Origin of the sequence: Rhizobium aethiopicum (genome assembly GCF_014197535.1) — a bacterium.
GTDB lineage: Bacteria > Pseudomonadota > Alphaproteobacteria > Rhizobiales > Rhizobiaceae > Rhizobium > Rhizobium aethiopicum_A.
This window is the reverse complement of record NZ_JACIFV010000013.1, coordinates 1-113,485: the sequence shown is the minus strand read 5'-3', so window position 1 is coordinate 113,485 and position 113,485 is coordinate 1. Positions and strand designations below refer to the sequence as shown.

Below are 113,485 nucleotides of genomic sequence, written 5' to 3'. Positions count from 1 at the left end.
AGGCCGACGAAGAGGACTGAGCGGCGCGAGTCACCTGCGGCGAAACCGCACTTGAACTTGAACACCGTTTTCCTATTCTGCTAGCGCATCGGCCCGAAAGTCGGAATCGATTTTCGGGCCGATGCATATAAGGCGCATGGAGAGCTTAAATGGCCAAGAAGATCGTCAATCTGTTGATTCTGCTGCCGCTCGGAGTCATCCTCATCGTCTTCTGCGTCGCCAACCGGCAGAGCGTCACGCTCGCCTTCAATCCCTTCAAGCCCGAAGACCAGGTGCTTGCGGTTTCCGCACCCTTCTTCGTCTTCCTGTTCATCGCATTGATAGCAGGCATGCTGATCGGCTCGGCCGCCACCTGGTTCAGCCAGGGCAAACACCGCAAGCGCGCCCGCACCGAGGCCAAGGAAGCCATTCGTTGGCAGGGCGAGGCTGATCGTCACAGGTCCCGCGCGGAGGAGATCGCCGGCCAGCTGCCGTCGCGATAAGATCGACTCTCGCCCTGAGTCAAACCGGAGAAAAGCTCAGCTCCTCGTAGTCGCCTTCCGGCGACGCGCCGTTGCCGGTCACGGCAAACCCGTGGGAAAGGTAGAAGGCCTTCGCCCGCCGGTTGTTCACCAGGCATTTCAGCCGATATTTATGTTGCGGCCATTCCGGCAGTGCCCGGAGCAGCGCCGTGCCGGCGCCGAGTCCCTGGAATTCCTGCCTTATATAAAGCATGTGAATGAAATCGTCCTCCGGCCAGAGCGACAGGAAGCCGGCGACGCTCCGATCGGTATGCTCGCAGACGAAGATCGTCTCGCCATTTGTATGGACGGAGAAATCCTCGCGGTGAAACTTGCCGGGATCGACCCAGACGAATGTCTGGCGGCGCACGGAAAGATAGATGTCCGCGAGCATTTCCTGGTCTTCCGCCCGTGGCGGCCTGATGGTCCATGTCATCATGTCGGAATAGCTCAGGCGCAGGTCCGCGCCAAGTCGCAGCGAAAGCCTTCGGCGCTCAATCCGCAGCCATTTTTGCAACGACCGCAGTATTGAAATCCGAGAAGAAACCTTCGGCCAGCCGCTGCGAGGTCGAATCGAGCAGGCGTGTGCCGAGCTGGGCGAGCCTGCCGCCGAGTTCCGCCTTGGCCCTATAGTGCAGGATCGTCTCCTCGCCCCTCGCCTCGAGCACGACATCGGCGCTGCCCCTGGCGAAGCCGGCCAGACCGCCCTTGCCTTCGGCCGACAGCGTATAGCTTTCCGGCGCATCGATATTGGAAAGCGTCAGCAACCCATGGAAGGTGGCAGACAAAAGGCTGAACTTCACCTTGATCGTCGCCTCGAAAGCGCTTGGCGACAGCCGCTCGATGTTTTGGCAGCCCGGAATGCAGTCGCGCATGATATCCGGATCGTTGAGCGCTGCCCAGACCATGTCCCGCGGCGCGGCGATGCGTTCTTCGCCGGTGATATCCATCCGATAGCCCCATCTGCGATTCGCCCCATCTTATCCCAGCAGCAAAGCCCTTTGCCACGGCGGATGGGAATGTTATCTGGTGGCCTCTATCGGAAAGAATTACGATGAGCGACGAATTGAAACCCTGGAGCGTGACGGCGAGCCGGATCACCTACGAGGATCGCTGGATCCGGCTTCGCAGCGACGATTGCGTTACCGCCGATGGGATCGTCGTCGCTCCGTTCCATGTGCTCGATTATCCCGATTGGATCAACGTCATCCCGCTGATGCCCGACGGATGCGTGCTGTTGACGCGGGAATACCGGCATGGCCGAGCCGAAATCGTCCTCGGTCTCGTCGCCGGCGGCGTCGAACCCGCTGACATCGAGGCCGGCGATGCGGCGATGGCGGCAGCGCGGCGCGAACTGCGGGAAGAGACCGGCTATGACGCCTCGACCTTCGTCAAGCTGCTCACCTCCTATCCGAATGCCGCCAACCACAGCAATATAGTCACGAGCTGGCTGGCGTTTGGCTTGAACAGATCAGGCGAACCCCATTTCGACCCTGGTGAGAAAGTCGACATGTTGTTTGCAGATCTTGGCGATATCCTTGCCGACCTGCGGTCCGGCGCCGTTATCATGCAATCGATGCATGTCGCGGCCCTCTATGCGGCGGAAAGCTGGCTTCGCACGCACGCATCCGAGGGCTTGAAATGAACGCCGCCACAAGAGAACCTGTCCAGGCGTGGTCGGCGCCCAGTTGATCCGCTCCAGTCTTCTAGGCTAGAGGACGAAAAACCCGACAGAGACGCGGAAGAGCACGTTGAAACAAAGAGAACGCCGGCCGGGCCAGAAGAAGACATCAGGTCCCGCCGGTGAAAGCCGCAGGGACGATCGGGCCGGCCGAGCACCGAAGCCCGTGGCACGCCCCGCCGTCACACGCGATACAGTTCGCGAGACCGCAACGCCAGCGGCGGTTTCGCGCCCGCTCATGGAACGCAGCGGCGATCGACCGGCGGAGCGCGTGCCTGTCATTCTCGAATCGCTCGGCGCCGGTGACTTCCACCTGATCGACAGCGGCGACGGCCAGAAGCTCGAGCAATATGGCCCCTATCGCATCATCCGTCCGGAAGCCCAGGCGCTGTGGCGGCCTTCGCTGGCGCCGCAGATCTGGGAGAAGGTCGATGCCGTGTTCACCGGCGATACCGACGAGGAAGGCACCGGCCGCTGGCGCTTCCCGAGGGAGGCGCTCGGCGAGACCTGGCCGCTCAACCTGCTCGGTGTCGATTTCCTCGGCCGCTTCACCTCGTTCCGTCACGTCGGTGTCTTTCCCGAGCAGATCGTGCATTGGAGCTGGATGAAGGAGGCGGTCGAAAAGGCCGGCCGGCCGCTGAAGGTGCTGAACCTCTTCGGTTATACCGGCGTCGCCTCGCTGGTCGCCGCCGCTGCCGGCGCCGAGGTCACCCATGTCGACGCCTCGAAGAAGGCGATCGGCTGGGCGCGCGAGAACCAGGCGCTCGGCCGCATGGAGAAGCTGCCGATCCGCTGGATCTGCGAGGATGCGATGAAGTTCATTCTGCGCGAGGAACGGCGCGGCAGCCAGTACGACATCATCCTGACCGATCCGCCGAAATTCGGCCGCGGCCCCAATGGCGAAGTCTGGCATCTCTTCGAGCATCTGCCGCTGATGCTCGATGTCTGCCGCGAAATCCTGTCGCCGAAGGCGGTCGGCCTGGTGCTGACGGCCTATTCGATCCGCGCCAGCTTCTATTCGATCCACGAGCTGATGCGCGAAACGATGCGCGGCGCCGGCGGCGCGGTCGAATCCGGCGAGCTGGTGATTCGCGAGGCAGGCCTCGACGGCAAAACGCCGGGGCGCGCGCTTTCCACCTCCCTCTTTTCCCGCTGGGTGCCGAAATGAGCAAGGACTTCCCCGATCAGGGGCCGCGCAGGGTCGGGCAGGTGAAGGAAGTCACCTCGCTCGCCAATCCGATCATCAAGGACATCAAGGCGCTGACCAACAAGAAGTCTCGGGAGGAAAGCGGGACTTTCCTCGCCGAAGGGCTGAAGCTCGTCATCGATGCGATCGAGCTCGGCTGGACGATCCGTACGCTGGTCTACGCCAAGGCCGCCAAGGGCAAGCCGCTGGTCGAGCAGATGGCGGCAAGGACCGTCGCCTCGGGCGGGCTGGTGCTCGAAGTTAGCGAAAAGGTGATCGCCGCAATCACCCGGCGCGACAACCCGCAAATGGTCGTCGGCATCTTCGAGCAACGCTGGACGCCGCTCAAGGGCATCCGGCCGCAGGAGGGTGAGACGTGGGTGGCGCTCGACCGGGTGCGCGATCCCGGCAATCTCGGCACCATCATCCGAACGGCCGATGCGGCCGGCGCGGCCGGCATCATTCTGATCGGCGAGACGACCGATCCCTTCTCGCTGGAAACCGTGCGGGCAACCATGGGCTCGGTCTTCGCCGTTCCGGTCGCGCGGGCGACGCCAGAGGAGTTCCTGGCCTGGCGGAAGTCGGCCGGCGTTTCCATCGTCGCCACCCATCTGGCCGGCGCGGTCGATTATCGCACGATCGACTACCGGAAGAGGCCCACCGTATTGCTGATGGGCAACGAGCAATCCGGCCTGCCGGACCAGCTCGCCCGGGAAGCCGATGCGCTTGCCCGCATCCCGCAGCAGGGCCGCGCCGACTCCCTCAACCTCGCCGTCGCCACCGCCGTCATGCTTTTCGAGGCGCGCCGCCATCTCCTCTCACTTGCCGAGGGCAAATGACCGAACCGACGCATGCACGCCCCGCACTGTTTTCGCGCCCGGCGCCGATCCTATTCTTCATCCTCTTCGCCGTTCTCGTCGATCAGATCATCAAGATCGCCGTCGATCATACCCTGCCGCTGCAGGAAGCCGTGCCCGTCATTCCGATGCTGGCGCTCTATCGCACCTATAATCTCGGCGTCGCCTTTTCGATGCTGGAGGGGATGGACGGCTGGTTCATCGTCGGCATGCGGCTCGTCATCGTCGCCTTCGTCATCTGGCTGTGGTATCGCACGGCAAATGACCGCTGGCTCGCCCATCTCGGCTATGCGCTGATCATTGCTGGGGCGATCGGCAATCTTGTCGACCGCTTCGCCTACGGGCATGTGATCGACTACATCCTCTTCTACACCGAAAGCTGGTCGTTTGCGGTGTTCAATCTCGCCGACAGTTTCATCACTATCGGCGCCGGCTGCGTCATTCTCGAGGAGCTGCTGCTGCCGAAAAAGGCCGGCCGCTAAAATCTTATCGAATTCCTGAAGGCATTCGGAACAAGCCTCATGTTATCCAGATACCATGCAGAGTCTGGGACAGTTGCAGGAAAGATTGTCCGCCGCCTTCGGCGGAACCGCCGTCAAGCCGCATCGGGAGCGGACGGAGGAACCCTCGCCGCGTCCCGGCGCATCGACAGCGCGCACGGGTGCTGCGCCCCTATCAGGGCCTGCAGCGACGCGGCGCCTGCTGTTCTATTGGCTGAGCGGCGCGGGCTTTCTGGCCGCGATGATCCTGACGCTGCTCGCCCATGCCGGCGAGCCGCTGCTCCTTTCGGGCGGCCTCGTCGCTCTCGGCCTTGCCGTCATCGCCTGTTATGCCGTGCTGATGGTTCGCCGGCAGAGAAGCGGGCAGCCGGCCGGTCGATCCACTCCGAACGGCAATGATGGCGCGAAGCTCTTCGCCGAGGTGCATGACGTGCTCGGCGACATCACCCTCACCCGTGCCATGGACCGGCGCATCATCTCGGCCAACGACACGTTTCGCCGTCTGACCGGCCGGCTGCGTCCGGAAGGGCGGACCTGCGAAGAGATCGGGCTTGCCTTCCGCCCCGGCCCGATCCCGCACTGCTACGACGTCGAGATCTCGACGCCGGAAGGCCAGCGTATTTTCCTCTGGCGCGACGTCGTCACCCGCGATCCGGGCAGCGGCCACCTGCTGCTGCAGAGTGTTGCCCGTGATGTGACGGAGGAGCGGCTCGTCGCGCAGAGCCGCGAGTCCGCCCGCCAGAAAGCGGAGTATAACAGCGCCGCCAAATCGCGGCTGCTTGCAACCGTCAGCCACGAAGTGCGTACGCCGCTTTCCGGCATTCTCGGCATGACGCACCTGCTCGCGGAAACGCGGCTGACGCAGGAACAGCAGAATTATCTCGCCAACATCCGCCAGTCCGGCCACGCCTTGACGCAGCTTGTCGAGGATCTGCTCGATTTTTCCACCATCGAGGTCGGCCGATTCGAGCTTCACCCGCGCTCGGAATCGCTGCGGAAGCTTCTGGAAAGCGTTGTCGAAATGCTCGCCCACCGGGCGCATGAAAAGGGCATCGAGATCGGCGCCACCGTATCCTCAGACGTTCCGGAGAAAATGAGCTTCGATGCGGCGCGGCTGCGCCAGGTTCTGTTCAACGTCATCGGCAATGCCGTCAAATTCACCCAGGCCGGCGGCGTCTTCATCCGTGTATCGCTCGATGCCGGCAACCTCCTGATCACTGTCACCGACAGCGGTCCGGGCATGACGGCGGAGGAGCAGGCGCGCGTCTTCGGCGAGTTCGAGCAGGGTGGAAACGTTGCCGACAAGAGCGGCGGCACCGGGCTCGGCCTTGCCATCTCCGCCCGCATCATGCGCGAATTCGACGGCGCCCTGACGGTCACCAGTGAAAAGGGCAAAGGCAGCACATTCACCATCCGCTTCCCGATTGAACTCGACAGCGAGCGCTCCGAGCGGCGAAACACGCTGCTTTCCGGCAACAGCGTCGTGCTGCTGGCGCCGGCGGGGGCCGCCCGCTCCGCCATTGCCGAAACGATCACCGCGCTCGGCGGCATCTGCCATCTCGTCGACACCGGCGAGGCTGCGCGCGCGAAGCTGCTCGGAATGGCGAGCGGCGGCCGCCGGCCGACCGATATCATCGTCGATCATCGCATGTCGGCGGAATTTTCAGCGCACCTCGCCGATCGCGCCGAAATCGCTGCCCTTGGCCTGCGCAAGGTCCTGCTCGTCAACCCGGAAGAGCGCAGTGCCCATCCGCTCGACCTGTTCGATGCCTGGCTCATCCGGCCGCTGCGCGAACAATCGCTGATCGATGTGCTGCGCGGGCGCATGCGCGGCATGGAGAAGCGCGACGCGCTGAACGACAACCAGCCGGGTTTCGGCCTGCCGATGGCCGAGACCGTGGTTGCCGCGCACGGCCTGCGCATCCTGCTCGGAGAAGACGATCCGATCAATGCGATGCTGGTGCGCGTCGTCCTGGAAAAGGGCGGACACAAGGTGCACCATGTCGAGGATTTCGAGACACTGCTCGATTGCGCGCTCGGCGAGGCGAGCGCGCGGCCAGACATCATCATCAGCGATCTGTCGATGCCGGGCGGCAACGGCATCGACATGCTGGGGCGGCTGCGCGGCCACGAAAGGCGGCTCGATCTCGACCCGGTGCCGGTGATCGTGCTCACCGCCGACAAGAGCGACGAGTCGCGCCGCCAGGTATTGCTCAATGGCGCCAACCGCGTCATGGTAAAGCCGGTCGATCCGGTGCGGCTACTGACGGAAGTTCAGGCGGTCGCCGCCCTTTCCGCCCGCCGGGCAGAAGCGCGGTAGGTCGCTGAACTGACTATGCAGGCGGCTTGCGCCGGGAAATTCAATATGTCACTTTCCTGTCGCACAGAAGTGTTTTATGGCGTCGATAAGCCGGCAACGGGAGAATCGCCATGTCCTCCATCGACATCCTGAATCGTGACGTTACCGCGGAGGCTTCACGGCCGTCGACGGCTGCGCAGCAAGACGGCGACATCCTCGGCCGGATCGGCAATCTCGAAACCCGCCTTGCCCGCACGGCACGCGAGATCGATGCGGCCCAGGCCGTGCGCTACCGCGTCTTCGTCGAAGAAATGAAGGCGCAGCTGCCGCCGGAAGCCATGCGGCGCGAACGCGATTTCGATGCCTATGACGCTTTCTGCGACCATCTTCTCGTTCTCGACCGCTCGCTCGAGGGTGATCCGGAAGACCAGATCGTCGGCACCTACCGGCTGCTGCGCCAGGATGTCGCGATCGCCAATGGCGGTTTTTACTCGGCGTCCGAATTCGAAATCGAGAGCCTCCTCGCCAGGCATCCGGACAAGCGTTTCATGGAACTCGGACGCTCCTGCGTGCTGCCGGAATACCGCACCAAACGCACCGTCGAGCTTCTCTGGCAGGGCAACTGGGCTTATGCGCTGAAGCACGGCATGAGCGCCATGTTCGGCTGCGCCTCGTTCCCTGGCGTCTATCTCGAAAGCCACGCGCTGGCGCTGTCCTTCCTCTACCACAATGTGCTGGCGAAGGATGAGTGGGCCATCGGCGCACTGCCGCATCTCGCCCGCAACATGGACCTGATGCCGCCCGAGGCCGTCAACCCGAAGCGGGCGCTGATGGCCCTGCCGCCGTTGATCAAGGGCTATCTCAGACTCGGCGCGATGGTCGGCTCCAGCGCGGTCATCGACCACGCCTTCAACACGACCGACGTGCTGATCGTGCTGCCGATCTCCAGCATTTCCGACCGCTACTTGAATTACTACGGCGCCGACGCCGGCCGCTTCGCAAGCTGATCGGAATTCCAGCGGTTTTGCCGTGATCCTCGCGTCGTCGCGCTGCTGTCCTATCCGCGCTTTTTGCCCCTCACCCTAACCCTCTCCCCGTAAGAACGGGGAGAGGGGACGTGCCCCACGAGACATTGGTGGGGGACGGAAAGGTCGCGGCACATGCCCTTCTCCCCGCGAGCGGGGAGAAGGTGGCGGCAGCCGGATGAGGGGCTGTTCTCCCGGATCTTCTCTTACGAACCGCCATAGGCGGCGATCGCCGCCATGTTGACGATGTCGCTGTCCTTGGCGCCCATCGAGGTTATCTGCACCGGCTTGTCGAGGCCGACGAGGATCGGGCCGATCACAGTGGAGCCGCCGAGTTCCTGCAACATCTTCGTCGAGATCGAGGCCGAGTGGAAGGCCGGCATGACGAGGACATTGGCGGGGCCGGAAAGCCGGCAGAAGGGATATTGCTCCATCACCTTGCGGTTCAGAGCGACATCGGCGGCCATTTCACCGTCATATTCGAAATCGACCCGGCGGCGGTCGAGGATCTTCACCGCCTCGCGCACCCGCTCGGAGCGTTCGCCGGAGGGATGGCCGAAGGTGGAATAGGCAAGCAAGGCGACGCGCGGCTGATAACCCATGCGCCGTGCGAGACCGGCAGCCTCTTCGGCGATATCGGCAAGCTCCTCGGCCGTCGGCATGTCATGCACGGCCGTATCGGCGACGAAGACCGTGCGGCCGCGGCAGAGCGCCAGCGACACGCCGATGACACGGTGGCCAGGCTTCTCGTCGATGCAGCGCCGTACATCCTCGAGCGCGGTGGAATAGTTGCGGGTGATGCCCGTCACCATGCCGTCGGCGTCGCCGAGTGCCACCATGGTGGCGGCGAAGTGGTTACGGTCATTGTGGATCAGGCGCTGGGCATCGCGATGGAGGTAACCGCGCCGCTGCAGCCGGGCATAGAGATAATCGATATAGGCCTCGACGCGGGTCGAGATACGGGCGTTGACGATCTCAAGGCCGGGCCGGTTGAGATCGATGCCGGCGCGCTCCGCCGTCGCCCGGATCAGATCCTCGCGGCCGAGCAGGATGGCGGTGCCGAGCTGCTGGTTGGCGTAGGACATGGCAGCGCGCAGGACCTGTTCTTCCTCGGCCTCGGCAAAGACGATCCGCTTCGGGCGGCGGCGCACACGTTCGTAGAGGCTGGCAAGCGTCGAGGCGATCGGATCGCGGCGCGCCGAAAGCTCGCGGGCGTAACCGGCCATGTCGGTGATGACCTTGCGGGCGACGCCGCTTTCGATCGCGGCTTCCGCGACCGCCACCGGGATTGCCGAGATCAGGCGCGGATCGAAGGGAACCGGAATGATGTATTGCGGCCCGAAACGCGGGCGGTTGCCCTGATAGGCGGCGACGACATCATCGGGCACGTCCTCGCGGGCAAGGTTTGCCAGCGCCTTGACGGCGGCGATCTTCATCGCGTCGTTGATGGTGGAGGCGCGCACATCGAGGGCGCCGCGGAAGATATAGGGAAAACCGAGGACGTTGTTGACCTGGTTCGGATAATCGGAACGCCCCGTCGCCATGATGGCGTCGTCGCGGATGCGGGCGACCTCCTCCGGGGTGATCTCGGGATCGGGATTGGCCATGGCGAAGATGATCGGCCGGTCGGCCATCGAACGGATCATCTCGGCCGAGAAGGCGCCTTTCTGCGACAGGCCGAAAATAACGTCGGCGCCGTTCATCGCCTCTTCCAGCGTGCGCGCGTCGGTTTTTGCCGCATGCGCCGATTTCCACTGGTTCATGCCCTCGGTGCGGCCCTGATAGATGACGCCCTTGGTATCGCAGAGGATGATGTTCTCGGGCGCAAAGCCCATCGCCTTGATGAGTTCGACGCAGGCGATCGCCGCAGCGCCGGCGCCGTTGCAGACGAGCTTCGTCGTCTTCAGGTCGCGGCCGGTCAGTTCCAGCGCGTTGATCAGGCCGGCGGCGGCGATGATCGCCGTGCCGTGCTGGTCGTCGTGGAAGACCGGGATGTCCATCAGCTCGCGCAGCCGGCTCTCGATGACGAAGCAATCCGGCGCCTTGATGTCCTCGAGATTGATGCCTCCGAAGGAGGGGCCGAGGAAGCGCACGCAATTGATGAACTCGTCGACATTTTCCGTATCGATCTCGAGATCGATGGAATCGACGTCGGCAAAGCGCTTGAAGAGCACCGACTTGCCCTCCATGACCGGCTTGGAGGCGAGCGCGCCGAGATTGCCGAGGCCAAGGATCGCCGTGCCGTTCGATATGACGGCGACCATGTTGCCGCGCGCGGTATAGTCATAGGCGGTCTGCGGATCGGCGGCGATTGCCTTGACCGGCACGGCGACGCCCGGGGAATAGGCGAGCGAGAGGTCGCGTTGCGTCGCCATCGGCTTGGTCGGGTTGATCTCCAGCTTGCCGGGGCGGCCCATGGCGTGAAAATCAAGCGCCTCCTGATCGGTCACCGAGGTCACCGGCCGGTCCTTATTGTCGATATCGGGCATAAATCCTCCAACGTCCTGTGGGCGACGCTTCGCTCTTCCTCAAATGCAGTTGTCATCTATAGCGGCGCGCGGATAGGGTTGGCACCTGTTTTTTTGGGAAAAACTGCACCTCCGTGAACGCACGAATAGACATTGGGAATGAAGCCTTTTCGGCTGCCGAGCTCGCCACGGCGGAAAGCCGCGCCTCGGCGACGCCGATGATGGAGCAATATATCGAGATCAAGGCGAACAATCCGGGTTCGCTGCTGTTCTATCGCATGGGCGATTTCTACGAACTGTTCTTCGAGGATGCGCTGGAGGCCTCGCGCGCGCTCGGCATCACGCTGACGAAGCGCGGCCAGCACATGGGCCAGGATATTCCGATGTGCGGCGTGCCCGTGCATGCGGCCGACGACTATCTGCAGAAGCTGATTTCGCTCGGCTTCCGCGTCGCCGTCTGCGAACAGATCGAGGATCCGGCCGAGGCCAAGAAACGCGGCGCCAAATCGGTCGTCAAACGCGACGTGATCCGTCTCGTCACACCAGGCACGATCACCGAGGAGAAGCTGCTCTCGCCTTCGGAATCGAATTATCTGATGGCGCTTGCCCGCATCCGTGGCGGCGCCGAGCCGCAGCTGGCGCTCGCCTGGATCGACATTTCCACAGGCGTCTTCCGGCTTGCCGAGACGGAAAGCTCGCGGCTGCTTGCCGACATCCTGCGCATCGATCCGCGCGAATTGATCCTGCCCGACACGATCTTCCACGATGCCGAGCTCAAGCCGGTCTTCGACGTGCTTGGCCGAACCGCAGTTCCGCAGCCTTCCGTGCTCTTCGACAGCGCCAGCGCCGAAGGCCGGATCGCGCGTTATTTCGGCGTCTCGACCCTCGACGGCTTCGGCAGCTTCTCGCGCGCCGAGCTGGCGGCGGCGGCGGCCGCCGTCGCTTATGTCGAGAAGACGCAGATCGCCGAACGGCCGCCGCTTGGAAAGCCGGAGAGGGAAAGCGCGGCGTCCACGCTTTTCATCGATCCGGCCACCCGCGCCAATCTGGAACTTGCCCGAACGCTGTCGGGCGATCGCAACGGTTCGCTCCTGAAGGCAATCGACCGCACCGTCACCGGCGGCGGCGCACGGCTTCTCGCCGAACGGCTGATGTCGCCGCTGACCGACCCCGCTCGCATCAATGCGCGGCTCGATTCGATCGGCTTCCTGATCGAAGAGCCCTCGCTCTGCGGCAAGCTCCGCGACACGCTGAAACATGTGCCCGACATGCCGCGCGCGCTGTCCCGCCTGGCGCTCGACCGCGGCGGGCCACGCGATCTCGCCGCAATTCGCCAGGGCCTGCAAGCGGCCGGCGGACTTGCCGATCTGCTTGCAAGCGCGATGCTTCCGGAAGAGCTTGATCAAGCGCTCTGCGGGCTGCAGGCCCTTCCCGCGGGCCTCGAGACCCTGCTTGCCGAGACGCTCGCCGATGAATTGCCGCTGTTGAAACGCGACGGCGGTTTCCTGCGCGACGGCGCGAGCGCCGAGCTCGACGAGGTCCGGGCGCTGCGAGACCAGTCGCGCCGGGTGATCGCCGGGCTGCAATTGCAATATGCCGAGGAAACCGGCATCCGGTCGCTGAAGATCAAGCACAACAATATCCTCGGCTATTTCATCGAGGTGACCGCCGGCAATGCCGCCCCGATGACGGAGACGGCCGAGGCAAAGGCCCGTTTCATCCACCGCCAGACGATGGCGAGCGCCATGCGCTTCACCACCACCGAACTTGCCGATCTCGAAAGCCGCATCGCCAATGCCGCCGATCGGGCGCTGACGATCGAACTCGACGCCTTCGACAGGATGACGGCGGCCGTGGTGGCTGAAGCCGAAGCAATCAAGGCGGGCGCGCGGGCGCTTGCGGTGATCGACGTCGCCGCGGGCCTGGCGCTGCTCGCCGAAGAACAGGCCTATTGCCGGCCGCAGGTCGACGGTTCGAAGATGTTTGCGATCGAAGGCGGGCGCCATCCGGTCGTCGAGCAGGCGCTGCGCCGGCAGGCGGGCGGCCCCTTCGTCGCCAATCATTGCGACCTCTCGCCGAAAACAGGCGACAAGGACGGCGCGATCTGGCTGCTGACCGGCCCCAACATGGGCGGTAAATCGACCTTCCTGCGTCAGAACGCATTGATCGCGATCCTGGCGCAGATGGGCTCCTTCGTGCCGGCGACATCGGCCCATATCGGCATCGTCGACCGGCTGTTCTCGCGCGTCGGCGCCTCCGACGATCTGGCGCGCGGACGCTCCACCTTCATGGTCGAGATGGTGGAAACGGCTGCCATTCTCAACCAGGCGAGCGACCGTTCGCTCGTCATCCTCGACGAAATCGGCCGCGGCACCGCCACTTTCGACGGGCTGTCGATTGCCTGGGCCGCCGTCGAGCACCTGCACGAGGCCAATCGCTGCCGCGGCCTCTTCGCCACGCATTTCCACGAGTTGACCGTGCTTTCGGAAAAGCTTGGCCGGCTATCGAACGCGACGATGCGCGTCAAGGAATGGGACGGCGACGTGATCTTCCTGCACGAGGTCGGCCCGGGGGCCGCCGACCGCTCCTATGGCATTCAGGTCGCACGTCTTGCCGGGCTTCCGGCCTCGGTCGTGTCGCGGGCCCGCGACGTGCTCACCCGCCTCGAAGATGCCGACCGCAAGAACCCGGCGAGCCAGCTGATCGACGATCTGCCGCTCTTCCAGGTGGCGGTGCGCCGCGAGGACACGGCCCGCGGCGCCTCCAAGGTCGAAGAGGCGCTGAAGACGATGAGCCTCGACGACATGACGCCGCGCGAGGCGCTCGATGCGCTCTACGATCTCAAGAAAAAGCTGAAATAGGAGCGCAGCCCATGTTCATGGAGAAGCTGGTTCGCGAAACCGAGCGCCTGTCGCTCATCTGCTCCATGCTCGACACGATGCGGCGCGCCGACAAGGACCGCAACGCGCGCGGCTGGACATCGCCGATCGGCCTGCTGAAAATCACCCGCTCTTGCGCTATGATCTCCGAACTCGGAACGTCGATCGCCAAGGCGGGCTACCGCGAGTGCGACAGGGTGACGCTCGAGGAGATCCAGCGCGAGACCCGGCAGGTGCTGTATTCGCTGCATGCGCAGGTCGCAGACTGAGGCCTTACGGAAAGGCCGCCGCTTGCGGCAAGCGTCCCGCATCGCAGCATGGCAACACCATTTCGCCAAATTTAAAGGTTCTTGCAGTACGAAGGCCCGTGTCAATCGCCGGGCAAAGAGGTTATAGCGCATGCAGACGAAACGTGAGGCGAGCCTCGATCAGGCAGCCCGGCATGAACAGGAAACCAGACCTGTGAGCGCGACGCGCAACCTCGATTTCTCGGAGATCCTCGACGCCGAGCTCTTGCAGAAGCAGTGCGACGCCGTTGCCGAGGCCAATCGGAACCGACCCGACATCATGCGCGCCGATCTTCTCGCGGCGCTGAAAAAGGCGAGCACGGACGGACGGCAGAAGGCGCGCGCGGCCCTTGCCGCCGACGGCAGCGGTCTCAATTGCGCCTATCGGATTTCCTGGCTGCAGGACCAGATCATCACCGTCCTCTACAATTTCGCCACTGCCCATATCTTTCCGTTGCAGAAGGACAAATTCGCGGTGACCGCCGTCGGCGGCTACGGCCGTGACACGCTGGCGCCGGGCTCCGATATCGACCTGCTCTTCCTCTTCCCGCCGCGGCCGGCGGAGGAGACGCACAAGGCGGTCGAATTCATGCTCTACGTGCTCTGGGACATGGGCTTCAAGGTCGGGCACGCCACCCGCACGGTGGAGGAATGCATCGCGCTGTCCAAGTCCGACATGACGATCCGTACCGCGATCCTCGAGATGCGCTATATTTGCGGCCTGCAGCGGCTGGAAACCGAGCTCGAAGCCCGTTTCGACAAGGAGATCGTCACCGGGACCGGCCCGGAATTCATCGCCGCCAAACTGGCCGAGCGCGACGAGCGCCACCGCAAGGCGGGCGACACGCGTTACCTCGTCGAGCCCAACGTCAAGGAAGGCAAGGGCGGGCTTCGCGACCTGCACACGCTGTTCTGGATCTCGAAATATTACTACCACGTGCGCGACCAGGCGGAGCTGATCAAGCTCGGCGTCTTGTCGAAACACGAGTATCGCCTGCTTGAGAAAGCCGACGATTTTCTCTGGGCGGTGCGCTGCCATATGCACTTCCTGACAGGCAAGGCCGAGGAGCGGCTGTCCTTCGACATCCAGCGCGAGATCGCCGAGGCCTTCGGTTATCACACCCGCCCAGGCCTTTCGGCGGTCGAGCGTTTCATGAAGCACTATTTCCTGGTGGCCAAGGATGTCGGCGATCTCACCCGCATCCTGTGCGCGGCACTCGAAGACCAGCAGGCGAAGTCGATCCCGGGCCTCACCGGCGTCATCAGCCGCTTTACCCATCGCACCCGCAAAATCGCCGGCAGCGTCGAATTCGTCGAAGACCGCGGCCGCATCGCTCTTGCCGACGCCGATGTCTTCAAGCGCGATCCGGTCAGCATCCTCAGGCTCTTTCACGTCGCCGACATCAACGGGCTGGAATTCCATCCCGACGCGCTGAAACGCGTCACCCGTTCACTCGCGCTGATAGACAGCAGCTTACGGGAAAACGACGAGGCGAACCGCCTCTTCATGTCGATCCTGACGTCGAAGCGCGACCCGGCGCTGATCCTGCGCCGCATGAACGAGGCCGGCGTGCTCGGCCGCTTCATCCCCGATTTCGGCAAGATCGTCGCGATGATGCAGTTCAACATGTATCACCATTATACGGTCGACGAGCATCTGATCCGCACCGTCGAAGTTCTCTCGGAGATCGACAAGTCACGGGCGGAGGATCTGCATCCGCTCGCCAACAAGCTGATCTCGGGAATCGAGGACCGCGAGGCGCTCTATCTCGCCGTTCTCCTCCATGACATCGCCAAGGGCCGCCAGGAGGACCATTCGATTGCCGGCGCCCGCGTCGCCCGCAAGCTCTGCGCCCGCTTCGGACTGTCGCAGAAGCAGACGGAACTCGTCGTCTGGTTGATCGAGGAACATCTGACGATGTCGATGGTGGCGCAGACCCGCGACCTCACCGATCGCAAGACCATTATCGACTTTGCCGATCGCGTGCAGTCGCTCGACCGGCTGAAGATGCTTCTGATCCTGACGATCTGTGATATCCGCGCCGTCGGTCCTGGCGTCTGGAACGGCTGGAAGGGCCAGTTGCTGCGCACGCTCTATTACGAAACCGAGCTGCTGCTGGCCGGCGGCTTTTCGGAAGTCTCCCGCAAAGAGCGGGCCAATGCCGCCGCCGAGGCGCTGCGCGGCGCGCTTTCCGACTGGAGCCAGAAGGACCGCAACACCTATACGAAGCTGCATTACCAGCCCTACCTGCTCTCCGTGCCGTTGGAAGACCAGCTCCGCCACGCCCACTTCATCCGCCAGGCCGACAAAGCCGGCCAGGCGCTCGCCACCATGGTGCGCACCGACAGCTTCCACGCCATCACTGAGATCACCGTGCTGTCGCCCGACCATCCCAGGCTGCTCGCCGTCATTGCCGGCGCCTGTGCTGCGGCCGGCGCCAACATTGTCGACGCCCAGATCTTCACGACCTCGGACGGACGGGCGCTCGATACGATCCATGTCAGCCGTGAATTTGCCGACGATGCCGACGAGCTGCGCCGCGCCGCCACGATCGGGCGGATGATCGAGGATGTACTGGCCGGCCGCAAGCGCCTGCCCGAGGTCATCGCCACGCGCACGCGCAACCGCAAGAGAAGCAAGGCTTTCGACATTCCGCCCTCGGTCAACATCACCAACAGCCTGTCGAACAAGTTCACGGTCATCGAGGTCGAATGCCTCGACCGGCCGGGCCTGCTGTCGGAGATCACTGCCGTGCTCTCCGATCTGTCGCTTGACATCCAGTCGGCGCGCATCACCACCTTCGGCGAGAAGGTGATCGACACCTTCTACGTCACCGACCTCGTGGGTCAGAAAATATCCGGCGACAGCAAGCGCGCCAATATCACCGCCCGCATGAAGGCCGTAATGGCGGAGGAGCAGGACGAGCTGCGCGAGCGCATGCCCTCCGGCATCATCGCGCCTGCCGCCACCCGGACGTCACCCGCAGCCGAAAAGAAAGCCGATTCTCCCGCATGAGCCCCAAAGCATGAGCCTCGTCAAGAAATTCGCGACCGTCGGCGGCGCCACTCTCGGCAGCCGGATCTTCGGTTTCGCCCGTGAAACGCTGATGGCGGCGGCGCTCGGCACCGGACCGATGGCCGACGTCTTCTACGCCGCCTTCCGTTTTCCGAACCTCTTCCGCCGGCTGTTTGCCGAAGGCGCCTTCAACGCCGCCTTCGTGCCGCTCTTTGCCAAGGAAATCGAGGCGAACGGCACGGACGGCGCCAAGCGCTTTTCGGAAGAAGTCTTCGGCGTCTTGTTTTCGGTGCTGCTCCTCATCACCATCGTGATGGAGCTTGCCATGCCGCTCTTGGTGCGCTTCATCATCGCGCCGGGTTTTGCCGACGATGCCGAGAAATTCTCGATCACGATCCGCATGGCGGCCGTGATGTTTCCCTATCTGATGTGCATGTCGCTGACGGCGATGATGAGCGGCATGCTGAATTCGCTGCATCATTTCTTTGCCGCCGCCATCGCCCCCGTCTTCCTCAACGTGGTGATGATCGGTGCGCTGTTTTATTCGCTCTATACCGGCGCCGATCCGCTCGCGACGGCCTGGTATCTCTCCTGGGGCGTTCTTGCCGCCGGGGTGCTGCAGCTCGCCGTCGTCTATATCGGCGTGCTGGCGGCCGGCATGAGCATCGGCCTCCGCTTTCCGAAGATGACGCCGAATGTCAAGCGGCTGCTGATCCTCGCGGTGCCGGCCGCCGTCACCGGCGGCATCACCCAGATCAACCAGCTGATCGGCCAGGCGATCGCCTCCTCCCGTGACGGCGCGATCGCCGCCCTGCAATATGCCGACCGCATCTATCAGCTGCCGCTCGGCGTCGTCGGCGTCGCTGTCGGCGTCGTGCTGCTGCCGGAGCTGGCCCGGGCGCTGAAGGGCGGGGCGCTACGCGAAGCGGCAAACCTGCAGAACCGCTCCATCGAATTCGTGCTGTTCCTGACCATCCCCGCCGCTTTCGCGCTCTGGATACTCTCCGACGAAATCATCCGCGTGCTCTACGAGCGCGGCGCCTTCCATCAGGAAAACACCGCCGTCGTCGGCTCGATCCTGGCGATTTACGGGATCGGCCTGCCGGCCTTCGTGCTGATCAAGGCGCTGCAGCCGGGCTTTTATGCCCGCGAGGACACCAAGACGCCGATGCGCTTCTCGGCGATCGCAGTGGGGACCAACTGCGTGACGGCGCTGACCCTCTTCCCCGTTATGGGCGCGCCCGGCATCGCCGTCGCCGAAGCCACCGCCGGCTGGATCAGCACGCTTCTGCTGTTCACCACGCTTCTGCGCCGCGGCCATCTGACATGGGAATGGGCGCTGGCAAAACGCGCCGCCCTGCTGATCGTCGCCTCGGCCGTCATGGGCGCGGCGATCGTCTTCCTCAAGCACTATTGGGCGCCGTGGCTCGCCTCCGGCGCGCCGCTTCTGAGCAAGGTCGGTACGCTGGGGCTGCTGATAGCCATCGCCATGCTCATCTATTTCGCCGCCGCCTTCCTGATCGGCGGGGCGGATCTCGCCATGATAAGGCGCAACCTGAACCGCAAGCCGGTGAAGACGGAAGGGTGAGGTCGAGCCACGGGTTAACACCCCTCCCTACAAGGGGGAGGGGCTCTGCGCGGCACCGCCCCACGTCAAACATCAACGCTTCTGCGGATGAGACGGTCAAAGGAATAAGGTCGGCGCGGCATTCAAGCCCCTCCCCCTTGTGGGGATGGGTTGGGGAGGGGTTTTAGGCGGTCGGAACCGACAGCCGTGGCACACACCCCGCACACACCTTCCTCTCTCGCTTAACAATCGACCCATCGCCGTTGCGGGCCGACATCGACATGAATGATGCCGTTGCAATAGCTGCCGATGCCACCGATGCCTGGAGCTGTCTTGGCGGCAGCAATGATTGTTCGTTCCGAGAGGCCCGGCACCCTGATATCGGCCGCCAGGCATTTTCCATGCAGGGAGCCATGACGGCGGGGATGTGGCCGGAGGCCGGAGGTGACGATCGGGCGGCGTCCGGTCTTTGCGGCGATATGCGAGAGGATCGCTCGCAGGCGCTCTGGAAAACAGCCGGCGCGCACGCTGACGGTCTGGACCGCATAGGCGAGACGCGCCTCATGCTTGGGAAGGTGAATGGCCGGTCTCTTGCTGTCTTGACCGACGGCGCCGGTTGCGGATTGTAGGGCGAAAAGGCCTGCCATGGCGAGCAAACGGGTGTTCTGCATGGTCCCCTCCGGGCGGTTCGCCTGGCGACTGACGGGCCGCCAGTGTGCGGAGAGGATTTTCAGTTCAATAAAAGCTTTTCTGTGAAATTTTATACTCAGTTTGAACTAAGGACGCTGATCAATTCGGCTTAAAAGTGAGCGTCCTTCGCGTTCTAGATGGAATAAACATCCAAACATGGGAGATCACATGACCGTCCAGTCTCTTTTTCTCGTCACGCTCGTCGTCGACGATTACGACCGCGCCAAAGGCTTCTATTGCGGCACCCTCGGTTTCGATTGCCTTCAGGACGAGCCCCAGCCGGGGGGCAAACGCTGGGTGGTGGTGAAGCCGAAAGGCGGAGATGGCGCCGCCTTTCTGCTGGCGCAGGCGGCAAACCAGACGCAGCGGGCGGCGATCGGCAACCAGACGGGTGGCCGCGTCGGCTTCTTCCTGAAGACCGACGATTTCGCCCGCGATCATGCCGCCCTGCTTGCGGCCGGCGTGCGCTTTCAGGAGGAGCCCAGGCATGAGGTCTACGGCACGGTCGCCGTCTTTGCGGATCCTTACGGCAACACCTTCGACCTGATCCAGCATGCTGCAGCCCGAACCTCTTGATTGCGACCGGCCGCCCGTGCATAAGCCGCGGCGTTAGCAACATGGGCGGGAAGCCCTGGGGCCCTCCACCAGCCTACTGAGGACGACATGAGCGAATTCAAGAAACTCGTATTCTCCGGCGTACAGCCGACCGGCAATCTGCATCTCGGCAATTATCTCGGTGCCATCCGCCGCTTCGTGGCGCTGCAGGAAGGCAATGACTGCATCTATTGCGTCGTCGACATGCATGCGCTCACCGCCCAGCTGGTGCACGAGGACATGCCGAGCCAGACGCGCTCGATCGCCGCCGCCTTCATCGCCGCCGGCATCGATCCGGAAAAGCACATCGTCTTCAATCAGTCGGCCGTGCCGCAACATGCGGAACTCGCCTGGATCTTCAACTGTGTCGCCCGCATCGGTTGGATGAACCGCATGACGCAGTTCAAGGACAAGGCCGGCAAGGACCGCGAGCAGGCTTCGCTCGGTCTTTACGCCTATCCGAGCCTGATGGCCGCCGATATTCTCGCCTATCGCGCCACTCATGTGCCTGTTGGCGAGGACCAGAAGCAGCATCTGGAGCTTGCCCGCGACATCGCGATGAAGTTCAACCTCGATTATGCCGAGCACATTCGCAAGAGCGGCTACGGCATCGACATCACCGTCGGCGACGAGCCGGTGCATGCCTATTTCCCCATGGTCGAACCCTTGATCGGCGGACCGGCGCCGCGCGTGATGTCACTGCGCGACGGCACCAAGAAAATGTCGAAATCCGATCCCTCCGACCTTTCGCGCATAAATCTGATGGACGACGAGGAGGCGATCTCGAAGAAGATCCGCAAGGCCAAGACAGATCCGGACGGTTTGCCGAGCGAGGTGGACGGGCTGCAGGGCCGGCCGGAAGCCGACAATCTGGTGGCGATCTATGCCGCGCTCGCCGACAAATCGAAGGGCGAGGTTCTGGCCGAATTCGGCGGTCAGCAATTCTCCGTTTTCAAGCCGGCGCTGGTCGATCTCGCCATCCATGTGCTGGCGCCGATCACCGGCGAGATGCGTCGGCTGATGGACGATACCAGCCATATCGACGCGATCCTGCGCAAGGGCAGCGAACGGGCGAGAGCCCGTGCTGAAGTGACGATGAGCCAGGTACGCGACGTCATCGGCTTCCTCTACTGAGGCAGATCTCCTCTTCTGCCCTTCTGGGTGGAGAAGGGGATCTCCTTCAGAGCGCGAGGCGCCAAAAAACTGCGCTTGCAATTTTTCCGCTTCGGGTGTCAGAGTCCGCGCCATGGTATCGAAGCGACTCTCACGGCTCGAAGGTCACCGCCGCAAATTCATGGCGGTGATCGACGGGACACCCGAATGCCAGCGCGCCGTTCATTATGCCGGGCGGCGCGCGAAGAACTCCAATGGCGGCCTGGTGCTGCTCTATGTGATCCCCAACGGCGATTTCCAGCAATGGCTCGGCGTCGAGGAGATCATGCGGGCCGAGGCCCGCGAGGAAGCCGAGGCAACGGTTGCCAAGATCGCCCAGATCGTCCGCGAGACGATCGGCATCGAGCCTGAGGTCGTCATCCGTGAAGGCAGTGCCGCCGAGCAGATCAACGCCGTGATCGAGGAAGACCGCGATGTGGCGATCCTCGTTCTTGCCGCCGGCTCGGCAAAGGAAGGCCCGGGACCGTTGGTTTCGTCGGTCGCCGGACGCGCGGCGGCGTTTCCGATCCCGGTCACCGTCCTGCCGGATACACTGACCAACGAGGAAATCGACGCCCTCTGCTGAGCCTATTTCTTGAGTACAAGTCTCTTGATTAGGCCAGGCAATGGGCTTATCTTCTTTTGAAGAATTCTAAAGACGGCCGAGGTCTCGAGCCTGTCGCATGGAGAGCCAGATGTTCATTCAGACCGAAGCCACACCGAACCCCGCCACACAGAAGTTCCTGCCGGGCAAGGTCGTCATGGAAAACGGCACCGCCGAGTTCCGCAGCGCCGAAGAGGCTGAAGCCTCGCCGCTCGCCGCCCGCCTGTTCGAAATTCCTGGGGTCACCGGCGTCTATTTCGGCTATGATTTCATTTCCGTTTCCAAGGACAACGCCGAATGGCAGCATCTTAAGCCGGCTATCCTTGGCTCGATCATGGAGCATTTCATGTCCGGCAAGCCGGTCATGGGGGACGCTTCCATCCTTTCCGAGGACGTCGATGCCGGCGACGAGTTCTTTGATGAAGGCGACGAATCGATCGTGCTGACCATCAAGGAGCTTCTGGAGACCCGCGTGCGCCCGGCCGTCGCCCAGGACGGCGGCGACATCACCTTCCGCGGCTTCAAGGACGGCAAGGTCTATCTGAACATGAAAGGCTCCTGCTCCGGCTGCCCGTCTTCGACGGCGACGCTGAAGCACGGCGTCCAGAACCTGCTGCGCCATTTCGTTCCCGAAGTGCAGGAAGTGATTGCCGCTTAAGAATTTCGAATTCGCTCCGACCGTTCATCTCAGGTTCGGTCGGACGGTTTATGGTTAGGCGACAAACAGTTTATTCGGAAATTGATGGCATGATCGTTCTGGCGCTCGACACGGCAGGTGTGGATTGCGCTGCCGCCGTTTATGACAGCGGCAGGAATACGGTGCTGGGGGAGGCATCGGACATGATCGGCAAGGGGCATGCTGAACATCTAATCGGGATCATCGATCGCGCACTGGATCAGGCGGGAGTGACACTTTCTCAGATCGACCGCCTCGCCGTCACCATCGGCCCCGGCTCCTTTACCGGTATCCGCGTCGGCGTTGCCGCGGCCCGCGGTTTTGCGCTTTCCCTTAATGTGCCCGTCGTCGGCGTCACCACGCTCGCGGTGATGGCATCAGCCCAGCGTGAGAAGACGCCCGGCCGCGCCGTGCTGGCGGCGATGGACGCCAAGCGCGACGAAATCTATCTCCAGTCCTTCGCAGCCGATGGTTCCCCGCTCGATCAGCCGCGGGCGGCAAGCGTCGCCGAGGCCCAGATTGTCGCCGCCGGCTTCGATGGTGAAATCACCGGTTCGGCAACGCCGCTCCTGAAGGCCGGCGCCGGTGGCGATCACCCCAACGTCTTTCCGATTTCGATTGTCGCGCGTCTGGGGGCTGCCGCCCCTGCCGATGCCGGAAAGCCCAAGCCCCTTTATCTGCGCGGACCGGATGCCAAGCCGCAGGCCGGATATGCGATTGCGCGACGAGTGTAACCATGCTGGAAGCCTATCTGACGCTGAAGCCGGAATTCGAGATCATCGCCATGGAGCGCGAGGATTGCCGCGACGTCGCCGTCTTACATGGCGAGCGTTTCGCCCGGCCCTGGGGCGACGGCGAGTTCCACAGCCTGCTGTCGCAGGAGACTGTTTTCGGCTTCGTCGCGCGCCAGACCAATGCCATCCTGAAAAAGCCGCTTCCCGGCTTTATTCTTGCCCGCCAAGTCGCCGGCGAGGCCGAGATCCTCACGATTGCCGTGCAGGCGAAGGTCGCCCGCGCCGGGCTGGGCTGGCGGCTGATGCAGGCGGCGATGCGCGAGGCGCGGGTGCGTGGCGGCGAGAGCATGTTTCTCGAGGTCGACAGCGGCAATACGGCGGCGCTCGGCCTCTACCGCAAGCTCGGCTTTGAAAAGGTCGGCGAGCGCCAGGGCTACTACAAGCAGGAAAACGGCGCCCGTTCCACGGCGCTTGTCATGAAGCGCGTTCTTCGATAGTTCCGTGGCAGAAAGATAACATCCGCACCGGCACGAACGCCGTGCAGGCATTGCGGAAACACGAATATCTCTAGAGGCGGCCATGACCGATGTAGCCAAGACCCTTGAGGAGCTTTGCGCCGAACGCGGCATGCGCATGACCGAGCAGCGCCGCGTGATCGCACGCATCCTCGAAGAGTCGGAAGACCATCCTGACGTCGAAGAGCTTTACCGCCGTTCGGTGAAGGTCGATGCGAAGATATCGATCTCTACAGTCTATCGCACCGTCAAACTGTTCGAAGATGCCGGCATCATCGCCCGCCACGACTTCCGCGACGGGCGCTCGCGCTACGAAACGGTGCCGGAAGAGCATCATGATCATCTCATCGACCTGAAGACCGGCAAGGTCATCGAATTCCGTTCGCCTGAGATCGAGGCGCTGCAGGAGCGCATCGCCCGCGAGCACGGCTTCCAGCTGGTCGACCACCGCCTGGAACTCTACGGCATTCCGTTGAAGAAGGAAGATCTCTGAAGCGATGGCAGCCCGGGAGTGCCGCATTTGATCGCCTGGCTGCGCATTGCCTTCGCTGCGGTCGTCATCCTTGCCGTCAGCATCGCGCTCATGCCGCTGCAGGTGTTGGCCCTGCGTTTCGACTGGCGGCTGCGCCGCAGACTTCCGCGCGTCTGGCACCGTATCATCTGTTATTGTCTCGGCCTCCGCATCCGGGTGACGGGCAGGCTGGAAGACCGCCGGCCGCTGATGCTCTGCTCCAACCATTCGTCCTGGCTTGACATCATGGTCATGTCGGCCGTCGCCGACGTCGCCTTCATCGCCAAGATCGAGGTCAGCGACTGGCCGATCTTCGGCACCCTCGCCAAGCTGCAGAAGAGCGTCTTTGTCGTGCGCGAGGAGAGGCGCAAGACCGGCCATCAGGCAAATGAAATCGCCGGGCGCATGGCCGACGGGGAAATTGTCGTGCTTTTTCCGGAGGGCACGACCTCAGACGGCAACCGGTTGCTGGAGGTCAAGTCGTCGCTGTTCGGCGCTGCCGCGATGGCGGTGCCTTATTCGCCGACGGGAACCGTCGTGGTGCAGCCGGTGGCCGTTGCCTATACCAGGGTGCATGGCATTCCGATGGGACGCTACCACCGGCCGCTCGCCGCCTGGCCGGGGGATATCGAGCTCCTGCCGCATCTGATCGACATTCTCAGATGCGGCGCAATCGATGCGGAGGTTTCCTTCGGCGAGGCGGTGGAATACCGCGCCGACAGCAATCGCAAGGAGGTGAGCGCGACGATCGCCTCGCGCATCCGCAGCCTTCTCAACACAAGCCTGCGCGGTCGCGATATCGGCTAAGCCGAGAGGTCTCTTTTCTCGGGCGGCAAAAACCACTAAATAGCGCGCCATGACACAGGATAACGCCCTTCTTCAGGCCCCGGAGGTTTCTCTCCGCGACGGCAGCAACAGCCGCAAGGTCTTCATCAAGACCTATGGCTGTCAGATGAACGTCTATGATTCCACGCGCATGAGCGATGCTCTTGCCCGCGACGGCTACGAACCGACCGAAGACATGGAACAGGCGGATCTCGTTCTGCTCAACACCTGTCATATCAGAGAGAAGGCGGCGGAGAAGGTCTATTCGGCGCTCGGACGGCTGCGCGAGATGAAAAAGAAGAAAGCAGCCGACGGCCGGGAGATGATGATCGGCGTTACCGGCTGCGTCGCCCAGGCCGAAGGTGAGGAGATCCTGCGCCGGGCGCCGGCTGTCGACGTCGTCATCGGCCCGCAGACCTATCACCGCCTGCCGGAGGCGTTGCGCCGGGCCAAAGAGGGCCAGCGGGTCGTCGATACTGAATACGCGATCGAGGACAAGTTCGAGCATCTGCCGATTGCCGAGAGCCGCAAGATCCGCGCCCGCGGCGTCACCGCCTTCCTGACGGTGCAGGAGGGCTGCGACAAGTTCTGCACCTTCTGCGTGGTGCCCTATACGCGCGGCTCGGAAGTGTCGCGGCCGGTCTCGCAGATCGTCGAGGAGGCCGAAAAGCTCGCCGAAGCCGGAGTGCGCGAAATCACCTTGCTCGGCCAGAACGTCAATGCCTGGCATGGTGCCGGACCGCGAGGCGAGGCCTGGAGCCTCGGCGACCTGCTCTACCGCCTTGCCGAGGTCCCCGGCCTGGCGCGGCTGCGTTATACCACAAGCCATCCGCGCGACATGGACGACCGGCTGATCGAGGCCCATCGCGACCTCCGGGCGCTGATGCCCTACCTGCACCTGCCGGTGCAATCGGGCTCCGACCGGATCCTCAAAGCGATGAACCGGCGTCATACGGCGGCCGAATATCTCAGCCTGATCGAACGCATCCGCGCAGTGCGGCCCGATATCGCGCTGTCGGGCGATTTCATCACCGGTTTTCCGGGGGAGACAGACAAGGATTTTGAGGATACACTCAGACTTGTGGAGGAGGTGCGCTATGCGCAAGCCTTCTCGTTCAAATACTCGACTCGGCCGGGCACACCCGGCGCGGAACTGAAGGACCAGGTGCCGGAAGAGATCAAGGCAGAACGGCTGGAACGCCTGCAAGCGCTGCTTTTGAAGCAGCAGCAGGAATTTGCCGAATCCTGCATCGGCAAGGAGATCGATCTGCTGCTCGAAAAGCCCGGCCGCATGCCGGGACAGCTGATCGGACGTTCTCCCTGGCTTCAATCCGTGAATGTTGATGCAAAAGCATCGCAAATCGGTGACATTATCAAGGTGCGAATCACCGGAACCGGAACGAACAGCCTGTTTGCCGAACGCGCAGAGGCTGCGGTCTAACCCAAGGAGCCCGACCGCTTGAACGGACAAGAATTGGTTTCTTCTTCACCGCGCCACCCCCGCACGCCGAGCGACACCAATCACTTCGTCCTGACGTTCGAGAACAATCGGTTCGCCAGCGAACTCTTCGGCCAGTTCGACCAGAACCTAAAGCTGCTCGAGGAGCGGCTGAACATCGATGCACGGGCGCGCGGCAATTCCGTCGTCATATCGGGCGATGTCGTGACCACCAACCAGGCGCGGCGCACCCTCGATTATCTCTATGAAAAGCTTCAGAAAGGCGGCAGCGTGGAACGATCCGACGTCGAGGGCGCAATCCGCATGGCGGTCGCCGCCGACGATCAGCTCAGCCTTCCCACCATGGAGCGCAAGGCCAAGCTGACGATGGCGCAGATTTCGACGCGCAAGAAGACGATCATCGCCCGCACGCCGACGCAGGACGCCTACATCAGGGCGCTGGAGCGCGCCGAGCTCGTCTTCGGCGTCGGCCCGGCCGGCACCGGCAAGACCTATCTCGCCGTCGCCCATGCCGCCCAGATGCTGGAGCGCGGCGCGGTCGAAAAGATCATCCTGTCGCGCCCGGCCGTCGAGGCCGGTGAGCGCCTCGGCTTCCTGCCCGGCGACATGAAGGAAAAGGTCGACCCCTATCTTCGGCCGCTCTATGACGCGCTCTATGACATGATCCCCGCCGACAAGGTCGATCGGGCGATCACCGCCGGCGTCATCGAGATTGCCCCGCTCGCCTTCATGCGCGGCCGTACGCTCGCCAACGCCGCGATCATCCTCGACGAAGCGCAGAATACGACGTCGATGCAGATGAAGATGTTCCTGACGCGTCTCGGCGAAAATGCCCGTATGATCGTCACCGGCGACCCGAGCCAGATCGACCTGCCGCGCGGCGTCAAATCCGGCCTCGTCGAGGCCCTGGAGCTGCTGAACGGCGTCGAGGGCATCTCGATCGTGCGCTTCAAGGACACCGACGTCGTGCGTCATCCGCTGGTCGGCCGCATCGTCAGAGCCTATGACGCCACCTATCTTGTCGAAGCCGAAGACGTCGGTCGGCAGGGCTAATGGCCGAACTCGATATCCAGATCAGCATCGAGGACATCGGCTGGCCCGGCGAGGAAACGCTGCTGGTCTTTTGCGAGCGCGTGCTCGGGGCCGCCGCGGTCTATCTGCGCGACAATGAGAAGCAGCCTTTCCCGAAGATGCCGCCGGAGGTTTCGCTGGTCTTTACCGACGATGCCTCGATCCAGGACATCAATGCCGAATGGCGCGGCAAGGACAAGCCGACCAATGTCCTCTCCTTCCCGGCCTTTCCGGTTCAGCGCGGCAAGCTGCCCGGGCCGATGCTCGGCGACATCATCATCGCCCGGGAGACGGTGGAGCGGGAAGCCCAGGAACTCGAAAAGAGTTTTGACGACCACCTGACCCATCTTCTGGTGCACGGTTTCTTGCATCTTCTCGGCTACGACCATATGAATAATGCCGAAGCCGAAATTATGGAGGGGCTGGAGACTCGCATTTTGGCGCAGCTCGGCCTATCTGATCCCTACGAGGGTCAAGACCTTAAAATGGAACCATGAGCGACTTTACGACGAAGCCGGCGGCAGACGCCAAGGACTCCGAATCATCCTCTTCTTCGGATGAGGTCGGCAGTAGTAGTCGGCCATCCGGCCGATCCCAATCCTTCTGGTCGCGCGCCGCCCGCATTCTCCGCCCGCAGCAGGGCTCGCGACTGCGCGAGGATCTTGCCGATGCGCTGATGACCGATGCGGCCGGCGACGACGCTTTTTCGCCCGACGAGCGGGCAATGCTGCACAATATCCTGCGCTTTCGCGAGGTGCGCGTCGCCGACGTGATGGTGCCGCGCGCCGATATCGAGGCGGTGGACCAGAACATCACCATCGGCGAGCTGATGATCCTGTTCGAGGAATCCGGCCGCTCGCGCATGCCTGTTTATGCCGATACGCTCGACGACCCGCGCGGCATGGTGCATATCCGCGACCTGCTCTCCTATGTCGCCAAGCAGGCGCGCAACAAGCGCCGCGGCCCGGCAAAGCCGGCCGCTGCAGCGCCGGCGATCGAAGTCGCGCCGGAGAACATCCAGAAGCCGCCGCGCTCGACCAAGCCGAATTTCGATCTTGCCCGGGTCGACCTGCAGAAGACGCTGGCCGAGGCCGGCATCATCCGCAAGATCCTGTTCGTGCCGCCGTCGATGCTGGCCTCCGACCTCTTGCGCCGGATGCAGGTGAACCGTACGCAGATGGCGCTCGTCATCGACGAATATGGCGGCACCGACGGTCTCGCCTCGCACGAGGACATCGTCGAAATGGTGGTCGGCGACATCGACGACGAACATGACGACGAAGAGGTGATGTTCAAGCGCGTCGCCGAAGACGTCTTCGTCGCCGACGCCCGTGTCGAGCTGGAAGAGATCGCCGAAGCGATCGGACCGGATTTCGACATCAGCGAACAGGTCGACGAGGTCGACACGCTGGGCGGGCTGATCTTCTCCGCGCTCGGCCGCATCCCCGTCCGCGGCGAAGTCGTCCAGGCCCTGCCGAACTTCGAATTCCATATCCTCGACGCCGATCCGCGCCGCATCAAGCGGCTGCGCATCACCCGCAAGCGCCACGCGATCCGCCGCCGCGCCAAGGAGGCTGGCGACATCACACCCGGATCCGAGACCGGCGACGACCGGTCGGCTGAATCGACCACCAACTAGGCATCGGTACGGAAATCGGAATTGCCTTTCGGGCCGATGCGGGAACAGGACAAAGAGCCGCTTTTTTGAAAGACTGCGAATGGGTTGATTCGCGGTTTGATGGGAGTGCGCATGGAGCGGCTTGCGGACAGGGTTATCCTCGTCTGGGGGTTAAAACGGTCGTTGCTGGCCGTCGCCGCTGGAGCATTCGCCGCTCTGGCGCTGCCGCCTTTCGGTTTTTTCGCGGCGATGTTCCTCTCCTTCACGCTGCTCGTCTGGCTGCTCGACGGGACGGCAGCTTCTCCTGAAAGCGGCCTGATCGGCAGGCTATGGCCGGCCTTTGCCGTCGGCTGGCTGTTCGGCTTCGGCTATTTCGTCGCCGGCCTTTGGTGGATCGGTCATGCCTTGCTGGTCGATTCGGAGGAATTTGCCTGGGCACTGCCCCTGGCAGTCCTCGGGCTGCCGGCCGGCCTTGCGGTCTTCTATGGGCTGGCGACTGCCCTTGCCCGGATCGTCTGGTCCGACGGCATGGGACGGATCGCCGCGCTGGCGGCCGGCTTCGGCCTGATGGAATGGCTTCGAAGCGTGATCCTCACCGGCTTTCCCTGGAATGCCATCGGTTACGGCCTGATGCCCGTTCCGCTGATGATGCAGTCGGCGCATGTGATCGGTGCGATGGGGGTGACGACACTTGCCGTCTTCGTCTTTTCCGCCCCGGCGCTGATCGGGACGCGACAGGGCGCGAAGCCTGGAATTGCGCTCGCCATCCTGCTGTTTGCCGCCCATCTCGGTTACGGCGCCTATGCCCTTTATCTGGCGCCGCGGCCGCAGTCCTTACCCGAAGACAAGCGGCCGGTGGTGCGGCTGGTGCAGCCGGCCATCGACCAGGCGGCGAAGATGGACAACGACGCCGACCGCAATGCGATCTTCGAGACCCATCTGAAGCTTTCCGCCGAAGCGCCCAGAAACGGCGGACGCAAACCCAACATCATCGTCTGGCCGGAAACCTCGATCCCCTTCATCCTCACCGACAACCAGGATGCGTTGACGCGGATCGCCGATACGCTCGACGACGATCAGATCCTGATCGCCGGCGCGGTGCGCGCCGAGGAGATGGGGCCTGGCACCCCGGTGCGCTACTACAATTCCATCTATGTGATCGACGGCCGCGGCCAGATCATCGCCGCCTCCGACAAGGTGCATCTCGTGCCTTTCGGCGAATATCTGCCCTTCGAGGAAATCCTCACCGAACTCGGTATCCAGAATGTCGTCGAGATACCAGGCGGCTTTTCGGCCGCAGCAAGCCGGCACCTTCTGGCGCTGCCCGGCGGCCTCAATCTCTACCCGCTGATCTGCTATGAGATCATCTTTCCGGGCGAAATGACCGGCGACATCGTGGATGCCAACGCGCTCCTCAACCTCACCAACGATGCATGGTTCGGCATCACGCCCGGGCCCTACCAGCATTTCCAGCAGGCGCGGGTGCGGGCAATCGAGACCGGCCTGCCGCTGATTCGCGACGCCAACAACGGCATATCGGCACTCGTGAACGCGCATGGGGAAATCATCGCAGGCCTCGATCTTGGTGAGACCGGCTTCATTGATGCAACTGTTGATGGGTTCGGCAATGGGTTCGGAACCACATACCCCCTTCAGACATACTTCTGGTTGACCGAAGCACTGTTGATGCTGATTGCGCTAATTTCTCGCAAAGGTTTTATTTGAGGGTTGAATTGACCAAAAACCCCTAAAATTGCATAGTGATGACAATCGGCGTTGTTAACGTTTGCTTGAAGGTGGTTTCCCCACCGCTTGCAACGTGGCGTTTTGGGATGGATCAGGGGCATGCCGGTTGGAAACAGAAATTCGTAGCTAGGGCACGACCATGATTGAAAATAAGAAGAAACCGAATCCGATCGACATCCATGTTGGCAGCCGCATTCGCCTTCGCCGAACGATGTTGGGCATGAGCCAGGAAAAGCTTGGCGAAAGCCTCGGCATCACCTTCCAGCAGATCCAGAAATACGAGAAGGGCACCAACCGTGTCGGCGCAAGCCGTCTGCAGAACATCTCGAGCATCCTCAATGTTCCGGTCTCCTTCTTCTTCGAGGATGCGCCCGGCGAACATGCTGGCGCCGCCGGCGGCATGGCCGAAGCCTCCAGCTCGAATTACGTCGTAGACTTCCTCTCCTCCTCGGAGGGCCTGCAGCTCAACCGCGCCTTCGTGAAGATTTCCGATCCCAAGGTTCGCCGCAAGGTCGTGGAACTGGTCAAGGCGCTCGCTGCCGAAGCCGACGCTGACTGATCCAGCTCTCATTGCAAAATAGGAAAGGCGGTCGAAAGGCCGCTTTTTTTGTCTTTTTCGGGCAAAATTTGTCACCTCACCACTGATATAAAGATATATTTATGTCCTTGTGCGCTTGTCATCGGCGCTCGAACTGAGTACCTACTAGCTGGCTTTTATTCTTTGAGGGGAATCCCGGAATGCGCGCGAATTATCTCTTTACCAGCGAATCTGTTGCCGAAGGTCATCCGGACAAAGTGTGTGACCGCATCTCCGACGAGATCGTCGATCTGGTCTACCGCGAAGCGGCCAAGACCGGCGTCAATCCGTGGGGCGTGCGCATTGCCTGCGAAACGCTGGCGACGACCAACCGCGTCGTCATCGCCGGCGAGGTCCGCCTGCCGCCGAGCCTGATGAAGAAGGACAAAGATGGCAAGGACGTCATCAATCCCTCGAAGTTCAAAGCCGCTGCTCGCCGCGCCATCAAGGATATCGGCTACGAACAGGACGGCTTCCACTGGAAGAAGGCAAAGATCGACGTGCTGCTGCACTCGCAGTCGGCCGATATCGCCCAGGGCGTCGACAGCGCCGCCGACCAGCAGGGCGACGAGGGAGCCGGCGACCAGGGCATCATGTTCGGTTACGCCTGCAAGGAAACGCCGGACCTGATGCCGGCTCCAATCTATTATTCTCACAGGATCCTGCAGCTGCTGGCCGCCGCCCGCAAGAAGGGCGACGGTGAAGTCGCCAAGCTCGGCCCCGACGCCAAGAGCCAGGTGACCGTGCGTTACGTCGACGGCAAACCCTCGGAAGCGACCTCGATCGTACTTTCGACCCAGCATCTCGATGAGAGCTGGGATTCCAAGAAAGTCCGCGCCGTCGTCGAACCCTATATCCGCGAGGCGCTCGGCGAGCTGAAGATCGCCGAGGATTGCAAGTGGTACATCAATCCCACCGGCAAGTTCGTCATCGGCGGACCGGACGGCGATGCAGGCCTGACCGGCCGCAAGATCATCGTCGACACCTATGGCGGTGCGGCTCCGCATGGCGGTGGTGCATTCTCCGGCAAGGACACGACCAAGGTCGACCGTTCGGCTGCCTATGCCGCCCGCTACCTCGCCAAGAACGTCGTCGCCGCCGGCCTCGCCGACCGCTGCACGATCCAGCTCTCCTACGCCATCGGCGTCGCGCAGCCGCTGTCGATCTATGTCGACCTGCACGGCACCGGCAAGGGTGTGTCGGAAGACCAGGTTGAAGCGGCGATCCGCCAGAACATGGACCTGTCGCCGTCGGGCATCCGCCGTCACCTCGACCTCAACAAGCCGATCTACGCCAAGACCTCGGCCTATGGCCATTTCGGCCGCAAGGCCGGCCGTGACGGCTCATTCTCCTGGGAGCGCACCGACCTCGTCAAGGCGCTCAAGGAAGCCGTCAAGACCAAGGTCGCTGCATGACGGATATGGAACGCCGGGGACGAGCGACCGAAGCCTTTTTCGGTCGCCGCAAGGGAAAGGCCCTGCGCGAACAGCAGGCGGAAACGCTGAACAGCCTGCTCCCGGCATTCCTCATCGATCTCTCGGCGGCTCCCCCGGAGCCGCTGACATCCCTCTTCCCGATTCCGGTCACGACATTGCGGCTGGAAATCGGTTTCGGCGGCGGCGAACACCTGATCCATCGGGCGCTGGAGAGACCTTCGACCGGTTTTATCGGCGTCGAACCCTTCGTCAATTCGATGCAAAAGCTTTTGTCGCGTATCGGCGAGACCGGCGCCTCCAATATTCGCGTCTATAATGACGATGCGACGCAACTGCTCGACTGGCTGCCAGATGGCGCGCTCGACCAGATCGATCTGCTCTATCCCGATCCCTGGCCGAAGCGGAAGCACTGGAAGCGCCGCTTCGTCTCGAAGACCAATCTCGACCGCTTTCACCGCGTGCTGAAGCCCGGCGGCCTTTTCTGCTTCGCCTCCGACATCGACACCTATGTGAACTGGACGCTGCTCAAATGCCGCGACCATGGCGGCTTCGACTGGATGGCAGAAAACGCGGCGGATTGGCTGACCCCCTATGAGGGCTGGCCGAGCACGCGCTACGAGGCGAAGGCGCGCCGCGAGGGCCGGTCGTCAGCCTATCTGACCTTCAGCAAGATCTGAATTCGGCGAACACTGCGCTGGAAGCAATTGAAGGCGATAGTGAAGGCGTGCCGTGCGGCCCCCTCATCCGACCCTGCGGGCCACCTTCTCCCCGCTGGGGAGAAGAGGGAGAATGCCGCTTCTCGATCGACCCCGTTGGATGGAGTGCGTATGAACAGGTGGGTTCGTTGGCCAGTATCGGCGCGCCTTGCTCCCCTCTTCTCCCCAGCGGGGAGAAGGTGGCCCGAAGGGCCGGATGAGGGAGCCACACGGCACGGTGCCAACGACGACCAGTCTATTTGCAGTATAGCTGCAAATGCCTGATGGCATTTCGCTTTTCATAGCACTCAGTGCGTTTGACGTCAGTGCAGGCTGACCGTCTTCAATTCGTCTTCGGCGGCCTTGAAGAAGGTGCTGGAGCGGTTGTCCGTCAAAAGGATCGGCGTGCCGTCGGCGCCGAACAGTGCCCAGAGATCGACGTTCGGATCGATATCCGGCGCCTCTGGGAAGCACTTGGCGACCTCTTCGGTGCGCATCTTTCTGATGTAGGCGACCTCGCCGTTGCCGATGTGGGCAAGCTCGGATTTGGTCAAGTGAGACGTGGCTTCTTTCATCAACATTCCTGTTCCTCCGGGAGAAGGGACCAACGGTTCTGGAAACCGTTGTGCTACTGTGAGACCGAAATGTTAATTTTCTTGACCATGCGCGCCGGTTCCGGACGAATTAGATCGACGGAGAGCAGACCGTTCTTCAGGCCGGCGCCGAGGACCTGCATGCCGTCGGCCAGCACGAAGGTGCGCTGGAACTGGCGGGAGGCAATGCCGCGATAAAGATAATCCCGCTCGCCCTGCTCCACCTGACGGCCGCGGATCACAAGCTGGTTCTCCTCGGTGGAGACATCGAGCTCCTCCTCGCTGAAACCGGCAACGGCAAGGGTGATGCGCAGACGTTCGGGGGCGCCGCTGTCGGCGGCGATGCGTTCGATGTTGTAAGGCGGGTATCCGTCGCTCGCTTTGGAAATGCGCTCCAGCGTTTTTTCCATGGCGTCGAAGCCCAGAAGCAGGGGGCTGGCGAAAGGGGTAATGCGGCTCATCTCTTTTCAAGTCCTTGATGCAAGCGACCATCCCGGACCTCAAGCGCAGCATCCGGATGCCGATAATATGGGGGCATGATCACGGCGCTGCAAGGCGCACGCGACTCTCCCGATTCAAACCTCTCTCACTTTTCGAATGCCGGCGCCCGCCTCCTTGCTTGACAAAGGACCTGCTGCCTCGCATCAAAACATGCCCGCGCGGAATGTGCCGATTTGTGACGGGGAATTAAGAGATTGTGTCTGCCGGAACAAGCGGCATGGCGAGAACGGGACGATTGGAATGGCAAGCGCGAGAAAGATCATCATCGACACGGATCCCGGCCAGGATGACGCGGCCGCCATCATGCTGGCTTTCGGAAGCCCCGATGAGCTCGAGGTGCTGGGGATCACGACGGTCGCCGGCAACGTGCCGCTGTCATTCACCAGCCGCAACGCGCGCATCGTCTGCGAGCTCTGCGGCCGCACGGATGTGAAGGTTTTCACCGGCGCCGACAAGCCGATCGCCCGCAAGCTGGTGACTGCAGAACATGTGCACGGCAAGACCGGCCTCGACGGCCCTGTTCTGCCCGAACCGACGATGGCGCTGCAGCCCGGCCACTCCGTCGATTTCATCATCGAGACGCTGCGCCGCGAGCCGGAAGGCACGGTGACGCTCTGCACGCTCGGGCCGCTCACCAATATCGGCATGGCCTTCCAGAAGGCGCCCGACATCATTGCCCGCATTCGCGAGCTGGTCATGATGGGCGGCGGCTTCTTCGAGGGCGGCAATATTACGCCGGCCGCCGAATTCAACATCTATGTCGACCCCGAAGCCGCCGACATCGTCTTCCGTTCAGGCGTGCCGATCGTGATGATGCCACTCGACGTGACGCATCAGTTGCTGACGCGCAAGGACCGGGTCAAACGCATGGCCGAGATCGGCACGGCGCCTGTTAAGGCCATGGTCGAGATGTTGGAATTCTTCGAACGCTTCGATATCGAGAAATACGGTTCTGATGGCGGGCCGCTGCACGACCCCACGGTCGTGGCCTATCTCTTGAAACCAGAGCTTTTCCAGGGCCGCGACTGCAATGTCGAGATCGAGATCCGGTCCGAACTCACCGTCGGGATGACCGTCGTCGACTGGTGGCATGTGACCGAGCGCAAGCGCAACGCCAAGGTCATGCGTCATGTCGATGCGGACGGCTTCTTCGATCTGCTGATCGAACGCTTCGCCCGCATCTGATTTTTCTTTCCTTCTCCGAGGCGGAGAAGGAAAACGACCTCAGGCGTCCTTCTCGTCGAAGACGGAATTGATTTCGGCCTCGACCGGCTTCGGGCCGCCCTTGGCAACGCCGACCATAGCCGGCCGTAGGACGCGTTCGCCGATGGTGAAGCCGGCCTGCACGACCTGGACGACGGTATTGTTCGGCACTTCGGAGTTCGGCACCTCGAACATCGCCTGATGAAAATTCGGATCGAATTTCTGGCCAACCGGCTCCAGCTTGCGAACGCCGTGGCGCTCCAGCGCCGAGAGCATCGAGCGCTCGGTCATCTCCACACCTTCGATCAGGGTGGTGAGGCCGGCATCGGCCGTGGCCTTGGTCTCCGGAGAGATGGCGTCCAGCGCCCGGCGCAAATTGTCCGAGACGGCGAGCATGTCGCGGGCGAAACCGGCGACGGAATAGGATTTTGCATCCTTGACCTCGCGCTCGGTGCGGCGGCGCAGATTATCCATCTCGGCGGCAAGGCGCAGATAGCGGTCACGCAGCTCGGTATTCTCGGCCTTCAGGAGGTCGAGCGGATCCGGCTGGTTTGCCTCCTCCTGCCCGACAGTGGCAGTTTCGACGTTGACGGCAGCGTCGGCTGCGGCGTTGGCCGCAGTTGCGTCAGGTCCGTTTTTCGTCGTTTCATCGGTCATGACGGTCTCCGGTTGGTATTTCAGATGCGCCCGATATCGAGGTTTGACCGGAAAAAATCAAGTCTGCGTGACGAAGAAGCGAAAATTCCGCGGCTTCGTCAGTGATGACGTCAAAGCGGATTGCGCGACAGGCGGGAGACGAGCTGGGCGGTGTAGTCCACCATCGGCACAATGCGGGAATAATTGAGCCGCGTCGGGCCGATGACGCCGACCGCGCCGACGATCCGGTCGTCATCGTCGCGATAGGGCGCGACGATGAGCGACGAGCCGGACAGAGAGAAGAGCTTGTTTTCCGAACCGATGAAGATGCGCACGCCTGAACCGCTTTCGGCCAGGTTGAGAAGCTCGATCAGGCTGTCCTTCTTTTCGAGATCGTCGAACAGCATGCGCAGCCGGTCGAGATCTTCGGCGCCGGCGAGGCCTTCGAGCAGGTTGGCGCGGCCGCGGATGATCAGCTGGGCGGGCTTTCCCTCGTCCGGGCTGCCAGCCCAGACGGCGATGCCGCGCTCGACAAGATCGCGCGAGAGCGCATCGAGTTCGTGACGGACATCATCCTTCAGCCGGCTTAACTGTTTGCGCAGCTCCGGCAGCGTCTGGCCGGACATGTGCGCGTTGAGGAAATTCGCCGCCTCCGTCAGCTGCGAGGAGGTGACGCCCGCCGGCAGTTCGATGATACGGTTTTCCACCTGATCGTGATCGCCGACGAGCACGGCGAGCGCCTTTGTCGGTTCAAGCCGGATGAACTCGACATGTTTCAGCACCGGATCACTTTTCGAGGTGATGACGAGGCCGGCCCCGCGCGAGATGCCGGAGAGCATGCGGCTCGCTTCGTTCATCATCGATTCCACCGGATTGCCGCCGCTTTCGGCCCGCACCTGGCGATCGATATTGGCGCGCTCCTCGGCGGAGAGATCGCCGATCTGCATGAAGGCATCGACGAAGAAGCGCAGCCCGATCTGGGTCGGCAGCCGGCCGGCGCTGACATGCGGGGAATAGATGAGACCGAGCTCTTCGAGATCGCTCATGACGTTGCGCACCGAGGCCGGCGACAGCGACATCGGCAGCAGTCGCGACAGATTGCGCGAGCCGAGCGGCTCGCCGCTTTCGAGATAGCCTTCGACGATGCGGCGGAAAATTTCTCTGGAGCGCTCGTCCAGTGCAGCAACGGCATCCGAAACCGACGTCGACCTGATGCCCATGAACCTTTTCAAACCCACGCTGATGATGCTCCCGAAAATATAGTCAAACTCGCACCCGTGGCAAAAGGGAATTTGCAAATGAGCACGGCCAATCGTAGAAGCGGTCAACAACTCCAGGAGATAAGAATGCGGCCTTCAGGCAGAAAAACCGACCAGATGCGCAAGGTCTCGTTCGAGCGCAATTTTTCCAAGCATGCGGAAGGCTCCTGCTTGGTGAAATTCGGCGATACGCACGTGCTTTGCACCGCAAGCCTCGAGGAAAAGACGCCGCCGTGGCTGCGCAACACCGGCAAGGGCTGGGTCACGGCCGAATACGGCATGCTGCCGCGGGCGACCGGCGAGCGCATGAAGCGCGAGGCCGCCGCCGGCAAGCAGGGCGGTCGCACCCAGGAAATTCAACGGCTGATCGGCCGGTCGCTGCGCGCCGTCGTCGATCTGCAGGCGCTCGGCGAAAAGCAGATCACGCTCGATTGCGACGTCATCCAGGCCGATGGCGGCACACGAACGGCCTCGATCACCGGCGGCTGGATCGCGCTTTACGACTGCCTGAAATGGATGGAAAGCCGCAACATGATCAAGGTCGAGCGGGTCCTGAAGGATCACGTCGCCGCCATCTCCTGCGGCGTTTTCGCCAGCCAGCCGGTCATCGATCTCGATTATCTCGAGGATTCCTCGGCCGAGACCGATGCGAACTTCGTCATGACCGGCGCCGGCGGCATTGTCGAAATCCAGGGCACGGCCGAAGGCACGCCGTTCAGCGAAGAGGAATTCAGCTCGCTGATGCGGCTTGCCAAGAACGGCATCGGCGAACTCGTCGCCCTGCAGAAAGAGGCGATTGCAGGATGAACGCCATGCTGGAAGGCATGTTGGAAACGGCGCTCTATGCGCGCGATCTCGATCAGGCCGAGACGTTCTACGGGGACGTTCTTGGGCTTGAAAAGATCACCCGCGCCGGCAACCGACATGTCTTCTTCCGCTGTGGCCCAGGCGTTCTCCTGATCTTCAACCCCGAGGAAACGATAAAGCCGCCGGCACCCGACGCGCTGCAGGTGCCGCCGCACGGCACCACCGGGCAAGGCCATGCCTGTTTCCGGGTGTCCGGTCGCAATATTGATGCGATGGCCGAACGGCTGAAGGCGGCTGAGATCGCGATCGAATCCGAGGTGCACTGGCCAAATGGCGGCCGCTCGATCTATTTCCGCGACCCTGCCGGCAACAGCCTGGAATGCGCGGAAGCTAAAATCTGGGGCATCGAACAGGATATTTGAATGCGCAAGCTCGAAACCAAAACCATCGTCGTCGCCAGCCACAATGCCGGCAAGATCCGCGAGATCCAGGAACTGATCGGGCCGCTCGGCTTCACCGCAAAATCGGCGGCCGAACTGAATTTCGTCGAACCTGACGAAACCGGTACGAGCTTCGAGGAGAATGCGACGATCAAGGCGGTCGCCTCGGCCAATGCCGCCGGCATGCCGGCGCTTTCGGATGATTCCGGCCTGGTGGTCGACGCGCTCGGCGGCGATCCCGGCGTCTACACCGCCAACTGGGCGGAAAGGGCAGACGGCACGCGCGACTTCGACATGGCGATGGCTAAGGTGGAAAAGGCGCTGCAGGACGCCGGCGCCACGACGCCGGAACAGCGCGGGGCGCGTTTCGTCAGCGTGCTCTGCCTTGCCTGGCCGGACGGGCATACCGAGCTTTTCCGCGGCGAGGTGGAAGGCCATGTCGTCTGGCCGCCGCGCGGCACCCAAGGCTTCGGCTATGATCCGGTTTTCCAGCCCGAGGGTTATGCCGTCACCTTCGGAGAAATGAGCGGCGAGGAGAAACACGGCTGGAATGTCGGCAAGCCGCAGGCGCTGTCGCATCGGGCCCGTGCCTTCAAACTTTTCGTCGAAACCTGCCTGGAGGCATAAGATCTGTTCGTGGGCAATTTCGATACGCCAAGCCTCTCGCGCGACGCCGCGCTGCTGCCCGATACCGGCGAGCCCGGCTTCGGCGTCTATGTGCATTGGCCCTTCTGCGCGGCGAAGTGTCCCTACTGCGACTTCAACAGCCATGTACGCCATCAGCCGGTGGATCAGGAGCGCTTTGCATCAGCCTTTCTGAAGGAGATGGCGGCAGTCCGGGCGATGAGCGGGCCGAAGACGGTGACGAGCATCTTCCTCGGCGGCGGCACGCCGTCGCTGATGAAGCCGGAGACGGTGTCTGCCATTCTCGACGGCATCGCACGGCACTGGCATGTGCCCGCCGGTATCGAAATCACCATGGAGGCCAACCCGTCGAGCGTCGAGGCTGAACGGTTTCGCGGCTACCGGGCGGCCGGCGTCAACCGCGTCTCGCTCGGCGTACAGGCGCTGAACGACCGCGATCTGAAATTCCTCGGCCGGCTGCATGACGTCGCCGACGCGCTGAAGGCGATCCGGCTGGCGCGCGACATTTTCCCGCGCATGTCCTTCGACCTCATCTATGCCCGGCCGGAGCAGACGGTCGCGGAATGGGAGAAGGAACTGAAGGAAGCGATCTCCTATGCGGTCGACCATCTGTCGCTCTATCAGCTGACCATCGAGGAAGGCACGCCCTTCTTCGGTCTGCACAAATCAGGCAAGCTGATCGTGCCGGACGGCGAACAATCGGCCCTGCTCTACGAGGCGACGCAGGAGATCACGGCGCGTGAGGGCATGCCCGCCTATGAGGTCTCCAACCATGCCAGGCCGGGTGCCGAAAGCCGCCACAACCTGACCTACTGGCGTTACGGCGATTATGCCGGCGTCGGCCCGGGCGCGCACGGCCGGCTGACGCGCGGGTATGAGAAGATCGCGACGGCGACCGAGCGCAAGCCGGAAGCCTGGCTCGAGATGGTCGAGCGGGACGGCCACGGCATTCTCGACCAGGAGCGGCTCGGTTTTGAGGAACAGTCGGACGAGCTGCTGCTGATGGGACTGCGCCTGAGGGAAGGCGTCGATCTCGCCCGCTGGCAGCAGCTTTCGGGCCGTGAGCTCGACCCGAAACGCGAGGAATTCCTGCTCGAACATAAATTCGTCGAGCGGATCGGCAATTCGCGCCTGCGCTGCACGCCATCGGGCATGCTGATCCTCGATTCCGTCGTGGCCGATCTCGCCTGCTGACATCCAACGAGGTTGATCCGGGCGCGGCAGCGACATCGCCGTCCGCGCCGGAAAACATATCTCAGCCGTGGCTGGTGGCGCCAGCCTTAAACAGGCTGCCGGTCGGCGTCTTCAGGAACATCTCCAGCGGTATATGCTCCTGGTGCAGGAAACCGGTCGCCGGCAGCAGGCCGTCGCGGACCATCTCGATGACGGCAACGACAGAGGCCGAGGTCGTCCAGGCGATTGCCGTGCGACGGGCGCCGGAAATTTCGATCGGGTAATAGGCGCGCACGAACTCCTTGCGGCGCAGGCTGCCGTTCTCCGTGCCTTCCGCGGCGACATGGACATAGACGACATCGTCTTCAACAGGCGGCTTGGCATTGGTCAGGATCTCGCCGGCGAGCTTGCGCTTGTCGCGCATCAAGAGCTCATGGAAGAAGAAGTTCATCAGCTCCATATGGCCGGGATAACGCATGGTCTTGTAGTCGAGATTGTCAACCTTGCCGAGCATGGTGTCGCACATGGTGCCAAGGCCGCCCGATGTCGTGAAGGCTTCGAGCTTGACACCACCGACATAGATGGTCTCGTGCCACTCCATCGGCGAGACGAGCTTGCGCACGCCGCCCTCGATGACCTCGCAATCATTCAGATATTCGTTGACGACGCCTTCCGGCGACCAGTTGAAGGCATAGCCGAGAAGACCCGTCGGATGCTGCGGCAGGGCGCCGACGCGCATGCGGATCGATCGGCAGCGATCGAAGCCGTCGGCCAGGCTTGCGCCGACGATGCCGACGAAACCGGGCGCCAGGCCGCATTGCGGCGCCATCAGTCCGCGGGCGGTCTTCGACAGTTCGATGATGAAATTGGTGGTTGGGACGTCTTCCGTCAGATCGAAGTAATGAATGCCGGCAAGATGGGCAGCGCGAGCCAGCTCGATGTTCAGGTGATAGGGCAGGCAAGACAGCACCGCCTCAACGTTCGAGAGCAGTTCGCCGATCACCTGCGGATCGGATATGTCGCCTGCGCGGCATGTAAAGGGCAGCTCGCCCAGGGGCAGCTGCGCATCGACACCAATGACCTTGAAGCCGCCTTCATGCAAAAGCGTTGCCGCCAGCCGCCCGACCTTGCCGAGGCCGAGAACGGCGATCTTTTCGAAACTCATTCATTCCCTCCCATGCGCCGTTCGGCGCTCTTCTTGGACGCGGGGAGGTATAGAATAAAAAGCTTATAAAGGAAAACGGCTGGAATCGCTTCCAGCCGTCAAATTTCCCGACAGGTCCACCGATTATTCGTTGATCAGCCGCTTCAGCAGCTCGATTTCGTGCGAAAGCTTGGTGTCACCGGATATCAGCTCCTCGATCTTGCGCACGGCATGCAGCACGGTCGTGTGATCGCGCCCGCCGAAGCGGCGGCCGATTTCCGGAAAGGAGCGCGGCGTCAGCGTCTTCGACAAATACATGGCAATCTGGCGCGGCTTGACGATGACGCGGGTGCGGCGATTGGAGACCAGTTCCTGGCGCGAGACGTTGTAGTGCCTGGCGACGATGCGCTGAATATCCTCAATGCGCACGCGGCGCGGTTCGCCCGAACCGACGAGATGGGCGAGCAATTCGTCGACGCGCTCGATCGACAGGTTCGGCTCGAAGGAGCGGCGGAAGATCAGCTGATTGAAGGCGCCTTCGAGTTCGCGGCCGCTGGCCGTGATATTGCGGGCGACGTGCTGAAGCAGATCTGCCGGAATTTCGAGCGACGGATCCTCGAGCCGGGCCGCGGCCAGACGCCGCTTGAGGATTTCGAGGCGCATTTCGTAATCCGGCGCGTCGAGTTCGATGGCAACGCCGCCCTGCAGGCGCGAGCGGACGCGCGGATCGAGCGACTCCAGCTCCCATGGCGCGCGGTCGGCGGCGACGACGACCTGCTTGGCGCTGTCGAGCAGCATATTCAGGAGATGGCAGAACTCATGCTGGATCATCTTGCCCTGCAGGAACTGCATGTCGTCGATGATCAAGAGATCGATGTTGCGCAATGAATCCTTCAGCGTCAGCGCGTCGTTGTCGCGGATCGCCGTGGCGAAGCGCCACATGAAATATTCGGCCGTCAGGTAGACGACGCGCAGGGCCCGCGGGTTCTGCACCGCCGCATTGGCGATCGCCTGCAAGAGATGAGTCTTGCCGAGTCCGACCGTCGAATGGACGAAGAGCGGATTGAACCGTACGGCGCCGGAGCCGACTTCCGCGATCGTCTTGGCAGCCGCAAGCGCGACGCGGTTCGAGCTGCCTTCCACGAAGGTATCGAAGGTGAAGCGGCTGTCGAGCGGCGAACCGAACAGCGGCGTTCCGAGGCTTGTGGGCCTTGCGGCGGCAACGGCCGAAACTGCCTGCTGGACGGCCTGACCGGCCGGCTGGGCGCTCGGCGGACGGCGCATCTGCGCGGGAGCAGCCGGCTCGGGCTGGACCACCTCGTCGACGGCCTTCATGCCGCTGCGCGTTGCGGTGCGCACCAGGATTTCGATTTTCAGGATTTCCGGGTCTTCGGCCTGGAACAGACCGGTGATGAGATCGAGATAACGATTGTTGATCCACGACTTCAGGAAGGTCGTGGGAACCGAAAGGCGAACAACGCTCTTCGATACTGAATGCAGCTTCAACCTGGCAAACCAGCTGGCATAGACGTCAGGACCGACCTGGGCCTTCAAGCGCGCGCTGACGCGCTCAAACAAAATGCTCTGCTTCATTTCCGCCTTAGCTTCCCCCACTTCCTGGCGCATGGAGCCGAACGCTTGCGGTGCCGCATCCCCATTGTCGAGCCCGCCCGCCATCATCGTATTCATCTGCATAATGCCGCCTTTCAATTCCACCGGGCGGCCTCCGCTAAAACAGCCGCCCGATCATTCCCCGCTTTGACGGGCTGGCGGCATCCTCATGAAGCCACTCGCCTGCCGGTTCACTCAAACACGACACAGAAGCCCGTGCAGGTACCGCATTCATGCGGCGCCTTCATCGGCTTTCCGTGCCAGGCTGTCGGTCAATCCTCGTTTTCGGCCGACCAGCCCGAACGCAATATTACTATCCCTATCCGGCAGCCTCACGTTAAACGTGTGGTTGCCATAGGCACAAAACATCCCTGCCCCGTAACAGCCACGTTACGGCCCAAATCCGTCAAGTGCTTGAAAAAACGGAAGCGCAAGGCTCCGTAACAGATGGCACAAATTCATCGCCCTGCCGACGTGGCAGTTAAGACCGAACTCTGCAGGTGATGTCCGCGCCCTCTGTTGGACGCCATTTAGGCAGGATCAAATGGCAAGATCAACGATGAATTTTACGCAAAATTAAGATGCGGCCATTGACTCCGGCCGCCCTTTTCGGGCGTCACACTAGCGTCAAAAAAGAATCGCAGTTGAATCAACGAGATTCCCCGTTCGGGCTATTTTGACACGCAAAGAAAGAAAAAAAATAAAAATCTTCTTGACTCGGGCGTGATCCGCAAAGGTTTGGCCAGAGTCGCGCAATGGGAAAGCATCCTTCCGCAAGCTATTGTTTTTTAATGCCTTTTCCTGTCATGGCGCTGACACGAAACAGTCGTGCGATTAACCATGAAGGACGCTCCTCAGCGGAATCGAAAAAGCCCGGTAAAATTACCGGGCTAATCATAACGAGGAGGTCGTTAATGGATTGTTACGCGGTCGTGGAGACCGACAGAGCCTTCACACGAGCAGCCAGGCGAGAGACCTTGCGCGATGCCGTGTTGGAGTGCAGCACGCCCTTGCTGGCGGCGCGGGCGAGTTCCGGCTGAGCGGCCAGGAAAGCCGCCTTCGCCTTGTCGGCGTCACCGGATGCGATGGCCTCTTCGACCTGGCGAACGAAAGTACGAACGCGCGAGCGACGAGCCTTATTGACGTCGGTACGGCGGGCGATCTTGCGGGTCGCTTTTTTCGCCGAAGTTGTATTGGCCATGGATGCCTCTCTCAAGAATTCGAACAAACTCCGCCATTACCGCGGGCCCTGCGGCCACCAAATCCAGCAATACGGGAGCAATCGCGGAAAACCAGAGCGGCTTTCCGAACCGTGGGCGGGCATATAACCCTAAAGCCGGCCCACGTCAACGCGGATTTTCAAGCTTTCCGACGGCAAGCGCCGAAAAGCATTCAACGGTGCTTGAAGGCTGGTTTGCGCTTCTCGATGAAGGCGGCCATGCCTTCTTTCTGATCGTCCGTGGCAAAGAGACTATGAAACAGGCGGCGTTCGAACCGCAACCCTTCCTCCAGCGTCGTCTCGAAGGCGCGGTTGACCGCCTCCTTGGCCATCATGACCGAGGGCTGCGAAAGCGACGCGATCTTTTCGGCGGCGGCCAAAGCCTCGTCGATGAGACGCTCGGGCGGCACCACACGCGAAACGAGTCCCGACCGTTCCGCCTCGGCCGCATCCATCATGCGGCCGGTCAGGATCAGATCCATGGCCTTCGCCTTGCCGACGGCCCGCGTCAGCCGCTGAGAGCCGCCCATGCCGGGAATGACGCCAAGGGTGATCTCCGGCTGGCCGAACCTCGCGGTCTCCGAGGCGATGATGAAATCGCACATCATGGCGAGTTCGCAGCCACCGCCGAGGGCAAAACCGCTGACGGCAGCGATCACCGGCTTGCGCGCCTTGGCGACGTCATCCCAGCCGCTGATGAAATCACTCTTATAGATGTCGGCGAACTGAAGCGACTGCATCTCCTTGATGTCGGCGCCGGCGGCAAAGGCGCGTTCGGAGCCGGTGAGCACGATCGCGCCGACGGCATCGTCCTGGTGGAAAGCGACGTAGGCCTGCTTCAGTTCCCTCAGCACGGTAGAGTTCAGCGCGTTCAGCGCCTGCGGGCGGTTCAGCGTGACGAGGCCGACTGTGCCTCGGGTTTCGACGATCAAGGTCTCGTAAGCCATGCTGTTCTCCCGGTTTCTCACTGTTACTTCTGACAGGCGGCGCAATAGAAGGTGGAGCGGCCCGCCTGCACGACACGGGCGACCGTACCGCCGCAGCCGGGCGTGCCGCAAGCCTCACCTTCGCGATCATAGACGGAGAAGGAATGCTGGAAATAACCGAGCGATCCATCGGCCTGGATATGGTCTCGCAGCGACGATCCGCCGGCGGCGATTGCATCGGCGATGACGTCGCGGATCGAGGCGACCAGCAGGTCGAGCTCATGCTTCGGCCGGCCGCCCGGCGTCACCAGCGTGCCGGCAGCACGCAGCGGCGACAAATGCGCGCGCCACAGCGCCTCACATACATATATATTGCCGAGACCGGCAATGTTCTTCTGGTCGAGCAGCGCGCTCTTCAGCGGCTGCGCCTTGTCGCGGAAGCGTTCGGCCAGATAGGCGGCGCCGAGTTCGTTTCCCGTCGGCTCCGGGCCGAGATCGCGGAAGAAGGGATGGGCGGCGAGATCGGCGCGTCCGACCATATCCATGAAGCCGAAACGGCGCGGGTCGTTGTAGATGACGCGGCGAGCGCCGTCCGGTCCCTGCAGATGAAAGACGACGTGATCGTGTTTCTCGTCCTTCGAGCGGGCGTGGTGGAACTCGCCCGGGGTTGCGGAGACGGAGTTCTCCTCGATGCGAAAGGAACCGGACATGCCGAGATGGGAAATCAGCGTGTTGCCGTCGTCGAGATCGACCAGCAGATATTTGGCGCGGCGACCAAGGCCGATGATGGTGCGGCCGGAAACCCTGTCCGCCAATGCATCGGGAAAGGGGAAGCGCAAATCCTTGCGCCGCAGTTCCAGCCTGGCAATGAGAGCGCCTTCCATCGCCGGCGCCAGGCCGCGCTTGACCGTTTCGACTTCTGGCAATTCCGGCATCTTAACCCATCTCTATCGAACGTGTTTCAACCGAGGACGATGTGCGCTATAGCGCCATGTGCCGCGGAGAGCGCGGTCCAGTGATAACGTCGCGCGCGGTCTTTCGCTACGGTCGCCGCGCCGATCTTCAAGGAACGGAGCAGCCTGATGTCAGAAAGCCGCACTTCCGCCGATGGCGGCATGGAGACCTCCTACGGCTTCCGCGAGGTGCCGGGCGGCGAGAAGCAGGGTCTGGTCAACCAGGTGTTCCACAAGGTCGCCAAACGCTACGACATCATGAACGATGTGATGTCGATGGGCATGCACCGGGCCTGGAAAGATGCGATGATCTCGGCGCTCAACCCGCGCAAGGAGCCGGGCTACAAGGTGCTCGACGTTGCCGGCGGCACCGGCGACATCGCCTTTCGCATCATCGAGGCCTCTGGTCGGCAGGCACATGCGACGGTGCTCGATATCAACGGCTCGATGCTCGGCGTCGGCGCCGAACGGGCGGCAAAGAAGAAGCTTTCCGACAATCTCACCTTCATCGAGGCGAATGCCGAGGAACTGCCCTTCGAGGCCGCGAGCTTCGATGCCTATACGATCGCCTTCGGCATTCGCAACGTGCCGAGGATCGACAAGGCGCTGTCCGAGGCCTATCGCGTGTTGAAACGCGGCGGACGGCTACTGGTCCTGGAGTTTTCGGAAGTCGATATGCCGCTTCTCGACAAGATCTATGACGCCTGGTCTTTCAACGCCATTCCGCAATTCGGCAAGGCGATCACCGGCGATGCCGAACCCTACCAGTATCTGGTGGAATCGATCCGCAAGTTCCCGAACCAGGAGAATTTCGCGGCGATGATCCGCCAAGCCGGCTTTTCGCGGGTCACCTATACCAATTATACCGGCGGCATCGCCGCGCTCCATTCCGGCTGGAAGCTCTGAGGGATGATGCAGGCTACATGCTCCCCCTCATTCCCTTCCTCGGGCTTTGCCCGAGGGACGTCACAGGAATCCAGCGCGCCCAAGTCCTTGGGCGCAGGAGACTCGTTAATGCTTCTTAAGTCATTCACCGCGCAGACGCGCGGTGGCTGGATTCCTGTGACGAGCACAGGAATGAGGGAGGAGAGATTGGCCGCGCCTTCGCAAGCAGGCCAGCCTGCATGAGCACTTTCGGAGCCTATTTCCGCCTTTGGCGCGTCGGCTGGGTGCTCGTGCGTGAGGGTGTCGTGTCGGCCCTGCCGTCCGAAGGACTGCCGCCTTCGGTCGCGCTTGCCAAATCCTTCGTTACGATTTTCGAGCGCGGCAGGGCGCGGTATCAGAAGCGCAGCGACCGGCTGGCGCAGGCGGTCGAGCGGCTCGGCCCTTCTTATGTCAAGATCGGCCAGTTCCTGGCGACGCGGCCTGACGTCGTCGGCGTCGAATTCGCCAACGACCTGTCGCAGTTGCAGGACCGGATGGCCTTCTTCCCCTCGGCGGCCGCAAAGGCGAATATCGAAGGATCACTCGGGCGGCCGATCGACGAACTCTATGTGAGCTTCGGCGAGCCGATCGCCGCCGCCTCGATCGCGCAAGTGCATCCGGCCGAAGTCGAAACGGCAGAAGGCCGAAGGAAGGTCGCCGTCAAGGTCGTCCGACCGGGCGTTCGCCAGCGTTTTGTCCATGACATCGAGGCAATGTACCTGGTCGCTCATATGCAGGAGCGGTTCATGCCGTCCAGCCGACGGCTGCGGCCGGTCGAGGTGACGAAGACGCTGGAACAGACGACGAAGGTGGAGATGGATCTTCGCCTTGAGGCGGCAGCGCTTTCGGAGATTGCCGAAAACACCGACAGCGATCCCGGCTTTCGCGTGCCGAAGGTCGACTGGGAGCGCACGGGCCGCGACGTCATCACCATGGAATGGATCGACGGCACGAGAATGTCCGACGTCGAGGGGCTGCGCGCGGCCGGCCACGACCTCAACCTGCTCGCCGATACGCTGATCCAGTCCTTCCTGCGCCACACGCTGCGCGACGGTTTCTTCCATGCCGACATGCATCCCGGCAATCTCTTCGTCGATGCCGGCGGCATGATCGTCGCGGTCGACATGGGTATTGTCGGGCGGCTCGGCAAGAAGGAGCGACGGTTCCTCGCCGAGATCCTCTATGGCTTCATCACCCGCGATTACACCCGTGTCGCAGAGGTGCATTTCGAGGCCGGCTACGTGCCCGGCCACCACAATGTCGAAAGCTTCGCCCAGGCGATCCGGGCAATCGGCGAGCCGATCCACGGGCAGCCGGCCGAAACGATCTCGATGGGCAAGCTTCTGACGCTGCTGTTCGAAGTGACCGAACTGTTCGACATGGCCACACGGCCGGAGCTGGTGATGCTGCAGAAGACCATGGTGGTGGTCGAAGGCGTGTCGCGCATGCTCAATCCGCGCTTCAATATGTGGAAGGCCTCCGAGCCGGTCGTCGGCGATTGGATCCGCACCAATCTCGGCCCGAAGCGGATCGTCACCGACCTCAAGGACGGGCTGAAGGCGGCGGTCAAGCTCGCCGAAGCCGCGCCCGAAATCGCGGCGAAAACCGAGAAATTCCACCACCAGCTGCTGCATATGAGCGAACATGGCCTGCGTTTCGACGACCAGACGGCCGAGGCGATCGGCAGGGCCGAGGCGCGGCACAACCGCTCGGCCAGGATCGCGCTCTGGGTGATTGCATTGACGCTTCTCTATATTGCCTGGATGCTGAGCTGACCGCTCCGATAACATGCTGTGTTCGGCATTTAGGATATCCCATGTGACGGAGGGCTCGCTTAGTCTCGCAGTTTAGGAGATAAGGCACATGCAGCACGAACGCCCCGGCATCGAACTTTCCGGACGACCGCTCGGTTTTGCCGAGATGGTGACGATTGGTGCCGGCAAGGCGAGGATTTCGGCTTCACCGACCGGCATGGCCCGCATCGCGATTGCCCGCGAGATCGTCGAGGACGCGATTGCCGCCGGCACGCCCGTTTACGGATCGACGACCGGCGTCGGCGCCATGAAGGATGTGGAGTGGTCGGCCGACGAACTCGACACCTTCAATCTCGGCCTGGTGCGCGCCCATCACTTCGGCACCGGCACGCCCTTTTCCTGCAATGTCGTGCGCAATGCCATGGCGATCCGCGTCAACACGGCGCTGACCGGCCAGGTCGGCTGCACGCCGGAGCTGATCGAGGCCTATATCAGGATGCTCGAGGCCGATCTCATCCCGGTCGTGCGCCGCACCGGCTCGATCGGCTGCGCCGATATCGGCCTGATGGGGCAGATCGGCGCGGTGCTGACCGGCGTCGGTGAAGCGGTCTACCGCGGCAACCGGATGCAGGCGGCCGACGCTTTCCGGGCAGCGGGACTGGAACCGGTGCGGATGGCGCCGCGCGACAGTCTCGCCTCGCTCAGCGTCAATGCGGTGAGCTTTGCGGCGGCGGCGGAAACGACGCGAAATGCCGCGGCCTCGATCCGCATCCTGCTCGCGACCGGGATGATGGCATCAGGTGCGCTCGGCGCCTCCCGCGATCCATGGAAGGCGGTCCGCCATGTCGGCACGGCGCGCGAGGCGCTGATCGGCGCCTGGCTCTGCAACGCCTCGGACGAATGGGACTGGCCGGTTGCAACGCATGTGCAGGATCCGCTCAGCCTGCGCATGATCGCCCAGGTGTTCGGCGCCGTCATCGAAAATCTGCTTTCGACCGGCCACAAGATCCTTGCCGCCACCGGACGCTCGGACGACAATCCGGTTGTCGTCGAGGGCCGGGTGATGACATCAGGCGGTTCGCTTCCGCTCGATGTGACGATCCTGCTCGAATCGGCCGCACTCTGCATGGCGCATGCGGCGCGCAACGCCTTCAACCGCTGCGTCATTCTCGGCAACGGCCAACGGCGCGACCTGCCGGTCAACCTGGTGCCGCCGGGACGGATTGCCACCGGCTTCGGGCCGATCATCAAGCTTGCCGGCGAAATCTTCTCGCGTGTGCTGTCGATGTCAGGTCCAGTTTCGGCGCAGTCGCTGGTCGTTGCGGCCGGCCTGGAGGACGAGGCCGCCTTCCTGCCGCTGGTCATCGAGCGCTTCGAGCGGCAGATGCAGGCGCTGAAGCGCCTCGCGGCACTCGAGGCGCTGCTATCTGCCCAGGCGATCGACATACTCGGCGATGAACCGAAGGGCGTGGCCGGCATGCTCTACGACGTCGTGCGCAAACATGCGGCCTTTTATACCGTCGACCGGCCGCTTTCGGCTGAGGTGGAGGCGATCGAGGAAGAGCTCGGATCGGACGACTTTCTCGCGAAACTGACCGAGCAGGTTCCGATCGCCTCTTTCGACGATTTCTTTGCACTCGGTTCGCCGGAGCCCATCGAAGGGCGCTTGGCTAGCCGCGCAGGGTGATTGCGGGCCAAGGCCCAAAAAACTCAATCCTGCTCTACATTAACCAGTCGGCGCGCGATGCCGTCCGAAAGACGTTCAAGCTTCGGCATCATGCTCCGGCCGGCAACGGTTCCGACGTCAGTCTAGGGAGGAAGCGGTATGGACTTCGATCTCGTTTTGCAGGGCACGGTGGTGCTGCCGGACCGCATCGTCAAAGAGGGTTATGTGGCGGTGCACGGCGGCAAGATCACCGAGGTCGGCCTCGGCGTGCCGCCTGCAGCGCGTGAACGGCATCTGCTCGGAAGTGCGCTGATCCTGCCCGGCGCCATCGACGCGCAGGTGCATTCACTTTCCCAGAAGGATCAGGAGGATTTCGTCTGGTCGACGCGGTCGGCAGCGGCCGGCGGCGTGACTACGATCGTCGACATGCCTTACGACGAGGGCAATCTCGTCTGCTCGGCGGCGGCGGTCAAGCGGAAGATCGACCATGCCGCCCCGCAGGCGCGCGTCGATTTTGCCCTTTACGGTACCATCGATCCGCAAGAAGGCCCGGCGCGAATCCCGGAGATAGTCGAGGCCGGTGTCGCTGCGTTCAAATTTTCGACCTTCGGCACCGATCCCAAACGTTTTCCGCGCATTCCCCCTGCCCTGCTCGACGCCTGCTTTGCGGCGATCGCGCCGACCGGGCTGACGGCCGGCGTGCATAATGAGGATGACGAGGCGGTGCGCAGCTATATGGAGCAGGTGAAGGCAAGCGGCATCACCGATTGGCGGGCGCATGGTCTGTCGCGGCCAGCGATTACCGAGCTCCTGGCGATGCACACGATCTTCGAGACCGGGGCCAATACCGGCTGCCCCGCACATGTGGTGCACTGCTCACTCGGGCGCGGCTATGACATCGCCCGCGCCTACCGCCGCGACGGTTTTGCCGCGACGGTCGAATGCTGCATCCACTATCTGACGCTCGACGAGGAAAACGACGTGAGGCGCCTCGGCGGCAAGGCGAAGATCAATCCGCCGGTGCGGCCGCGCGCCGAGGTGGAGAGGCTCTGGCGGAAGGTCGCCGAAGGTGATGTCTGGCTGGTCTCGACCGATCACGTCAGCTGGTCGGAGAACCGCAAGACCGATCCCGACATGCTCGCCAACGCCTCCGGCGTTCCCGGTCTCGAGGTGATGGTGCCGCTTTTCGTCAAAGGCGCTCTCGAGCGCGGCATTCCCCTCACCTGGGCCGCGCGGCTGATGGCCGACAACCCGGCGAAACATTTCCGGCTCGATCATATCAAGGGGGCGCTGACACCAGGTAAAGACGCAGATATCACCGTGCTGGAGCCGCGCGAAAGCATCTATGATGCGTCGGCAAGCGGCAACAACGTCGTCGGCTGGAGTCCCTATAACGGCACTCGCCTGCCCTGGACCGTCTCCGCCACCTATCTGCGCGGCGAAAGGATCGCCGAGGGCGGCAAGGTACTGGCCGCGCCCGGCACTGGCCGGTTCGTCCGGCCGCCGCCGCGCCAAGTCATTTCGGGAGCCGCCGCATGAGCCGCAATCTTCCCGTCAACGCCGGCCGGATCGCTGAAGATATCGAGGCGCTTGCCGATATCACCGAGCCGGGGCGCCCCTGGACGCGGCGGGCTTTCACGCCGCTCTTTCTGGAAGGCCGGGCCCATATCGAGGCGCGGATGAAGGCGGCAGGGCTGGAAACGCGGATCGATGCCGCCGGCAATCTGATCGGCCGGCGCACCGGCAGGAAGCCCTGGTCCGGCACGATCATGCTCGGCTCGCATTCCGACACTGTGCCGGACGGCGGCCGCTTCGACGGCATTGCCGGCGTGGTTGCGGCGCTTGAGGTGGCGCGCTCCCTGCATGACCACGGCCTGGAACTGGACCACGATCTCGAGATCGTCGATTTCCTTGCCGAGGAGGTCAGTATCTTCGGCGTCTCCTGCATCGGCAGCCGCGGCATGACCGGGCAATTGCCGGAAGCCTGGCTGTCGCGCGTCAGCGGCGACCTCGACCTTGCTGGGGGTATTGCCCAGGTGGGCGGCGAACCCGATGTGCTGATGCAGCAGAAAAGGTCCGATATAGCGGGCTTTCTCGAGCTTCATATCGAGCAGGGACCGGTGCTCGAAGCCGAAAGGGAGGATATCGGCATCGTCACCGCAATATCGGGCATCACACGCATCGAGATCACCGTCGAGGGACGCGCCGACCATGCCGGCACGACGCCGATGGACAGGCGGGCGGATGCGCTGGTGGCGGCTTCGCAGCTGGTGCTCGACATCCGCAACGCCGCTGCCGAGCTTGCCAGGACGCCGGGGCATTTCGCGGCGACGGTCGGCGAATTCAGGATCGAACCGAACGCGGCCAATGTCGTCCCCTCGAAGGTCGTGCTGCGGATTGACGGCCGCGCCGAAATCCGCGCCGACATGGAGGCCTTCTGCCGCTGGCTCGACGGCCATGTCGAAAAATTGGCAACAGCCTACGGCGTGACCATTGGGATACCGAACCGAGTTTCTGACAATCTGCCAACGCCTGGCGACGCCGGCCTGCTTTCGACGCTGGAGACCGCCTGCGAACGCGTCGGCGCAAAATACCGGCGCATGGCCTCCGGCGCAGGGCACGACACGGCCTGGATCGCCAAGGTGGCGCCGGCGGCGATGATCTTCGTGCCCTGCCGGGCGGGTCGCAGCCATTGCCCCGACGAGTGGGCCGACAATGACGATATCGCGCTCGGAGCAGCCGTGCTTTTCCAAGCGGTGCGCGAAATGGACAAGGATTCGAAGCGGGAGAAGGCCGATGGGACGCATACTGGTTGAGAAGGACGTCGAGGCGGCTGTCAAAGGCGGCTCCGTCTATGCCGCCGGCGGCGGCGGCTGGGCCGATCACGGTCGGATGCTCGGGCTTGCGGCCGTCACCATCGGCAAGCCGGAACTGGTGTCGGTCGACGAATTGAGGGACGATGACTGGGTCGCCACGGCGGCGGCGATCGGCGCGCCGGCTTCCACCACACCCTGGGAAATGCAGGGCGTCGACTACGTCAAGGCCGTGCAATTGCTGCAGGAGGCGCTCGGCGAAAAGCTTTCCGGACTGATCATCGGCCAGAACGGCAAATCCTCGACGCTGAACGGCTGGCTGCCATCAGCGATCCTCGGCACCAAGGTGGTCGATGCCGTCGGCGATATCCGCGCTCACCCGACCGGCGACATGGGCTCGATCGGCATGGCCGCCTCACCCGAGCCGATGATCCAGACCGCCGTCGGCGGCAACAGGGCCGAGAACCGTTACATCGAGCTCGTGGTGAAGGGCGCGACGGCAAAAATCTCGCCGGTTCTGCGCGCCGCCGCCGATCAGTCCGGCGGTTTCATCGCCAGCTGCCGCAATCCCCTCCGGGCGGCCTATGTCCGCAAGCATGCGGCGCTCGGCGGCATCTCGATGGCGCTTGCGCTCGGCGAAGCGATCATTACGGCGGAGAAGCGCGGCGGATCTGCCGTCATCGATGCGATCTGCAAAACGACCAGTGGACATATCCTCGCCGAAGGCGTCATCAGCCGGAAGGACGTCGTCTATACCAAGGAGGCCTTCGACATCGGCACCATCGCCGTCGGCTCGGGCGATAAATCAGTGACGCTGCATGTGATGAACGAATATATGGCAGTCGATGATGCGGGTGGCGAGCGGCTTGCGACCTTCCCTGCCGTGATCACCACGCTGTCGCCTGAGGGCGAGCCGCTGAGCGTCGGGCAATTGCAGGAAGGCATGCATGTCTTCATCCTGCATGTGCCGATGGATATCATTCCGCTGTCGGCAAGCGTGCTCGACCCGACCGTTTATCCCGTCGTCGAAAAGGCGATGGGAATCGAGATCGCGCGTTATGCGCTGGCAGCGAAGGCCTGAGCCATGGCACGCGATCCCGGCCTTGAAGAACTGCTGCGTGAGGAACTCGGCGATCGTCCCGGCCTCAGCGAAAAATCCATGTTCGGCGGCCGCGCCTTCCTGCTGAACGGCAATCTGCTCTGCGGCGCGCGCAGTGACGGCATGCTGATCCGTCTCGGCAAGGGCAATGATGATTGGGCGCTGGCGCTGCCGGGCGTAATCCGGATGCTGATGGGCGAGCGAGTCATGCACGGCTGGCTGCGCGCCTCCGCCGAGGCTTACGGCGACGATGCCCTGAGACGGCGTCTGCTCGATGCGGCGCTTGCCTATGTGGAATCGCTGCCGGGCAAGTGACCAATTAGCTTCCCCCTTCTCCCCGGCGGGGAGAAGGAAAAAGCAGAGAACCAAGCGAGGAACCCGTGATGCCGAAGGCCAATCCACGCCATCCGAAATTTCCGATTCCCGGCGGGCCGGAGTTGCGCGCCAAGGGCTGGCGGCAGGAGGCGCTGCTGCGGCTGCTCGAAAACGTGCTCGCCGTCGGCGAGGATCCCGACAATCTGATCGTCTATGCCGCGCTCGGCAAGGCCGCCCGCAACTGGGCGGCGCACAAGGGGATTGTCAAGGCGCTGACGGAGATGGATGAGGACCAGACGCTGCTCATCCAGTCCGGCAAGCCGATCGGCCTTGTGAAGACCCATGCCAGGGCGCCCCTCGTCATCATGGCGAACTGCAACATCGTCGGGCAATGGGCAAAGGCCGAAGTGTTCTACGAGCTGCAGCGCAAAGGGCTGATCTGCTGGGGTGGGCTGACGGCCGGCGCCTGGCAATATATCGGCAGCCAGGGCGTCATCCAGGGCACCTACGAAATCTTCATGCGCATTGCCGAACGTCGCTTCGGCGGCGATCTCCACGGCCGCTTCGTGCTGACGGCCGGCCTCGGCGGTATGGGCGGCGCACAGCCGCTCGCCGGCCGCATGGCGGGCGCGGCGATCCTCTGCATCGACATCGACCCGGAACGCGCCCGCAAGCGCCAGCAAATCGGCTATCTCCAGGAAATCGCGCCCGATCTCGATACCGCTCTTAAGATAATCGATGCAGCCGTCAAGACGAAGCGGGCGCTGTCCGTCGGCCTCGTCGGCAATGCGGCGGAGGTCTACCCCGAGATCGCCCGGCGCGGCATCGTGCCCGATATCGTCACCGATCAGACCTCGGCGCATGACCTCGTCTATGGCTACGTGCCGAAGGGCATGAGCCTCGATCAGGTCAAAGGCTTGCGCGACGATGGCCAGGGGCAATTGATGGCGGCAAGTCGCGCCTCGATCGTCGAGCATGTGACGGCGATGCTGGAGTTCCAGAAGAAGGGCTCCGAAGTCTTCGACAACGGCAATCTCATCCGCACGCAAGCCCGCGAGGGCGGTGTGACCAACGCCTTCGACATTCCGATCTTCACCGAAGCCTATCTGAGGCCACTCTTTGCCCGGGCGATCGGGCCGTTCCGGTGGATGGCTCTGTCAGGCGAGGAAAGCGATATCGCGGGGATTGACGACCTGCTTATCGAGATGTTTCCCGACAACAAGATCATCACCAACTGGATTCGGCTGGCGCGCGAGCATGTGCCATTCGAAGGCCTGCCGGCCCGCATCGCCTGGCTCGGTCACGGCGAACGCACGCTGCTGGCGCGGCGTGTCAATGCGCTGGTTGCGAGCGGCGACCTCAAGGGCCCGGTCGCCTTCTCCCGCGACCATCTCGATGCCGGCGCCATGGCGCATCCGAATATTATGACCGAGCGGATGAAGGACGGCTCCGATGCGATCGCCGACTGGCCGCTGATCGATGCGATGATGCTCTGCTCCTCGATGGCCGATCTCGTCGTCGTCCATTCCGGCGGTGGCGGCTATGCCGGCTACATGACGAGCTGCGGCGTCACCGTGATCGCCGACGGCACCGATGCCGCCGACGAACGGCTCGACCACGCGCTGACCAACGACACCGCGCTCGGCGTCATGCGATACGCCGATGCGGGTTACGGGGAGGCGCTGGATGAGGTGGCGAAGAAGAACGTGCCCTATATCAGACTAGATTGATTCAAAGACGGGCCTTGCTGAAGCATTGCGTCAGGGGATGGGATTAGAAACCTCAATGAGATTGCCGTCGGGGTCCCTGAAATAGACTGAACGCAGCTGTCCGGTGGCGCCGATGCGCTCGACCGGGCCTTCTTCGATCGCAATGCTCAGGGCCTGCAGATGGGCGATGATATCGGCAAGCGGTGTTTCAGCGATGAAGCAGAGATCCCCGGAGCCGGGGATCGGATGTTTCGCCTTGGGTTCGAATTCATCGCCGGCCTCGTGCAGGTTGATCTTTTGGCTGCCGAATTTCAGCGCCTTGCGGCCTTCCGCGAAGGTTTCGATCGACATGCCGAGGACGCGGGAATAGAAATCGCAGGTGGCTGCGATATCGGCGACGGTCAGCACGAGATGGTCGAGACGATCGATGCGGATCATGCTTTTCTCCTCGCAAGGCGCTGGGCGACACAGGCTGACATAAAGGCCAGCGCCAGCATGGCAAGGGTGAAGACGACGACAGCTGCCCAGCCTTCGACCGCCCAGAACCAGCCGCTGGCCGAGCCGATCAGGCTGGAGCCGACGTAATAGGCCAGCATGTAGATCGATGAAGCGTGCCCCTTGTTGCCAAATGCAAGCTTGCCGACAAGGCCACTTGCGATGGAATGGCTCATGAAGAAGCCGGTCGTCAGCACGATGATACCAAGGATGATCGACGGCAGCGAGGCGAAGAGCGTCAATGCACTGCCGGCAGCCGTCAGGGCGAGGCCGAAGAGAAGCACGGGAAAGTGACCGATCCGGTCTCCCAGCAGGCCGCCGGTCGAGGCGGCGCCGATGCCGAAGAGATAGACGGTGAAGATCAAGCCGAGCTCAGTTTGATTGAGGCCGTAAGGCGGCGCCACAAGACGGAAACCGGCGTAATTGTAGATCGTTACGAAGGAGCCCATCGCCAGGAAGGCGATGGCGAAGAGGAAGGGCAGCGCCGGATTTTTGAGATGACCGAGCCAGGCTTTCGCGTGAAAACGCGGATCGAAGCCCGGCCGGCGGACGAAATTCCTTGACGGCGGCAGAAGGGCGATGAAGCCGATCGCCGCGGCAAGTCCAATGGCGCCGACGAGGAAGAGCGCCGGGCGCCAACCAAAATATTCGGCGAAGATGCCGGTGAGCACGCGGCCCGACATGCCGCCGAAGGCCGTGCCGCCGACATAGAGGCCCATGGTGGCACCAAGGCCGCGCGGATCGATTTCTTCGGCAAGATAGGCCATGGCGACGGCCGGCACGCCGCCGAGAACGAGGCCCTGCAGGGCGCGGATGACGAGCAGCAGATGCCAGTCCGGCGCAAAGGCGGTAGCGATCGTCAATAGAGCCGCGCCGAGCAGCGATATCGACATCAGGCTGCGGCGACCGATCCCCTCCGAAACGGCGGCAGCGCAGATGATGGCGACGGCCAGAGAGCCGGTGGAGAGCGATAACGACAGCGAGCTTTCGGCCGGGCTGACGGAAAACTCCTGCGAGAAGACCGGCAGGAGCGGCTGCACGCAATAGAGCAGCGAGAAGGTGGAAAAACCGGAGAGAAAGAGGGCGAGGCTGGCGCGGCGATAGGCGGCAGTGCGGCGCGTCAGGTAATGCTTTTCTCCTGTCTTAGCTGTTTGCGCTGGCGGCGACATATTTTCATCCTGATGGCCCTTCGAATTCATGCGTTAACCCGCTGGATCCCAATAGGGCGGGTCCCCGAAGCTCTTCCTCAAGTGATCTGCGATAGCGCGAAGCTTGGCCGAGGGATTTCGACCCTCGGGATGGGCCATATAGATGAATTCGGCCTCCGGCCTGTGACCGACATCGATTTCGGCAAGCCGGCCCTCGCGGATGGCCGGGCCGGCGATGAAGGCCGGCAGCAGGGCGATGCCGAGGCCGGCAATGGCGGCATCGCGCAGCATGTCGCCATTGTTGATGCCGAGCGCCAGTTTGGCGCGGACGACGACCGCGCCCTCCGGCGTCTGGAAGCGCCAGTCGGCAACGCCGCGATTGGTGTAGAAGATGCCTCGATGGCGGTTCAGGTCGGCAAGTGACGACGGCATCCCCAAGCGCGCGAGATAATCCGGCGACGCACAGAGAAGACGGCGGCTCGGCGCGAGCTTCCAGGCGACCAGCCGGCTGTCGGCGATCGGGCCGTTGCGGATGATGGCGTCGTAGCCGTCCGAGGACGCATCGACGCGGCGATCATCGATGTCGAGCGTCAACTCGATATCGGCATGGTCGGCAAGAAAGGGGTAGAGCGCCGGGCCGAGATGCATGCGGCCGAACGTGACCGGGGCGGCGATGCGGATCGGACCGGACAGCGTGCCGCGCCGCTCGGCCATGTCGGCGGCGGCCTCGTCAATCTCACGCACGATGCGCGCGGCGCGCTCCAGAAATACAGCCCCGTCCTCCGTCATGGTGAGCTTGCGTGTCGTTCGGTGCAGCAGGACCCCGCCTAGCGACTTCTCCAATTCCGCCAGCCTTTCGCTGACGACGGATTTGGAGAGCCGCAGCCGTCTGGCCGCCTCACTGACCGAGCCTGCCTCCGCCACGGCGACGAAAGCCGCAATGCCTTCTATCCTGATCATCGTTCGGTATTTCCGAATTCGAGTTCCTCAATCTGGAGACTAATCCGAACGAAAAGAAAATGCCATCTTCTGGTCAACGAAACGGACGGCAAGGGCCGCCCGCTCGAACATAGGAGATGGAAGCATGAACCGCTTGAACAACAAGGTCGCGATCGTTACCGGCGCAAGCTCCGGCATCGGCCGCGTCACGGCAAAGCTCTTTGCGGCCGAAGGCGCCAAGGTCGTCGTCGGCGCCCGCCGTCAAGCCGAACTCGACAGCCTCGTCGCGGAGATCGAGGCAGAGGGCGGCGAGGCCATTGCGGTTGCCGGCGACGTCCGCTCGGAAGATTATCATAAGGCGCTGGTCGCGGCTGCCGTCACCAACTACGGCAAGCTCGATATCGCCTTCAACAATGCCGGCATCATCGGCGAAGCCGGTCCGAGCACCGGAGTCTCGGAAGCAGGCTTCAGCGAGGCAGTGGCCGTCAATCTCACCGCCTCCTTTCTCGCTGCCAAACATCAGATCGGCGCGATGACGGAACATGGCGGCGGCTCGGTGATCTTCACCTCGACCTTCGTCGGCTACAGCTTCGCCTTTCCCGGCGTTGCAGCCTATGCCGCCAGCAAATCCGGCCTGATCGGCCTGACGCAGGCGCTCGCCGCCGAGTTCGGGCCGCAGGGCGTGCGCGTCAACGCCATCCTGCCAGGCGCCGTCGATACCGACATGTACCGGGGCGTGAACGATACGACGGAGAAGCAGGCCGCGATCACCGCTATGCACGCGCTGAAACGCGTCGCCACACCTGATGAAGTCGCCCGCTCGGTTCTCTACCTCGCCTCCGACGACGCAAGCTTCGTCACCGGCACGGCTTCGCTGGTCGACGGCGGCATTTCAATCAGCCGCAGTTGAGACGGCGGGGGCTGCCGCCATCGACCGGAAAAGACCCCTCCCCAACCCCTCCCCACAAGGGGGAGGGGCTAACACGTTGCACCAACTGAGACAGGCATCGGCCTTTCTGCGGATGAGACGATGGAAGGGATATGGGCGGCGCGGCATCCAAGCCCCTCCCCCTTGTGGGGGGTCTTCGCCGACGCAACCAGTCGCCCGTCTCGAGCAGACCCGATACCTGTCGTCCGCGCGATTGCATGTTCTCCGCCAAAGGCTTAGGGTCGGGGTAGGTCAGAAAAGGCAACGGGTAGAAGGCCATGGCTCTCAGCGGCAAACGCATCCTCCTCATCATCTCGGGCGGCATCGCCGCCTATAAGAGCCTGGATCTGATCCGTCGGCTGCGCGAGCGCGGTGCCAGCGTGCGCCCGGTCATGACCAAGGGGGCGCAGGAGTTCGTTACGCCGCTTGCGGTCGGCGCGCTGGCGGCGGACCATGTCTTCGTCGATCTCTTTTCGCGGCAGGACGAACAGGATGTCGGCCATATCAGGCTGGCGCGCGACTGCGATCTCGTGATCATCGCCCCCGCCAGCGCCGATCTGATGGCGAAAATGGCGAACGGCCTTGCCGATGACCTCGCCTCGACCTTGCTTCTGGCGACGGACAGGCCGGTGCTTGCCGCGCCGGCTATGAACCCTCGCATGTGGGCACATCCGGCGACACGGCGCAATGCGGCGAGGCTCAGGGAAGACGGCGTGCGCTTCGTCGGGCCGATGGCCGGTGAGATGGCCGAAAGCCGGGAGGCGGGGATCGGCCGGATGGCGGAGCCCCTGGAGATCGTCGCTGCGGCCGAAACCATGCTCGACGAGGGAGAAAGGCCGCTGAAGGGACGCAAGGCGATCGTCACGTCAGGACCGACCCATGAGCCGATCGATCCGGTGCGCTACATCGCCAACCGCTCCTCCGGCCGGCAGGGGCATGCGATCGCCGCAGCCCTGGCCAAGCTCGGGGCCGAGGTGACGCTCGTCTCCGGGCCGGTGACGATCGCCGATCCGGTCGGCGTCAATGTCGTCCATGTCGAGCGGGCCGAGGAGATGCGTGATGCCGTGCTGGCGGCGCTGCCGGCCGATATCGCCGTGATGGTGGCGGCGGTGGCGGACTGGCGCGTAGCCTCGGCCGCCGACCAGAAACTAAAGAAACATCCCGGCGAATCCATTCCGACGCTGGCGCTGACCGAGAACCCCGACATCTTGAAGACTCTCGGACATCACACGATGCGGCCGAAGCTGGTGATCGGCTTTGCCGCCGAGACCCAGGACGTGGAAAGCAATGCCAGGGCGAAGCTCGAGCGGAAGGGCGCCGACCTGATCGTCGCCAATGATGTTTCGCCTGCGACCGGCATCATGGGCGGCAGCCGCAACAGCGTCAAACTCATTCGCCACGACGGCGTCGAGCAATGGCCAGACCTGACGAAGGAAGAGGTCGCCGAAAGGCTGGCGGCGCTGATCGCCGGACGCTTCCGCGCATAGTCCACCTCGAAAATCGATCCCGTTTTTCGGAAAGGATTATGCCGAGATAGCCACGCGCTGCGATTTGGCTTTGCTCGGCTTTTCCGGACGGAATTCGGCGACATCGATACCGTTTTTGCCGACGATGACCGCGCTGCCATCAGGAATCTCCGCCCAGGCGTCGACATCGTCGTTCAGCGGTTCGGAGACGAGGCAGTAGCCGGCACCGACGGGCGAGGCGTAGAGCGTCGGCGCCCTGCGATCGGTGGCATAGCGGATCGCATAGAGCGACTTGCCGTCGGAGAAGGCGGCGGTAAAGCGCAGCAGGATCGAGCCAATGGTATTTTCGGCGAGATCTTCGACGAAGCCGATCATATCAGCCATAGCGGCGATCGGCGCCTCGCGCAGGCCGAACTGCAGCGCCAGCAGGAACATCAGCTCGGAATCGGTCGTGCCGCTGCGGGCATTGAACAGCTCGTCGTCAAGCGTCGCCTCCATCGGCCGGCGCAAGCGCTCGAAGCCCGATATCTGGCCGTTGTGCATGAATGACCAAGTATCGTGGGTGAAGGGATGGCAATTGTCCCGGCGCGTGCCGCCGCCGGTGGCGGCACGGACATGGGCGAGGAAGAGCGGCGAACGGATCTGCCGCGCCAGGCTCTTCAGATTGCAATCCGACCAGGCCGGCAGGATGTCGCGGTAGCGGCCGGGTTCGGGCCTGTCGCCATACCAGGCGATGCCGAAGCCGTCGCCATTGGTCGCCGTCTTGGCGCGGGTGGCGCAATGGGACTGCTCGATCAGCGAATGGGCGGGCGAGGATACCAGCTCCTCGAGGTAGAGAGGGTCTCCGCGATAGGCTGCCCAGCGACACATGGCTTTTGCTCCGGAACCCGCGGCATCGGCGGGCATGCTTTAAATTGTCGAACGCCACGGCTAATAACAGCTTAACGCGCGACTGATTTGCAGGCCGATCATGACGGTTTGGTGACCGGGTGAAACTTCAAATTCGGCGAAAGCCTGTGTTCTTTTGTGAACGCGGGTCCGGCCCAGAGGGATGCCTCGATTGCAATTTCTTCTTGCATCTGGCGCGAATCATCCTACCTTTTCTCTTATCAGCAACAGAACGAAAGGAAGGTGATCCAATGTCTAATGAGATTTCGGACCTCGTATCGGGCATGGAAGTGGTGATGAAAGCGAGGCAGCCCTCGCTCTAAGACCCGCCTTCCTGAGGCTGCTTTGGCAGTCCAGGCCAGTTCGAGGCCAAACTCATGGAAAGGGTCGCCGAGGCGGCCCTTTTTATTGCCTGAATTTCCAGCATTGACGGACGATCGGAGTTCTTCTACTCATAAAGTCATCTGATGACTTTATGAGTAGAAGATGCAGGCGCTCAGCAAGACCAATCTCGCCGATGAGGCGATCGAGGCAATCCGCAGCGACATTGTCGGCAAGCGCTGGGCCGTCGGCGACAAGCTGCCGAACGAGGCCTCGCTGTCGGCCACGCTCTCCGTCAGCCGCGGCACGGTGCGCGAGGCGGTGCGGGTGCTTGTCTCCCAGGGTTATCTCGAAACGCGGCAGGGGTCGGGCACCTATGTGCGTTCGACCAGCGACGCCAGCCGGCCGCTGACCATGGCGCGGCGCGCCAGCCTGCGCGATCAGTTCGAAGCGCGCTGCGCACTCGATGTCGAGGCGGCACGGCTGACGGCGATGCGCAAGACGCCGGAGACGATTGCCGAGCTGCGCTGGCTGCTGAATGAACGCGGCAGTTACGCCGGCGGCGATGAAACCGCCTTCATCGAACGGGACCTCGCCTTTCACAGGGCAGTCATCGCTGCTTCCGGCAATCGGGCAATGATCGAGATCTACGCTTTCTTCTCGGCCTCGATCGCCGACACCATTGCGGCGACGCTCGGCAAGGATATTCCCGAACCCGACATGCAGGCGCATGCAGATATCGTCGATGCGATCGACACCGGTGATCCCGACCAGGCGGATGCGGCGGTGCGCCGCTTCATGGCGCCCGTTCTTGCCGCACTCGACCGAATGATCCTGTCATGAATACACCTTCCAACGCTGCCGCGATCACACTTGACGTGTCCGACGAATTGCTGATCGATGCCGAGGCCGGCAGCCTTCCCGCCGCGCAGGCAGCGCCGGTGCGGAATGGTGCTGCCAGCTTGCTGCTCGGCGCGAGCCTCGTGCTGATCGCTTTCAACCTGCGCCCGGTCTTTTCGAGCGCCTCGGCGCTCCTGCCGGAGATCCGCTCCGAACTCGGGCTGGGCGCGCTCGGCGCCAGCCTGCTGACGACGCTTCCGGTCGTCTGCCTCGGCGTCTTCTCACCGCTTGCGCCTCGCCTTGCCCAGCGCATCGGAACCGAACGCACACTGCTCGGCGTTCTCCTGCTGCTTGCGCTCGGCACAGCCTTGCGCGGGCTTTCCTCCGTGCCGCTGCTCTTTATCGGTACGGCCCTGGCCGGTGCCTGCATCGCCGTCGGCAACGTGCTGCTGCCGGGACTGGTGAAGCGGGACTTCCCCACGCGCGCCGCGCTGATGACCGGCTTCTATACGATGGCGCTCTGCGCAGGTGCTGCCAGTGCGGCCGGGCTGACCCTGCCGATCGAACATGCGCTCGGCGGCTCTCTCGACGGCGCGCTCGCCGCCTGGGCGCTGCCGGCGCTCGCCATCGGCCTCATATGGCTGCCGCAGGTTCTTCGCGGCGGCGCCGGAGCAAGGCGAAACGGCTTTCGCGTCGACGGACTCTGGCGGGACCGGCTGGCCTGGCAGGTTACGCTGTTCATGGGGCTGCAATCGGCGCTTGCCTACTGCGTCTTCGGCTGGCTCGTTCCCATCCTGCGCGAACGCGGGCTCGACGGCGTCACGGCCGGGGCGATCGTTTCGCTCTCGGTGATGGTGCAAGCGGCCTCCTGCCTCGTCGTGCCGCATATCGCCGTGCGCGGCCGGGATCAGCGATTGATCAATGCCGGCCTCTGCGGCGTCGCCGTCAGCGCTCTGCTTGGACTGCTCTTTGCGCCGCTTTCGAGCGTCTGGCTGTGGGCGGTGCTGCAAGGCATCGGCCAGGGCGGACTGATCGCGGCCGCCATGACGACGATCGTGCTGCGCTCGCGCGATCCCGATGTGGCCGCCCATCTCTCCGGCATGGCGCAATGCGTCGGCTATCTGCTCGCCGCAATCGGCCCGTTGATCGTCGGCCTCATCCGCGGCTGGACCGGAAGCTTTTCCTGGTGTGCCGTTCTGTTCGTCGCGCTCGGGCTCGGGGCGGCAATCAACGGCTGGAGAGCCGGCCGAGCACTTGAAGTGAATGTGCACGCGGTTGAGAAAGTCTGAGCCGCCCGCGGCTCTACGCTCACTGGCCCATCACCATCTCTTGATGCCGGTCGCCAGCCGCGGATGCTACGCTATCTCAGCCCGCATCCGCCGGAGGACAAATCGTGCGCATACGAACCCTGTTTCTGCTCACCGCGTTGATGGCATCGCTGGGGCCCGCCCTTTCCCCGGCGCAGGAAGGCGGCGGGCGCCAGGCAAATGTCGAGCGTAGTGCGCGCGACGGCGTGCTGAAGTTGCTGCCAGCCGACTCCGTCACCGAGCACGAGCTGACGGTCGATAGCCGGAAGATCGCCTATACGGCGACCGCCGGCACTCTTGATCTCTTCGGCCAGGACGGAGCCCAGACCAGCGCGATCTTCTACACCGCCTATGTCGCCAAGGGTGGCGAGCCGGATCGGCCGCTGACCTTTGTCTTCAACGGCGGGCCGGGCGCGGCCTCCGCCTTTCTGCATCTCGGGCTGGTCGGGCCCAAAGTGCTCGATTTCGGGCCTCAGGCACGCGACGGCGCCCATGCGAAACTCGTCGATAACGAGCATAGCTGGCTCGACTTTACCGATCTCGTGCTGATCGATCCGATCGGCACCGGCTGGAGCCGGACGGCGAAGGCCGACGACGCCTCCAACTATTACAATGTCAACTCGGATGCCCAGAGCATCGCCAAGGCGATCGCGCTCTATGTCGCGCATAACAACCGTTCCAACTCGCCGAAATATCTGCTTGGCGAAAGCTACGGCGGTTTCCGCGCCGCGAAGGTCGCTTCCACCCTGCAGGAAAGCCAGGGCATTGTCGTCGCCGGCGCCGTGATGCTCTCGCCGCTGCTCGAAGGGCAGCTGATGTTCGATGCCGACCAGTTCGCACTCGGCGCGGCGCTCGAGCTGCCGTCGCTGGCTGCGGCCGAACTCGACCGGCACAATGGCTTTACCGAGGAGAAGCAGAAGCAAGCGGAGCGTTTCGCGCTCGGCGATTATTTGACGACGCTCGCCGGCCCGCCGCCGACGGGCGCCGATGCTGCAGCCTTCTATGGCAGGATCGCCGGGCTAACCGGCATTCCGCAGGATATCGTCGCCCGCAACCGCGGCTTCCCAGGCAATTCCTTCGTCAAGCACTCGGACGGCGGCGGCCAGGTGACAAGCCCCTACGATGCGTCCTTCGCGGCGCCCGATCCCTTTCCGGAATCTGATTACGACCGCGGCGACGACGCCATCCTCGATGGCTTCGCCCGCGCCTATGGCGGCGCCTTCGCCGATTATGCCCGTAACGAGCTCGGCTTCAAAACCGAAATGACCTACTCGCTGCTCGACAGCGATATCAGCCGGCGCTGGGAATGGGGCGGCGGCCGCGGCGGCGGTGCGCGCTTCCAGGCGAGCGCCACCGACGACATCAGGCAGCTGCTCGCCTCGAACACGGCCTTCCATCTGCTGATCGCGCATGGCTACAGCGATCTGGTGACGCCTTACAGCGTCAGCCGCTACGTGGTCGACCACCTGCCGCCGTCGCTCGCCGATGGCCGCGTCGGGCTGAAGCTCTATCATGGCGGCCATATGTTCTACACGCAAGCCGATCAACGGGCCGCCTTCACGGCCGATGCCAAGGCCTTCTATGCCGCACGCCCGGCCGCACAGCCGGCGGATTGAGGAGTTGCCGATGCATATAACGGGAGGATGTCATTGCGGCGCAATCCGCTATCAGGCGGAAATCGATCCGGAGCGGGTCACGATCTGCCACTGCACCGATTGCCAACGATTGACGGGCTCGGCCTATCGCGTCACCGCGCCGGCGCAACCGCAAAGCTTCACGCTTATTTCGGGCCAACCGCGCAGCTATGCGAAACATGGCGACAGCGGCGCCCTCAGCCGGCAATTCTTCTGTCCGAATTGCGGATCACCGCTCTATCGCACGGATGGCGAAGGCGGTGCGATCGGCATCCGTCTCGGCGGCATCGACCAGCGGCGGGACCTGACGCCAAAGAAACAGATATGGTGCCGGTCGGCTCTGCCCTGGGCGGAAAATATTCAGCCGCTGCCGCGGTTTGATGGCGAGGACTAGCGGAAGCAGGACGACTATGACCTGAGGAAGGGAGGCGGTAGGCCGGATTCGGTTATCAGCCACGTTGTCAGCATGTCGAGTTGCGGGACCATCGCGGTGGTGAGCCGCCGCCTGTGGCGAAAGCGCAAGCCAAAGACCGCCCTCTTCGGGCGCCGTTCACGCCTTCCACCGGCCTACCCGGAGCGGAGCGATGTGGGTCCGACCGTCGCGCGAACATCAAAACGAGGACCCGTTAATATTGCCCTAATTTTAGCTCGAACTGACTAAGTGCATCTAAGATCAATTTATAGTATATATAACTCGAGGGGAGAATCGCGCATACGTCGCGACGGGCTACCGCAATACTCAAGGGATTTCTCCTGAATTTTACAGCCTTGTATTGCATTTCTGTGGACGTAATCTTCAGGGACTCTATTACGACGGCCTTAGATTGGGACTTTAGTCGTAACGCGTATAGGGACTTTAGTCCTAATACCCTCCAACTGTGAGTGGACTAGTCCTCTCGATCGACCACAATCGCAGTCGATCGAGAGCTCTAGGTTCAATACGCAAGAGGGTGGGCCCCGGGATGCAGTTCGGCATACGGGCTCTGTGACCCTCTGCGAGCTAGCCGAGGGAGAAGCTCCATGGCACTCGATATCACAACTCAAGATCTCATCATCGACGAAACCACTGGTTTGCAGGACGACGACGTCAATCCGGCGATTGCGCCGCACAACAATGCGACGGTGCAATATCTATTGAGCCGCGACGCTGCCGGTGGGCTGACCTCGCCGGAGGTCGCCTACCAGAGCAATTTCGTCGTGGCCTCGGCGAGCGCCGGGGAAACCATCACATCGGTGGTTCTCACGCAGAACGCCTCCGGGACCCCGTACTCCACCACGGTCGGCGTCAACAGCAACATTCGCACCGTCGACGGCAAATACGTTTGGCTGTTCCAAGATGCGATGCATGCAAACGTCGTGATCGGCGTCATCGGCACGTCCGACCCGCTCACCGCGCCGGCCGCCGGGGGGCCGCTCGCCTTTTCGCTGGCGCTCCTCAGCACCAGCGCCACCAATGCCGACCTCTATACCGTCCAATACGTGCCGTTGCTCCATCCCGATGTGAACAACGCCGACGACCGCATTGATCTGGCCAACAAGGTGTTCGCCTCGGTCACCGGAACCACGGTGGTGAATTTCAGCCAGCTTGGCGACGCCCCTTCAGGACATAACAACTGGTATATTCTCGACGCCGACGCCGCCAGCCCGCAGAAGATCCTGGTGACGGCGCACGACAATGGCGTGCAGGCGGAAGTCAATGTCAGCACCCAAGGCCTGGGCGTCGCCTCTCAAGACGTGCGCGAGGGCCGTGAACTCCAGATCGACCTGATCACCGGCGGCATCCAGAGTGCGGGGAAAAGCTTTACCGACACGCCGACTGCGCCCGACTATGGCTCGCACATCGAGAACGTCTCCAGCGCCGGTTTCTCGGTCTCGCAGTCGACGCCGACCAGCAGCGTCGCCGACATGGAGATCCATGCCTATAATAATAACGACAACATTGAGGGCTCTTCGTTCCCCACTGACGACAATGATACCGAGATCAATATCACCGGCGTAACTTTCAAGCTGAACGGTGTGGCAACGACAGCAGCAGCACTCGGCATTACGGTCGATCTCTCAGGAACCGGGCTGATCCTTCGCAATGTCGGCGAGGGCGTGACGGTCGACTTCGCCACCGCCGGCGGGGCTGGCGGAACCTTCGACCGTTTCACCATCAAGAATATCGACGCCGGGCATGACTATTTCGATGTCAAGGAAGTGCATTTCAGCGGCGACGTCAGTAACGCCTATAACGAAGAAGTTGGCTCCTTCATCAATTTCGACGACGACGGACCGACGATTACGGCAACCGGCACCCCGCCGCAACTGATAGTCGACGAGACCAACCTGACCACCAATGCCAGCGCCGACTTCTCAACCTTCTTCACCTCCAATGCCGGCGCCGATGGCGGCGCCGCCACTGCCATCACTTATGCGCTCGGCATCAATCAGGGCAACAATGTCAGCGGCCTCACCGATACCGCAACCGGCCAATCCGTGCTGCTCTTCCTCGAGGGCGGCAGTGTGGTCGGGCGCGCCGGATCAGCCGCGGGTCCGGTCGTCTTCACCGTCAGCGTCAGCACTGCCGGCGTCGTCAGCCTCGACCAGCAGCGGGCAATCGTCCATGCCAATGCCAGCGACCCGGACGATAGCCGAACCCTGGCGGCCGCCAACCTCGTCACTCTGACCGCCACCATCACCGACGGCGACGGCGATCACGCCGCAGCCACCCACAATATCGGCCAGAACCTCAACTTCGAGGATGACGGACCGATAATCGGGATAAAAGGCGGCGGGTCTCCACTGACGGTCGACGAGACCGACCTGACGACCAATGTCAGCGCTTTCGGGCCCGCCTTCGTCGCCTTCCCCGGGGCCGATGGCGTTGGCAACGGAATCACCTATGCGCTCGGCATCAACCCGAACAACAATGTCAGCGGTCTTACCGATACCGAAACCGGCCAGTCCGTCCTGCTCTTCCTCGAAAACGGCAGCGTGGTCGGCCGCGCCGGAGCTGGCGGTCCGGTCGTCTTCACCGTCAGCGTCAGCGCCGCCAACCTTCTCACCCTTGATCAGCAACGGGCAATCATCCACGCCGATGCCAGCAACCCGGATGACAGTCGGACCCTGGCGGCCGCCGACCTCATCACCCTGACCGCAACCATCACCGACGGGGATGGCGATCAGGCAACCTCCACCCGCAATATCGGCCAGGACCTCAACTTCGAGGATGACGGGCCGACAATCACCAAGCCGTTCGACGGAAACCCCGCAACCTTGGCTATCGAGCATGAAACCCTCGCCAATGTGCTCAACGCATCGGCCAGCGGCAACTTCGGCTACAATATTGGCGCGGACATTCATCCGGCCGCATTCTATGCCAGCGGCTCCGACTTCGTCGACCAGGATCTCGTGACGAACGGCGTCCAGATCGGGCTGACCGGCACGATCACCGGCGGCGGCGGCGGCAGCCTCCTCAGTTCGAATGTGACGCTCGCCTCGGAGAGCCTGACCTCCGCGACGTTCAACTTCACCTTCACCTATGACAAGGATCCGGCGGCCGGCAGCCAGGTCGGAACGGCGGGCGGCACCCTCGTCTTCGACAAGGTGGCCGACACCTATACCATCAATCTGACGGACCCGCTCGAAGGCTTCAGCTTCGACGTTCTTCACACCAGCGAGCTCTTATCCAAGCAGCCGACGAGCAATACCGGCCACCCGCAGATCGTGGTGGAAAAACTGCAGGCGGATGTCAATGGCACGCCGGCTGATGAAGACTTCTACGTGCAGTTCACCGGCAATCTGATCAACAAAGCCAACCCGTTCCGCTTGACCACCGATGGCGAGGGGTCATCCAATGACTCCACCTTCACCGTCGGCGGTCACGAGATGGTCAGCAACAACAACGAAACCTGGGTGTCTGCAACACAGAGCACCAACGGTGTTGCCGGCGACACGATCCAGAAAGACGAACTGCTCACCTTGCGGTTCTTCAACAGCGATGTCGGCATTGTCAACGAGGCCCTCACCCCAACGGCGACCGCCGGCGCGATGGCGATCAAGTTCGACGGCATCGGCAACAGCGAAGACCTGATGCTGATCCTCGACCTGATCGATGGGAACGGCTCCGCGATCACCCGGGCCATGTATGTGTCGAACGCCGACATCTACAAGGCCGGCCAGGTTCCGGCGCCCTACAGCAGCGAGTTCACGCTCGACAATAATGACGGCCTCGTGATCGTCGAGCAGAACGACTACAACGCCGCTGGCGAGACCTACGTACTGCAAGGCGTGCAAATCATGCAGTCGGGCAACGGGATCACCGGCGATGCTACTGCGATCGACCTCATCAGGGCGACCGGCGCCAATGGCGGCAGCAACGCGACCGCCAATCTGGTGAACTTCGACACCACCGATAACGACGTGCTGAAGATCACCGATATCGGCTTTACCTCGACCGTGACCCAGACGCCGGATGCCAATCTCGACTTCGCCTTCAATGTGGTGGACGCCGATGGCGATCAGACAGCGATGCAGCACATCCTTGTCGACGTCGCCTGATAACTGAAGAGACGGGGGCAGCCAAGGCTGCCCCCTCACTGTCTTTGCATTCGCATGCAATCTCGTACGCCAGAGACATGATGATGAAAACAAAGCAACAGCCCGCTGCCCTGCAGGTGGTGATGAAGGAAGCCAGACGCGCCATCCGGCCGCTTCTCTGGTTCAGCGGGGGCATCAACGTGCTGATGCTGACGGGAGCGTTTTACATGCTCCAGGTCTACCACCGCGTGCTGTCCAGCCACAGCCTGGAGACATTGGCGATGCTATCGCTCATGGCAGCCGGCGCACTGGTGACGATGGCGGGGCTGGAGGTGGTGCGCGGGCGCCTTCTGGCAACCGTCGGATCCTGGATGAACGCACGCCTGGCGCCGGTGCTGCTGACCGCATCGGTGGAATATGCCGCCTCGGCGCCCGGCCAGGCCAACGCCCGTCCGCTGCGTGACCTCGACCAGGTACGGAATTTTTTCACGAGCCCCAGCATCTTCCCGATCCTCGACGCGCCTTGGGCACCGCTGTTTTTCGCCGCCATTTTCTTCATGCACCCCTGGCTGGGCTGGCTGGCGCTCTGCGGCGGCGGAGTGCTTTTCGTGTTGGCCCTGCTTAACGAATGGCTGACACGCAAGCCCTTGACCGAGGCTGCGGGCGCGCAGTCGCGCGCCTATGTCCAGGCCGAGGCGGCGATCCGCAACGCCGAGGTGGTTCAAGCAATGGGCATGTTGAAGCCCCTGCTGGAAGGCTGGAAGCTGCAGCAGGACGAAGCCAACAAAGGCCAGGTCGTTGCCGCCAACCGCGGCGGTATCATTGCCGCCATCGCCCGCTGTCACCGGCTGGCCCTGCAAATGGGCATATTGGGGCTTGGAGCCTATCTCGTTCTTCGCAACGAAGCCTCCCCCGGCATCATGGTCGCCGCCTCGATCCTGATGGGTCGTGCCTTGTCGCCGGTCGAACAGGCGATCGGCACATGGAAGGCGACGGTCGGCGCGCGGGCCGCTTACCGGCGCCTCACCGCCGTTGCAGGCCAGCACCCCGAGGCAACACCGGTTCTGGCGCTGCCGCGGCCGACCGGGAAGTTTGAGGCCGACAATATCGTGCTTGCCCGACAGGGCGGCGAACATATCCTGAAAGGGATCAGCTTCCATCTCGAGCCGGGTGAATCCATGGCCCTGATCGGTCAGAGCGCGGCCGGCAAGACGAGCCTGGCGCGAATCTTGGCCGGCGCCTGGCGCCCTTCCGGCGGGCGGGCGCTGCTTGACGGCATGGATGTCGCCCAATGGGCGGCGGAGGACCGTGGCCATCATGTCGGTTACTTGCCCCAGGATATCGAACTCTTCGCCGGGACCGTCTCCGAAAATATCTGCCGCTTCGCCAAGCTCAGCCCGGTGATCTTCGACAAGGTGGTCAAGGCCGCGCAGCTGGCCGGCGTTCACGAACTGATCAAAGGACTGCCGAAAGGTTACCTCACCGAGATCGGCGAAGCCGGCGCGGTCCTGTCCGGCGGACAGCGCCAGCGCATCGGCTTGGCGCGGGCGCTTTACGGCGATCCGGCACTCGTTATCCTGGACGAACCCAATTCCAACCTCGACCGCGACGGTGAGGAGGCATTGATATCAGCGCTCGGCACGATCAAGGCGGCGGGCACGACCGTCATCCTGATCGCCCATCGACCGAACATCATGGAGACGGTCGACAAGATCCTTGTCCTCAATCGCGGCCAGCAGGATCTCTTCGGTCCACGCGACTATGTCTTCAATGAGCTCGCCGCTCGCGTGCGCAAGGTCACTCAAATGCCGACGATCGTGGCGAAGTAGCAACGGAACGAAACCGCCATGAAAAAAGAGATGAAGGTCGTTCCGTTACCCGTTTCGCCGCCCCCGGCACCGGTCCCGCTGCGTCTCACGGGCCTAACTTTCACCGGCTTTGCAATCATGTTCCTGTTCTTCGGCATGGCCGGAGGCTGGGCGACGCTGGCACCGCTCGACAGCGCCGCAGTGGCGCCCGGCCTTGTCAAGGTCGCCGGTGACCGCAAGCTCATCCAGCACCTCGAGGGTGGGATCATTGCAGGATTGACCGCCGCCAACGGCGACATCGTCAGGGCCGGCAAGGTCCTCCTCCAACTCGATGACACGCAGGCGAGGGCAAGGCTTGATCTGGTCCAGAACCGGATCGCAACGCGCGAGGCGCTGGCCGCTCGCCTGAGGGCCGAGCGTGACGGCAAAGCCGAGATCGAGTTCGATCCGGCGCTGCTTGCAAACCCCACCAAATCGGCAAGGGACGCGGTGGCCGCCCAACGTGACGTGTTTTCGGCCAAGCACCACAATCTGAAGGACGAGCGAGAGATTCTCAGCCAGCGCCGCCGCCAGACCGAGGAAGAGATAACGGGACTGCAGGAACTCATCGTTACCGAGGACAAGCAGATCGAGGTGTTCGAGGGCGAAACCAGAGATCTTGAGAGCCTCGTCAAGCGCGGCCTGGTCACCCGCGAGCGTTGGCTGCTGCTCAGACGGCAAAAGCGGGAAGTCGAAGGGGAGCGGGCGACCAATGTCGCAGCCATCGCTCGCGCCAGGAGCGCCATGGCCGAGATCGACATGCAGATCGTCAACCTCAATACCTTGCAGCTGAACCAGGCCGTCGAGGAGCTGAGCAAGGTCGAGGCGGAACTGTTCGACCTCAGGCAGGAGGAACGGTCCGCCAAAGACGTGCTCGCCCGCACCAACATCGTCGCGCCGGTTGACGGCATCATCATGGACCTGAAGGTCCATACGACCGGGGGCGTGGTGAAACCCGGCGAGACCCTGATGACGATCGTACCGATGGGACAGCAGCTCGTCATCGAGGCCATGGTCAGACCTGAGGACGTCGAGACGATCGCACCCGGACAGCCGGCGCGCGTCAGTTTCCCGGCCTTTGCCCGCTACAACCTGCCGCCGCTCGACGGTGTGGTGGAGATCGTATCGGCCGACAGGATGGTGGAGGAACGCAGCGGCACGCCTTATTTCGCCGCGACCGTTGTGATCGACCAGAGCGAGCTTGCCAAGCTGGAGGGCCGCAAGCTGCTGCCCGGCATGTCGAGCGAGACGATGATCCGGACGGGTGCCCGCACCGTGCTTTCTTACCTCGCCGAGCCGATCACACAGAACTTCCGCCGGGCGATGCGGGAAAAATAGCCGCAGCGCCCACGCTTCCAAGACTCCCGATCACGCCGCCTTGGCGGCGTGATATTCCTTGATAGCGACCATCTTGATCGCCGGGTAGCGCTCCGCCTCGTAACGCAGCGAGAAGGCGTCCTGAGCGAGGAAAACCGGATCGCCGTCGAGATCGCGGGCGATATCGCCGCGCTTGACGGTGAGGAACTTTTCCAGATCGGTCGGCTGGTCGGCCGAGATCCAGCGGCAGACGGAGAAACGCGATGTTTCGAAGGAGACCGGCAGGCCGTATTCGGCCATCAGCCGCTCCTTCAGGACGTCGAGCTGCAGGGCGCCGACGACGCCGACGATCGCCGGCGAGCCGTCCTCCGGCGAGAACAGCTGGACGACGCCTTCCTCGGCCATCTGCTGCAGCGCTTCCTTGAGCTTCTTCGCCTTCATCGCATCTTCGAGACGCACGCGGCGCAGAATTTCCGGCGAGAAGTTCGGCACGCCCTGGAAGACCAGGGCTTCGCCTTCGGTCAGCGTATCGCCGATGCGGAGCGTCCCATGATTGGGAATGCCGACGACGTCGCCGGCATAGGCGGTGTCGGCGAGCTGGCGCTGCGAGGCGAAGAAGAATTGCGGCGCCGTCAGGCCAAGCTGCTTGCCGGTGCGGGCAAGCCTTGCCTTCATGCCGCGCTCGAGCTTGCCGGAGCAGATGCGGGCAAAGGCGATGCGGTCGCGGTGGTTCGGGTCCATGTTGGCCTGGATCTTGAAGACGAAGGCGGTCATCTTGTCGTCGGTCGCATGCACGGTCCTGGTGTCGGCGACCTGGTCGCGCGGCGGCGGCGCGAATTCGCCAAGCGCATTGATGAGGTCGCGAACGCCGTAATTGCGTAGCGCCGAGCCGAAGAAAACGGGCGTCATATGGCCTTCGAGGAAGGAATCGCGGTCGAAGGGACGGCATGCCTCGATGGCAAGCTCGGTCTCGTCGATGAAGGCCTGCCGTTCGTTTTCCGGCAGCCTGTCGGCGATTGCCCGCGGACCGTTGACCGGCGTGGTCTCGACTTCGGTATCGGAACCACGGGCGGTGCTGTTCGCCAGATGATAGGAGCCGCAGAAGGTTTTCGAGCGGCCGATCGGCCAGGTGATCGGCGCGGTATCCAGCGCCAGCTTCTCTTCGACCTCGTCGAGGATCTCGAAGGGATCGCGGCTTTCCCTATCCATCTTGTTGATGAAGGTGATGATCGGAATATCGCGCATGCGGCAGACTTCGAAGAGCTTCAGCGTGCGCGGCTCGATACCCTTGGCGGCATCGATGACCATGACGGCAGCGTCGACGGCCGTCAGCGTACGATAGGTGTCGTCGGCGAAATCCTCGTGGCCAGGCGTGTCGAGGATGTTGAAGACATTATCGTTATATTCGAAGGTCATTACCGAGGTGACGACGGAGATGCCGCGTTCGCGTTCGATCTTCATCCAGTCGGAGCGCGTCTGCATGCGATCCTTCTTCGCCTTGACTTCGCCGGCAAGCTGGATGGCGCCGCCGAACAGCAGCAGCTTTTCGGTGAGCGTCGTCTTGCCCGCGTCCGGGTGGGCGATAATAGCGAATGTACGGCGGCGGGAGACCGCCTCGGCGAGGCTTTCGGCCATAGTGTGAATCCTGTGGAATTGCGGCTTACCTAGCGACTAAAGCCCGGCAATGCAATTGACCTTACCCGCGCACGCGCAAAGTAATGGGCCATGACCATTCATCACGACCTCAGCCCGACACTGAACCTCATCCGCCTGGCCAATGGCGAAGGCCTCGACTTGCCCGCCTATGAAAGCAAGGGAGCGGCCGGCATGGACCTGCGCGCCGCTGTTGCCGACGGCGAACCGCTGACGCTGCTGCCGGGCAAGCGGGCGCTGGTGCCGACCGGCTTCATCTTCGAAATCCCCGAGGGTTTCGAGGGGCAGGTGCGGCCGCGCTCCGGCCTTGCCTTCAAACACGGCATCACCTGCCTGAATTCGCCCGGCACCGTCGACAGCGACTATCGCGGCGAGGTGAAGGTGCTGCTCGCCAATCTCGGCGATGACGCTTTCGTCATCGAGCGCGGCATGCGCATCGGCCAGATGGTCATCGCGCCGGTCACCCAAGCGCGAATTGCCGAGATCACCGAGACAAGCGAGACGGCGCGTGGCGCGGGCGGGTTCGGCTCAACCGGCGTTTGATCGACGGTTCGAATGAAGCAGCCGAACGGTTGATAAGCAGCGTTTGTGGGGGCGCTTATGCTATTCAAGAAAGCGCCATGGGGCGTGGTTATGGGTCTAGCGGCAGCGCTGACGGCAACGCCAACGCTTGCGATCGATTCAAAAAAGCTCCAATCGATTCGCTCATCGATGTCTTTGGAAGAGATCGTCTCATTTGCCGTCTCAAAATCAACAGCCCCGATCCTCGACATCAACAAAACGATCGAAATGAATATCGCCCTCAATGCGAGGGGTATGGGGAGAAGCGATATTCAAGCTTTGCAGATAGAGTTTTTGCGAGTGTTTTCTGCGATTGGTGCTTACGCTGAAATCGACATCAATTTCGACGCCAGCCAATCGATCGAATATTCAGTTGGAACGCCATATGCCCCTTTCGGTGATCAGAACCGGCGGTCGAATAGCCAGGCAGTTGACGTGTTCGTTGATCGTGATGCGCTCAAGCTGGCAAAATTGGGCCAGATAGCAGTGCACGACATAGACACGCTCCGAAGCAAGCCGGATACGTTGGAATGCTACCATGAGCGCCGGAAAGGATATCCGGCTATCAACGTTATCGTCGATCGCGATATCAATCCTGTAGGTTGCCTTTACACGGTTCTGCTGCAGTCGATCGGCCTAAAGGGACCTTTCGGCGGGGTTGCGGCAACATATCGTGCCGGGGAGGTTCCCGGCTTCAGGCGCAATGCCGAAATGGCGGCAGCATATGCCATTCATGAGTGCCGATCTTTCATCGATAAAAAAGATCAGTTTGAGCAATGTATCACAGGAGTTCTGAAGGGGAACTAAGGAGCCGCGGAGTTGCCCAACTTAAGCAGCGTTGACGGGACATTTATGCTATTGGGGAAAGTGCGTTTAGGCGTGATTGGGGGCCTAGCGGCAGCGCTGGTCGCAACACCGATGCTTGCGATTGATTCAGCGAAACTCCAGTCGATTCGGTCGTCCTTCTCCACCGAGGAGGTGGTCGCATTCGCTGTGGCGAAATCGGCAGCACCGATTTTCGACATCGACAAAACTATCGATATGAACATTGCCCTCAACGTGAAGGGCATGGATAGACGCGATATTCAGGCTTTGCAGATCGAGCTTTTGCGCGTGTTTTCTGCGGTTGGTGCTTACGCGGAAATCGGCATCAATTTCGACGTCAGTCGATCGATCGATTACTCGCCTGCAACGCCGTATGTGCCTTTCCGGGATCAGAACCGGCCTCCAAACACCCAGACTCTCAACGTGTTCATCGATCGTGATGCGCTTAAATTGGCAAAGTTGGGCCAAATCGCAGTTCACGATATAGACACGCTTCGGAGCAAGCCAGACACGTCGACGTGCTATCATGAGAGCCGAACGGGAAACTCGGTCATCAATGTCCTCGTCGACCGCGACATCAATCCGGTGGGCTGCCTCTATGGAGTTCTACTACAATCGGTCGGAGTTACGGATGCTTTTGGCCGAGATGCTACGACTTTCAATCCCGGAAGAATTCCCGGGTTTAGGATCAACGCCGAAATGGCGGCAGCATATGCCATTCGCGAATGCAGATCTCTCATCGATAAAAAAGATCAACTTGGGACGTGTTTGAACGGCGTTCTCGGTGAAGGGAAATAAGGAATTCCGGATTGGCCGAGGCTGCTTGCATTCCCTTGCGGGATACCTTCGATCGCGGATTCCTAAAGCGCGTCGCAACAATCTTGGTTCAAGCGGACGCGCTGCCGTCCTTTGCTTTTATACATCTCGTTATTCCCCGCTGCACATTTTGGTGAGACACCTCTGATGGCAAATCGCCTCGACAGCGCCGGCCTGACCTTCCGGCTGGATTACTTCGACGACCCGACCGGCTGGGCGGCCTTGGTCTGTCTGCTCAAGGATATTTTCGGCATCGATATCGGCCCGCTGCAACAGCTTGGCGGCCCCGATCCCAGCAGCATGCCGTTCGGCTGGTTCGATGCCGAGGGCAAGCTTGCGGCCAATATCTCGGCCTTTGCGCTGCCCTTCGTCATCAATGGCAGGGTCGTCCATGCCGCCGGCCTGCAGTCGGGCGCGGTGCGGCCGCAGTGGCGCGGCCGCGGGCTTTATCGCGACCTGACGGTGAAAGCGCTCGACTGGTGCGAGCAGCAGGGCTTCGAGGCCGTCATCCTCTACACCGATAAGCCATCGCTCTACGAGCCCTATGGTTTCCGCTCGATAGCGCTGCACCGCTACGAGGGGGCGGCCCCCGCGCCCTCGACATCAGCCGCACCAGCCCTGCCGCTTTCGGCGGCGAATGCGGATGATCTTGCCCTGCTGCAAGCGCTGCTGAAAGCACGCAGCCCGGTCTCGACGACGCTTTCGGTGACGGCCAATGCAGCGATGTTTCTCATCAATACCCAGCTCGACCCCGATATTCGCGTCAGTTTCCTTGAAGGCGAGCGCGCGGCCATCGCCTGGAAGATGGATGCAGCAGGTCGCTTCAGCCTTGTCGACGTCGTGGCGACGGAAATCCCGACGCTTGCAGCGATCCTCGGCGGACTCGACATCGCCTCCGCCCACATCGAGGTGCTTTTCCGGCCGGACAAGCTCGGCTGGGCGGGTGATCCGCTACCGCTGCAAAGCGGCACGACTCTGATGCTGCGCGGGCTCGGCGATATGACCCCGCATTTTCCGGCGATGCTGTCGCCGATGGCGGATTTCTAAGCGCCGGCTTCGGCCGCCGCTATCTTTTCCGCGAAAGCGGCGGCAGGCGGCGTTTGACAGGCGAGGCTTTGATCATCGCAGTGTTGGTTTCCGCGCGTTCGGCGACCCTGTCGAGGAGACCGTCGAGCTCCGCCATCGATCGGATGACCAGGCGGGCGATGAAACAATCCTCGCCGGTCACCTTGTCGCATTCGACGATTTCGGGGATCTCCTGGATGATGCGCTCGACGATGTGCAGCTGTCCCGGCAGCGGGCGGACCCGCACGATCGCCTGCAGGGGATAACCGACGGCGGCCGGGTCGAGATCGATGGTGAAGGCCTTGATGACGCCGCGCTCCTCCAGCCGGCGCAGGCGCTCGGCAGCACTCGGCGAGGACAGCCCGACCTGCTGCGCCAGCTCCTTCAGCGAGATCCGGGCATTGCCGGCCAGCGCCTCCAGGATAGACTGATCGATATCATCGAGCGATTGTACATCATTAGCCACGTCGATGAATTCTCCTATGATGATTAGGCGAGAACGTCGAATCTCTTTTCCATTCCTATATAAAATTCCCTGCTACCGCAATAATCTCATCTCATCGAAACGGAGGCGATCATGAGCGGCGACATCAAAAGAGGTTCGGTGGAAATGACGGCAGCGATGCTGATCTCGGGGACGATCGGCTGGTTCGTCGTCATGTCGGGTCAACCGGTCAGCGGCGTCGTCTTCTGGCGCTGCCTGTTCGGCGCGCTGACGCTGCTCGTTATCTGCGGCGCCCTCGGGCTGCTGCGGCCCGGCATCATCACGCTGCGCGCCTTCGGCATCGCCGTCTTCGGCGGCGTCGCCATCGTCGTCAACTGGCTGCTGCTCTTCGCCTCCTATTCGCATGCGACGATCTCCATCGCCACCACGGTCTACAACACCCAGCCCTTCATGCTGCTGGTGCTCGGGGCACTATTCCTCGGCGAGAAGATCACCGCCGCCAAACTGTTCTGGCTGACGCTCGCCTTTGCCGGCATGGCGGCGATCGTCGAGGCGAAACCTGGGGCCGGCGAGGCATCGGATGGATACGGCCTCGGCATTCTGATGGCGCTGGGTGCGGCCTTCTTTTATGCGCTGGCAGCGCTTGCCGCGAAATGGCTGAAAGGCACGCCGCCGCATCTGATCGCGCTGATTCAGGTCGCAACAGGCATGCTGATGCTGGCGCCGATGACGACGTTTTCGCAGCTGCCCGGGGATGCCGGCGGCTGGGCGATCCTGGTGACGATCGGCGTCGTCCATACCGGGCTGATGTATGTGCTGCTTTACGGCGCGATCCAGCGGCTGCCGACCCATCTGACCGGGGCGCTGTCCTTCCTCTATCCGATCGCCGCAATCCTCGTCGACCGGCTGGCCTTCGGCCATGCGCTGCAGCCGATGCAGATCGCAGGAGCGGCGATCATCCTCATTGCCGCCGCTGGCATGAATCTCGGCTGGAGCCCAAGATGGCTGCGGCCGAGGGCGCTCCAGGGCTGAGGTACCGGCAGGCACGCGGGTGCAGGCATTCCTTCTCGTGATGCACCCATCAACGCCGGCGGATTGATGGCACGGCCCGCCTGACATAAAACACCGGAAAGATGGAGCCACAGATGAGCCTTGCCGCCTTGCTTGCCTATGCCGGAGCCTTGTTCATCGCCGCGGCCATTCCCGGCCCCGGCATCACCGCCATCGTCGCCCGTGCGCTCGGCTCGAATTTCCGCGAGACCTTCTTCATGGGTCTCGGCCTGGTGCTCGGCGATATGACCTATCTCACCGCCGTCATTCTCGGCCTCGCCTTCGTCGCCCAGACCTTCACCGAGGTGTTCATCGCCATCAAGATCGCCGGCGCCCTCTATCTCGGCTACATCGCCTGGAAACTCTGGACGGCAGGGCTGCTGCCGCAGGATATTGCGGCGAAGAAATCCAGCAATATCGGCCTGTCCTTCCTCTCGGGCCTGCTGGTGACGCTCGGCAACCCGAAGACAATGCTCTTTTATGTCGCGCTGGCGCCGACGCTGATCGACATCGGCAATATCAGCCTGCGCGACTATGCGCTGCTGCTTGCTGTCACCTTCGTGGTGCTGATTGCCGTGCTCGTGCCCTACATGCTGCTTGCCGCGCGAGCCCGCACGATGCTGAGGGAGCCGCGCGCCCTGCAGACGCTGAACCGGGTTGCAGCCGGCATCCTTGCGGGCACGGCGGCCTTCATCGCCACGCGGGCAGCCTGAAATAAACATCCGCCAAGAAACGGTTTTCAAAGCTTATTTTCTCTGCGCCACCCCCGCCCGGCGCGAACGCGCTCTGGTCTCATTCCGTCTTTGACCCTATTCTCCTCCTCGATTTCAGGGACCGAAGTCCAAAGGGAGAGAACCATGTCGCACAAACCCGGCCGCGGCCGCATCTATTCCTCGATCACCGAGACCATCGGCGACACGCCGCTGGTGCGCTTCGACAAGCTGGCGCGGGAAAAGGGCGTGGTGGCAAACCTGATCGGCAAGCTCGAATTCTTCAATCCGATCGCTTCCGTCAAGGACCGCATCGGTGTGGCAATGATTGAGAGCCTGGAATCGCAGGGCAAGATCACATCAGGCAAGACGGTGCTGATCGAGCCGACGTCAGGCAATACCGGCATCGCACTCGCCTTTGCCGCCGCCGCCAAGGGGTATCGACTGATCCTCACCATGCCGGAAACGATGTCGGTCGAACGGCGCAAGATGCTGGCGCTGCTCGGCGCCGAGCTGGTGCTGACGGAAGGATCGAAGGGCATGAAGGGCGCCATCGCCAAGGCGGAGGAACTGGCAGCGTCGCTCCCCGACGCCATCATTCCGCAGCAGTTCGAAAACCCGGCCAATCCCGAGATCCACCGCAAGACGACGGCTGAGGAAATCTGGAACGATACCGACGGCATGGTCGACATCGTCGTTTCGGGCATCGGCACCGGCGGCACGATAACCGGCGTCGGCCAGGTGCTGAAGAGCCACAAGCCGGAGATCCAGATCATCGCCGTCGAACCCGCCGATTCGCCGGTGCTCTCCGGCGGCAATCCCGGCCCGCACAAGATCCAGGGCATCGGCGCCGGCTTTGCGCCAAAGATCCTCGATACCGGCATCTATGACGAAGTCGTCACCGTCACCAATGACGAGGCCTTCGAACAGGCCCGCCTCATTGCCCGGCTCGAAGGCGTGCCGGTCGGCATCTCCTCGGGCGCGGCGCTGACCGCGGCGATCAAGGTTGGAAGCCGGCCAGAAAATGCGGGCAAGAACATCGTCATCATCATTCCGTCTTTTGCGGAGCGGTATCTGTCGACGGCGTTGTTTGAGGGATTGGGGAGCTGAGGTTTGGTGTGGCGGCCTTTTCTCCCGCAGTTTGTCATGCAAAATATCGGGGCGCTTCGAGCGTCCCTTCTTTTGTGCCGTCACCTGCATCCCAATCGAAGCGGGACGAAAGTTCTGTGGTAGTCAGTAGTAACGATGGTCGATGTCCCACCTGTGCTAGTTGAATGCAAATGGCCCCGCCAGGGCCATTCGCACCGCCTGCTGCCGGGCAGCGCGCCCGCTATAGTTCGCCGACGGCCATATAATTTCATAATTCCGCAGCGCTCAATGAGGATTTCGCTGAGGGGCAGCCAAGCGCAAACGCGATCGACAAATCGGTGGGCAGCCTGACGACAATCTCTCAAAATATCGGCGCGCATCCGCCCTTCTTCTCACGCAGCCGCCGTCAACCTCTCGCCGGCGATCCGGTAGGAGATCGCTTCGGCAAGATGCAGACGGCCGACCGTCGGTTTGTCGTCGAGGTCGGCTAGTGTGCGGGCAACCTTGAGGACTCGGTGGTAGCCGCGGGCGGAGAATTTCATTTTTTCGGCGGCGTCGCGCAGGAGCTGCAGGCCGCTCGCATCGGGTTCGGCGAGTTTTTCGATCATTGCTGTGGAGCAGCGGGCATTGGTGCTGATATCCCCAGCGCCGGCGCGCTGGAAGCGCTCCCGCTGGAGCTCGCGGGCGCGGGCGACGCGGCGGGCGACGTCGGCGCTGGCCTCGGCCGCCATCGGGCGGATGAGATCGGCGGCGGAGACGGCGGGTACGTCGATGCGGATATCGATGCGGTCCATCAGCGGGCCGGAGATGCGGGCTTGGTAATCGCTCATGCAGCGCGGGCCGCGGGCGCAGGTGTGGCCGGGCTCACCGGCCATGCCGCAGCGGCAGGGGTTCATCGCCGCGATCAGCTGGAATTTCGCCGGATAGGAGACGCGGTGATTAGCGCGCGCGATGACGCATTCGCCGCCTTCGAGCGGCTGGCGCAGTGCATCGAGCGCCTGCGGCGTGAACTCGGGAAACTCATCGAGGAACAGCACGCCGTGATGGGCGAGCGAGGCTTCGCCCGGTCGGGCGCGGATGCCGCCGCCGACAAGGGCGGCCATGGTGGCGGAATGATGCGGGGTGCGGAAGGGCCGGCGGTCGGACAGCTTGCCGCCGGTGAGCTGGCCGGCGATCGAATGGACCATCGACACTTCGAGCAGCTCGGCGGCCGAGAGCGGCGGCAGGATCGACGGCAGCCGCGACGCCAGCATCGATTTGCCGGAGCCGGGCGGGCCGACCATCAGCAGATTGTGGCCGCCGGCGGCCGCCACTTCGAGCGCGCGCTTGGCGCTTTCCTGGCCCTTGATCTCGGCAAGATCCGGCAGGTTGGCAGCATTGGCGCGGATCGACGGCTCCGGCCTAGACAGTACCTGTGTGCCGCGGAAATGATTGGCAAGGGCAATCAGGCTGCGGGGTGCGAGAATATCGACGTCGGCGCCGGCCCAGGCAGCCTCGGCGCCGCTTTCGGCCGGGCAGATCAGGCCCTTGCCGAGCGCATTGGCGCCGATTGCGGCCGGCAGCGCACCCGCGATGGCGGCGATCGTGCCATCGAGATTGAGTTCGCCGACGACGACATAATCCGACAGCGCATCGGCAGGAATGGCGCCGAGGGCCGCCATTAGCGCCAGTGCGATCGGCAGATCGAAGTGCGAGCCCTCTTTCGGCAGATCGGCGGGCGCCAGGTTGACGGTCACCCGCTTGCCCGGCAGCGCCAGGCCGGAGGCATGAAGGGCGGCCTGCACGCGCTCGCGGCTTTCGGCCACCGCCTTGTCGGGCAGACCGACGATCTGCATGCCGACCTTGCCGGGCGCGATCATCACCTGGACCTCGACCGGCACACCTTCGATGCCCTGGAATGCTACCGTACTGACACGCGCGACCATCTGCCCACCCTTGTCCCGCAAACTCTTAGAGACCGCCCCTTGTGGCCGTTGAAAGCCAGCGGTTGCAATCTGGCATGGAAGCAGGACTAAAACAAGAACAATAAAAGAACGCAGGCAGATAATCAGCGGTAGGCGCGGTTGTATCCGATCGCAGCCTCAGCCGCGCTTGCGCTCGATCGCGTCCCAGAGCAGGGCCGCAATATCGGCGCCGCCGAACTTCCTGACCTCGCGGATGCCGGTGGGCGAGGTGACGTTGATCTCAGTCATGTAATCGCCGATCACGTCGATGCCGACGAGCAGGAAGCCGCGTTCTCTCAGCGCCGGGCCGATGCGGGCGCAGATTTCCTTTTCGCGCGCCGTCAGTTCGGTCGCCTCGGCGCGGCCGCCGACATGCATGTTGGAGCGGCTGTCATGCTCGGCCGGCACGCGGTTGATGGCGCCGGCAAACTCGCCGTCGACCAGAATGATGCGCTTGTCGCCCTTGCGCACATCGGGCAGATATTGCTGGGCGATGAAGGGCTCGCGGAAAAGCTGGCCGAACATCTCGAGCAGCGAGGAGAGATTGCGGTCGTCGCGGGTGGAATGGAAGACGCCGGCGCCGCCATTGCCGTAGAGCGGCTTCAGGATGATGTCGCCCATCTCGTCGCGGAAGCGGCGGATTTCGGCCGGATCCTTGGTGATCAGCGTCTTCGGCATCAGATCGGCGAATTCGGTGACGAAGATTTTCTCCGGTGAATTGCGCACCCAGGCCGGATCGTTGACGACGAGCGTCTTCGGATGGATGCGCTCGAGGAGATGCGTCGATGTGATATAGGCCATGTCGAAGGGCGGATCCTGGCGCAGCAGCACCACGTCCATGGTCGAGAGATCGACGCGTTCGGCCGCACCGAGCTCGAAGTGATCGCCCTTGACGTCGCGCAGCACCATCGGCTCGACGCTGGCAAAGAGCTTGCCGTCGCGGAAGCTCAGGCGTTCGGGGGTATAATGGAAGAGCCTGTAGCCGCGCGCCTGCGCCTCCAGGCTCATGGCGAAGGTGGAGTCACCTGCGATATTGATGCCGGCGACATGATCCATCTGGACCGCTACATTGGTGATCTTGGCCATTTCCGTCCCTCGCTGAATGCCGGACAGATGTAGGTCGGCCCGGCATCAAACGCAACGGCCATCGAAGTCGCCATTTTCAGGCGGCGATGCCTTGGCTGCCGCCGTTGCGCAGCATGTTGCGCAGACGGTAGGCGATCGCCAAAGGCTTCGGGAAAGGCTTGCGCAGGAAGGCGACCTTGCGGACGTAATTGTCGACTCGCCAACTCGCCCAGGTTCCACCTGCGAAAAAGGCGACGTCGCCGGCGCGTAGCGTCCGTTCCGTGCCATCCTCGGCGGTGATATGGACCTCGCCTTCGAGGATCATCACGGTCTCGTCCCAGCCGAAATACCAGCGGAATTCGCCCGCCGTGCAGTCCCAGATCGCCGTCAGCGATGCCTCGTCGTGCCCGCGCGAATGTTCGGCGGTGCGCGCTTCCGGATTGCCGCTGATGATCCAGTCGGGATTGATCGGCGTCGATTTCAGCGGCAGGTGGTCGCTCGCATGCGCGACGAAGGATTTCCCGGCCGGCTTCAGCGCGACATAAGGCACCGAGCGCGCGGCCATGGCGACCGCGCTTGCAAACATCATCTTCCAGGCCACGCAACAACCCCCAATTCTTAATCCCTACCGCGATGGTGGGTAGCAGAGAGAGGTAAGGAGCTCGTTCAACCCGGGACTAAAATTTTAACAATCCGGAAACTCGATTGGTGCGAAAGCGCTCAGAAGGCATCGGGAAAGTGCCGCGGCAACCGGCCGGGCATGACCGCGATGATATCGTAGCGTTGGGAAAGGCGGGCCTGATCCGCCTGACGGGCGAGCCAGAGATCGCTTGCCGCCCGGATCCGCTTCTGAGCGGCGACGGAGACGGCGTCGATCGCCGCAGCCTCGCCGTACCGGGCCTTCACTTCCACAAAGACTGCGAGATCGCCCTTACGGGCGACGATATCGATCTCGCCGAGCCTGGTGCGGTGGCGCAGCGCCAGGATGCGGTATCCCTTCAGCATCAGGAAGGCGGCGGCGACATATTCCGACATGCGGCCGCGGCGCAGCGCTTTCCGTTTGATGGCGGTAAGGTCTTTATCGCCCATTGCCGCTTTTCATCTCCAGCAGGCGCTGGTAGAGCGCCTTGCGCGGCAGGCCGGTGAGACGGGCGGCCTCGGTCGCAGCCTTTGCCGTCGGCATCGACATCGACAGATCGGCAAGCACGGCGTCGACATCGGCCTCCGACGTTTCGGTCGGCTGCGGCGGACCGACGACGAGGACGATTTCGCCCCTGACGTTTTCCACCTGCTGGTAATGGGCGGCGAGTTCGGCCAGCGTGCCGCGGCGGAATTCTTCATAGGTCTTGGTCAACTCACGGCAGACGCAAGCCGGCCGGGCCGGGCCGAGCACATCGGCGGCAGCAAGAAGCGTCGCACCGATGCGATGGGGCGATTCAAAAAAGATCAGCGTCGCCGGGGCTGCGGCAAATTCGCCGAGACGATCGCGGCGCGCCTTGTCCTTGGCCGGCAGAAAGCCGGCGAAGAGGAAGGCGTCGTTCGGCAGGCCGGAACCAACAAGGGCGGCGAGCGGCGCCGAGGCGCCTGGAATGGGAATGACGCGGTAACCGGCGGCAATTGCCTGCCGGGCCAGCCGGTAGCCGGGATCGGAGACGAGCGGCGTGCCGGCATCGGACACCAGCGCCACCGAGCGGCCGGCTTCGAGCGCCTGGATGAGCCGCGGGCCAGCTTCGTCGGCATTGTGCTCGTGATAGGCGAAGGGACGGTTCTGGATGCCGTAGCGGTCGAGCAGAACGCGGGTGACACGCGTATCCTCACAGGCAAGCACGTCGGCGCCGGCCAGCGTTTCCAATGCGCGCAGCGTGATGTCGCCGAGATTGCCGATGGGGGTCGCGACCAGATAGAGCGCCGGCTCCAGCGGCCGCGCCGGCACCGCCATGTTGTGGAGGCGGAAGCTTCGCCTCGTGGCGTCCTCGCCTGTGGTTTGCTCGTTCATGCCCTTTGCCTTCGTCCCGCCGGCGCCTTACCGGTTCATCGGCCTTTATGGGCGAGCGCTGCGGCTTCGGCAAGGGTTGGGATTTCTGTGAGCATTGCTCCGGAAAACCTGAAATGCGAGGGCTTGGCCGTCCATGCCTCTTGCCATCCAATGCTGAAGTCTGCCATTTTGCCCGTCCACTCCCCCGACCTAAATCGGGAAAGCATTCTTCGGGCCTTCGATGCGCCCGGGCAGTCACGGTCGAAAGCGGTAGCATCCCATGCGTATTACTATTGAGCGGTCAAACCTTCTGAAATCGCTGAACCACGTCCACCGTGTGGTCGAACGTCGCAACACGATCCCGATCCTGTCCAACGTATTGCTCAAGGCCGATGGCCAGAACCTCGACATGAAGGCGACCGACCTCGACCTCGAAATCACCGAGGCGACGCCGGCAAGCGTCGAACAAGCAGGCGCCACCACCGTTCCCGCCCACCTTCTCTACGATATCGTGCGCAAGCTTTCCGATGGCGCCGAAGTGCTGCTGGCGACCAGCACCGACGGCGGCTCGATGACCGTCCAGTCCGGCCGCTCGAAATTCTCGCTGCAGTGCCTGCCGGAATCCGATTTCCCGGATCTGACCGCCGGCACCTTCACGCATTCCTTCAAGCTGAAGGCGACCGATCTGAAGATGCTGATCGACCGCACCCAGTTCGCGATCTCGACGGAAGAGACGCGTTATTATCTGAACGGCATCTTCTTCCACACGATCGAGAGCAATGGTGAGCTGAAGCTCAGGGCGGTCGCGACCGACGGCCACCGGCTGGCCCGCGCCGATGTCGACGCGCCGTCGGGCTCCGAGGGCATGCCCGGCATCATCATTCCGCGCAAGACGGTCGGGGAACTGCAGAAGCTGGTCGACAATCCGGAAGCGATCGTCACCGTCGAAGTTTCCGACGCCAAGATCCGCATGACGATCGGCTCGATCGTTCTGACCTCGAAACTGATCGATGGTACCTTCCCGGATTACCAGCGCGTCATCCCCACCGGCAACGACAAGGAAATGCGTGTCGATTGCACGACCTTCGCCCAGGCCGTCGACCGCGTCTCGACGATCTCCTCCGAGCGCGGCCGGGCCGTGAAGCTGGCGCTGTCCGAAGGGCAGCTGATGCTGACCGTCAACAATCCGGATTCCGGTAGCGCTACGGAAGAAGTCGCCGTCGGCTACGACACGGATGCGATGGAAATCGGCTTCAACGCCAAATATCTGCTCGACATCACCGCGCAGCTTTCCGGCGAGGAAGCGATCTTCCTGCTGGCCGATGCCGGCTCGCCGACGCTGATCCGAGACACCGCCGGTGACGACGCGCTCTACGTCCTGATGCCGATGCGCGTCTGACGGAACGAAGGCGGCCGCTTTCGGTTTTCCTCCTGTCAAACAGGAGGTTCCATGATGAAAAAAACGGGAGCGGTGCGCATCGGCATTTCCGGCTGGACCTATGCGCCCTGGCGCGGGCAATTCTATCCGGAGGGACTGCCGCAGAAGCAGGAGCTTTCCTACGCCGCCCGTCACTTCCGTTCGATCGAGATCAACGGCACCTTCTACGGATTGCAGAAGCCCGAAAGCTTCGGCCGCTGGCGGGACGAAACGCCTGATGATTTCGTCTTTGCGGTCAAGGGACCGCGCTTCCTCACCCATGTGCGGCGACTGAGGGAGATCGAGGCGCCGCTTGCGAATTTCTTCGCCTCGGGCCTGCTCAGGCTCGGCCCCAAGCTCGGGCCGATCCTCTGGCAATTTCCGGCCAACATGGCCTTCGATGCTGATCGTTTCGAAAATTTCCTGGGTTTGCTGCCGCATGATCATGATGCGGCGATCACGCTTGCCAAGCGGCACGACGAGCGTCTCAAACAGCCCTGGCTCAAAAGCGACGGACACCAGCCGATCCGCCATGCGTTCGAAATCCGTAACGACAGCTTCCGCTCAACCGAGTTCATCGAGATGCTCCGGCGATACAAAACCGCACTGGTTTGCGCCGACACGGTGAAATGGCCGCTGCTGATGGATATCACCGCCGACTTCCTCTATTGCCGCCTGCACGGCTCCGAACAACTCTATGTCAGCGGCTACGAAGACGAGGCGCTCGATCTATGGGCCGAGCGCATCCGCGCCTGGGCACAGGGCAGAGAACCAGAGAATGCGACGCGAATACTTACGCCGCTGCCGGCGCGCGCCAAGGGCCGCGACGTCTATCTTTATTTCGACAACACCGATAAGAAACTTCGCGCCCCTGTCGACGCTGGCCATTTGAGCGAAAGACTTGCCGACCTCATGCCTCATTCCCACCGCAAGGCCGCATGAGCTGTTGATGCCGATGTCCTCGTTGCGAAAATCCTTGTCCCGGGAGCGACAAGCAGCATATTAAGACAGTCGATCAACGTGCGGATGGGTGGAGAATGCGCTTACGGGTCAAGGTGAAGGAACACCTCGGGAAGAGATTTGATGAGGAAATCCGTTTCTTCCGGGGCATGATGCAGGGGCCGAAGACGGTAGGCTCGATCGTGCCGACCTCTTCGATTACCGCCAAGCGGATGGCCAGCGTCATCGATATGCATTCGGGGCTGCCGGTGCTGGAACTCGGCCCGGGCACGGGGGCCATCACCAAGGCCATCCTCGGCCGCGGCGTGAAACCGGAAAATCTCGTGGCAATCGAATATTCGACGGATTTCCACCAGCATCTGCTGCGGACTTATCCCGGCGTGCATTTCATCAATGGCGATGCCTTTGATCTCAAGACCACGCTTGGCGCGCTTGGCGAGCAGACGTTCGATTGCGTCATCTCCTGCATTCCGCTTTTGAATTTTCCGATGGCGATGCGCGTCTCGCTGCTCGAAAGCCTGCTCGACCGCCTGCCGGCCGGTCGACCGGTGGTGCAGATTTCCTACGGCGCGATTTCGCCGATCGCCGCCAATCCCGATCGTTATCACATCCAGCACTTCGATTTTGTCATGCGCAACATCCCGCCGGCGCAGCTCTGGATCTACCGGCGCGGTTGAGATGTTCGGAGTTTATATCACCCACCCGCAGGTCAAGATCGATGCGAATGTTCCCGTGCCGAAATGGGGCCTTTCCGATGTCGGCGCTGCGCGCGCCCGCCAAGCTGCCGAGAGCGACTGGGCCAAACGGCTGACCCGCATCGTCTCCAGCGACGAGACGAAGGCGATCAAGACGGCCGAAATTCTGGCGGAAGCTTCCGGCATCAGCGTCGAGATCGTGCATGGCATGCACGAGAACGACCGTTCGGCCACCGGTTTCTTGCCGCCGCCGCAGTTCGAAGAAGCGGCGAACTGGTTCTTTGCCAATCCGGAACAAAGCTTCAAAGGTTGGGAGCGCGCCGTCGACGCGCAGGCCCGCATCGTCGCAGCGGTCAAGGCCATTCTCGCCACGCATGATCCGGCCGCACCGATCGCCTTCGTCGGCCATGGCGGCGTCGGCACGCTGCTCAAATGCCATCTGGCGGGACGGCCGATCGCCCGCGACCGCGACCAGCCGGCCGGCGGCGGCAATCTCTATGCTTTCGGCCTTGCAGATCTCGGCCTAACATGCGACTGGACGCCGATCGAAGACTGGCGGGGGTGACTTCACATGGATGCACGCGAGCGGTTGATCGTCGGCCTGGATGTTCCAACGATCGGCGAGGCGGAAAGACTGGTATCCACGCTCGGCGACGACATTCTCTTCTATAAGATCGGCTATCAGCTGGTCTTTGCCGGCGGCCTCGAATTCGCCCGCGACCTTGCCGCAAGCGGCAAGAAGATCTTTCTCGACATGAAACTGCTCGACATCGACAATACGGTTGCGTCAGGCGTCGAGAATATCGCCAAGATGGGCATGTCGATGCTGACGCTGCATGCCTATCCGAAGGCGATGCGGGCGGCGGTGGAGGCGGCGGCCGGCTCCGGCCTCTGCCTGCTCGGCGTCACCGTGCTGACCTCGATGGATGCCGAGGACCTTGCCGAGGCCGGCTATAGCCAGGACCCGCACAGCTTGGTGCTCAGCCGCGCCGGACAGGCCCGCGCCGCCGGCATGGGCGGCATCGTCTGCTCGGCGGCGGAGGCGGCCGAGGTGCGGGAGGTCGTCGGTCCCGATATGGCGATCGTCACGCCCGGTATCCGCCCGACGGGCAGCGACAAGGGCGACCAGAAGCGGGTGATGACGCCTTTCGACGCGCTGAAGGCGGGAGCGACGCATCTCGTCGTCGCGCGGCCGATCGTCAAGGCGCCCGATCCGAGGGAGGCCGCCCGCGCGGTTCTCAACGAGATGGTGAGCGCGCTCTGGCCGGCAAACCGCTGACAAGCATTCAACGGCACAAGGGAGAAGACCATGGCCAAGGGATACTGGATCGCCCGCGTCGACGTTCGCGATGCCGAGCGCTACAAGGATTACGTGGTGGCGGCCAAGCCTGCCTTCGAAAAATACGGCGCGAATTTTCTGGCGCGCGGCGGCGCGATCACCGAGCTCGAGGGCAAGGCGCGCGCCCGCAACGTCGTGATCGAATTCCCCTCGATGCAGCATGCCGTCGACTGCTACAACTCGCCGGAATACCAGATCGCCGCGAAAATCCGCCAGGAAGTGGCAGACGCGGAAATGGTCGTCGTCGAAGGCGTCTGAACCACTTCGCATCCGCAAAACTGACGGCGCGATAGGCCTTCCCGTCGCGCCGGGATTCGGCTAAGACGGGAGCCGATACAGCATCCCCCAAAGCCTTTCGAGGAGCCTGCCATGACCCTTGCCAACCTGCCGCCGCTCGTCACCGTGTTCGGAGGGTCCGGCTTCGTGGGCAGGCACGTGGTTCGCGCGCTTGCCAAGCGCGGCTACCGCATTCGCGTCGCCGTGCGCCGCCCCGATCTCGCCGGCTTCCTGCAGCCGCTCGGTAATGTCGGCCAGATCTCCTTCGTGCAGGCGAACCTGCGCTATCGCAACTCGATCGACCGCGCCGTCGAAGGTGCGAGCCATGTCGTTAACTGTGTCGGCATTCTGCACGAGACCGGCCGCAACACCTTCGACGCCGTACAGGAATTCGGCGCCCGCGCGGTTGCCGAGGGGGCACGCAATGTCGGTGCCGGCCTTACCCATATTTCGGCGATCGGCGCCAACGCGAATTCCGACTCCGACTACGGCCGCACCAAAGGCCGCGCGGAAGCGGCCATTCTCTCCATCAAGCCCGATGCGGTGATCTTCCGTCCGTCGATCGTCTTCGGACCGGAGGACAGCTTTTTCAACAAGTTTGCCGACATGGCCCGCATGTCGCCTGTCCTGCCGCTGGTCGGCGGCGGCAAGACGAAATTCCAGCCCGTTTATGTCGAGGACGTCGCCGAGGCGGTCGCCCGTGCCGTCGACGGCAAGGTTGCCGGCGGCAAAATCTATGAGCTCGGCGGACCCGAGGTGCTGAGCTTCCGCGAATGTCTCGAGATGATGCTGAAGGTGACGAGCCGTAAGAACCCGCTGGTGTCCCTGCCCTTCGGCCTGGCTTCGCTGATCGGCAGCATCGCCTCGCTGATCCCTTTCGTGACGCCGCCGATCACGCCGGACCAAGTGCGCCTGCTCAAGCGCGACAACGTTGTATCCGCAGAAGCCGAGGCGGAAGGCCGCACATTGAAGGGCCTCGGCATTACGCCGACCATGCCGGCATCGGTGCTCGGCTCCTACCTCGTGCAGTACCGGCCGCACGGCCAGTACACCGGCTCCGGCAAGGCTGCCTGACCATCTTTCCCGAGGAACGCTAGCGCCGTCCGCCGATCCCGCGGGCGGCGTTTTGCTTTGCCGCAGTACGGCGTCCTTTGCGCATCCTGAACGGCGTGCGGCGCCGCCATGCCGGCGCAGCTCGGCCTATTTTCCTGCCGGCCATATCGAGCAGCGTTGCATAAAAGGCGCAGCGGAAATTTTGTGGAATTAACACCAAATTTAGCAGGAACGTTTATTGCTATTTGTCATTCCACTGACTACCAAACCCCGCGTCTTCCAACGGACTCAATGTCTGCGAAGGCGTGCGGCAATCACTGTGAAAGGCATTTCTCGATGGGCAAGTCAATCGCGCTCCTTTTTGCGTGTGCGGCGCTGATTATCATGGCAGGCTCCTTCGTTGCGCCCGGTTCGGTCGCGGCGGTCAAGGGCGACTGCTCGCCGGCCTACGGCGTCGATCCTTGCTCGACGGCTTCGATCAGCCACTGACGAAAAGGCCGGCACCTTGCGCCGGCATCCACAAGACAAGCAGCCGGGAACGCCGAACAAGGCGTTCCGCAGTGAAGGCTCGGTATTGCCTGCTTCAAAAGCGGCGACGAGCCTCTTTCCTCTCAAAATAGATCTGAAAACTCGACGCTTGCCGGCAAGCGGTATTCGTGCGCCAACTGACAGGGCAATGCATTCGCGCCGGGAGTAGCGCGAATACAGTTGCAGGTGCCTCAGGCGATCAAGCCGGTCGTGGCCATGCCGAGCAGCAGGACACCGAGAATGATGCGGTAGATGGCAAACAGCGTGAAGCGGTTGCTCCTGATATAGGCGAGCAGCCATTTGACGGCGATGAAAGCGATGATCGTGGAGACCACGAAAGCGATGGCGAGCGCCGTCCAGTCTTCACCTGCCGCACCGCCATCCTTGAAGGTCTTCAGCAGTTCATAGCCGCTTGCGGCATACATTGTGGGAATGCCGACGAGAAAGGCAAATTCGGTCGCCGCGGCGCGGTTGCCGGTGCCGGCCAGCATGGCGATGAAAATCGTGGCGCCGGAGCGTGACGTGCCCGGAAACACCCCGGCAACGATCTGGGCGATGCCGACCAGGATGGCGACAAGCCAGGTGATCTGCTTATGCGGCGGCCGGCGCGCGGCGGCCCATTCGGCAAAGATCATCCAGATGCCGCCGATGATGAGCGCCCAGGCGATCGGCGTCGCGGTCTCGGGAAGTTCAAAGCCGAGCTTCTTGACAACGAGCCCCAGGATCGCCGTGATGAGAAATGCGACGATCAGCTTGGCGGCATAGTCCCGATTCTCAGGCTCGCGCCAGCCGAGCACCAGATCCAGCAGGCGGCGCCAGTAGATGATGGTGACGGCAAGGATGGCGCCCGCCTGAATGACGATATTGAACATGTCCGACCGGTGGCCGAGCCATTGCTCCGCAATGATGAGATGGCCGGTGCTCGAGATCGGCAGAAACTCGGTAATCCCCTCGATGACACCGAGAATGGCGGCATTGATATAGTCCATAAATTATCTCCGGTTTAAAGGTCGTTCGGACTGAGCATTTCCAGCAGGAAATCCTCAGAGCTGCGTCTGAGCCGATCAGGCAGCCATTATCCTCATACGCAAGACGTGTGTTTTGTCCCTTGTCACATGGCGTGAAAGCCGATTCGCTTGTATTGGCCGGGCCAAACTCCTATAGCTTCAACCAATGAGTCATGACTAAGGCGCTATAAACGAGCTGCCACACAGTCCTGTAACAGCAATCATAAAGCCCGAGTATCGATGCCCACGCTTTATCATCATCCCATGTCATCCGCATCTCGCTTCGTCCGGCTGATCCTGGCGGAATACGGCTATCAGGCGGATCTGATCGAAGAGCAGACATGGGAGAAGCGCCGCGATTTCCTGGCGCTCAATCCGGCCGGTACACTGCCGGTCTATGTCGACGACAGCATGCGTGCGCTCTGTGGCGCGAGCGTCATTTCCGAATATCTCGACGAGACGCACGGGGTGTTGAAGCGCGACCGGCGGCTGCTCGCCGAGGATCCGTTTCAGCGGGCGGAAATCCGCCGGCTGACCGAATGGTTCATGCAGAAGATGGAAAACGACGTGACGAAGCCGCTCGCACGTGAGCGTGTCTACAAGTTGCAGATGACCGCCGATCAGGGTGGCGGAGCGCCGGATTCGAAGATTTTGCGCACGGCCCGCGCGAATATCCGCCAGCATATGCGTTATCTCACCTGGCTTGCCGGCTCGCGCCAATGGCTGGCGGGGGAGCGAATGAGCTATGCGGATCTTGCCGCCGCCGCCTCGGTGTCGATCCTCGATTATCTCGGCGAGATCGAGTGGGCCGAAGCCCCTGTCGTCAAGGAGTGGTATCAGCGGCTGAAATCACGCCCCTCTTTCCGGCCGATGCTGACCGAGCGCGTGCGCGGCCTGACCCCCGTTTCACACTATGCCGATCTGGATTTCTGACGAGGGCTCTTCATGCCCGAAGCTTATAGAGACGATAAAGAGCGGCGGCGCCGCGACAATTTGACCGACTTTGTCAGGGCGGAATCTGCCGCCAAGGGCTTCGATCTCTGCCGCATCACGCGCCCTGACGCGATCCCCGAAGCCAAACAGCGTCTCGGTGAGTTCATCGATGCCGGGCGGCACGGGACGATGGAGTGGATGGCGGAGACGCGCGCGCGGCGCGGCGATCCGCTGACCCTCTGGAGCGAGGTGCGATCCGTCGTCGTTTTCGGCCTCAACTACGCCCCGGAAGAAGATCCGCGCGGCATCCTCGACAAGCCCGACAAGGCGGCGATCTCCGTCTATGCCCGCAACCGCGATTATCACGACCTCATCAAGGGTCGGCTGAAGGAGATCGCCACGCGTTTTGCGGCGCGGGCCGGCGCCGATGTGAAGGTGTTCGTCGATACCGCACCGGTCATGGAAAAGCCGCTAGCGGCGGCGGCCGGCCTCGGCTGGCAGGGCAAACACACCAATCTCGTCAGCCGCACGCATGGTTCGTGGCTGTTTCTAGGCACGATGTTCACCACCGCCGATCTTGCCGTCGATGCGCCGGAGACCGATCATTGCGGCTCTTGCCGCGCCTGTCTCGATATTTGCCCGACGGCCGCCTTCCCGGCGCCTTACCAGATCGACGCGCGGCGCTGCATCTCCTATCTCACCATCGAACACAAGGGGCCGATCGACCCCGACCTGCGGGTGCTGATCGGCAACCGCATTTACGGCTGCGACGACTGTCTCGCCGCCTGTCCCTGGAACAAGTTCGCAAGCTCCGCATCCGAAATGAAGCTGCAGGCGCGCGAAGAGCTGAAGGAGCCGTCGATCGCCTTTCTGCTGACGCTCGACGACGCCGCCTTCCGCGCCTTTTTCAGCGGCTCGCCGGTCAAGCGGATCGGCCGCGACCGTTTCATCCGCAACGTGCTGATCGCTGCCGGCAATTCCGGCGAGACGGCGCTCATCCCGCAATGCCGCCTGCTCGCCGACGACGCCTCGCCGGTGGTGCGGGGGATGGCGGTCTGGGCGCTTTCCAAGCTGATGGAGGCTGGCGAATTCTCGGCCTTTGCCGCACAAAGGGCTGGCGAGAGCGACGACGAGGTCTTGAACGAATGGTGGCTGGCAGGAGTGGGCTGATGCATGTGATGATCTTTGGCTGCGGTTATTCCGGCACGGCAATCGCCAAGGCGTTCGCCGGCGACGGCGTGCGGGTGTCCGGAACGACCCGTTCGACGGAGAAGATGGAAGCGCTCCGCCGCGCCGGCATCGAGGCATTCCTGTTCGATGGCGAGACTATGGAAGAGGATCTCGTCCGGGCCTTGGCTGATGTCACCAATCTCGTGCAGTCGATCGCGCCTGGAAAGGCTGATCCGTTGCTGCGGCTGCTCGATAAAGAGGGCGCGAGCCTGCTGCCGAGGCTCGAATGGATCGGCTATCTCTCCACCGTCGGCGTCTATGGCGATCACAAAGGCGCATGGATCGACGAGGAGACACCCTGCGTGCCTGTCTCCGGACGCTCGAAGGAGCGGCTCGAGGCCGAAGAGGGCTGGATGGCAATGGGCCGCGAGCGTGGCGTGCCTGCGGCGGTGCTGCGTCTTTCCGGCATCTACGGGCCGGGGCGGAACGCCTTCTGCAATCTCGAAAAGGGCACGGCGCGGCGGCTGATCAAGAAGGACCAGGTCTTCAACCGCATCCGCGTCGAGGATATCGGCGCGGCGGCGCGCTTCCTGTCGGAGCGCGGCCTCGGCGGCATCTATAATGTCACCGATGACCGGCCCGGGCCGCCGCAGGACGTGATCGTCGAGGCGGCACGGCTGATGGGCGTCGAACCGCCGCCGGAACAGGCTTTCGAAACCGCCGAGCTGACGCCGATGGCGCGTTCTTTCTACGGCGAGAACAAGCGGGTTTCCAATGCAAAGCTGAAGGCGGCCGGTTTCGAGTTTTCGTTCCCCGACTACCCAATGTCGCTTGCACAATTGTGGCGGGATGGCCGCTGGCGTGGGTAAACCCGGCCGCTTGAGGTGACCAGGATTATCACCCAAATTGAGTAGGAAATTCCTACTTTTCACAGTTGGCAGAACAATTCTCGCCGCATATCATGGTTAACAGCCTTTGAATTTGCGCAAATGTGGCGGGAAATATGGCGAAGTCAGAAAAAATATTCCGTGATTTTTGTGAGGGCCGCGAAGTTTAAGGCCTCCTCGGAAAAATCATTTGAATTTTAGCTGATTTCATTGCGTTTTTTCCTCATCCTGCCATTCGCGGCAAATTCTCATATTTTATCAAGGGCCTGAGAAATATTACAGACTGTAATATTCCGTGATCGCATGCGGCACTTTTCTGCCATTTTTCGACGGATTTAAGCCCCGCCGCCTGCAAGGGCGTCGAGTTCAATAGTTGAGGGATACTCCGTTTTGAAGAAAATCAGCCGTTCTATTATCGCTGCCGCAACTATTGCAGCCTGCTCTTCCCTGCTTCCGGCGGAAGGCTTTGCTGCAAATGGCTGTGGCGGTGCTTCGTGGTACGCTCTTCACTCCAAAACTGCTTCCGGAGAACGTATGAACCCCGCCGTCTTGACTGCCGCGCATCGTTCGCTCGCATTCGGCACCAAGGTCAAGGTCACCAACCGCAACAATGGCCGCACCGTCGTCGTCCGCATCAATGATCGCGGCCCGTTCATCCGCGGCCGTGTGCTCGATCTGTCGCGCGCCGCCGCACAGAATATCGGCATGGTGAGCTCCGGCACGGCGAAGGTCTGCTACCAGGTGATCAGCTAAGCCCGGAGCTTGCAACCGCCCGCGCCGTCAGCGGCGCTTGCTCTTGCCGCCAATCGCGGTTACCACGCGGTTGGGACTTGTGAACAATCCACCCCGCGACTGTCGCGGCTGACAGGATCCTTCGCAGGCATGGCAACAGGAGACTTGTGAATGCGTCTGGGCGGCCGCCTCGAAGGGGCGATTTCTGTGCTCGCGGACATCGATGCCCGCAAGCGGCCCGTCGCCGACGCGCTGAAGGATTGGGGCCTCGCGCACCGCTTCGCCGGTTCCGGCGATCGTGCCGCGATCGGCAACATCGTCTACGACGCTTTGCGCATGCGGCTTTCCCATGCCTGGCTCATGGATGACGACAGTGCCCCGGCCATTGCCCATGCCGTCATGTTCCGCCAGTGGGGTTTTACACCTGACAGCCTCGCCGCCGAACTCGCCGACGACAAGTTCGCGCCGGCGCCACTTTCACCGGAAGCTGCCGCCGCCTTTGCAAGCCGCTCGCTCGACGACGCGCCGCCGCATATCCGCGGCGATATTCCCGAATGGGTGCAATCCTCCTTCGAACAGGCTTTCGGCGCCGGCTGGCTCGCCGAAGCACAGGCGCTTGCGGCCCGCCCGACGCTCGATCTGCGCGCCAACATTCTGAAGGCTTCGCGCGACAAGGCGGTCAAGGCGCTCGAAAGAGCCGGCGCGCACGCCGCGAAGATCGCCCGCTACGGCATCCGGATTGCCGCCGGCGAAGGCGCCTCGCGTCTTCCCAACGTGACAGCCGAGCTTTCGTTCCAGAAAGGCTGGTTCGAAGTTCAGGACGAGGGTTCGCAGATCGTCGCCGATCTGATGCTCGCGCGGGAGGGCGAACAGATCCTCGATTATTGCGCCGGCGGCGGCGGCAAGACGCTCGCCATGGCGGCCGCCATGCAGAACAAAGGCCAGGTTCACGCCTATGACGCCGACCGCAAACGGCTGGCGCCGATCATCGAGCGGCTGAAGCGGGCGGGCACGCGCAATGTTCAGGTGCATGACGACGCCAGAGGGCTCTCGGGTCTTGCCGGGCGCTGTGACAAGGTGCTGGTGGACGCGCCCTGCACCGGCACCGGCACATGGCGCCGCCGCCCCGACACGAAATGGCGGCTGACGGCGAAGAACCTCGATGAACGCACCACCCAGCAACAGGACGCGCTGGCGCAGGCAAGCGGCTTCGTCAAACCAGGCGGCGAACTGATCTACGTCACCTGCTCTGTGCTACCTCAGGAAAACGAGGAACAGGTGCGCCGCTTTACGGCCGGGAATCCTGATTTTCAGATCGTCAGCGCCCTGCCCGCCTGGGACGTGCTCTTCGGTAAGGACGCGCCGCGTCCGCATTCCTCCGATGGCCTCACCGTGACGCTGACGCCAGCCTCCACCGATACGGACGGCTTCTTCTTCTGCCGCATGCAGCGGAAAGCCTGACCCGGCGCGGTTGCCGCTGATTTTCCAGGCGAATGCACTTGAAAAAAGCAGTTCTGCTGCCCTGTCCCATTCTTAAAATCATTCCAAACTAGAGCGTTTGACACCAGTTTACTTTTGCGCGAAGAGACGGAGCCCGACGGAATATCCGTCACAGGAGAGGATTATGAAGCTCAACCGCAAATTCCGCGCAGCCGTGCTGGCGATTGCCCCCGCCGCCCTGCTCGCCCTTCCCGCGCAGGCCGAGACCGATGCTAGCGCCGTGGTGAAACATTATGCCGAGGTGGCGCATGCCAAATACGAGGACTCGCTGACGACGGCCAAGGCGCTCGACGCCGCCATCGACGCCTTCCTGAAAGCGCCGACCGATGAGACGCTGAAGGCCGCGAGGGATGCCTGGATCAAGGCGCGCGTCCCCTACCAGCAGACGGAAGTCTATCGTTTCGGCAATCCTGTTGTCGACGACTGGGAAGGCAAGGTCAATGCGTGGCCTCTCGATGAAGGCCTGATCGACTATGTCGACGCCTCCTACGGCAGTGAGAGCGACGAAAACTCGCTCTATGTGGCGAATGTCATCGCCAACAAGACGATCAAGATCGACGGCAAGGATGTCGACGCCTCGAAGCTGACGCCTGATTTCCTCTCCGGCACGCTCGCCGAAGCCGGCGGCATCGAAGCCAATGTCGCAACCGGTTACCATGCCATCGAATTCCTGCTCTGGGGCCAGGATCTGAACGGCACCGGCCCCGGCGCCGGCAACCGCCCGGCAACGGATTACGACCTCAAGAACTGCACGCATGGCAATTGCGACCGCCGCGCCGAATATCTGAAATCCGCATCCACCCTGCTTGTTTCCGACCTGCAGGAAATGACCGACAACTGGAAGCCCGACGGGGCTGCGACGAAGAACGTCGAGGCCGATCCGAAGGCGGGCCTGGTCACCATCCTGACCGGCATGGGCTCGCTCTCCTATGGCGAACTTGCCGGCGAGCGCATGAAGCTCGGCCTGTTGCTGCACGATCCCGAGGAAGAGCATGACTGCTTCTCCGACAATACCTACAACTCGCATCTCAACGACGCGGTCGGCATCGCCGCCGCCTATACCGGCAACTATACCCGCGTCGACGGCACCAAACTCAGCGGTCCGTCGCTGCACGACCTCGTCGCCGCCAAGGACAAGGCGCTCGATGCCGAGATGGACGGCAAGCTCAACAAGACGCTCGATGCCATGAACGCCATGGCCAAGCGTGGCGAGACGGTCGAGAAGTACGACCAGATGATCGCCGAGGGCAACAAGGAAGGCAACGCCGTCGTTCAGGCCGCCATCGACGGTCTGATCGACCAGACGAAGTCGATCCAGCGCGTTATTGCCGCACTCGATCTCGGCGCGGTTCAGCTTGAAGGTTCCGATAGCTTGGATAATCCTAACGCCGTCTTCAAATAAGCAAAAAGGCGGGCCGCTTCGAAAGCTGGAGCGGCCCGGACTCTGAAATGCCATCTATCACCTCCCTCATTCCTGTGCTCGCCACAGGAATCCAGCCACGGCGCGTCCGCGCCGTGAATGGCTTGGCCGAAGGGGAGTCTTCTGCGCCCAAGGACTTGGGCGCGCTGGATTCCTGTGACGAGCACAGGAATGAGGGAGTAGAGCGGGAAACGAGCGCCAGCACCGGCGAGTCTGCCGCCCGAAATTGCCTCTTCTCGAATTTCCGCCTATCCATTCGCATCGCCGTCTTCGCCATCCTTGCAGGAGCGCCTGTCGCTCTTGCCGCCGGTTTCGACCTGCCGACCAGACGAACGGACCTTTCCGAGGCCGATCTCGCACGCGTTGCCGACGTCACGCGGCCGACCCAGGATTTTTCCAAGGCTGAGCAATACGAAGCGATGCAGGCAGGGGCTACGACCTCGATCGACCCTGTCACCGAGGACAGCTTCTCGCATATTTCCGCCAACATCCCCTTCGAGGAAGAGCAGAATTTCAAGCTCGGCAATGCGCTCTTCCGCAAGCTCTGGGTTTCCGCTCCCTCTTCGACACAGGCCTCCGATGGCCTCGGACCGCTCTTCAACGCCCGCTCCTGCATGAGCTGCCATGTCAATGACGGCCGCGGCAAACCGCCGGAGGGCGGCCCGAGCGCCACCTCGATGTTCCTGCGGCTGGCGCGCGCGGCCAAGACGCCGGAGGAGGAGAAGGCGATCGCGAATGCCGATATCGTCAACTTCCCCGATCCGGTCTATGGCCATCAATTGCAGGACCTTGCCGTCCCCGGACTTGCCGCCGAAGGCAGGATTGCGATCAGCTATCACGAGGAAAAGGTGACGCTTGGCGATGGCGAGGTCGTGTGGTTGCGCCGGCCGGGTTATGCGGCGACCAGCCTTGCCTACGGGCCGCTCGACGCAGCGACGACCATTTCGGCGCGCATGGCGCCGGCGATGATCGGCCTTGGATTAATCGAAGCCATTCCGGAAGCCGATATTCTTGCCCATGCCGACCCCGATGACGCAGACGGTGACGGCATTTCGGGCAGAGCGGCGATCGTGCGCGACCACCGCAGCGGCGAGATCGCGCTCGGCCGGTTCGGCTGGAAAGCGCAGAACGCGACAGTTCGCGACCAGAGCGCCGATGCTTTTGCCAACGATATCGGCATCTCGACGCCCGATCAGCCGGAAGCACAGGGCGATTGCACCAGCGCGGAAGAGAAGTGCCTTGAGATCCCGACCGGGGTGCAGAAACGGCTGGGTGCAGAAGAAGCACCGGGTCCCATTCTCGATCTCGTGAGTTTCTATTCGGAAAACCTCGCCGTGCCGGCGCGGCGCAAGGCGAGCTTTCCCGAGACGCTGCGGGGCAAGCGGATTTTCTACGAAACCGGCTGCATTTCCTGCCATATGCCGAAATTCGTCACCCGCCGAGATACGGCCAACAAGGCGCAATCCTTCCAGCTGATCTGGCCCTATTCCGATTTTCTCCTGCACGACATGGGCGATGGCCTTGCCGACGGGCAACAGGTCGGGCTTGCAAGCGGACGTGAATGGCGCACACCGCCGCTATGGGGTATAGGACTGACCCGGACTGTCAGCGGACACAGCTTTTTCCTGCATGACGGCCGTGCGCGGGATGTCACCGAGGCGATTCTCTGGCATGGCGGCGAAGCTGAAAAAGCCCGCAACGCTTTCTCCTCCCTGTCTAAAGACGACCGGGCGGCCCTGATTACATTCCTGGAGTCACTTTGATGCGCCTTTGGCACCCCCTGCTCTGCCTCACTCTGATCGGCCTGGCCACATCGGCCGCCGCCCAGACCGCCGCGCCTCCGGCAGGGCTGAACGAGGATGCCGTTCCCGCCGTCATGCAGCGCGCCGTCGACGAGGTGATCCGCCCCGGCTATCGCAACATGCAGCAATCGGCCGCGCGGCTGACGACGGCGATGAAGGATCTCTGCGATGGCGGCACGCAACAGACGCTCGAAAAAGCGAAATCCGCCTTCGACGACACGATCCGCTACTGGTCGATCATCGAGATCGTCCAGACCGGGCCCGTCATCCAGGACAATCTCTTCGAGCACGTCCTGTTTTACCCCGACCGCAAGGGTGTCGGCCTGAAGCAGGTGCAAGCGCTGATCGCCAAGGCCGATCCGAAGGATGCGACCGTCGATGCGATCGCTGGCAAGAGTGTGGCGCTGCAGGGCCTGACAGCGCTGGAATATGTGCTCTACGGCAACGGCTCCGACGATCTCATCAAGCAGAAGGGCGGTTTCCGCTGCCTTTACGGCCAGGCGGTCGCCGGCAATATCCAGCGTGAGGCCGGCGAAGTCGTCGCTGCCTGGGAAAAACCCGACGGAGTGCAGGCGAGTTGGAAACATCCGGGCCCGCAGAGCAATGATTTCATGGACAACAAGGAAGCCGTAACCGCGCTGCTCGGCATTCTCGTCCACGGCGCGGAGAATGTCCGCGACCAGCGGCTGGAGCAGTTCTACAAGGGTAAGGACACCGCGCCGCGCCCGCGCATGGCCATCTACTGGCGTTCGAAGAACACCTGGAAATCCATGGCCGCCAATCTGGAAGGCCTGCGCACGCTCTGGCAGAAGGCCGGCATGGCCGAGCTTCTGCCGGCGGACAAACGGTCGGTCGCCGCCTCGATCGACGCGGATTTCAAATCGCTGCTCGACAGCGTGCCGAAGCTCAATCCCGACATCGACGTCGCCGTGAGCGATGCCGAGAAGGCCAAGCTCGACGCGCTGCTTGCCGACAGCCGCCAACTGATTACCAGAATCAGCGACGACTATGGCTCGGCGATCGGCCTTTCGGCCGGCTTTTCCTTTTCGGACGGAGACTGAAGCGATGATACGAAGCATCACGATCGATCGACGCAGCTTCGTCAAGGCGGCAGGGATTGGCTTCCTTGCGGCCTTGGCGCCGAAGTCGCTGATGGCCTTGGAGCGCTCGGACGCCGTCTATGCCTCGGGCATTCGCGCCGCCGACGGCTCCTTTGCCATCGCGACGGTGACGGAGCGCGGCGAAATCATCGATCAGGTGGCGCTTCCCGCCCGAGCTCACGGCATGGCCTTCAGCGCCGCCACCGGCAAGACCGTCGCCTTTGCGCGCCGGCCCGGTACCTATGCGATGATCTTCGATCCGCAGAACAAGGGTGAGCCGATCGTCGTCAGCTCTCGGGAGGACCGGCATTTCTACGGACACGGCGTCTTCTCGCCCGATGGCCGCATTCTCTACGCCAGCGAGAACGATTTCGATAGCAATCGCGGCATGATTGGCATCTACGACGCGACCGACCGCTTCACCCGCATCGGCGAATTCGAGACCTACGGCATCGGCCCGCACGACATGACCGTGTCCGACGACGGACGCCTTCTCATCGTTGCCAATGGCGGCATCGAGACGCATCCGGACTTCGGCCGCACCAAGCTCAATCTCGGGGCGATGCAGCCGTCACTGGCGCTGATCAATGCGGCGACGGGAGCGTTGATCGAAAAACACGTGCTGCTGGCCGAATGGTCACAACTGTCGACCCGCCACGTCGACCTCGACGGCGACGGCCGCATCTGGTTCGCCTGCCAGTATGAGGGCCATCGCAAGGACCTGCCGCCGCTCGTCGGTCATTTCGCCAAGGGAGAGGATCTTTCCTTCGTCGAGCTGCCGGAGGAGACGACCCGCAGGCTTGCCAATTACGTCGGGGCGATCGCCGTCAATCGCAGCGAAGGCCTCGTCGGCATCACCTCGCCGAAAGGCGGCGCCTCGGTGACGATTGACGCGAGGACAGGCAAGGTGCTGGCCGAGACGGCAATTGCGGATGCGGCGGGCATCGCGCCGGCAAGAGAGGGCTTTGCCGTCTCCTCCTACGACGGCGATTTCCTGTCGACCCGCAGCGACGTCGCCTGGGATCAGCATATCGTTCGGATTTCTCAGCCGACGCGCGCATAGGCCTTCTGCTCGGCACTGATCGCCGACGTCGCAGCCCTTGCCGCCTCATGCAGCCATTCGCTCCCGCGCGCCCGCAAATCGTCCAGGATTGCCGCAGCCGCCGCCGGATCGTCGGAATGGCAGTTGGCGATCTCAAGGCCCATCAGCTCGAGCATCGTCGGCGCAAGCAGGATTTCCGGGTGCTTGTGGATCTCGATCTTGCGGCTGTTCGGCGAGAGCCGGCGCAGGAGGATTCGGCCGGAGACTTGGTAGTGCGGATCGGCCGAGCGCATCCGCCCTCCGGCAATCTTGGCTGCATCGATCGCACCGTCCTTCGGTCGGTGGCGAAGCGACCATGCGGAGGGCAGCAGCGCCTTCGCCTCGCGCAGCACCGGCCCGCCCTGCCATTCGCTATAGGCGACGAAACGCGGCCGGCCGAGACTGCCGGTGCCGGCGCGATGCGGCTTCGCCACGAAGCGACCTGAGCCGGGTGGCAATGCACCGGTAAGCGCTTCGATATAGGCGGGAGGCGCCGGTTTCTTGCCGGGACACAGCGTCTCGTATTTCTCCCAAAATTCACGGCGTTCGGCGTTCGGCAACACCAATGCCTTGCGCAGCCATTTGTAATCGCGCTCGAGGATGACGGGCAGCGGATTTTCAAGGCCCCTGCGATAGCCGGTGAGGATCAGTTCGCCGATCATGCGAACGGACGGGCCGTTGTCGCCGCGCGCCAGGATGGCGCTTGCTGCCAGACGGACGAGGTCGAGTGCATAAGGCATGACGGCCGCGTCGTCGAAATCATTGACGCCCCAGACGAGCCGGCCCTCGACGTCGCGCCAGGTGCCGAAATTTTCCAGATGCGTATCGCCGATCGCCAGCACTTCAGGCGCGCCTGCGAGGTCCTGGCAGATGTCGAGGATGGTTTCACACCAGCGCCAATAGGTGGCGCGCAGGAAGACGAACGCGTTGCTGCACATCTTCTTATGCTTCTCCCGCAGATCCTTTTTGACGAGATCGTCGCCGAGTTCGCCGGCCAGCCAGTTCTCGAAATTCCAGACCGATTGCGATATCGTCGTCATGCCGCTGATGCTCCATCCTTTCGACTTTCGATGCGAGAATACGCGTCCCGCGCGAAGCTACAATCACCATTGCACGGGATGGGCGGCACTGACCAGGCAGGCTTGTGCAACGACGGCTCGGCGAAAGGTTGCCCCGGCGACACGGTTTGCGGTTTCCGGCGTCGGCCGGGAGGATTTCGGCAACGTCCAGCTTGTCGAATCCGGCCCGTCATGCCACTTTCCCGGCTTCGAGAGGGGTAGCCATGAGCGAGACTGACAGGGGCGATTTCCGCGCGCGAATCCGCCGCAATTTTGCGCGCCAGGCGGCGATGCAGACGATCGGCGCGGAGTTGACGCGCGTCGAACACGGCGTCGTCGAGATCGAGCTTCCCTTCGACGTCAAACTGACACAGCAGCACGGCATCCTGCATGCGGGCATCATTTCGGCGGCGCTGGATTCGGCCTGCGGCTTTGCGGCCTATAGCCTCATCGACCCCGAAGCCTCGATCCTGACGATCGAGTTCAAAGTCAACCTCATGTCGCCGGGGCGTGGCGAGCGCTTCCTGTTTCGCGGGGAAATCACCAAACCCGGCTCCACCATTATCGTCGCCGACGGGCGAGGCTACGCAATCAGCGACGGGCCAGCGAAACTGATCGCCTCCATGACCGGAACGATGATGGTCATCCGCGGCAGAGAAGGAATTACAGGATGAAGTTCGAGCTGAAGTCGGTCGCAGGAAAATCCATGCTTTTCGTCATGGCGGCGGAGGCCGAATACGGCTCCTTCCTGCGTTCGCGCATCGAACCCTTGATGACCGGCGTCGGCCCGGTCGAGGCGGCGGTCGCGCTGACCAAGACCCTGGCACGGCTGGATGCGGCCGACGACCTGCCGGATCTCGTGGTTTCGCTCGGCTCGGCCGGTTCGGCGAAACTGGAGCAGACCGAAGTCTATCAGGTGAGCTCGGTCTCCTATCGCGACATGGACGCCTCGCCGCTCGGTTTCGAAAAGGGCCTGACGCCCTTCCTCGACCTGCCCGCGGCGCTCGAGCTGCCGCTGCGCATCCCCGGCATTCCCGAAGCCAGCCTTTCCACCGGCGGCAACGTCATCTCGGGTGCCGCCTATAGCGATATCGAAGCCGACATGGTCGACATGGAGACCTACGCGGTGCTGCGCGCCTGCCAGGGCTACAAGCTGCCGCTGATCGGGCTGCGCGGCATTTCCGACGGTGCGGTCGAACTGCAGCATATCTCCGGCTGGACGGAATATCTGCACATCGTCGACCGCAAGCTCTCCTACGGCGTCGACAGCCTGTTCACGGCGCTGGAGGACGGGGTTTTCTGGTTCTAGCTCTCGAACACGCCGCGCGTCTTGCAAAGGCGCGGGGACAATCGGAACAATAAAAACCCGATGCTGCCGATTTCCCGGATTGCCAGGCGAAGCGCTTTTCTTTAAAGCCTCGCCATGACCCAGACAGCACATCCCGACTCCGTTCTCATCGTCGATTTCGGCAGCCAGGTGACCCAGCTCATCGCACGGCGTGTGCGCGAGGCCGGCGTCTATTGCGAGATCGTTCCCTTCCAATCCGCCGAAGAAGGCTTCAAGCGCCTGCAGCCGAAGGCGGTGATCCTGTCCGGCAGCCCGGCTTCGACGGTCGACGAGGGATCGCCGCGAGCGCCTCAGATCATCTTCGACAGCGGCCTGCCGGTCTTCGGCATCTGCTACGGCCAGCAGACGATGTGCATGCAGCTCGGCGGCAAGGTCGAAAGCGGCCATCACCGTGAATTCGGCCGCGCCTTTCTGGATGTCGACAAGGATTGCCAGCTGTTCGAAGGCCTCTGGTCCTCCGGCTCGCGCCATCAGGTGTGGATGAGCCATGGCGACCGCGTCACGGCGCTGCCCGATGGTTTCAAGGTGGTCGCCACCTCTTCCAATGCGCCCTTCGCCTTCATCGCCGACGAGAAGCGCAAATATTACGGCGTGCAGTTCCACCCCGAGGTGGTGCATACGCCCGACGGCGCCAAGCTGATCGGCAACTTCATTCACAATGTCGCCGGCATCAAGGGCGACTGGTCGATGTCGGCCTATCGCCAAAAGGCGGTCGAAGATATCCGCAAGCAGGTCGGCGACAAGCGCGTCATCTGCGCGCTTTCGGGCGGCGTCGACAGCTCCGTCGCGGCGCTGCTGATCCACGAGGCCGTCGGCGACCAGCTGACCTGCATCCTCGTCGACCACGGGCTGATGCGCAAGGACGAGGCGGCCAATGTCGTCGCCATGTTCCGCGAGCATTACAACCTGCATTTGCTGCATGTCGATGCGTCGGACCGTTTCATCGGCGAGCTCGAGGGCGTCAGCGACCCTGAAACCAAGCGCAAGATCATTGGCCGGCTCTTCATCGAAACCTTCGAGGAAGAGGCGAAGAAACTCGGCGGCGCCGATTTCCTCGGCCAGGGCACGCTCTATCCCGACGTTATCGAGAGCGTTTCCTTCACCGGCGGCCCGTCGGTGACGATCAAGTCCCACCACAATGTCGGCGGCCTGCCGGAGCGCATGAACATGCAGCTCGTCGAGCCGCTGCGCGAACTCTTCAAGGACGAGGTGCGCGCCCTCGGCCGCGAGCTTGGCCTGCCCGACAGCTTTATCGGCCGACACCCTTTTCCTGGCCCTGGCCTGGCCATCCGCTGCCCCGGCGGCATTACCCGCGAGAAGCTGGAGATCCTGCGCGAGGCCGACGCGATCTATCTCGACGAAATTCGCAAGGCCGGCCTCTACGACGCCATCTGGCAGGCCTTCGCCGTGCTGCTGCCCGTCCAGACAGTCGGCGTCATGGGCGACGGCCGCACCTATGAATTCGTGTGCGCGCTGCGCGCCGTCACATCAGTCGACGGCATGACGGCGGATTTCTACCACTACGACATGGAATTCCTCGGCCGCGCCGCCACCCGCATCATCAACGAGGTGCGCGGCATCAACCGTGTGGTCTACGACGTCACCTCGAAGCCGCCGGGGACGATCGAGTGGGAATGAGGCCAGAAGCCGCCGTCTAGCCGCTATTCAGCAGCAGAACAGCTCCGCCACGGCCTCATGTTTCGGAATCTCCGGAAAGAAGCTGACGTGCTGGCAATTGATCGGCAAGTCTCGCGCTTCCTCTCCACTCACCGGCAGCCAGTCGCGATAGAGATAGAGCGCGGCGGGCTCCGGACTGCCGGTATTGCCGACGGCGCGCAATTGCCGAGCCTGTAGGTGGTCCTCTCACCGGTTCGTCTCCGAATTCCGGATTTCATCGACCAGCATGGCGACGAAGGCCGTCACTTTTGGCGGACGGAAGCGGGCGGCGGGATAGACGGTGTGAATGCCGCCGGATGGCAGGGTCCATTCGGGCAGGACCTCGACGAGCCGGCCGCTCTCGAGATGGTCGGCGACCTGGAAATCCGGCAGCACGGACAGGCCGCCGCCGGCGAGGGTTGCCGTCAGGACCGCCGGCGTCGTGTTGATGCTGAGCGCCTGACGCATCCGGACGACACGGCGGTCGAAATCTCCCCTGGCGAAGTGCCAGAGCAGCGGCTCGCGCAGCGCGCCATTGGCGATGAAGGGCAGGGCTGCGAGATCTTCCGGCTCGCGGACGGCGATCGTCGCGAACTGGTTTCCCGAGGCGACGAGACGCTGGCGGAAGGTGCCGATCCGCCTCGCCTGCAGGCTGGAATCGTCGAGCCATCCGACGCGGATCGACAGGTCGATATGATCGGCGACGAGATCGGCCTTCACGTCGGAAAGAGCGAGGTCGACGGTGCAGGCGGGGAAACGCCGGGCAAAGGCCGCCGCCACCGGGGCGATCATCGAGGCACCATAATCGTTGGGTGCGGCGATGCGTAGCACGCCCATCGGCTCGGCCCGGGCTCCGGAGAGTTCGTCGACGGCGTCCTCCGCCTCACGGAAGATCATGACGCAGCGTGCATGCAGCATGCGGCCTGCCTCGGTCGGCTCCACGCGGCGTGTCGTCCTGATCAGCAGGCTGGTCTGGAGTTCGGCTTCCAGCCGCGCGACCTGCTGGCTGACGACGGTCTTGGTAATGCCGAGACGATCCGCAGCCTTGGTGAAGGAGCCGGTATCGACGACCGCCGCGAAATAGGCGAGGCGGTTGAGATTGATCGCTTCCATGCTGGCCAGAACACCTTATTGTTAGCTTCTAGCTTACAGTATGTCAGACTGACTTCTGTTTATCTACAACTGGCATGAGGCTATTTCTCCGATCAGACAGTTCGGAGGCTCAGCCACATGCGGATCACCTATCTCTTCGACCCTCTTTGCGGCTGGTGCTACGGCGCCAGCCCCGCCATCGAGCGCCTGGCGGCACTCGAGGACGTGACGGTGGATCTCGCCCCCACCGGGCTCTTCGCCGGGGCTGGGGCCCGGTCGATGGACGCGGGCTTTGCCGCCTATGCCTGGCAAAACGATCAGCGCATCGCCCGGCTGACCGGACAGCCGTTCACCGAGGCCTATCGCAGCCGGATTCTGGGTGCGACCGGATCCCTGTTCGATTCGGCGCCAGTCACGCTCGGCGTCGTCGCGACCGGTATCACGGCGCCCGACCGGGAAATCGAGATTTTGAAGCGCCTGCAGCGCGCCCGTTACGAAGAGGCCCGCGATACCGCCGATCGCGCCGTCGTCGCCGATCTGCTTTCGGAAGCCGACCTCGAAGACGCAGCGCGACGCGTCCGCTCGGCGGATGAGGACGTGATCGCAATCTACAACAAGCGGATTGACGCTGCCCGTGCCGACATGCGGCGCTTCGGCGTCGACGGCGTGCCGGCGCTGGTGCTCGACGATGGCGCCGGGCGGCGCCTGCTGCGCGGCAACACCCTGTTCGGCCCATTCGAGCTTCTGGCCGCTGAGGTGCGGGCGGCCTGACTGCTGCATCTGCGAGCCGCACGACTGCGAACGATACAACGCCATTCCCCCTCACCTTTCCTGGAGTCCCACATGTTTTCGAGGAGACAGATCATGAAGACCACTCTTGCCGCCGGCGCCGCCGCTTTCGCGCCCGCCGGTCTCGGCCACGCCGCCGGATCGAAGCTGTCCTGGAAGCACTTCCCAGCCGGCCCCAACGGTTTCTTCCGTGCCCCCGTCCTCGTCAGCGGGCCGTCCGAGGCGCTGTTGATCGACGGCGGTTTTGCCTATCCCGACGGCCGGGCGCTCGCCGATGCGATCAAGGCGACCGGCAAGACGCTCACCGCGATCTATATCAGCCAGTCGGACCCCGATTATTATTTCAGCCTCAAGCCGGTTCTCGAGGCTTTCCCGGGCACCAAGGTGCTTGCCGCATCCGAAACGCTCGCCGCCATCAAGGGCAATGTCGAGAAGAAGCTGGCGGTCTGGGGGCCGCAGCTCAAGGAAAACGGCCCGCAAACGCTTGCCGATATCGTGCTTCCCGAAGCCTTCGATGGTCCGAGCCTGACCGTCGACGGTGAGACGGTGGAGATCGTCGCAGCGGAAGCCGGCCTCGCCAACCGCCGCTATCGCTGGGTGCCGTCGCTGCAGGCTGTGTTCGGCGGCGTGATGATCTTCTCCGGCGTCCATGTCTGGACGGCCGACACGCAGACCAAGGAGCAGCGCGCCGCATGGGTCGCCACGCTCGACAGGATCGCGGCCCGCAAGCCGTCTGTCGTGGTGCCCGGACATCTGACGCCCGAGGCAGCGACCGATCTCTCCGGTCTCGCCCATACCAAGGCCTACCTCCTCGCCTTCGACGAAGAGCTGGTCAAGGCCCCGGATGCCGCCGGGCTGAAGGCAGCGATGGAAGCTCGCTTCCCCGGCCTCGGCATGGGCGTCGCACTCGATATCGGCTCGAAGGTTGCCAAAGGCGAAATGAAGTGGGGCTGAGACTGTCGGTGCATCCGCTGATCTAAGCGGATCGATGCTCAAAGAAACGCCTGCCGCTCTCCTTTCGGCAGGCGTTGGTGCTCAGCCAAAAACCAATTGCAAATTAAAATCAGTTGATCTAGTTTACTTGCCATGGATGCGCAGCCGAACTCACGCGGATGCTCCGTTCAAGAAGGGAAGTTGGCATGGCTAAGCTCGTGTTCGGGATGAACCAGTCGCTGGACGGCTACGTCGACCATATGGAATTTGCGCCAAGTCCCACTCTCTTCCGCCACTTCATCGAGGGGGCTCAGAGGCAGGCGGGCAGCGTCTACGGCCGCCGAATGTATGAGGTCATGCGTTATTGGGATGACGATCATCCTGAATGGGATACCGAGCAACAAGCCTTCGCAGCGGCGTGGCGAAAGCAGCCGAAATGGGTGGTCTCGCGTTCGTTGACGTCGGTCGGCCCCAACGCCAGCCTTGTTGGGGATGATCTCGAGGGCGCAATCCGCGCGTTGAAGGCCGAGCGCGACGGGGAGATCGAAGTTGCCGGCCCGGATCTGGCGCAAAGCCTTACCGAACTCGGCCTGATCGACGAGTATCACATCTACCTGCATCCCTACGTGCTTGGCCACGGCAAACCCTATTTCGCCGGACCCCGGCCGCCGCTCCGCCTAGTGAGCCATGATCGGGTCGACGAGAATGTGATCAAGCTGACCTATGTTCCTGCCTAACTTCAGGAACCGCAAGTAAACTTGCCGGTGAAGATGGAGCGGGCGCAGCCTGACTGCTTCCTGATGGCTTCGCCAAGGCGGAACGGAAACCGCAGCATCCTCCAACGTCCCTCATGCCGCGCGTAGCCCGCAGGGCGAAGCCTCGAAGGACACGCAGCAACGTTGCTTCCTGCATCCCTCTGATGCCGGCGCACCCGCCTCGTCCTTCGAGGCCCCTGCGGGGCACCTCAGCAACCGTGTTGTTGCGGTTCGCTCCATGGGGTTCGTCTTTTGAGAATAGTGTTGATCATGATGATGAATTTCCGCATGGCGGCGACGAGGGCGACCTTGGGCGGTTTGCCGGCATCGCGCAGCCGTTTGTGGAACGCCTTGATGGCCGGGCTGCAGCGGATGGCCGAGAGCGTTGCCATGTAGAGGGCGCATCGGACGGTGGCGCGGCCGCCGGCGATGTGGCGCTGACCACGCCAGGTGCCGCTGTCGTGGGCGACCGGGGCGACGCCGACGAGGGCTGCGAGTTTCTTGTCGTCGATGGCGCCGAGTTCGGGCAGTTCGGCGATGAGCACGGC

General features: G+C 62.8%; 108 protein-coding genes and 1 pseudogene (1 of these 109 cut by a window edge). 80 read left to right on the top strand and 29 right to left on the bottom strand.

The annotated features are described in order from the left end of the window. Positions 1–20, top strand: partial view of an integration host factor subunit beta gene (locus GGD53_RS18395; protein ID WP_003544934.1) — the end only. Its footprint begins 280 nt before the window's first position; only the last 20 of its 300 coding nucleotides appear in the window; the start codon falls outside the window, past its left edge; its stop codon occupies positions 18–20. A gap of 129 nt (positions 21–149) precedes the next feature. After that, entirely contained in the window at positions 150–482 is a 333-nt protein-coding gene (locus GGD53_RS18390) for a LapA family protein (protein ID WP_184458126.1), read from the top strand. A 19-nt stretch (positions 483–501) separates the two neighbouring features. Here the strand turns inward: GGD53_RS18390 and GGD53_RS18385 are convergent, their stop codons facing one another. Together GGD53_RS18385 and GGD53_RS18380 are read right to left on the bottom strand one after the other, a co-directional pair. Beyond that, positions 502–936: a GNAT family N-acetyltransferase gene (locus GGD53_RS18385; protein WP_184458213.1), complete on the bottom strand. Its 435-nt coding sequence runs from the start codon at positions 934–936 to the stop codon at positions 502–504. A gap of 58 nt (positions 937–994) precedes the next feature. Continuing rightward, the gene (locus tag GGD53_RS18380) at positions 995–1,450 is read right to left on the bottom strand and encodes an SRPBCC family protein (protein ID WP_184458124.1); all 456 of its coding nucleotides are present in this window, start codon (positions 1,448–1,450) and stop codon (positions 995–997) included. Between the two features lie 104 nt (positions 1,451–1,554). On the opposite strand from GGD53_RS18380, the gene GGD53_RS18375 reads away from it, so the two are divergent. From GGD53_RS18375 to GGD53_RS18350, 6 genes are all read left to right on the top strand, one after another. Further along, positions 1,555–2,145: an NUDIX hydrolase gene (locus GGD53_RS18375; RefSeq protein ID WP_184458122.1), complete on the top strand. Its 591-nt coding sequence runs from the start codon at positions 1,555–1,557 to the stop codon at positions 2,143–2,145. A 106-nt stretch (positions 2,146–2,251) separates the two neighbouring features. Beyond that, on the top strand, positions 2,252–3,349 hold the full coding sequence (locus GGD53_RS18370; protein WP_184458120.1) for a class I SAM-dependent methyltransferase: 1,098 nt from the start codon (positions 2,252–2,254) through the stop codon (positions 3,347–3,349). Then, positions 3,346–4,206 (top strand): TrmH family RNA methyltransferase, encoded by an 861-nt coding sequence (locus tag GGD53_RS18365; protein ID WP_184458118.1) that lies wholly within the window; start codon positions 3,346–3,348, stop codon positions 4,204–4,206. The genes GGD53_RS18370 and GGD53_RS18365 overlap by 4 nt, the downstream gene beginning before the upstream one ends. Next, positions 4,203–4,706: a signal peptidase II gene (gene lspA / locus GGD53_RS18360; RefSeq protein WP_184458116.1), complete on the top strand. Its 504-nt coding sequence runs from the start codon at positions 4,203–4,205 to the stop codon at positions 4,704–4,706. Before GGD53_RS18365 ends, lspA begins: the two co-directional genes overlap by 4 nt. A gap of 55 nt (positions 4,707–4,761) precedes the next feature. Then, entirely contained in the window at positions 4,762–7,044 is a 2,283-nt protein-coding gene (locus tag GGD53_RS18355; protein ID WP_184458114.1) for a hybrid sensor histidine kinase/response regulator, read from the top strand. A gap of 110 nt (positions 7,045–7,154) precedes the next feature. After that, positions 7,155–8,030: a GNAT family N-acetyltransferase gene (locus GGD53_RS18350; protein WP_184458112.1), complete on the top strand. Its 876-nt coding sequence runs from the start codon at positions 7,155–7,157 to the stop codon at positions 8,028–8,030. Positions 8,031–8,254: 224 nt separating this feature from the next. Here GGD53_RS18350 and GGD53_RS18345 read toward each other — a convergent pair whose 3' ends face one another. Next, a complete protein-coding gene (locus GGD53_RS18345; protein ID WP_184458110.1) occupies positions 8,255–10,537 on the bottom strand; it encodes an NADP-dependent malic enzyme in 2,283 nt (760 codons plus the stop codon). Between the two features lie 113 nt (positions 10,538–10,650). On the opposite strand from GGD53_RS18345, the gene mutS reads away from it, so the two are divergent. From mutS to murJ, 4 genes are all read left to right on the top strand, one after another. Next, positions 10,651–13,377: a DNA mismatch repair protein MutS gene (mutS, locus tag GGD53_RS18340; protein ID WP_184458108.1), complete on the top strand. Its 2,727-nt coding sequence runs from the start codon at positions 10,651–10,653 to the stop codon at positions 13,375–13,377. A gap of 11 nt (positions 13,378–13,388) precedes the next feature. Then, entirely contained in the window at positions 13,389–13,664 is a 276-nt protein-coding gene (locus GGD53_RS18335; RefSeq protein ID WP_184458106.1) for a hypothetical protein, read from the top strand. Positions 13,665–13,794: 130 nt separating this feature from the next. Further along, on the top strand, positions 13,795–16,698 hold the full coding sequence (locus GGD53_RS18330) for a [protein-PII] uridylyltransferase (RefSeq protein WP_184458104.1): 2,904 nt from the start codon (positions 13,795–13,797) through the stop codon (positions 16,696–16,698). A gap of 10 nt (positions 16,699–16,708) precedes the next feature. Further along, positions 16,709–18,286, top strand: a complete 1,578-nt coding sequence (gene murJ / locus GGD53_RS18325) for a murein biosynthesis integral membrane protein MurJ (RefSeq protein WP_184458102.1) — start codon at positions 16,709–16,711, stop codon at positions 18,284–18,286. A 221-nt stretch (positions 18,287–18,507) separates the two neighbouring features. Here murJ and GGD53_RS18320 read toward each other — a convergent pair whose 3' ends face one another. Then, positions 18,508–18,936, bottom strand: coding sequence for a YcbK family protein (locus GGD53_RS18320; RefSeq protein ID WP_184458100.1), 429 nt, complete (start codon positions 18,934–18,936; stop codon positions 18,508–18,510). Between the two features lie 187 nt (positions 18,937–19,123). Between GGD53_RS18320 and GGD53_RS18315 the strand changes: the two genes are divergently transcribed. The 16 genes from GGD53_RS18315 to trmB all read left to right on the top strand — a co-directional run bounded on the left by GGD53_RS18315 (position 19,124) and on the right by trmB (position 33,150). Continuing rightward, positions 19,124–19,531 (top strand): VOC family protein, encoded by a 408-nt coding sequence (locus GGD53_RS18315; protein ID WP_184458098.1) that lies wholly within the window; start codon positions 19,124–19,126, stop codon positions 19,529–19,531. Between the two features lie 87 nt (positions 19,532–19,618). Continuing rightward, positions 19,619–20,683 (top strand): tryptophan--tRNA ligase, encoded by a 1,065-nt coding sequence (gene trpS, locus GGD53_RS18310; RefSeq protein ID WP_184458096.1) that lies wholly within the window; start codon positions 19,619–19,621, stop codon positions 20,681–20,683. Between the two features lie 112 nt (positions 20,684–20,795). After that, positions 20,796–21,287 carry a universal stress protein gene (locus tag GGD53_RS18305; RefSeq protein ID WP_011423764.1) on the top strand — a complete coding sequence of 164 codons (492 nt, stop codon included), beginning with the start codon at positions 20,796–20,798 and terminating at the stop codon, positions 21,285–21,287. 109 nt (positions 21,288–21,396) lie between these two features. After that, positions 21,397–21,963 (top strand): NifU family protein, encoded by a 567-nt coding sequence (locus tag GGD53_RS18300; RefSeq protein ID WP_184458094.1) that lies wholly within the window; start codon positions 21,397–21,399, stop codon positions 21,961–21,963. 89 nt (positions 21,964–22,052) lie between these two features. Next, complete coding sequence (tsaB, locus tag GGD53_RS18295; RefSeq protein WP_184458091.1) at positions 22,053–22,715, top strand: tRNA (adenosine(37)-N6)-threonylcarbamoyltransferase complex dimerization subunit type 1 TsaB; 663 nt, start codon at positions 22,053–22,055, stop codon at positions 22,713–22,715. Positions 22,716–22,717: 2 nt separating this feature from the next. After that, positions 22,718–23,212: a GNAT family N-acetyltransferase gene (locus GGD53_RS18290; protein WP_184458089.1), complete on the top strand. Its 495-nt coding sequence runs from the start codon at positions 22,718–22,720 to the stop codon at positions 23,210–23,212. An 82-nt stretch (positions 23,213–23,294) separates the two neighbouring features. Continuing rightward, positions 23,295–23,723: a Fur family transcriptional regulator gene (locus tag GGD53_RS18285; RefSeq protein ID WP_184458087.1), complete on the top strand. Its 429-nt coding sequence runs from the start codon at positions 23,295–23,297 to the stop codon at positions 23,721–23,723. Positions 23,724–23,750: 27 nt separating this feature from the next. Beyond that, positions 23,751–24,548 carry a lysophospholipid acyltransferase family protein gene (locus GGD53_RS18280; protein ID WP_184458085.1) on the top strand — a complete coding sequence of 266 codons (798 nt, stop codon included), beginning with the start codon at positions 23,751–23,753 and terminating at the stop codon, positions 24,546–24,548. A gap of 49 nt (positions 24,549–24,597) precedes the next feature. Beyond that, positions 24,598–26,007, top strand: coding sequence for a tRNA (N6-isopentenyl adenosine(37)-C2)-methylthiotransferase MiaB (miaB, locus tag GGD53_RS18275; RefSeq protein ID WP_184458083.1), 1,410 nt, complete (start codon positions 24,598–24,600; stop codon positions 26,005–26,007). A gap of 18 nt (positions 26,008–26,025) precedes the next feature. Next, complete coding sequence (locus GGD53_RS18270) at positions 26,026–27,078, top strand: PhoH family protein (RefSeq protein WP_064800439.1); 1,053 nt, start codon at positions 26,026–26,028, stop codon at positions 27,076–27,078. After that, entirely contained in the window at positions 27,078–27,593 is a 516-nt protein-coding gene (gene ybeY / locus GGD53_RS18265; protein ID WP_184458081.1) for an rRNA maturation RNase YbeY, read from the top strand. Before GGD53_RS18270 ends, ybeY begins: the two co-directional genes overlap by 1 nt. Then, positions 27,590–28,735, top strand: coding sequence for a hemolysin family protein (locus GGD53_RS18260; RefSeq protein ID WP_184458079.1), 1,146 nt, complete (start codon positions 27,590–27,592; stop codon positions 28,733–28,735). The genes ybeY and GGD53_RS18260 overlap by 4 nt, the downstream gene beginning before the upstream one ends. Before the next feature lie 111 nt (positions 28,736–28,846). Beyond that, positions 28,847–30,439, top strand: a complete 1,593-nt coding sequence (gene lnt, locus GGD53_RS18255; protein WP_184458077.1) for an apolipoprotein N-acyltransferase — start codon at positions 28,847–28,849, stop codon at positions 30,437–30,439. Positions 30,440–30,599: 160 nt separating this feature from the next. Next, positions 30,600–31,019 carry a helix-turn-helix domain-containing protein gene (locus tag GGD53_RS18250; protein ID WP_011423753.1) on the top strand — a complete coding sequence of 140 codons (420 nt, stop codon included), beginning with the start codon at positions 30,600–30,602 and terminating at the stop codon, positions 31,017–31,019. 179 nt (positions 31,020–31,198) lie between these two features. Next, a complete protein-coding gene (gene metK / locus GGD53_RS18245) occupies positions 31,199–32,452 on the top strand; it encodes a methionine adenosyltransferase (RefSeq protein ID WP_184458075.1) in 1,254 nt (417 codons plus the stop codon). Beyond that, on the top strand, positions 32,449–33,150 hold the full coding sequence (trmB, locus tag GGD53_RS18240; protein ID WP_184458073.1) for a tRNA (guanine(46)-N(7))-methyltransferase TrmB: 702 nt from the start codon (positions 32,449–32,451) through the stop codon (positions 33,148–33,150). Before metK ends, trmB begins: the two co-directional genes overlap by 4 nt. Before the next feature lie 341 nt (positions 33,151–33,491). Here trmB and GGD53_RS18235 read toward each other — a convergent pair whose 3' ends face one another. Together GGD53_RS18235 and GGD53_RS18230 are read right to left on the bottom strand one after the other, a co-directional pair. Further along, entirely contained in the window at positions 33,492–33,749 is a 258-nt protein-coding gene (locus GGD53_RS18235) for a DUF1150 family protein (protein WP_008524631.1), read from the bottom strand. Between the two features lie 47 nt (positions 33,750–33,796). Continuing rightward, positions 33,797–34,222, bottom strand: a complete 426-nt coding sequence (locus GGD53_RS18230) for an Hsp20 family protein (protein WP_184458071.1) — start codon at positions 34,220–34,222, stop codon at positions 33,797–33,799. Positions 34,223–34,502: 280 nt separating this feature from the next. Here GGD53_RS18230 and GGD53_RS18225 point away from each other — a divergent pair, with 280 nt between their 5' ends. Continuing rightward, a complete protein-coding gene (locus GGD53_RS18225) occupies positions 34,503–35,447 on the top strand; it encodes a nucleoside hydrolase (protein ID WP_184458069.1) in 945 nt (314 codons plus the stop codon). Between the two features lie 39 nt (positions 35,448–35,486). Here GGD53_RS18225 and grpE read toward each other — a convergent pair whose 3' ends face one another. Both grpE and hrcA read right to left on the bottom strand, forming a co-directional pair. After that, positions 35,487–36,122, bottom strand: coding sequence for a nucleotide exchange factor GrpE (gene grpE / locus GGD53_RS18220; RefSeq protein WP_184458067.1), 636 nt, complete (start codon positions 36,120–36,122; stop codon positions 35,487–35,489). Between the two features lie 110 nt (positions 36,123–36,232). Continuing rightward, positions 36,233–37,321 (bottom strand): heat-inducible transcriptional repressor HrcA, encoded by a 1,089-nt coding sequence (gene hrcA / locus GGD53_RS18215; RefSeq protein WP_064800429.1) that lies wholly within the window; start codon positions 37,319–37,321, stop codon positions 36,233–36,235. Between the two features lie 126 nt (positions 37,322–37,447). On the opposite strand from hrcA, the gene rph reads away from it, so the two are divergent. Genes rph through hemW form a run of 4 tightly spaced genes read left to right on the top strand, consistent with a single transcriptional unit; the run spans position 37,448 to position 40,446 of the window. After that, positions 37,448–38,167, top strand: a complete 720-nt coding sequence (gene rph / locus GGD53_RS18210; RefSeq protein WP_184458065.1) for a ribonuclease PH — start codon at positions 37,448–37,450, stop codon at positions 38,165–38,167. After that, the gene (locus GGD53_RS18205) at positions 38,164–38,589 is read left to right on the top strand and encodes a VOC family protein (RefSeq protein ID WP_184458063.1); all 426 of its coding nucleotides are present in this window, start codon (positions 38,164–38,166) and stop codon (positions 38,587–38,589) included. The genes rph and GGD53_RS18205 overlap by 4 nt, the downstream gene beginning before the upstream one ends. Then, complete coding sequence (rdgB, locus tag GGD53_RS18200; protein WP_064809385.1) at positions 38,590–39,234, top strand: RdgB/HAM1 family non-canonical purine NTP pyrophosphatase; 645 nt, start codon at positions 38,590–38,592, stop codon at positions 39,232–39,234. 9 nt (positions 39,235–39,243) lie between these two features. Continuing rightward, a complete protein-coding gene (gene hemW / locus GGD53_RS18195; RefSeq protein WP_184458062.1) occupies positions 39,244–40,446 on the top strand; it encodes a radical SAM family heme chaperone HemW in 1,203 nt (400 codons plus the stop codon). Positions 40,447–40,507: 61 nt separating this feature from the next. Here the strand turns inward: hemW and GGD53_RS18190 are convergent, their stop codons facing one another. The 5 genes from GGD53_RS18190 to mutM form a co-directional block, all read right to left on the bottom strand. Further along, complete coding sequence (locus tag GGD53_RS18190; protein ID WP_184458060.1) at positions 40,508–41,590, bottom strand: saccharopine dehydrogenase family protein; 1,083 nt, start codon at positions 41,588–41,590, stop codon at positions 40,508–40,510. 123 nt (positions 41,591–41,713) lie between these two features. Continuing rightward, the gene (gene dnaA, locus GGD53_RS18185) at positions 41,714–43,264 is read right to left on the bottom strand and encodes a chromosomal replication initiator protein DnaA (RefSeq protein ID WP_184458211.1); all 1,551 of its coding nucleotides are present in this window, start codon (positions 43,262–43,264) and stop codon (positions 41,714–41,716) included. Between the two features lie 838 nt (positions 43,265–44,102). Continuing rightward, entirely contained in the window at positions 44,103–44,381 is a 279-nt protein-coding gene (gene rpsT, locus GGD53_RS18180) for a 30S ribosomal protein S20 (protein WP_064800423.1), read from the bottom strand. A 191-nt stretch (positions 44,382–44,572) separates the two neighbouring features. Then, the gene (locus GGD53_RS18175) at positions 44,573–45,346 is read right to left on the bottom strand and encodes an enoyl-CoA hydratase (protein ID WP_184458058.1); all 774 of its coding nucleotides are present in this window, start codon (positions 45,344–45,346) and stop codon (positions 44,573–44,575) included. Between the two features lie 23 nt (positions 45,347–45,369). Then, entirely contained in the window at positions 45,370–46,260 is an 891-nt protein-coding gene (gene mutM / locus GGD53_RS18170) for a bifunctional DNA-formamidopyrimidine glycosylase/DNA-(apurinic or apyrimidinic site) lyase (protein ID WP_184458057.1), read from the bottom strand. A 147-nt stretch (positions 46,261–46,407) separates the two neighbouring features. Here mutM and ubiE point away from each other — a divergent pair, with 147 nt between their 5' ends. From ubiE to GGD53_RS18130, 8 genes are all read left to right on the top strand, one after another. Beyond that, positions 46,408–47,184, top strand: coding sequence for a bifunctional demethylmenaquinone methyltransferase/2-methoxy-6-polyprenyl-1,4-benzoquinol methylase UbiE (ubiE, locus tag GGD53_RS18165; protein WP_064800420.1), 777 nt, complete (start codon positions 46,408–46,410; stop codon positions 47,182–47,184). A 218-nt stretch (positions 47,185–47,402) separates the two neighbouring features. Further along, positions 47,403–48,977, top strand: coding sequence for a 2-polyprenylphenol 6-hydroxylase (gene ubiB, locus GGD53_RS18160; protein ID WP_184458055.1), 1,575 nt, complete (start codon positions 47,403–47,405; stop codon positions 48,975–48,977). Between the two features lie 88 nt (positions 48,978–49,065). Beyond that, positions 49,066–50,643: an aromatic amino acid lyase gene (locus GGD53_RS18155; protein ID WP_184458053.1), complete on the top strand. Its 1,578-nt coding sequence runs from the start codon at positions 49,066–49,068 to the stop codon at positions 50,641–50,643. A 138-nt stretch (positions 50,644–50,781) separates the two neighbouring features. Then, the gene (locus GGD53_RS18150; RefSeq protein ID WP_184458051.1) at positions 50,782–52,161 is read left to right on the top strand and encodes a dihydroorotase; all 1,380 of its coding nucleotides are present in this window, start codon (positions 50,782–50,784) and stop codon (positions 52,159–52,161) included. Next, positions 52,158–53,438: a Zn-dependent hydrolase gene (locus GGD53_RS18145; RefSeq protein WP_184458049.1), complete on the top strand. Its 1,281-nt coding sequence runs from the start codon at positions 52,158–52,160 to the stop codon at positions 53,436–53,438. The genes GGD53_RS18150 and GGD53_RS18145 overlap by 4 nt, the downstream gene beginning before the upstream one ends. After that, complete coding sequence (locus GGD53_RS18140) at positions 53,419–54,516, top strand: DUF917 domain-containing protein (RefSeq protein ID WP_184458047.1); 1,098 nt, start codon at positions 53,419–53,421, stop codon at positions 54,514–54,516. The genes GGD53_RS18145 and GGD53_RS18140 overlap by 20 nt, the downstream gene beginning before the upstream one ends. A 3-nt stretch (positions 54,517–54,519) precedes the next feature. Next, the gene (locus GGD53_RS18135) at positions 54,520–54,849 is read left to right on the top strand and encodes a TfoX/Sxy family protein (protein WP_064800414.1); all 330 of its coding nucleotides are present in this window, start codon (positions 54,520–54,522) and stop codon (positions 54,847–54,849) included. A gap of 68 nt (positions 54,850–54,917) precedes the next feature. Further along, positions 54,918–56,579 (top strand): urocanate hydratase, encoded by a 1,662-nt coding sequence (locus GGD53_RS18130; RefSeq protein WP_184458045.1) that lies wholly within the window; start codon positions 54,918–54,920, stop codon positions 56,577–56,579. A 30-nt stretch (positions 56,580–56,609) separates the two neighbouring features. Here the strand turns inward: GGD53_RS18130 and GGD53_RS18125 are convergent, their stop codons facing one another. From GGD53_RS18125 to GGD53_RS18115, 3 genes are read right to left on the bottom strand one after another with little or no spacing between them, the layout of a single operon-like run. Then, complete coding sequence (locus GGD53_RS18125) at positions 56,610–56,996, bottom strand: VOC family protein (RefSeq protein WP_184458043.1); 387 nt, start codon at positions 56,994–56,996, stop codon at positions 56,610–56,612. Next, positions 56,993–58,222, bottom strand: coding sequence for an MFS transporter (locus tag GGD53_RS18120; RefSeq protein ID WP_184458041.1), 1,230 nt, complete (start codon positions 58,220–58,222; stop codon positions 56,993–56,995). Before GGD53_RS18120 ends, GGD53_RS18125 begins: the two co-directional genes overlap by 4 nt. 33 nt (positions 58,223–58,255) lie before the next feature. Then, complete coding sequence (locus GGD53_RS18115) at positions 58,256–59,161, bottom strand: LysR family transcriptional regulator (RefSeq protein ID WP_184458039.1); 906 nt, start codon at positions 59,159–59,161, stop codon at positions 58,256–58,258. 124 nt (positions 59,162–59,285) lie between these two features. On the opposite strand from GGD53_RS18115, the gene GGD53_RS18110 reads away from it, so the two are divergent. Both GGD53_RS18110 and coaBC read left to right on the top strand, forming a co-directional pair. Then, complete coding sequence (locus GGD53_RS18110) at positions 59,286–60,050, top strand: SDR family oxidoreductase (protein WP_184458037.1); 765 nt, start codon at positions 59,286–59,288, stop codon at positions 60,048–60,050. A 296-nt stretch (positions 60,051–60,346) separates the two neighbouring features. Beyond that, on the top strand, positions 60,347–61,555 hold the full coding sequence (gene coaBC, locus GGD53_RS18105) for a bifunctional phosphopantothenoylcysteine decarboxylase/phosphopantothenate--cysteine ligase CoaBC (RefSeq protein ID WP_184458035.1): 1,209 nt from the start codon (positions 60,347–60,349) through the stop codon (positions 61,553–61,555). 36 nt (positions 61,556–61,591) lie between these two features. Here the strand turns inward: coaBC and GGD53_RS18100 are convergent, their stop codons facing one another. Next, positions 61,592–62,404 (bottom strand): class II glutamine amidotransferase, encoded by an 813-nt coding sequence (locus GGD53_RS18100; protein WP_184458033.1) that lies wholly within the window; start codon positions 62,402–62,404, stop codon positions 61,592–61,594. A gap of 504 nt (positions 62,405–62,908) precedes the next feature. On the opposite strand from GGD53_RS18100, the gene GGD53_RS18095 reads away from it, so the two are divergent. The 7 genes from GGD53_RS18095 (at position 62,909) to GGD53_RS18065 (ending at position 74,230) form a co-directional block, all read left to right on the top strand. Next, on the top strand, positions 62,909–63,586 hold the full coding sequence (locus GGD53_RS18095; RefSeq protein ID WP_184458031.1) for a FadR/GntR family transcriptional regulator: 678 nt from the start codon (positions 62,909–62,911) through the stop codon (positions 63,584–63,586). After that, entirely contained in the window at positions 63,583–64,872 is a 1,290-nt protein-coding gene (locus GGD53_RS18090) for a CynX/NimT family MFS transporter (protein WP_184458029.1), read from the top strand. Before GGD53_RS18095 ends, GGD53_RS18090 begins: the two co-directional genes overlap by 4 nt. 104 nt (positions 64,873–64,976) lie before the next feature. Beyond that, complete coding sequence (locus GGD53_RS18085; RefSeq protein WP_184458027.1) at positions 64,977–66,506, top strand: S10 family serine carboxypeptidase-like protein; 1,530 nt, start codon at positions 64,977–64,979, stop codon at positions 66,504–66,506. A gap of 10 nt (positions 66,507–66,516) precedes the next feature. After that, positions 66,517–66,918, top strand: a complete 402-nt coding sequence (locus tag GGD53_RS18080; protein WP_184458025.1) for a GFA family protein — start codon at positions 66,517–66,519, stop codon at positions 66,916–66,918. A 626-nt stretch (positions 66,919–67,544) separates the two neighbouring features. Continuing rightward, complete coding sequence (locus GGD53_RS18075) at positions 67,545–71,066, top strand: DUF5801 repeats-in-toxin domain-containing protein (protein WP_184458023.1); 3,522 nt, start codon at positions 67,545–67,547, stop codon at positions 71,064–71,066. 83 nt (positions 71,067–71,149) lie between these two features. Continuing rightward, positions 71,150–72,874 carry a type I secretion system permease/ATPase gene (locus tag GGD53_RS18070; protein WP_184458209.1) on the top strand — a complete coding sequence of 575 codons (1,725 nt, stop codon included), beginning with the start codon at positions 71,150–71,152 and terminating at the stop codon, positions 72,872–72,874. Between the two features lie 18 nt (positions 72,875–72,892). Then, on the top strand, positions 72,893–74,230 hold the full coding sequence (locus tag GGD53_RS18065; protein WP_281413918.1) for an HlyD family type I secretion periplasmic adaptor subunit: 1,338 nt from the start codon (positions 72,893–72,895) through the stop codon (positions 74,228–74,230). A gap of 30 nt (positions 74,231–74,260) precedes the next feature. On the opposite strand, the gene GGD53_RS18060 is transcribed toward GGD53_RS18065, so the two are convergent. Then, the gene (locus tag GGD53_RS18060; protein WP_184458021.1) at positions 74,261–75,844 is read right to left on the bottom strand and encodes a peptide chain release factor 3; all 1,584 of its coding nucleotides are present in this window, start codon (positions 75,842–75,844) and stop codon (positions 74,261–74,263) included. A gap of 90 nt (positions 75,845–75,934) precedes the next feature. Here GGD53_RS18060 and dut point away from each other — a divergent pair, with 90 nt between their 5' ends. The 4 genes from dut to GGD53_RS18040 all read left to right on the top strand — a co-directional run bounded on the left by dut (position 75,935) and on the right by GGD53_RS18040 (position 79,111). Then, positions 75,935–76,405, top strand: coding sequence for a dUTP diphosphatase (gene dut, locus GGD53_RS18055; protein WP_184458020.1), 471 nt, complete (start codon positions 75,935–75,937; stop codon positions 76,403–76,405). 57 nt (positions 76,406–76,462) lie between these two features. After that, complete coding sequence (locus tag GGD53_RS18050) at positions 76,463–77,230, top strand: hypothetical protein (RefSeq protein ID WP_184458019.1); 768 nt, start codon at positions 76,463–76,465, stop codon at positions 77,228–77,230. Positions 77,231–77,242: 12 nt separating this feature from the next. After that, positions 77,243–78,046 (top strand): hypothetical protein, encoded by an 804-nt coding sequence (locus tag GGD53_RS18045; protein WP_246717827.1) that lies wholly within the window; start codon positions 77,243–77,245, stop codon positions 78,044–78,046. A 165-nt stretch (positions 78,047–78,211) separates the two neighbouring features. Beyond that, positions 78,212–79,111, top strand: coding sequence for a GNAT family N-acetyltransferase (locus GGD53_RS18040; RefSeq protein WP_184458017.1), 900 nt, complete (start codon positions 78,212–78,214; stop codon positions 79,109–79,111). Between the two features lie 19 nt (positions 79,112–79,130). Here the strand turns inward: GGD53_RS18040 and GGD53_RS18035 are convergent, their stop codons facing one another. Beyond that, positions 79,131–79,595, bottom strand: a complete 465-nt coding sequence (locus GGD53_RS18035) for an Lrp/AsnC family transcriptional regulator (RefSeq protein WP_184458015.1) — start codon at positions 79,593–79,595, stop codon at positions 79,131–79,133. A gap of 111 nt (positions 79,596–79,706) precedes the next feature. On the opposite strand from GGD53_RS18035, the gene GGD53_RS18030 reads away from it, so the two are divergent. The 3 genes from GGD53_RS18030 to cysK all read left to right on the top strand — a co-directional run bounded on the left by GGD53_RS18030 (position 79,707) and on the right by cysK (position 82,444). Further along, positions 79,707–80,606: a DMT family transporter gene (locus GGD53_RS18030; RefSeq protein ID WP_184458013.1), complete on the top strand. Its 900-nt coding sequence runs from the start codon at positions 79,707–79,709 to the stop codon at positions 80,604–80,606. A 113-nt stretch (positions 80,607–80,719) separates the two neighbouring features. Further along, positions 80,720–81,337, top strand: a complete 618-nt coding sequence (locus GGD53_RS18025) for a LysE family translocator (protein WP_184458011.1) — start codon at positions 80,720–80,722, stop codon at positions 81,335–81,337. A gap of 144 nt (positions 81,338–81,481) precedes the next feature. Further along, positions 81,482–82,444 (top strand): cysteine synthase A, encoded by a 963-nt coding sequence (cysK, locus tag GGD53_RS18020; RefSeq protein ID WP_184458009.1) that lies wholly within the window; start codon positions 81,482–81,484, stop codon positions 82,442–82,444. Positions 82,445–82,815: 371 nt separating this feature from the next. On the opposite strand, the gene GGD53_RS18015 is transcribed toward cysK, so the two are convergent. From GGD53_RS18015 to rsmI, 5 genes are all read right to left on the bottom strand, one after another. Beyond that, positions 82,816–84,348 (bottom strand): YifB family Mg chelatase-like AAA ATPase, encoded by a 1,533-nt coding sequence (locus tag GGD53_RS18015; RefSeq protein WP_184458007.1) that lies wholly within the window; start codon positions 84,346–84,348, stop codon positions 82,816–82,818. 156 nt (positions 84,349–84,504) lie between these two features. Beyond that, entirely contained in the window at positions 84,505–85,452 is a 948-nt protein-coding gene (gene gshB, locus GGD53_RS18010) for a glutathione synthase (protein WP_184458005.1), read from the bottom strand. A 76-nt stretch (positions 85,453–85,528) separates the two neighbouring features. Continuing rightward, positions 85,529–86,032, bottom strand: a complete 504-nt coding sequence (locus GGD53_RS18005; RefSeq protein ID WP_184458004.1) for a cupin domain-containing protein — start codon at positions 86,030–86,032, stop codon at positions 85,529–85,531. A gap of 119 nt (positions 86,033–86,151) precedes the next feature. Next, complete coding sequence (locus GGD53_RS18000; protein ID WP_184458002.1) at positions 86,152–86,520, bottom strand: YraN family protein; 369 nt, start codon at positions 86,518–86,520, stop codon at positions 86,152–86,154. Beyond that, complete coding sequence (gene rsmI, locus GGD53_RS17995) at positions 86,510–87,427, bottom strand: 16S rRNA (cytidine(1402)-2'-O)-methyltransferase (RefSeq protein ID WP_184458000.1); 918 nt, start codon at positions 87,425–87,427, stop codon at positions 86,510–86,512. Before rsmI ends, GGD53_RS18000 begins: the two co-directional genes overlap by 11 nt. Before the next feature lie 259 nt (positions 87,428–87,686). Here rsmI and dnaN point away from each other — a divergent pair, with 259 nt between their 5' ends. From dnaN to GGD53_RS17955, 8 genes are all read left to right on the top strand, one after another. Further along, positions 87,687–88,805: a DNA polymerase III subunit beta gene (gene dnaN / locus GGD53_RS17990; RefSeq protein ID WP_184457998.1), complete on the top strand. Its 1,119-nt coding sequence runs from the start codon at positions 87,687–87,689 to the stop codon at positions 88,803–88,805. Positions 88,806–88,856: 51 nt separating this feature from the next. Beyond that, positions 88,857–89,765: a DUF72 domain-containing protein gene (locus tag GGD53_RS17985; protein ID WP_184457996.1), complete on the top strand. Its 909-nt coding sequence runs from the start codon at positions 88,857–88,859 to the stop codon at positions 89,763–89,765. Positions 89,766–89,860: 95 nt separating this feature from the next. Next, positions 89,861–90,460: a phospholipid N-methyltransferase PmtA gene (gene pmtA, locus GGD53_RS17980; RefSeq protein WP_184457994.1), complete on the top strand. Its 600-nt coding sequence runs from the start codon at positions 89,861–89,863 to the stop codon at positions 90,458–90,460. Position 90,461: 1 nt separating this feature from the next. After that, positions 90,462–91,043, top strand: coding sequence for a histidine phosphatase family protein (locus tag GGD53_RS17975; RefSeq protein ID WP_184457992.1), 582 nt, complete (start codon positions 90,462–90,464; stop codon positions 91,041–91,043). A gap of 6 nt (positions 91,044–91,049) precedes the next feature. After that, the gene (pyrF, locus tag GGD53_RS17970; protein ID WP_184457991.1) at positions 91,050–91,757 is read left to right on the top strand and encodes an orotidine-5'-phosphate decarboxylase; all 708 of its coding nucleotides are present in this window, start codon (positions 91,050–91,052) and stop codon (positions 91,755–91,757) included. 30 nt (positions 91,758–91,787) lie between these two features. Beyond that, positions 91,788–92,075: a DUF1330 domain-containing protein gene (locus tag GGD53_RS17965; protein ID WP_184457989.1), complete on the top strand. Its 288-nt coding sequence runs from the start codon at positions 91,788–91,790 to the stop codon at positions 92,073–92,075. Positions 92,076–92,186: 111 nt separating this feature from the next. Beyond that, the gene (locus GGD53_RS17960; protein WP_184457987.1) at positions 92,187–93,167 is read left to right on the top strand and encodes a complex I NDUFA9 subunit family protein; all 981 of its coding nucleotides are present in this window, start codon (positions 92,187–92,189) and stop codon (positions 93,165–93,167) included. A 315-nt stretch (positions 93,168–93,482) separates the two neighbouring features. After that, a complete protein-coding gene (locus GGD53_RS17955; protein WP_041678526.1) occupies positions 93,483–93,635 on the top strand; it encodes a hypothetical protein in 153 nt (50 codons plus the stop codon). A 230-nt stretch (positions 93,636–93,865) separates the two neighbouring features. Here the strand turns inward: GGD53_RS17955 and GGD53_RS17950 are convergent, their stop codons facing one another. Beyond that, entirely contained in the window at positions 93,866–94,663 is a 798-nt protein-coding gene (locus tag GGD53_RS17950) for an undecaprenyl-diphosphate phosphatase (RefSeq protein WP_184457985.1), read from the bottom strand. 258 nt (positions 94,664–94,921) lie between these two features. Here GGD53_RS17950 and GGD53_RS17945 point away from each other — a divergent pair, with 258 nt between their 5' ends. The 9 genes from GGD53_RS17945 (at position 94,922) to GGD53_RS17905 (ending at position 105,288) form a co-directional block, all read left to right on the top strand. Further along, positions 94,922–95,614 (top strand): glutathione S-transferase family protein, encoded by a 693-nt coding sequence (locus tag GGD53_RS17945; protein ID WP_064707706.1) that lies wholly within the window; start codon positions 94,922–94,924, stop codon positions 95,612–95,614. Positions 95,615–95,626: 12 nt separating this feature from the next. Continuing rightward, positions 95,627–96,784: a tRNA epoxyqueuosine(34) reductase QueG gene (gene queG / locus GGD53_RS17940; RefSeq protein ID WP_184457982.1), complete on the top strand. Its 1,158-nt coding sequence runs from the start codon at positions 95,627–95,629 to the stop codon at positions 96,782–96,784. After that, positions 96,784–97,653, top strand: a complete 870-nt coding sequence (locus tag GGD53_RS17935; protein ID WP_184457980.1) for an SDR family oxidoreductase — start codon at positions 96,784–96,786, stop codon at positions 97,651–97,653. Before queG ends, GGD53_RS17935 begins: the two co-directional genes overlap by 1 nt. Positions 97,654–98,061: 408 nt before the next feature. Then, a complete protein-coding gene (locus tag GGD53_RS17930) occupies positions 98,062–98,424 on the top strand; it encodes a septal ring lytic transglycosylase RlpA family protein (protein WP_184457978.1) in 363 nt (120 codons plus the stop codon). 150 nt (positions 98,425–98,574) lie between these two features. Further along, positions 98,575–99,864: an RsmB/NOP family class I SAM-dependent RNA methyltransferase gene (locus GGD53_RS17925; protein WP_184457976.1), complete on the top strand. Its 1,290-nt coding sequence runs from the start codon at positions 98,575–98,577 to the stop codon at positions 99,862–99,864. Between the two features lie 163 nt (positions 99,865–100,027). Continuing rightward, a complete protein-coding gene (locus tag GGD53_RS17920) occupies positions 100,028–101,305 on the top strand; it encodes an imelysin family protein (RefSeq protein ID WP_184457974.1) in 1,278 nt (425 codons plus the stop codon). A 47-nt stretch (positions 101,306–101,352) separates the two neighbouring features. Further along, entirely contained in the window at positions 101,353–103,086 is a 1,734-nt protein-coding gene (locus tag GGD53_RS17915; protein ID WP_246717826.1) for a di-heme oxidoredictase family protein, read from the top strand. Continuing rightward, a complete protein-coding gene (locus tag GGD53_RS17910; protein WP_184457972.1) occupies positions 103,086–104,186 on the top strand; it encodes an imelysin family protein in 1,101 nt (366 codons plus the stop codon). Before GGD53_RS17915 ends, GGD53_RS17910 begins: the two co-directional genes overlap by 1 nt. Before the next feature lie 4 nt (positions 104,187–104,190). After that, on the top strand, positions 104,191–105,288 hold the full coding sequence (locus GGD53_RS17905; RefSeq protein WP_184457970.1) for a DUF1513 domain-containing protein: 1,098 nt from the start codon (positions 104,191–104,193) through the stop codon (positions 105,286–105,288). On the opposite strand, the gene GGD53_RS17900 is transcribed toward GGD53_RS17905, so the two are convergent. Further along, positions 105,270–106,346: a DUF2252 family protein gene (locus GGD53_RS17900; RefSeq protein WP_184457968.1), complete on the bottom strand. Its 1,077-nt coding sequence runs from the start codon at positions 106,344–106,346 to the stop codon at positions 105,270–105,272. The genes GGD53_RS17905 and GGD53_RS17900 overlap by 19 nt on opposite strands. 242 nt (positions 106,347–106,588) lie before the next feature. Here GGD53_RS17900 and GGD53_RS17895 point away from each other — a divergent pair, with 242 nt between their 5' ends. The 3 genes from GGD53_RS17895 to guaA all read left to right on the top strand — a co-directional run bounded on the left by GGD53_RS17895 (position 106,589) and on the right by guaA (position 109,350). Next, on the top strand, positions 106,589–107,038 hold the full coding sequence (locus GGD53_RS17895) for a PaaI family thioesterase (protein WP_064707699.1): 450 nt from the start codon (positions 106,589–106,591) through the stop codon (positions 107,036–107,038). After that, positions 107,035–107,673 carry a 5'-methylthioadenosine/S-adenosylhomocysteine nucleosidase gene (locus tag GGD53_RS17890; protein ID WP_184457967.1) on the top strand — a complete coding sequence of 213 codons (639 nt, stop codon included), beginning with the start codon at positions 107,035–107,037 and terminating at the stop codon, positions 107,671–107,673. Before GGD53_RS17895 ends, GGD53_RS17890 begins: the two co-directional genes overlap by 4 nt. 114 nt (positions 107,674–107,787) lie before the next feature. Continuing rightward, the gene (guaA, locus tag GGD53_RS17885) at positions 107,788–109,350 is read left to right on the top strand and encodes a glutamine-hydrolyzing GMP synthase (protein WP_184457965.1); all 1,563 of its coding nucleotides are present in this window, start codon (positions 107,788–107,790) and stop codon (positions 109,348–109,350) included. A 27-nt stretch (positions 109,351–109,377) separates the two neighbouring features. Here guaA and GGD53_RS17880 read toward each other — a convergent pair. Beyond that, a pseudogene (locus GGD53_RS17880) lies at positions 109,378–109,551 on the bottom strand (AraC family transcriptional regulator); the annotation flags it as partial. Between the two features lie 24 nt (positions 109,552–109,575). Beyond that, positions 109,576–110,481 carry a LysR family transcriptional regulator gene (locus GGD53_RS17875; RefSeq protein WP_184457963.1) on the bottom strand — a complete coding sequence of 302 codons (906 nt, stop codon included), beginning with the start codon at positions 110,479–110,481 and terminating at the stop codon, positions 109,576–109,578. A 117-nt stretch (positions 110,482–110,598) separates the two neighbouring features. Between GGD53_RS17875 and GGD53_RS17870 the strand changes: the two genes are divergently transcribed. The 3 genes from GGD53_RS17870 (at position 110,599) to GGD53_RS17860 (ending at position 112,919) form a co-directional block, all read left to right on the top strand. Continuing rightward, positions 110,599–111,231, top strand: a complete 633-nt coding sequence (locus tag GGD53_RS17870) for a DsbA family protein (RefSeq protein ID WP_184457961.1) — start codon at positions 110,599–110,601, stop codon at positions 111,229–111,231. 72 nt (positions 111,232–111,303) lie between these two features. Beyond that, positions 111,304–112,203: an MBL fold metallo-hydrolase gene (locus GGD53_RS17865; RefSeq protein ID WP_184457959.1), complete on the top strand. Its 900-nt coding sequence runs from the start codon at positions 111,304–111,306 to the stop codon at positions 112,201–112,203. Positions 112,204–112,388: 185 nt separating this feature from the next. Continuing rightward, a complete protein-coding gene (locus GGD53_RS17860) occupies positions 112,389–112,919 on the top strand; it encodes a dihydrofolate reductase family protein (RefSeq protein WP_184457957.1) in 531 nt (176 codons plus the stop codon). A 227-nt stretch (positions 112,920–113,146) separates the two neighbouring features. On the opposite strand, the gene GGD53_RS17855 is transcribed toward GGD53_RS17860, so the two are convergent. After that, on the bottom strand, positions 113,147–113,485 hold a 339-nt coding region (locus GGD53_RS17855; RefSeq protein WP_184457955.1), incomplete at its 5' end, for a transposase.

What these genes read in the sequence shown, in the direction of transcription:
- GGD53_RS18235 (WP_008524631.1), bottom strand. Translation starts at nt 33,749, where the DNA reads ATGTTGATGAAAGAAGCCACGTCTCACTTGACCAAATCCGAGCTTGCC.
- murJ (WP_184458102.1), top strand. Translation starts at nt 16,709, where the DNA reads ATGAGCCTCGTCAAGAAATTCGCGACCGTCGGCGGCGCCACTCTCGGC.
- hrcA (WP_064800429.1), bottom strand. Translation starts at nt 37,321, where the DNA reads ATGGGCATCAGGTCGACGTCGGTTTCGGATGCCGTTGCTGCACTGGAC.
- grpE (WP_184458067.1), bottom strand. Translation starts at nt 36,122, where the DNA reads ATGACCGATGAAACGACGAAAAACGGACCTGACGCAACTGCGGCCAAC.
- GGD53_RS18140 (WP_184458047.1), top strand. Translation starts at nt 53,419, where the DNA reads ATGGGACGCATACTGGTTGAGAAGGACGTCGAGGCGGCTGTCAAAGGC.
- GGD53_RS18225 (WP_184458069.1), top strand. Translation starts at nt 34,503, where the DNA reads ATGGCAAGCGCGAGAAAGATCATCATCGACACGGATCCCGGCCAGGAT.
- GGD53_RS18070 (WP_184458209.1), top strand. Translation starts at nt 71,150, where the DNA reads ATGAAAACAAAGCAACAGCCCGCTGCCCTGCAGGTGGTGATGAAGGAA.
- guaA (WP_184457965.1), top strand. Translation starts at nt 107,788, where the DNA reads ATGACCCAGACAGCACATCCCGACTCCGTTCTCATCGTCGATTTCGGC.
- mutM (WP_184458057.1), bottom strand. Translation starts at nt 46,260, where the DNA reads ATGCCGGAATTGCCAGAAGTCGAAACGGTCAAGCGCGGCCTGGCGCCG.
- GGD53_RS18025 (WP_184458011.1), top strand. Translation starts at nt 80,720, where the DNA reads ATGAGCCTTGCCGCCTTGCTTGCCTATGCCGGAGCCTTGTTCATCGCC.
- GGD53_RS18120 (WP_184458041.1), bottom strand. Translation starts at nt 58,222, where the DNA reads ATGTCGCCGCCAGCGCAAACAGCTAAGACAGGAGAAAAGCATTACCTG.
- GGD53_RS18090 (WP_184458029.1), top strand. Translation starts at nt 63,583, where the DNA reads ATGAATACACCTTCCAACGCTGCCGCGATCACACTTGACGTGTCCGAC.
- GGD53_RS18335 (WP_184458106.1), top strand. Translation starts at nt 13,389, where the DNA reads ATGTTCATGGAGAAGCTGGTTCGCGAAACCGAGCGCCTGTCGCTCATC.
- GGD53_RS18205 (WP_184458063.1), top strand. Translation starts at nt 38,164, where the DNA reads ATGAACGCCATGCTGGAAGGCATGTTGGAAACGGCGCTCTATGCGCGC.
- GGD53_RS18345 (WP_184458110.1), bottom strand. Translation starts at nt 10,537, where the DNA reads ATGCCCGATATCGACAATAAGGACCGGCCGGTGACCTCGGTGACCGAT.
- GGD53_RS18385 (WP_184458213.1), bottom strand. Translation starts at nt 936, where the DNA reads ATGACATGGACCATCAGGCCGCCACGGGCGGAAGACCAGGAAATGCTC.
- GGD53_RS18100 (WP_184458033.1), bottom strand. Translation starts at nt 62,404, where the DNA reads ATGTGTCGCTGGGCAGCCTATCGCGGAGACCCTCTCTACCTCGAGGAG.
- GGD53_RS17875 (WP_184457963.1), bottom strand. Translation starts at nt 110,481, where the DNA reads ATGGAAGCGATCAATCTCAACCGCCTCGCCTATTTCGCGGCGGTCGTC.
- lnt (WP_184458077.1), top strand. Translation starts at nt 28,847, where the DNA reads ATGGAGCGGCTTGCGGACAGGGTTATCCTCGTCTGGGGGTTAAAACGG.
- GGD53_RS18080 (WP_184458025.1), top strand. Translation starts at nt 66,517, where the DNA reads ATGCATATAACGGGAGGATGTCATTGCGGCGCAATCCGCTATCAGGCG.
- metK (WP_184458075.1), top strand. Translation starts at nt 31,199, where the DNA reads ATGCGCGCGAATTATCTCTTTACCAGCGAATCTGTTGCCGAAGGTCAT.
- GGD53_RS18380 (WP_184458124.1), bottom strand. Translation starts at nt 1,450, where the DNA reads ATGGATATCACCGGCGAAGAACGCATCGCCGCGCCGCGGGACATGGTC.
- GGD53_RS17950 (WP_184457985.1), bottom strand. Translation starts at nt 94,663, where the DNA reads ATGGACTATATCAATGCCGCCATTCTCGGTGTCATCGAGGGGATTACC.
- GGD53_RS18330 (WP_184458104.1), top strand. Translation starts at nt 13,795, where the DNA reads ATGCAGACGAAACGTGAGGCGAGCCTCGATCAGGCAGCCCGGCATGAA.
- GGD53_RS18075 (WP_184458023.1), top strand. Translation starts at nt 67,545, where the DNA reads ATGGCACTCGATATCACAACTCAAGATCTCATCATCGACGAAACCACT.
- GGD53_RS18065 (WP_281413918.1), top strand. Translation starts at nt 72,893, where the DNA reads ATGAAAAAAGAGATGAAGGTCGTTCCGTTACCCGTTTCGCCGCCCCCG.
- GGD53_RS17965 (WP_184457989.1), top strand. Translation starts at nt 91,788, where the DNA reads ATGGCCAAGGGATACTGGATCGCCCGCGTCGACGTTCGCGATGCCGAG.
- ubiE (WP_064800420.1), top strand. Translation starts at nt 46,408, where the DNA reads ATGTCAGAAAGCCGCACTTCCGCCGATGGCGGCATGGAGACCTCCTAC.
- GGD53_RS17865 (WP_184457959.1), top strand. Translation starts at nt 111,304, where the DNA reads ATGTTTTCGAGGAGACAGATCATGAAGACCACTCTTGCCGCCGGCGCC.
- GGD53_RS18060 (WP_184458021.1), bottom strand. Translation starts at nt 75,844, where the DNA reads ATGGCCGAAAGCCTCGCCGAGGCGGTCTCCCGCCGCCGTACATTCGCT.
- GGD53_RS18250 (WP_011423753.1), top strand. Translation starts at nt 30,600, where the DNA reads ATGATTGAAAATAAGAAGAAACCGAATCCGATCGACATCCATGTTGGC.
- GGD53_RS17985 (WP_184457996.1), top strand. Translation starts at nt 88,857, where the DNA reads ATGATGAAAAAAACGGGAGCGGTGCGCATCGGCATTTCCGGCTGGACC.
- pmtA (WP_184457994.1), top strand. Translation starts at nt 89,861, where the DNA reads ATGCGCTTACGGGTCAAGGTGAAGGAACACCTCGGGAAGAGATTTGAT.
- GGD53_RS18390 (WP_184458126.1), top strand. Translation starts at nt 150, where the DNA reads ATGGCCAAGAAGATCGTCAATCTGTTGATTCTGCTGCCGCTCGGAGTC.
- GGD53_RS18175 (WP_184458058.1), bottom strand. Translation starts at nt 45,346, where the DNA reads ATGGCTTACGAGACCTTGATCGTCGAAACCCGAGGCACAGTCGGCCTC.
- GGD53_RS18190 (WP_184458060.1), bottom strand. Translation starts at nt 41,590, where the DNA reads ATGAGTTTCGAAAAGATCGCCGTTCTCGGCCTCGGCAAGGTCGGGCGG.
- rsmI (WP_184458000.1), bottom strand. Translation starts at nt 87,427, where the DNA reads ATGAACGAGCAAACCACAGGCGAGGACGCCACGAGGCGAAGCTTCCGC.
- GGD53_RS18015 (WP_184458007.1), bottom strand. Translation starts at nt 84,348, where the DNA reads ATGGTCGCGCGTGTCAGTACGGTAGCATTCCAGGGCATCGAAGGTGTG.
- rph (WP_184458065.1), top strand. Translation starts at nt 37,448, where the DNA reads ATGCGGCCTTCAGGCAGAAAAACCGACCAGATGCGCAAGGTCTCGTTC.
- GGD53_RS17860 (WP_184457957.1), top strand. Translation starts at nt 112,389, where the DNA reads ATGGCTAAGCTCGTGTTCGGGATGAACCAGTCGCTGGACGGCTACGTC.
- GGD53_RS18150 (WP_184458051.1), top strand. Translation starts at nt 50,782, where the DNA reads ATGGACTTCGATCTCGTTTTGCAGGGCACGGTGGTGCTGCCGGACCGC.
- GGD53_RS18375 (WP_184458122.1), top strand. Translation starts at nt 1,555, where the DNA reads ATGAGCGACGAATTGAAACCCTGGAGCGTGACGGCGAGCCGGATCACC.
- dnaN (WP_184457998.1), top strand. Translation starts at nt 87,687, where the DNA reads ATGCGTATTACTATTGAGCGGTCAAACCTTCTGAAATCGCTGAACCAC.
- miaB (WP_184458083.1), top strand. Translation starts at nt 24,598, where the DNA reads ATGACACAGGATAACGCCCTTCTTCAGGCCCCGGAGGTTTCTCTCCGC.
- GGD53_RS17915 (WP_246717826.1), top strand. Translation starts at nt 101,353, where the DNA reads ATGCCATCTATCACCTCCCTCATTCCTGTGCTCGCCACAGGAATCCAG.
- dut (WP_184458020.1), top strand. Translation starts at nt 75,935, where the DNA reads ATGACCATTCATCACGACCTCAGCCCGACACTGAACCTCATCCGCCTG.
- GGD53_RS18130 (WP_184458045.1), top strand. Translation starts at nt 54,918, where the DNA reads ATGCCGAAGGCCAATCCACGCCATCCGAAATTTCCGATTCCCGGCGGG.
- GGD53_RS18285 (WP_184458087.1), top strand. Translation starts at nt 23,295, where the DNA reads ATGACCGATGTAGCCAAGACCCTTGAGGAGCTTTGCGCCGAACGCGGC.
- GGD53_RS17905 (WP_184457970.1), top strand. Translation starts at nt 104,191, where the DNA reads ATGATACGAAGCATCACGATCGATCGACGCAGCTTCGTCAAGGCGGCA.
- GGD53_RS17920 (WP_184457974.1), top strand. Translation starts at nt 100,028, where the DNA reads ATGAAGCTCAACCGCAAATTCCGCGCAGCCGTGCTGGCGATTGCCCCC.
- GGD53_RS18155 (WP_184458053.1), top strand. Translation starts at nt 49,066, where the DNA reads ATGCAGCACGAACGCCCCGGCATCGAACTTTCCGGACGACCGCTCGGT.
- trpS (WP_184458096.1), top strand. Translation starts at nt 19,619, where the DNA reads ATGAGCGAATTCAAGAAACTCGTATTCTCCGGCGTACAGCCGACCGGC.
- GGD53_RS18135 (WP_064800414.1), top strand. Translation starts at nt 54,520, where the DNA reads ATGGCACGCGATCCCGGCCTTGAAGAACTGCTGCGTGAGGAACTCGGC.
- GGD53_RS17910 (WP_184457972.1), top strand. Translation starts at nt 103,086, where the DNA reads ATGCGCCTTTGGCACCCCCTGCTCTGCCTCACTCTGATCGGCCTGGCC.
- GGD53_RS18365 (WP_184458118.1), top strand. Translation starts at nt 3,346, where the DNA reads ATGAGCAAGGACTTCCCCGATCAGGGGCCGCGCAGGGTCGGGCAGGTG.
- GGD53_RS18290 (WP_184458089.1), top strand. Translation starts at nt 22,718, where the DNA reads ATGCTGGAAGCCTATCTGACGCTGAAGCCGGAATTCGAGATCATCGCC.
- ubiB (WP_184458055.1), top strand. Translation starts at nt 47,403, where the DNA reads ATGAGCACTTTCGGAGCCTATTTCCGCCTTTGGCGCGTCGGCTGGGTG.
- GGD53_RS17975 (WP_184457992.1), top strand. Translation starts at nt 90,462, where the DNA reads ATGTTCGGAGTTTATATCACCCACCCGCAGGTCAAGATCGATGCGAAT.
- GGD53_RS18050 (WP_184458019.1), top strand. Translation starts at nt 76,463, where the DNA reads ATGCTATTCAAGAAAGCGCCATGGGGCGTGGTTATGGGTCTAGCGGCA.
- dnaA (WP_184458211.1), bottom strand. Translation starts at nt 43,264, where the DNA reads ATGCAGATGAATACGATGATGGCGGGCGGGCTCGACAATGGGGATGCG.
- cysK (WP_184458009.1), top strand. Translation starts at nt 81,482, where the DNA reads ATGTCGCACAAACCCGGCCGCGGCCGCATCTATTCCTCGATCACCGAG.
- GGD53_RS18125 (WP_184458043.1), bottom strand. Translation starts at nt 56,996, where the DNA reads ATGATCCGCATCGATCGTCTCGACCATCTCGTGCTGACCGTCGCCGAT.
- gshB (WP_184458005.1), bottom strand. Translation starts at nt 85,452, where the DNA reads ATGGCCAAGATCACCAATGTAGCGGTCCAGATGGATCATGTCGCCGGC.
- GGD53_RS17900 (WP_184457968.1), bottom strand. Translation starts at nt 106,346, where the DNA reads ATGACGACGATATCGCAATCGGTCTGGAATTTCGAGAACTGGCTGGCC.
- rdgB (WP_064809385.1), top strand. Translation starts at nt 38,590, where the DNA reads ATGCGCAAGCTCGAAACCAAAACCATCGTCGTCGCCAGCCACAATGCC.
- GGD53_RS18315 (WP_184458098.1), top strand. Translation starts at nt 19,124, where the DNA reads ATGACCGTCCAGTCTCTTTTTCTCGTCACGCTCGTCGTCGACGATTAC.
- GGD53_RS17960 (WP_184457987.1), top strand. Translation starts at nt 92,187, where the DNA reads ATGACCCTTGCCAACCTGCCGCCGCTCGTCACCGTGTTCGGAGGGTCC.
- GGD53_RS18115 (WP_184458039.1), bottom strand. Translation starts at nt 59,161, where the DNA reads ATGATCAGGATAGAAGGCATTGCGGCTTTCGTCGCCGTGGCGGAGGCA.
- GGD53_RS18305 (WP_011423764.1), top strand. Translation starts at nt 20,796, where the DNA reads ATGGTATCGAAGCGACTCTCACGGCTCGAAGGTCACCGCCGCAAATTC.
- ybeY (WP_184458081.1), top strand. Translation starts at nt 27,078, where the DNA reads ATGGCCGAACTCGATATCCAGATCAGCATCGAGGACATCGGCTGGCCC.
- GGD53_RS18230 (WP_184458071.1), bottom strand. Translation starts at nt 34,222, where the DNA reads ATGAGCCGCATTACCCCTTTCGCCAGCCCCCTGCTTCTGGGCTTCGAC.
- tsaB (WP_184458091.1), top strand. Translation starts at nt 22,053, where the DNA reads ATGATCGTTCTGGCGCTCGACACGGCAGGTGTGGATTGCGCTGCCGCC.
- GGD53_RS18300 (WP_184458094.1), top strand. Translation starts at nt 21,397, where the DNA reads ATGTTCATTCAGACCGAAGCCACACCGAACCCCGCCACACAGAAGTTC.
- GGD53_RS17925 (WP_184457976.1), top strand. Translation starts at nt 98,575, where the DNA reads ATGCGTCTGGGCGGCCGCCTCGAAGGGGCGATTTCTGTGCTCGCGGAC.
- GGD53_RS18095 (WP_184458031.1), top strand. Translation starts at nt 62,909, where the DNA reads ATGCAGGCGCTCAGCAAGACCAATCTCGCCGATGAGGCGATCGAGGCA.
- coaBC (WP_184458035.1), top strand. Translation starts at nt 60,347, where the DNA reads ATGGCTCTCAGCGGCAAACGCATCCTCCTCATCATCTCGGGCGGCATC.
- GGD53_RS18145 (WP_184458049.1), top strand. Translation starts at nt 52,158, where the DNA reads ATGAGCCGCAATCTTCCCGTCAACGCCGGCCGGATCGCTGAAGATATC.
- trmB (WP_184458073.1), top strand. Translation starts at nt 32,449, where the DNA reads ATGACGGATATGGAACGCCGGGGACGAGCGACCGAAGCCTTTTTCGGT.
- lspA (WP_184458116.1), top strand. Translation starts at nt 4,203, where the DNA reads ATGACCGAACCGACGCATGCACGCCCCGCACTGTTTTCGCGCCCGGCG.
- GGD53_RS17870 (WP_184457961.1), top strand. Translation starts at nt 110,599, where the DNA reads ATGCGGATCACCTATCTCTTCGACCCTCTTTGCGGCTGGTGCTACGGC.
- queG (WP_184457982.1), top strand. Translation starts at nt 95,627, where the DNA reads ATGCCCGAAGCTTATAGAGACGATAAAGAGCGGCGGCGCCGCGACAAT.
- pyrF (WP_184457991.1), top strand. Translation starts at nt 91,050, where the DNA reads ATGGATGCACGCGAGCGGTTGATCGTCGGCCTGGATGTTCCAACGATC.
- GGD53_RS17890 (WP_184457967.1), top strand. Translation starts at nt 107,035, where the DNA reads ATGAAGTTCGAGCTGAAGTCGGTCGCAGGAAAATCCATGCTTTTCGTC.
- GGD53_RS18040 (WP_184458017.1), top strand. Translation starts at nt 78,212, where the DNA reads ATGGCAAATCGCCTCGACAGCGCCGGCCTGACCTTCCGGCTGGATTAC.
- GGD53_RS17955 (WP_041678526.1), top strand. Translation starts at nt 93,483, where the DNA reads ATGGGCAAGTCAATCGCGCTCCTTTTTGCGTGTGCGGCGCTGATTATC.
- GGD53_RS18350 (WP_184458112.1), top strand. Translation starts at nt 7,155, where the DNA reads ATGTCCTCCATCGACATCCTGAATCGTGACGTTACCGCGGAGGCTTCA.
- rpsT (WP_064800423.1), bottom strand. Translation starts at nt 44,381, where the DNA reads ATGGCCAATACAACTTCGGCGAAAAAAGCGACCCGCAAGATCGCCCGC.
- GGD53_RS18260 (WP_184458079.1), top strand. Translation starts at nt 27,590, where the DNA reads ATGAGCGACTTTACGACGAAGCCGGCGGCAGACGCCAAGGACTCCGAA.
- GGD53_RS18000 (WP_184458002.1), bottom strand. Translation starts at nt 86,520, where the DNA reads ATGGGCGATAAAGACCTTACCGCCATCAAACGGAAAGCGCTGCGCCGC.
- GGD53_RS17935 (WP_184457980.1), top strand. Translation starts at nt 96,784, where the DNA reads ATGCATGTGATGATCTTTGGCTGCGGTTATTCCGGCACGGCAATCGCC.
- GGD53_RS18320 (WP_184458100.1), bottom strand. Translation starts at nt 18,936, where the DNA reads ATGCAGAACACCCGTTTGCTCGCCATGGCAGGCCTTTTCGCCCTACAA.
- GGD53_RS18030 (WP_184458013.1), top strand. Translation starts at nt 79,707, where the DNA reads ATGAGCGGCGACATCAAAAGAGGTTCGGTGGAAATGACGGCAGCGATG.
- GGD53_RS17895 (WP_064707699.1), top strand. Translation starts at nt 106,589, where the DNA reads ATGAGCGAGACTGACAGGGGCGATTTCCGCGCGCGAATCCGCCGCAAT.
- GGD53_RS18355 (WP_184458114.1), top strand. Translation starts at nt 4,762, where the DNA reads ATGCAGAGTCTGGGACAGTTGCAGGAAAGATTGTCCGCCGCCTTCGGC.
- GGD53_RS18110 (WP_184458037.1), top strand. Translation starts at nt 59,286, where the DNA reads ATGAACCGCTTGAACAACAAGGTCGCGATCGTTACCGGCGCAAGCTCC.
- GGD53_RS17945 (WP_064707706.1), top strand. Translation starts at nt 94,922, where the DNA reads ATGCCCACGCTTTATCATCATCCCATGTCATCCGCATCTCGCTTCGTC.